At 50.5% G+C, this 115,343-nt stretch carries 106 protein-coding genes and 1 tRNA gene (1 of these 107 running past the window's edge); 63 read left to right on the forward strand and 44 right to left on the reverse strand.

The genetic code is table 11. From position 1 onward, the window contains the following. Window positions 1-108 precede the first annotated feature (108 nt). From AC4QZR_RS09200 to AC4QZR_RS09210, 3 genes are all read left to right on the forward strand, one after another. Complete coding sequence (locus AC4QZR_RS09200; protein WP_494480640.1) at window positions 109-744, forward strand: C40 family peptidase; 636 nt, start codon at window positions 109-111, stop codon at window positions 742-744. Window positions 745-844: 100 nt separating this feature from the next. Further along, complete coding sequence (locus AC4QZR_RS09205) at window positions 845-1,219, forward strand: hypothetical protein (RefSeq protein ID WP_494480641.1); 375 nt, start codon at window positions 845-847, stop codon at window positions 1,217-1,219. Between the two features lie 657 nt (window positions 1,220-1,876). Next, complete coding sequence (locus AC4QZR_RS09210) at window positions 1,877-2,308, forward strand: DUF2147 domain-containing protein (protein WP_494480642.1); 432 nt, start codon at window positions 1,877-1,879, stop codon at window positions 2,306-2,308. Window positions 2,309-2,433: 125 nt separating this feature from the next. On the opposite strand, the gene AC4QZR_RS09215 is transcribed toward AC4QZR_RS09210, so the two are convergent. Next, on the reverse strand, window positions 2,434-2,901 hold the full coding sequence (locus tag AC4QZR_RS09215; RefSeq protein WP_494480643.1) for a hypothetical protein: 468 nt from the start codon (window positions 2,899-2,901) through the stop codon (window positions 2,434-2,436). 301 nt (window positions 2,902-3,202) lie between these two features. On the opposite strand from AC4QZR_RS09215, the gene AC4QZR_RS09220 reads away from it, so the two are divergent. Continuing rightward, window positions 3,203-5,392: a T9SS type B sorting domain-containing protein gene (locus tag AC4QZR_RS09220; protein ID WP_494480644.1), complete on the forward strand. Its 2,190-nt coding sequence runs from the start codon at window positions 3,203-3,205 to the stop codon at window positions 5,390-5,392. Window positions 5,393-5,396: 4 nt separating this feature from the next. On the opposite strand, the gene AC4QZR_RS09225 is transcribed toward AC4QZR_RS09220, so the two are convergent. Next, entirely contained in the window at window positions 5,397-6,023 is a 627-nt protein-coding gene (locus AC4QZR_RS09225) for a cytochrome c oxidase subunit 3 (protein WP_253405978.1), read from the reverse strand. A gap of 293 nt (window positions 6,024-6,316) precedes the next feature. Between AC4QZR_RS09225 and AC4QZR_RS09230 the strand changes: the two genes are divergently transcribed. The 10 genes from AC4QZR_RS09230 (at window position 6,317) to AC4QZR_RS09275 (ending at window position 17,400) form a co-directional block, all read left to right on the forward strand. Beyond that, on the forward strand, window positions 6,317-6,880 hold the full coding sequence (locus tag AC4QZR_RS09230; protein WP_494480645.1) for a hypothetical protein: 564 nt from the start codon (window positions 6,317-6,319) through the stop codon (window positions 6,878-6,880). Window positions 6,881-6,893: 13 nt separating this feature from the next. Continuing rightward, on the forward strand, window positions 6,894-9,245 hold the full coding sequence (locus tag AC4QZR_RS09235; protein ID WP_494480646.1) for a patatin-like phospholipase family protein: 2,352 nt from the start codon (window positions 6,894-6,896) through the stop codon (window positions 9,243-9,245). Between the two features lie 122 nt (window positions 9,246-9,367). After that, entirely contained in the window at window positions 9,368-9,862 is a 495-nt protein-coding gene (locus AC4QZR_RS09240; protein ID WP_494480647.1) for a DUF4920 domain-containing protein, read from the forward strand. A 247-nt stretch (window positions 9,863-10,109) separates the two neighbouring features. After that, window positions 10,110-12,122, forward strand: coding sequence for an NAD-dependent DNA ligase LigA (ligA, locus tag AC4QZR_RS09245; protein ID WP_494480648.1), 2,013 nt, complete (start codon window positions 10,110-10,112; stop codon window positions 12,120-12,122). Between the two features lie 414 nt (window positions 12,123-12,536). Continuing rightward, window positions 12,537-13,550 carry a sensor histidine kinase gene (locus tag AC4QZR_RS09250; protein ID WP_494480649.1) on the forward strand — a complete coding sequence of 338 codons (1,014 nt, stop codon included), beginning with the start codon at window positions 12,537-12,539 and terminating at the stop codon, window positions 13,548-13,550. 4 nt (window positions 13,551-13,554) lie between these two features. Next, window positions 13,555-14,289 (forward strand): LytR/AlgR family response regulator transcription factor, encoded by a 735-nt coding sequence (locus tag AC4QZR_RS09255; protein WP_494480650.1) that lies wholly within the window; start codon window positions 13,555-13,557, stop codon window positions 14,287-14,289. 225 nt (window positions 14,290-14,514) lie between these two features. Further along, window positions 14,515-15,384: a 4-hydroxy-tetrahydrodipicolinate synthase gene (gene dapA, locus AC4QZR_RS09260; RefSeq protein ID WP_494480651.1), complete on the forward strand. Its 870-nt coding sequence runs from the start codon at window positions 14,515-14,517 to the stop codon at window positions 15,382-15,384. A 120-nt stretch (window positions 15,385-15,504) separates the two neighbouring features. Beyond that, window positions 15,505-16,398, forward strand: coding sequence for a hypothetical protein (locus AC4QZR_RS09265; protein ID WP_494480652.1), 894 nt, complete (start codon window positions 15,505-15,507; stop codon window positions 16,396-16,398). Window positions 16,399-16,440: 42 nt separating this feature from the next. Continuing rightward, window positions 16,441-16,944, forward strand: coding sequence for a hypothetical protein (locus AC4QZR_RS09270; RefSeq protein ID WP_494480653.1), 504 nt, complete (start codon window positions 16,441-16,443; stop codon window positions 16,942-16,944). Window positions 16,945-16,953: 9 nt separating this feature from the next. Beyond that, window positions 16,954-17,400 (forward strand): DUF421 domain-containing protein, encoded by a 447-nt coding sequence (locus tag AC4QZR_RS09275; RefSeq protein ID WP_494480654.1) that lies wholly within the window; start codon window positions 16,954-16,956, stop codon window positions 17,398-17,400. Between the two features lie 80 nt (window positions 17,401-17,480). Here the strand turns inward: AC4QZR_RS09275 and AC4QZR_RS09280 are convergent, their stop codons facing one another. The 3 genes from AC4QZR_RS09280 to AC4QZR_RS09290 form a co-directional block, all read right to left on the reverse strand. After that, entirely contained in the window at window positions 17,481-18,023 is a 543-nt protein-coding gene (locus AC4QZR_RS09280) for an SRPBCC family protein (protein WP_494480655.1), read from the reverse strand. 200 nt (window positions 18,024-18,223) lie between these two features. After that, the gene (locus AC4QZR_RS09285) at window positions 18,224-18,757 is read right to left on the reverse strand and encodes a hypothetical protein (protein ID WP_494480656.1); all 534 of its coding nucleotides are present in this window, start codon (window positions 18,755-18,757) and stop codon (window positions 18,224-18,226) included. Window positions 18,758-18,825: 68 nt separating this feature from the next. Further along, complete coding sequence (locus AC4QZR_RS09290; RefSeq protein ID WP_494480657.1) at window positions 18,826-19,500, reverse strand: hypothetical protein; 675 nt, start codon at window positions 19,498-19,500, stop codon at window positions 18,826-18,828. Window positions 19,501-19,631: 131 nt separating this feature from the next. Here AC4QZR_RS09290 and AC4QZR_RS09295 point away from each other — a divergent pair, with 131 nt between their 5' ends. From AC4QZR_RS09295 to AC4QZR_RS09310, 4 genes are all read left to right on the forward strand, one after another. Further along, complete coding sequence (locus tag AC4QZR_RS09295) at window positions 19,632-20,288, forward strand: hypothetical protein (protein ID WP_494480658.1); 657 nt, start codon at window positions 19,632-19,634, stop codon at window positions 20,286-20,288. Between the two features lie 63 nt (window positions 20,289-20,351). Continuing rightward, window positions 20,352-20,597, forward strand: coding sequence for a hypothetical protein (locus tag AC4QZR_RS09300; RefSeq protein WP_494480659.1), 246 nt, complete (start codon window positions 20,352-20,354; stop codon window positions 20,595-20,597). A 147-nt stretch (window positions 20,598-20,744) separates the two neighbouring features. Then, window positions 20,745-22,124 carry an NAD(P)/FAD-dependent oxidoreductase gene (locus AC4QZR_RS09305; RefSeq protein WP_494480660.1) on the forward strand — a complete coding sequence of 460 codons (1,380 nt, stop codon included), beginning with the start codon at window positions 20,745-20,747 and terminating at the stop codon, window positions 22,122-22,124. 15 nt (window positions 22,125-22,139) lie between these two features. After that, window positions 22,140-23,495 (forward strand): 4Fe-4S binding protein, encoded by a 1,356-nt coding sequence (locus AC4QZR_RS09310; protein ID WP_494480661.1) that lies wholly within the window; start codon window positions 22,140-22,142, stop codon window positions 23,493-23,495. A gap of 240 nt (window positions 23,496-23,735) precedes the next feature. Here the strand turns inward: AC4QZR_RS09310 and AC4QZR_RS09315 are convergent, their stop codons facing one another. Next, window positions 23,736-23,981, reverse strand: coding sequence for a hypothetical protein (locus tag AC4QZR_RS09315; RefSeq protein WP_007652719.1), 246 nt, complete (start codon window positions 23,979-23,981; stop codon window positions 23,736-23,738). 366 nt (window positions 23,982-24,347) lie between these two features. Beyond that, window positions 24,348-30,182 carry a carboxypeptidase-like regulatory domain-containing protein gene (locus AC4QZR_RS09320; protein ID WP_494480662.1) on the reverse strand — a complete coding sequence of 1,945 codons (5,835 nt, stop codon included), beginning with the start codon at window positions 30,180-30,182 and terminating at the stop codon, window positions 24,348-24,350. Window positions 30,183-30,603: 421 nt separating this feature from the next. Between AC4QZR_RS09320 and AC4QZR_RS09325 the strand changes: the two genes are divergently transcribed. Further along, window positions 30,604-30,963 carry an STAS domain-containing protein gene (locus AC4QZR_RS09325; protein WP_494480663.1) on the forward strand — a complete coding sequence of 120 codons (360 nt, stop codon included), beginning with the start codon at window positions 30,604-30,606 and terminating at the stop codon, window positions 30,961-30,963. Window positions 30,964-31,047: 84 nt separating this feature from the next. Here AC4QZR_RS09325 and AC4QZR_RS09330 read toward each other — a convergent pair whose 3' ends face one another. The 4 genes from AC4QZR_RS09330 to AC4QZR_RS09345 all read right to left on the reverse strand — a co-directional run bounded on the left by AC4QZR_RS09330 (window position 31,048) and on the right by AC4QZR_RS09345 (window position 34,710). Continuing rightward, entirely contained in the window at window positions 31,048-32,205 is a 1,158-nt protein-coding gene (locus tag AC4QZR_RS09330) for an iron-containing alcohol dehydrogenase (RefSeq protein WP_494480664.1), read from the reverse strand. 17 nt (window positions 32,206-32,222) lie between these two features. Beyond that, window positions 32,223-33,239, reverse strand: coding sequence for an NADP-dependent oxidoreductase (locus AC4QZR_RS09335; protein WP_494480665.1), 1,017 nt, complete (start codon window positions 33,237-33,239; stop codon window positions 32,223-32,225). A 144-nt stretch (window positions 33,240-33,383) separates the two neighbouring features. Further along, window positions 33,384-34,064, reverse strand: coding sequence for a TetR/AcrR family transcriptional regulator (locus AC4QZR_RS09340; protein ID WP_494480666.1), 681 nt, complete (start codon window positions 34,062-34,064; stop codon window positions 33,384-33,386). Next, window positions 34,039-34,710, reverse strand: coding sequence for a carbonic anhydrase family protein (locus AC4QZR_RS09345; RefSeq protein WP_253406001.1), 672 nt, complete (start codon window positions 34,708-34,710; stop codon window positions 34,039-34,041). The genes AC4QZR_RS09340 and AC4QZR_RS09345 overlap by 26 nt, the downstream gene beginning before the upstream one ends. Window positions 34,711-35,285: 575 nt before the next feature. Here AC4QZR_RS09345 and AC4QZR_RS09350 point away from each other — a divergent pair. After that, window positions 35,286-36,536 carry a pyridoxal phosphate-dependent decarboxylase family protein gene (locus AC4QZR_RS09350; protein WP_494480667.1) on the forward strand — a complete coding sequence of 417 codons (1,251 nt, stop codon included), beginning with the start codon at window positions 35,286-35,288 and terminating at the stop codon, window positions 36,534-36,536. 80 nt (window positions 36,537-36,616) lie between these two features. Here AC4QZR_RS09350 and AC4QZR_RS09355 read toward each other — a convergent pair whose 3' ends face one another. The 3 genes from AC4QZR_RS09355 to AC4QZR_RS09365 form a co-directional block, all read right to left on the reverse strand. Continuing rightward, entirely contained in the window at window positions 36,617-37,864 is a 1,248-nt protein-coding gene (locus AC4QZR_RS09355; protein WP_494480668.1) for a pyridoxal phosphate-dependent aminotransferase, read from the reverse strand. A gap of 188 nt (window positions 37,865-38,052) precedes the next feature. Next, complete coding sequence (locus AC4QZR_RS09360; RefSeq protein WP_494480669.1) at window positions 38,053-38,217, reverse strand: hypothetical protein; 165 nt, start codon at window positions 38,215-38,217, stop codon at window positions 38,053-38,055. 14 nt (window positions 38,218-38,231) lie between these two features. Continuing rightward, window positions 38,232-38,579 carry a hypothetical protein gene (locus AC4QZR_RS09365; protein WP_494480670.1) on the reverse strand — a complete coding sequence of 116 codons (348 nt, stop codon included), beginning with the start codon at window positions 38,577-38,579 and terminating at the stop codon, window positions 38,232-38,234. Between the two features lie 237 nt (window positions 38,580-38,816). Here AC4QZR_RS09365 and AC4QZR_RS09370 point away from each other — a divergent pair, with 237 nt between their 5' ends. From AC4QZR_RS09370 to AC4QZR_RS09400, 7 genes are all read left to right on the forward strand, one after another. After that, window positions 38,817-39,287 (forward strand): LexA family protein, encoded by a 471-nt coding sequence (locus AC4QZR_RS09370; protein ID WP_494480671.1) that lies wholly within the window; start codon window positions 38,817-38,819, stop codon window positions 39,285-39,287. Next, window positions 39,280-40,581 (forward strand): Y-family DNA polymerase, encoded by a 1,302-nt coding sequence (locus tag AC4QZR_RS09375; RefSeq protein WP_494480672.1) that lies wholly within the window; start codon window positions 39,280-39,282, stop codon window positions 40,579-40,581. The genes AC4QZR_RS09370 and AC4QZR_RS09375 overlap by 8 nt, the downstream gene beginning before the upstream one ends. A 436-nt stretch (window positions 40,582-41,017) precedes the next feature. Beyond that, on the forward strand, window positions 41,018-42,079 hold the full coding sequence (locus AC4QZR_RS09380) for a PA0069 family radical SAM protein (RefSeq protein ID WP_494480673.1): 1,062 nt from the start codon (window positions 41,018-41,020) through the stop codon (window positions 42,077-42,079). A 191-nt stretch (window positions 42,080-42,270) separates the two neighbouring features. Continuing rightward, entirely contained in the window at window positions 42,271-43,062 is a 792-nt protein-coding gene (locus tag AC4QZR_RS09385; RefSeq protein ID WP_253406008.1) for an FRG domain-containing protein, read from the forward strand. Between the two features lie 93 nt (window positions 43,063-43,155). Beyond that, entirely contained in the window at window positions 43,156-44,271 is a 1,116-nt protein-coding gene (locus tag AC4QZR_RS09390) for a hypothetical protein (protein WP_494480674.1), read from the forward strand. A 430-nt stretch (window positions 44,272-44,701) separates the two neighbouring features. Continuing rightward, the gene (locus AC4QZR_RS09395) at window positions 44,702-45,598 is read left to right on the forward strand and encodes a transglutaminase domain-containing protein (protein WP_253406019.1); all 897 of its coding nucleotides are present in this window, start codon (window positions 44,702-44,704) and stop codon (window positions 45,596-45,598) included. Between the two features lie 125 nt (window positions 45,599-45,723). Continuing rightward, complete coding sequence (locus AC4QZR_RS09400) at window positions 45,724-46,890, forward strand: sigma-54-dependent transcriptional regulator (protein WP_494480675.1); 1,167 nt, start codon at window positions 45,724-45,726, stop codon at window positions 46,888-46,890. A gap of 99 nt (window positions 46,891-46,989) precedes the next feature. Here the strand turns inward: AC4QZR_RS09400 and AC4QZR_RS09405 are convergent, their stop codons facing one another. After that, the gene (locus AC4QZR_RS09405) at window positions 46,990-47,916 is read right to left on the reverse strand and encodes a zinc-dependent peptidase (RefSeq protein WP_494480676.1); all 927 of its coding nucleotides are present in this window, start codon (window positions 47,914-47,916) and stop codon (window positions 46,990-46,992) included. Window positions 47,917-47,950: 34 nt separating this feature from the next. After that, window positions 47,951-48,946 carry an acyl transferase gene (locus tag AC4QZR_RS09410; RefSeq protein WP_494480677.1) on the reverse strand — a complete coding sequence of 332 codons (996 nt, stop codon included), beginning with the start codon at window positions 48,944-48,946 and terminating at the stop codon, window positions 47,951-47,953. Between the two features lie 74 nt (window positions 48,947-49,020). On the opposite strand from AC4QZR_RS09410, the gene AC4QZR_RS09415 reads away from it, so the two are divergent. After that, the gene (locus tag AC4QZR_RS09415; protein ID WP_494480678.1) at window positions 49,021-49,635 is read left to right on the forward strand and encodes a hypothetical protein; all 615 of its coding nucleotides are present in this window, start codon (window positions 49,021-49,023) and stop codon (window positions 49,633-49,635) included. Between the two features lie 227 nt (window positions 49,636-49,862). On the opposite strand, the gene AC4QZR_RS09420 is transcribed toward AC4QZR_RS09415, so the two are convergent. Together AC4QZR_RS09420 and AC4QZR_RS09425 are read right to left on the reverse strand one after the other, a co-directional pair. Beyond that, window positions 49,863-50,324 carry a hypothetical protein gene (locus tag AC4QZR_RS09420; RefSeq protein ID WP_494480679.1) on the reverse strand — a complete coding sequence of 154 codons (462 nt, stop codon included), beginning with the start codon at window positions 50,322-50,324 and terminating at the stop codon, window positions 49,863-49,865. A gap of 153 nt (window positions 50,325-50,477) precedes the next feature. Further along, on the reverse strand, window positions 50,478-52,886 hold the full coding sequence (locus AC4QZR_RS09425) for an alpha-ketoacid dehydrogenase subunit alpha/beta (protein WP_494480680.1): 2,409 nt from the start codon (window positions 52,884-52,886) through the stop codon (window positions 50,478-50,480). Window positions 52,887-53,077: 191 nt separating this feature from the next. Here AC4QZR_RS09425 and AC4QZR_RS09430 point away from each other — a divergent pair, with 191 nt between their 5' ends. The 3 genes from AC4QZR_RS09430 to AC4QZR_RS09440 all read left to right on the forward strand — a co-directional run bounded on the left by AC4QZR_RS09430 (window position 53,078) and on the right by AC4QZR_RS09440 (window position 57,343). Continuing rightward, a complete protein-coding gene (locus AC4QZR_RS09430) occupies window positions 53,078-53,860 on the forward strand; it encodes a DUF1573 domain-containing protein (protein ID WP_494480681.1) in 783 nt (260 codons plus the stop codon). A 321-nt stretch (window positions 53,861-54,181) separates the two neighbouring features. Beyond that, window positions 54,182-55,294, forward strand: coding sequence for an alanine dehydrogenase (gene ald / locus AC4QZR_RS09435; protein WP_494480682.1), 1,113 nt, complete (start codon window positions 54,182-54,184; stop codon window positions 55,292-55,294). Between the two features lie 171 nt (window positions 55,295-55,465). Next, the gene (locus AC4QZR_RS09440; protein WP_494480683.1) at window positions 55,466-57,343 is read left to right on the forward strand and encodes an LTA synthase family protein; all 1,878 of its coding nucleotides are present in this window, start codon (window positions 55,466-55,468) and stop codon (window positions 57,341-57,343) included. 33 nt (window positions 57,344-57,376) lie between these two features. Here AC4QZR_RS09440 and AC4QZR_RS09445 read toward each other — a convergent pair whose 3' ends face one another. After that, on the reverse strand, window positions 57,377-57,829 hold the full coding sequence (locus tag AC4QZR_RS09445) for a type I restriction enzyme HsdR N-terminal domain-containing protein (protein WP_494480684.1): 453 nt from the start codon (window positions 57,827-57,829) through the stop codon (window positions 57,377-57,379). An 88-nt stretch (window positions 57,830-57,917) separates the two neighbouring features. Between AC4QZR_RS09445 and AC4QZR_RS09450 the strand changes: the two genes are divergently transcribed. Continuing rightward, complete coding sequence (locus AC4QZR_RS09450; protein WP_188499793.1) at window positions 57,918-58,691, forward strand: AMP nucleosidase; 774 nt, start codon at window positions 57,918-57,920, stop codon at window positions 58,689-58,691. Window positions 58,692-58,699: 8 nt separating this feature from the next. Further along, a complete protein-coding gene (locus AC4QZR_RS09455; protein WP_494480685.1) occupies window positions 58,700-60,361 on the forward strand; it encodes an amidohydrolase in 1,662 nt (553 codons plus the stop codon). Window positions 60,362-60,605: 244 nt separating this feature from the next. Here the strand turns inward: AC4QZR_RS09455 and AC4QZR_RS09460 are convergent, their stop codons facing one another. After that, window positions 60,606-61,937, reverse strand: a complete 1,332-nt coding sequence (locus AC4QZR_RS09460) for an MFS transporter (RefSeq protein ID WP_494480686.1) — start codon at window positions 61,935-61,937, stop codon at window positions 60,606-60,608. A 25-nt stretch (window positions 61,938-61,962) separates the two neighbouring features. Continuing rightward, window positions 61,963-63,471: a hypothetical protein gene (locus AC4QZR_RS09465; protein WP_494480687.1), complete on the reverse strand. Its 1,509-nt coding sequence runs from the start codon at window positions 63,469-63,471 to the stop codon at window positions 61,963-61,965. Window positions 63,472-63,781: 310 nt separating this feature from the next. Here AC4QZR_RS09465 and AC4QZR_RS09470 point away from each other — a divergent pair, with 310 nt between their 5' ends. The 5 genes from AC4QZR_RS09470 to AC4QZR_RS09490 all read left to right on the forward strand — a co-directional run bounded on the left by AC4QZR_RS09470 (window position 63,782) and on the right by AC4QZR_RS09490 (window position 68,703). Next, entirely contained in the window at window positions 63,782-63,958 is a 177-nt protein-coding gene (locus AC4QZR_RS09470; protein ID WP_494480688.1) for a hypothetical protein, read from the forward strand. Between the two features lie 170 nt (window positions 63,959-64,128). Further along, a complete protein-coding gene (locus AC4QZR_RS09475) occupies window positions 64,129-65,763 on the forward strand; it encodes an ABC transporter substrate-binding protein (protein ID WP_494480689.1) in 1,635 nt (544 codons plus the stop codon). A 7-nt stretch (window positions 65,764-65,770) separates the two neighbouring features. Further along, complete coding sequence (locus AC4QZR_RS09480; RefSeq protein WP_494480690.1) at window positions 65,771-67,153, forward strand: ABC transporter permease; 1,383 nt, start codon at window positions 65,771-65,773, stop codon at window positions 67,151-67,153. Further along, window positions 67,150-68,235: an ABC transporter permease gene (locus AC4QZR_RS09485; protein WP_494480691.1), complete on the forward strand. Its 1,086-nt coding sequence runs from the start codon at window positions 67,150-67,152 to the stop codon at window positions 68,233-68,235. Before AC4QZR_RS09480 ends, AC4QZR_RS09485 begins: the two co-directional genes overlap by 4 nt. A gap of 213 nt (window positions 68,236-68,448) precedes the next feature. Further along, on the forward strand, window positions 68,449-68,703 hold the full coding sequence (locus AC4QZR_RS09490; RefSeq protein ID WP_494480692.1) for a hypothetical protein: 255 nt from the start codon (window positions 68,449-68,451) through the stop codon (window positions 68,701-68,703). 165 nt (window positions 68,704-68,868) lie between these two features. Here the strand turns inward: AC4QZR_RS09490 and AC4QZR_RS09495 are convergent, their stop codons facing one another. Beyond that, on the reverse strand, window positions 68,869-69,105 hold the full coding sequence (locus AC4QZR_RS09495; RefSeq protein WP_188499802.1) for a hypothetical protein: 237 nt from the start codon (window positions 69,103-69,105) through the stop codon (window positions 68,869-68,871). Window positions 69,106-69,384: 279 nt separating this feature from the next. Here AC4QZR_RS09495 and rlmH point away from each other — a divergent pair, with 279 nt between their 5' ends. Continuing rightward, window positions 69,385-69,858, forward strand: a complete 474-nt coding sequence (gene rlmH / locus AC4QZR_RS09500; RefSeq protein WP_494480693.1) for a 23S rRNA (pseudouridine(1915)-N(3))-methyltransferase RlmH — start codon at window positions 69,385-69,387, stop codon at window positions 69,856-69,858. Between the two features lie 122 nt (window positions 69,859-69,980). Here the strand turns inward: rlmH and AC4QZR_RS09505 are convergent. The 9 genes from AC4QZR_RS09505 to AC4QZR_RS09545 form a co-directional block, all read right to left on the reverse strand. After that, a tRNA-Ser gene (locus tag AC4QZR_RS09505) sits at window positions 69,981-70,068 on the reverse strand. An 81-nt stretch (window positions 70,069-70,149) separates the two neighbouring features. Continuing rightward, window positions 70,150-71,214 (reverse strand): asparaginase, encoded by a 1,065-nt coding sequence (locus AC4QZR_RS09510; RefSeq protein ID WP_494480694.1) that lies wholly within the window; start codon window positions 71,212-71,214, stop codon window positions 70,150-70,152. A 3-nt stretch (window positions 71,215-71,217) separates the two neighbouring features. After that, the gene (locus AC4QZR_RS09515) at window positions 71,218-71,985 is read right to left on the reverse strand and encodes a TatD family hydrolase (RefSeq protein WP_494480695.1); all 768 of its coding nucleotides are present in this window, start codon (window positions 71,983-71,985) and stop codon (window positions 71,218-71,220) included. 245 nt (window positions 71,986-72,230) lie between these two features. Next, on the reverse strand, window positions 72,231-73,322 hold the full coding sequence (locus AC4QZR_RS09520) for a glycosyltransferase (RefSeq protein WP_494480696.1): 1,092 nt from the start codon (window positions 73,320-73,322) through the stop codon (window positions 72,231-72,233). Then, a complete protein-coding gene (locus AC4QZR_RS09525; RefSeq protein ID WP_494480697.1) occupies window positions 73,319-73,927 on the reverse strand; it encodes a polysaccharide deacetylase family protein in 609 nt (202 codons plus the stop codon). The genes AC4QZR_RS09520 and AC4QZR_RS09525 overlap by 4 nt, the downstream gene beginning before the upstream one ends. 169 nt (window positions 73,928-74,096) lie before the next feature. Further along, on the reverse strand, window positions 74,097-75,320 hold the full coding sequence (locus tag AC4QZR_RS09530) for a PP2C family protein-serine/threonine phosphatase (RefSeq protein ID WP_494480698.1): 1,224 nt from the start codon (window positions 75,318-75,320) through the stop codon (window positions 74,097-74,099). A gap of 220 nt (window positions 75,321-75,540) precedes the next feature. After that, window positions 75,541-75,798 carry a hypothetical protein gene (locus AC4QZR_RS09535; protein ID WP_494480699.1) on the reverse strand — a complete coding sequence of 86 codons (258 nt, stop codon included), beginning with the start codon at window positions 75,796-75,798 and terminating at the stop codon, window positions 75,541-75,543. Beyond that, a complete protein-coding gene (locus tag AC4QZR_RS09540) occupies window positions 75,791-76,924 on the reverse strand; it encodes a glycosyltransferase (RefSeq protein ID WP_494480700.1) in 1,134 nt (377 codons plus the stop codon). The genes AC4QZR_RS09535 and AC4QZR_RS09540 overlap by 8 nt, the downstream gene beginning before the upstream one ends. A gap of 5 nt (window positions 76,925-76,929) precedes the next feature. Beyond that, complete coding sequence (locus AC4QZR_RS09545) at window positions 76,930-77,919, reverse strand: lysylphosphatidylglycerol synthase domain-containing protein (protein ID WP_494480701.1); 990 nt, start codon at window positions 77,917-77,919, stop codon at window positions 76,930-76,932. 25 nt (window positions 77,920-77,944) lie between these two features. On the opposite strand from AC4QZR_RS09545, the gene ruvC reads away from it, so the two are divergent. The 4 genes from ruvC (at window position 77,945) to AC4QZR_RS09565 (ending at window position 81,884) form a co-directional block, all read left to right on the forward strand. After that, a complete protein-coding gene (gene ruvC, locus AC4QZR_RS09550; protein WP_256488675.1) occupies window positions 77,945-78,511 on the forward strand; it encodes a crossover junction endodeoxyribonuclease RuvC in 567 nt (188 codons plus the stop codon). 707 nt (window positions 78,512-79,218) lie between these two features. Further along, the gene (locus AC4QZR_RS09555) at window positions 79,219-80,037 is read left to right on the forward strand and encodes an MlaE family ABC transporter permease (protein WP_253406047.1); all 819 of its coding nucleotides are present in this window, start codon (window positions 79,219-79,221) and stop codon (window positions 80,035-80,037) included. After that, window positions 80,037-80,816 carry an ABC transporter ATP-binding protein gene (locus AC4QZR_RS09560; RefSeq protein ID WP_494480702.1) on the forward strand — a complete coding sequence of 260 codons (780 nt, stop codon included), beginning with the start codon at window positions 80,037-80,039 and terminating at the stop codon, window positions 80,814-80,816. The genes AC4QZR_RS09555 and AC4QZR_RS09560 overlap by 1 nt, the downstream gene beginning before the upstream one ends. Next, the gene (locus AC4QZR_RS09565; protein ID WP_494480703.1) at window positions 80,817-81,884 is read left to right on the forward strand and encodes an MlaD family protein; all 1,068 of its coding nucleotides are present in this window, start codon (window positions 80,817-80,819) and stop codon (window positions 81,882-81,884) included. A 65-nt stretch (window positions 81,885-81,949) separates the two neighbouring features. Here AC4QZR_RS09565 and AC4QZR_RS09570 read toward each other — a convergent pair whose 3' ends face one another. The 5 genes from AC4QZR_RS09570 to rsmA all read right to left on the reverse strand — a co-directional run bounded on the left by AC4QZR_RS09570 (window position 81,950) and on the right by rsmA (window position 86,242). Beyond that, the gene (locus tag AC4QZR_RS09570) at window positions 81,950-82,351 is read right to left on the reverse strand and encodes an HIT family protein (protein WP_494480704.1); all 402 of its coding nucleotides are present in this window, start codon (window positions 82,349-82,351) and stop codon (window positions 81,950-81,952) included. A gap of 4 nt (window positions 82,352-82,355) precedes the next feature. Then, the gene (gene greA / locus AC4QZR_RS09575) at window positions 82,356-82,829 is read right to left on the reverse strand and encodes a transcription elongation factor GreA (RefSeq protein ID WP_188499819.1); all 474 of its coding nucleotides are present in this window, start codon (window positions 82,827-82,829) and stop codon (window positions 82,356-82,358) included. Window positions 82,830-83,147: 318 nt separating this feature from the next. Beyond that, window positions 83,148-84,101: an NAD(P)-dependent oxidoreductase gene (locus AC4QZR_RS09580; protein WP_494480705.1), complete on the reverse strand. Its 954-nt coding sequence runs from the start codon at window positions 84,099-84,101 to the stop codon at window positions 83,148-83,150. A 4-nt stretch (window positions 84,102-84,105) separates the two neighbouring features. After that, on the reverse strand, window positions 84,106-85,458 hold the full coding sequence (gene mgtE / locus AC4QZR_RS09585; protein ID WP_494480706.1) for a magnesium transporter: 1,353 nt from the start codon (window positions 85,456-85,458) through the stop codon (window positions 84,106-84,108). A 4-nt stretch (window positions 85,459-85,462) separates the two neighbouring features. Beyond that, window positions 85,463-86,242 (reverse strand): 16S rRNA (adenine(1518)-N(6)/adenine(1519)-N(6))-dimethyltransferase RsmA, encoded by a 780-nt coding sequence (gene rsmA, locus AC4QZR_RS09590; RefSeq protein WP_494480707.1) that lies wholly within the window; start codon window positions 86,240-86,242, stop codon window positions 85,463-85,465. 159 nt (window positions 86,243-86,401) lie between these two features. On the opposite strand from rsmA, the gene AC4QZR_RS09595 reads away from it, so the two are divergent. The 6 genes from AC4QZR_RS09595 to AC4QZR_RS09620 all read left to right on the forward strand — a co-directional run bounded on the left by AC4QZR_RS09595 (window position 86,402) and on the right by AC4QZR_RS09620 (window position 91,861). After that, window positions 86,402-87,835: a leucyl aminopeptidase family protein gene (locus tag AC4QZR_RS09595; protein WP_494480708.1), complete on the forward strand. Its 1,434-nt coding sequence runs from the start codon at window positions 86,402-86,404 to the stop codon at window positions 87,833-87,835. A gap of 7 nt (window positions 87,836-87,842) precedes the next feature. Continuing rightward, window positions 87,843-88,865, forward strand: a complete 1,023-nt coding sequence (pdxA, locus tag AC4QZR_RS09600; RefSeq protein ID WP_494480709.1) for a 4-hydroxythreonine-4-phosphate dehydrogenase PdxA — start codon at window positions 87,843-87,845, stop codon at window positions 88,863-88,865. 66 nt (window positions 88,866-88,931) lie between these two features. Then, on the forward strand, window positions 88,932-89,480 hold the full coding sequence (locus AC4QZR_RS09605; RefSeq protein ID WP_494480710.1) for a YceD family protein: 549 nt from the start codon (window positions 88,932-88,934) through the stop codon (window positions 89,478-89,480). A gap of 54 nt (window positions 89,481-89,534) precedes the next feature. Beyond that, entirely contained in the window at window positions 89,535-89,732 is a 198-nt protein-coding gene (gene rpmF / locus AC4QZR_RS09610; RefSeq protein ID WP_076666519.1) for a 50S ribosomal protein L32, read from the forward strand. Between the two features lie 51 nt (window positions 89,733-89,783). Beyond that, window positions 89,784-90,725 carry a phosphate acyltransferase PlsX gene (gene plsX / locus AC4QZR_RS09615; RefSeq protein ID WP_494480711.1) on the forward strand — a complete coding sequence of 314 codons (942 nt, stop codon included), beginning with the start codon at window positions 89,784-89,786 and terminating at the stop codon, window positions 90,723-90,725. 137 nt (window positions 90,726-90,862) lie between these two features. Then, window positions 90,863-91,861 (forward strand): beta-ketoacyl-ACP synthase III, encoded by a 999-nt coding sequence (locus AC4QZR_RS09620; RefSeq protein ID WP_253406058.1) that lies wholly within the window; start codon window positions 90,863-90,865, stop codon window positions 91,859-91,861. Window positions 91,862-91,935: 74 nt separating this feature from the next. On the opposite strand, the gene AC4QZR_RS09625 is transcribed toward AC4QZR_RS09620, so the two are convergent. Next, entirely contained in the window at window positions 91,936-92,301 is a 366-nt protein-coding gene (locus AC4QZR_RS09625; RefSeq protein ID WP_494480712.1) for a histidine kinase, read from the reverse strand. 27 nt (window positions 92,302-92,328) lie between these two features. After that, a complete protein-coding gene (locus AC4QZR_RS09630; RefSeq protein ID WP_494480713.1) occupies window positions 92,329-93,591 on the reverse strand; it encodes a PAS domain-containing protein in 1,263 nt (420 codons plus the stop codon). A 314-nt stretch (window positions 93,592-93,905) separates the two neighbouring features. Between AC4QZR_RS09630 and efp the strand changes: the two genes are divergently transcribed. The 4 genes from efp (at window position 93,906) to AC4QZR_RS09650 (ending at window position 97,539) form a co-directional block, all read left to right on the forward strand. Further along, a complete protein-coding gene (gene efp / locus AC4QZR_RS09635; protein WP_253406061.1) occupies window positions 93,906-94,469 on the forward strand; it encodes an elongation factor P in 564 nt (187 codons plus the stop codon). Between the two features lie 4 nt (window positions 94,470-94,473). Continuing rightward, the gene (gene accB / locus AC4QZR_RS09640; protein ID WP_494480714.1) at window positions 94,474-94,971 is read left to right on the forward strand and encodes an acetyl-CoA carboxylase biotin carboxyl carrier protein; all 498 of its coding nucleotides are present in this window, start codon (window positions 94,474-94,476) and stop codon (window positions 94,969-94,971) included. A 128-nt stretch (window positions 94,972-95,099) separates the two neighbouring features. Next, entirely contained in the window at window positions 95,100-96,443 is a 1,344-nt protein-coding gene (gene accC / locus AC4QZR_RS09645; protein WP_253406063.1) for an acetyl-CoA carboxylase biotin carboxylase subunit, read from the forward strand. 139 nt (window positions 96,444-96,582) lie between these two features. Further along, window positions 96,583-97,539, forward strand: a complete 957-nt coding sequence (locus AC4QZR_RS09650; protein WP_494480715.1) for a DUF6340 family protein — start codon at window positions 96,583-96,585, stop codon at window positions 97,537-97,539. Between the two features lie 74 nt (window positions 97,540-97,613). Here the strand turns inward: AC4QZR_RS09650 and AC4QZR_RS09655 are convergent, their stop codons facing one another. Continuing rightward, complete coding sequence (locus AC4QZR_RS09655; protein WP_494480716.1) at window positions 97,614-98,195, reverse strand: DUF3109 family protein; 582 nt, start codon at window positions 98,193-98,195, stop codon at window positions 97,614-97,616. Window positions 98,196-98,271: 76 nt separating this feature from the next. Beyond that, window positions 98,272-99,864, reverse strand: a complete 1,593-nt coding sequence (locus tag AC4QZR_RS09660; RefSeq protein ID WP_494480717.1) for an ankyrin repeat domain-containing protein — start codon at window positions 99,862-99,864, stop codon at window positions 98,272-98,274. A gap of 268 nt (window positions 99,865-100,132) precedes the next feature. Between AC4QZR_RS09660 and AC4QZR_RS09665 the strand changes: the two genes are divergently transcribed. The 5 genes from AC4QZR_RS09665 (at window position 100,133) to AC4QZR_RS09685 (ending at window position 106,429) form a co-directional block, all read left to right on the forward strand. After that, window positions 100,133-102,385 (forward strand): ATP-dependent helicase, encoded by a 2,253-nt coding sequence (locus AC4QZR_RS09665; RefSeq protein WP_494480718.1) that lies wholly within the window; start codon window positions 100,133-100,135, stop codon window positions 102,383-102,385. A gap of 190 nt (window positions 102,386-102,575) precedes the next feature. Next, window positions 102,576-103,247, forward strand: coding sequence for a DUF4290 domain-containing protein (locus AC4QZR_RS09670; RefSeq protein WP_494480719.1), 672 nt, complete (start codon window positions 102,576-102,578; stop codon window positions 103,245-103,247). Window positions 103,248-103,253: 6 nt separating this feature from the next. Beyond that, a complete protein-coding gene (murA, locus tag AC4QZR_RS09675; protein WP_494480720.1) occupies window positions 103,254-104,558 on the forward strand; it encodes a UDP-N-acetylglucosamine 1-carboxyvinyltransferase in 1,305 nt (434 codons plus the stop codon). 197 nt (window positions 104,559-104,755) lie between these two features. After that, on the forward strand, window positions 104,756-105,559 hold the full coding sequence (locus AC4QZR_RS09680; protein ID WP_494480721.1) for an SMI1/KNR4 family protein: 804 nt from the start codon (window positions 104,756-104,758) through the stop codon (window positions 105,557-105,559). A gap of 93 nt (window positions 105,560-105,652) precedes the next feature. Next, the gene (locus AC4QZR_RS09685; RefSeq protein WP_494480722.1) at window positions 105,653-106,429 is read left to right on the forward strand and encodes a Type 1 glutamine amidotransferase-like domain-containing protein; all 777 of its coding nucleotides are present in this window, start codon (window positions 105,653-105,655) and stop codon (window positions 106,427-106,429) included. A gap of 125 nt (window positions 106,430-106,554) precedes the next feature. Here AC4QZR_RS09685 and AC4QZR_RS09690 read toward each other — a convergent pair whose 3' ends face one another. Continuing rightward, window positions 106,555-107,730, reverse strand: coding sequence for a THUMP domain-containing class I SAM-dependent RNA methyltransferase (locus AC4QZR_RS09690; protein WP_494480723.1), 1,176 nt, complete (start codon window positions 107,728-107,730; stop codon window positions 106,555-106,557). Between the two features lie 291 nt (window positions 107,731-108,021). Between AC4QZR_RS09690 and murB the strand changes: the two genes are divergently transcribed. The 3 genes from murB (at window position 108,022) to AC4QZR_RS09705 (ending at window position 110,115) form a co-directional block, all read left to right on the forward strand. Continuing rightward, on the forward strand, window positions 108,022-109,038 hold the full coding sequence (murB, locus tag AC4QZR_RS09695; RefSeq protein WP_494480724.1) for a UDP-N-acetylmuramate dehydrogenase: 1,017 nt from the start codon (window positions 108,022-108,024) through the stop codon (window positions 109,036-109,038). A 102-nt stretch (window positions 109,039-109,140) separates the two neighbouring features. After that, window positions 109,141-109,578, forward strand: coding sequence for a lipocalin family protein (locus AC4QZR_RS09700; protein WP_494480725.1), 438 nt, complete (start codon window positions 109,141-109,143; stop codon window positions 109,576-109,578). Window positions 109,579-109,683: 105 nt separating this feature from the next. Then, window positions 109,684-110,115, forward strand: coding sequence for a hypothetical protein (locus AC4QZR_RS09705; RefSeq protein WP_494480726.1), 432 nt, complete (start codon window positions 109,684-109,686; stop codon window positions 110,113-110,115). A gap of 31 nt (window positions 110,116-110,146) precedes the next feature. Here the strand turns inward: AC4QZR_RS09705 and AC4QZR_RS09710 are convergent, their stop codons facing one another. Then, window positions 110,147-112,543, reverse strand: a complete 2,397-nt coding sequence (locus AC4QZR_RS09710; protein ID WP_494480727.1) for an endonuclease MutS2 — start codon at window positions 112,541-112,543, stop codon at window positions 110,147-110,149. A 352-nt stretch (window positions 112,544-112,895) separates the two neighbouring features. Here AC4QZR_RS09710 and AC4QZR_RS09715 point away from each other — a divergent pair, with 352 nt between their 5' ends. Both AC4QZR_RS09715 and AC4QZR_RS09720 read left to right on the forward strand, forming a co-directional pair. Next, window positions 112,896-113,366, forward strand: a complete 471-nt coding sequence (locus AC4QZR_RS09715) for a NanQ anomerase/TabA/YiaL family protein (protein WP_494480728.1) — start codon at window positions 112,896-112,898, stop codon at window positions 113,364-113,366. Continuing rightward, complete coding sequence (locus tag AC4QZR_RS09720) at window positions 113,363-114,076, forward strand: hypothetical protein (RefSeq protein WP_494480729.1); 714 nt, start codon at window positions 113,363-113,365, stop codon at window positions 114,074-114,076. The genes AC4QZR_RS09715 and AC4QZR_RS09720 overlap by 4 nt, the downstream gene beginning before the upstream one ends. On the opposite strand, the gene AC4QZR_RS09725 is transcribed toward AC4QZR_RS09720, so the two are convergent. Both AC4QZR_RS09725 and AC4QZR_RS09730 read right to left on the reverse strand, forming a co-directional pair. Continuing rightward, window positions 114,073-115,122, reverse strand: coding sequence for a serine hydrolase domain-containing protein (locus AC4QZR_RS09725; RefSeq protein WP_494480730.1), 1,050 nt, complete (start codon window positions 115,120-115,122; stop codon window positions 114,073-114,075). The two genes, AC4QZR_RS09720 and AC4QZR_RS09725, sit on opposite strands and share 4 nt — an antisense overlap. A 23-nt stretch (window positions 115,123-115,145) precedes the next feature. Next, window positions 115,146-115,343: the final stretch of a TIGR02757 family protein gene (locus AC4QZR_RS09730; protein ID WP_494480731.1), read on the reverse strand. It continues 579 nt past the right edge of the window; the window shows 198 of its 777 coding nt (coding positions 580-777); the start codon falls outside the window, past its right edge; the stop codon is at window positions 115,146-115,148.

The raw sequence follows: 115,343 nt of genomic DNA on the forward strand, positions 1-115,343 counted from the left end.
GACTATGATAAGCTTAGCTCATGTCTAAGAGGCTGTTACCATCAACTATCCGGGAATTCTGGCACGATATTTCCATAGGTTATGTTAAGAAACCTAAACCCTACTGCTATGAAAAAGATATTTGCCTTAATGCTTGCCCCAGTCGTACTATTGTTGATTCTCATGTCAGCGGATGGCGACCAGGCAGCATCTCCAACGGAAGACACAAACCGGATGCATTTTGCCAGTGTAAGAACTGACAAACCAGAACTCGGAATGAATAACGCTAGTTCAGTAGAGACTATTGCAGCTATCAAAGCTGAAAGAACTTCATCGAAGAAAGCTACTGAAACTGATTGGATAAACGCACGTGGGACCACCCCGACGGATGCATTAGTCAATTACGCCTTGACCTTAATGGGAACCCCTTATAAATATGGCGGCACAAGCGACAGTGGTTTTGACTGTTCCGGTTTCACATCGCATGTTTATCAGGAGTTTGATGTGCCGGTGACGCGTTCTTCAACTACACAGTCTGAGGATGGTAGATCGGTATCAATGGATGAGGCGCGACCGGGAGATCTGGTTATATTTACGGGTACAAATCCGCAGGTACGTGAGCCAGGTCATGTGGGTATTGTTATCTCTGAACCAGGGGACACCATCAGTTTTGTGCACTCCTCTTCTAACGGCGGTGTTAAAATCAGTCAGGTAGAAGGCACAGGGTATGAAGTCCGTTTCCTGGATGTTAGACGCGTAATGTAAGGTATAGGCTAAACATAAAATCGCGGTAATTACGTAAGACACACTATATAGCCCGACTGGCATTCGCTGGTCGGGCAATTTTCAGCTAAAAGAAATAGATATGGTGCATCCCTACATAGCCAACTCCATCAACGCCCTGGTATTGATCCTCGCCGGTATTGCAGTTTATTTTCTATCTCCCTCCCGACCACTAGTCGCTCTGCTGGCTCCGATGTTGGGAATTTTGTTACTTGCTACCACGTATCATCTAAAGCGCCATAATCGGTTTGTGTTTCACACCGTTACTGCCCTCACCCTATTGGCCGGCTTCCTGCTGATTCTGCAAATTGATCCGGATACCTTTGTGTGGGACGCCAGGCATTTCTTTACCTTACTAATGGGTATAAGCTGCTTCTTGGCGGTATTCTCCTATGTTGCTTCTTTTTTAAGGGAACGCAGGCTGCGCAATAATACCATTTACAAAGACGACCTGTAGGCTTCTGCCGAACAGATCATGGAGGTGGGTAAAAAGAAAAAGCGCTTGGTGTAGCCCGTCAAGTTACACCAAGCGCCTTAAGAATCCTTCAAATCTTAACAAGCGGCGCCCTGTTTTGCAGCAGCACCATCACTCAAGACCAAAGGTAATATTTACTGCGCAAGCAGTAGATACTCACTGCTTACTAAGCCTGCTCACCGTTGAGGTGAACACTATTACCAAGGCTTACTAAGACGACTGATGGATTAGACATAGCACCTCCTTTCTCTTTAGTCCGACATAAACCATGCGCCGCTGCACGGGGCAGTCATACGCAAAGCCGCAGCACTCGCCGCTTTCACTGATTTATAAAGTTAAAATAACGCCGATTAGTTCACAAGGTTCTGCACTTATTTTGTCATCTTTTCTTTTCGGAGCATACATTATGGACCCTAAATTGCATACTGTATTCTTAAGTCGCTCAAAATAAAGCAAGTGCGAATTCTGAACAGGTGGTGTTCTAGTATAAGTAAACCAAACGCCATCTGTTATTTTTGCTGAAAAATAAGCATAAATACGCTGTTCTGGCCTTAAAATCGACCCGTGCCGTATTTTAGTTGAAAAATGAATTATTTTAGCTATATTTCGTTACTAATCTTATCAAACAAAAACCTAATCATGAAAAAACACCTGCTAACCCTTGTAGCGCTAATGCTGTTTTCTACCTTAGCGTGGGCACAGAAACTTTCTCCTGTTGGCCTCTGGACCAATGAAGAAGGCAAAGCTCGTTTTGAGATTTACCAGTCAGGCGATAAACTGTATGGTAAGATCGTGCAATTGAAGGAGCCGCTCAGAAATGGAAAACCAAAACTGGACGAGAACAACCCGGAAAAGAAAATGCGCAACCGTCCGTTGCAGGGCATGGTGTTCATGAAGGACTTTAAGTACGATGGCAGTAACAAGTGGGATGATGGGACCATCTACGACCCGGAAAGCGGCAAAACCTACTCCTGCTACATGAAAATGACGGGCAAAGACAAAATGGAAGTAAAAGGCTACATTGGTATTTCCCTGATTGGCAGAACGCAGAACTGGACGCGAGTAGAGTAAGTGTTGCCACTTCGCCTATATAGCATAAAAGGTTGGCCCTAAAGCCAACCTTTTATGTTTTCAACCCTTTACTGTTTTATTAAACTGATTTTTTGGCAAAAGGTTTACTATACTGATGGTCAGTATTAAAATACTTGCAGTACTTTATAAGATTTGCCACGAAACTCAAAGCTCTCTCTACTGCTTTTGCCCTCCATTGCTTTGTATAGTGGCGACAAGCCTGAAATGGCATAGAATGAATCCCCGTCGATTTTGATCTCACCCAGGCTCACACCTATAAAGTAGTTCTGGAGCTCGGTCATCACCACTGCCCCAAACGACACTTCCTTATTCTCCTTCGTAGAATTCACCCTTTTCAGCACACCCATTGTGGTGATCAGTTCATCCAGCTGCCGCGCATACATATCACGCTGAATCTGGCAGGCCTCCCTGAAGGATTCAAATTTGTCTTCAATAGCGCCGTGGTGCTCGTTGGCACTTTCCTGTGCCTCGTCCATTGCATCTTTTGCTGCCTGAATTTGCATGTTTAACAGCTTGGTTGACTCCTGGAGCAATCTTTTCTTCAATTCAAGTTCCTGTGTTAGCGTCATCATGGTATATACATTATCCGGTAAACGATCAATTTTGAAGGGGACCAAAAAATTCTGTGTTTGCTTATAACTTCAATTGTCGTGGATTGTTTTGGCTACGTAAAAACAGTAATATTTTTACTCGCGATTGAAATATTAAGCCGATTCCCAGAAGCCATATAACGCAAAAATAATCCGAATGTTGGCTACTATAACTATAAAGTTTTGGGCTATATAGCGAAGTTTCAGGATTTCATGTAACTTATACCCCACTACCAGTACTGTATTACCGGAATTTGAAGGAAACCCCAAAACGCCGCCTTACATGAAACACGCTTTACTTCTTTTGATGTGCCTCCTGATGGTTTGCCTGCATGCTACAGCCTCGCATATTGTTGGCGGCGAACTAGAGATAGAGCATCGCTCAGGCTATACCTACCGCATCACGATGAATCTCTATTTTGATGATGTGAACGGCACACCAGGTGCCCGGGACCCCTCTGCCAATATCCGGATCTTCGATAAGGGAAACAACCGCTTTATGATGGACGTGCAGCTGCCCCTGCGTAGTGATACCTTTGTGAACTACACCGATATCGCCTGCACGATCGGGGAGCTGCGCACCCGCCGCATTGTGTACTCACAGGATGTTGTCTTGTCCCCTAACATGTTCAACAACCAGCAGGGCTACTACATGGCCTGGGAGCGCTGCTGCCGCAACCGCACGATCAACAACATTGTGATGCCAGATGCTGCCGGACAGGTTTTCTACATGGAGTTTCCACCTGTCACCAAAAACGGAACGCAGTTTGTCAATTCCTCTCCCCGCCTGTTTCCACCGCTGAGCGACTATGCCTGCGCCAATGAACTGTTTTACTACGATTTTAGCGGTACTGATGCTGACGGCGACTCCCTGGTGTACGACATGGTGACCCCACTGAATGGCTATGCCACAGCAGATCCGACCAATGCCGCCCCGATCGCAAGGCCTGCGCCATACCCCGAGGTCAGATGGCTACCCGGATATAACCGCGACAATCAGATACAGGGATCTCCACCGATCATTATTGAAAAGCAGACGGGTAGACTAACAGTAAGGCCGGACCGCGTAGGCCTCTTCGTGTTTGCTGTGCGCGTGCAGGAATACCGAGGCGGTGTGAAGCTCGGGGAGGTTCGACGAGACTTTCAGCTTCTTGTAAAAGACTGTCCGCGTAACGAAAGCCCGGTTGTACAAGCAAAAGTAAACGGCCAGAGCCCCAACTACAAACAAGGCGAGGTAATCCGGATCAGCCCGGCTGATGCCCGCTGCCTGAACGTGGAGTTCACAGACCCGGACCCTAACTCCAGGATTACGCTCTATGCACGCCCTGCTAATTTCAGCAGCGACCTCTATACCTTCACCGGCACTACCACCGGCGTAGTAAACACTCCAGGAGGACAGGAATCGCTAACAGCTAATGTCTGCTTTGATGAGTGTTTCGACACGGAGGGCCAGGTCTTTAAACTGAACCTGATCGTAAAAGACAATGGCTGCAGCCTGCCGAGGCAGGATACACTGCAGGTGAGTTTCGTCATTGACCCCATCCCCAACGAACCGCCCTCCATCCAGCTCTCTCGTCCTGACAAGGTGTATACTGTCATGGAAGGCGATGTGATTGACTTCAACGTGCTCGGCTTTGACGCCGACAACGATGAGGTGACTATTTCTGCTAAAGGGCTGAACTTCGATATCAATTCTGTGCCGATCAATTTCCGAAACAGCAGTGGCATCGGGCAGGTACAGTCCCCTTTCCGTTGGCTGATTGACTGCGAAACGCTCCGGCAGGATTCCTATCAAATTGAATTCACGGCCACGTCTTTGGTATGCGGAAAAGAGTTGACAAAGACAGAAGTTATCGAGGTCAGGACGGACTATCCGAATCAGCCGCCGGTGCTCACAACAGACAAGCAGGTACTGGTGTTTGAGTTGGATCTGAATGAGCCTTTTGAGGCTAATTTTACGGGCACCGACCTGGACAAACACCTGCTGAGCATGCAGGCACGGGGCGAGAATTTCGAACTGGCCAGTTTGGGCATGGTCTTTACGTCCACCGGTGGACCTGGTACAGCTACAGGCAAGTTTAACTGGACGGCCAACTGCGATGCCTTTCAGCAGGGTGTGTTACGGGTTGATTTTATCTTACAGGAAGATGCCTGTGCTCCTTCCCCTTTGCAGCAGATCACCATGGAGTTTAAGGTAAAGGTGCCCGATTACAAGAATTTCATACCGCCCAATATTTTTACGCCAAACGCCGATGGCCTGAATGATTTCTTTGAGATTCCGGGTATGCCGGCAGACGTCTGCACAAGTACTTTCCAGCACATCCGCATCTATAACCGCTGGGGCAAAGAGGTGTTCTCAAGCACAGCCCACAACTTTAAGTGGGATGGCAAGGACGTCAATGACGGCGTGTATTACTACGTGATCGATTACGGAGCAGATAAGTTCAGGGGCTCCGTGACGCTGGTGCGCTAGTGGCTTAGGCCATAAAGAGGATCACCAGGTATAGCATGAGCCAAAGGGCTCCCAGGAAGTGCCAGTAAGTGTTGAGCATGGCTAGCTGCAGGCGGCGGTATGGGTCGCGGATGAAGATCAGGCTGCGCACCCCATCGTTAGCCATGTGGGCCGTTTTGATGAGCAGGAAAGCCAAAAAAATCATACCGCCCAGCAAGTGCAGCAGGTGCAGCGCTGTGATCAGATATAGGTAGCTTCCCGAGGCCTTGCCGGTAAAGTAAGCACCGGATAGTGTCAGTTCGCGCCAGCCCAGAATCTGTGCCCCGATAAAGGCTACTCCCAGCATGAAAGTAAAAGCCAGGTAGCGCGTCATTTTGCGGAGCTTGTCTTTTTTGTAGATGCGGGGAACCTTGCTGATGGTATAGCTGCTGAAAAGCAGGATAAGGGTACTGACGCTGAAGAACTTTGGAAGCGAGAATTGTTCGCTGCCGAAACCGCCTGTCCGAACAAAAGCCACCACCAGCACAAAGAACAGCACGCCAATACCGACCATACTCAGGTATAGCAGCATCCGGATCGGGTGCAGATGCTCGATCTTGCCAAACGCTGAGCCCTGGCGTGCGCCTACCTTATTCTTTCTGTCCTGGTTCATGTCGAGTCATCCCCCGAGCATTCCCGGCTTATGGCTACGGGCCTCCTCTATTCAATTGAATTGCGGGTAATTTATCTTATTCTGTATACCAACTAGTGGGTGTTATAGTTTTGTAAATGCCTCACAAAAAATAAGATTTACCGGTCTTACTTATCACTTGGGACAGTTTTGACCTGTGAAGGACAGCATGCAGCTTATTTCAGGAAAGCTTCCTTGCATAAAAGCTTAGCCGCTACTTTACCTTTCACCCTTGATTTGCGTTAGCAGGAGTACACGCTACTACATGCCCCATTATGATTAAATTTCTACTGCCTGTACTTTGCTTTTTACTGATAGCCTTACCGGTGCAAGCCCAGCAGAACCGGACGCCTTACACGGCCAATAACAGCATGCAGATCAGCCTGGAGGGGGAGCAAAGCACCTACGATTATCAGTCAATCAAGATGCTGGTGCGCTACGATCAGAATACCCGCAAAATAGAGTGCCTCCTGCCCATTGAAAACCTGCTGCCAGCTAACGATTCAAGTCCGGTAGCCATGGTGCAGGACATCTTTTTTGCATCCCGTTACCCAGAGCTGTATATTGAGATCGAAGCGCCGATTGAACAGATCAATGCCAGGAACAGAAACAGACAGACGCTCAACAGCAGGGTTTTCGTTAACATACAAGGTATCATCAAGGAAATGGTTATTCCGGTCACTTTCACACCTGATCGAAACGCGATCACCTTCAGCACTAGTTTTGAACTGATGCTTCAGGATCTGCGCCTGCGGGTACCTGCCCGCTACACGTCCAGGCTGACGGGGCGCATGCTGTTCACGATACACAGCGCGCGCTGGGCTGACCTTAGAAACTGATAAAACACAAATTATGCGCCTATTGCAGGCTGCCCGCCATCTTTTACACATACAGGTATACCGAAACACCCGCACCTACCTGCTCCTGCTCATCCTGCTGCTCAGCGGGTCCAGGGTGAGCTATGCCCAAAAAGTGGCGCTCGTGCTCAGCGGTGGCGGTGCAAAAGGTATAGCGCATGTGGGTGTTCTCAAAGCCCTGGAAGAAAACAACATCCCGATCGACTACATCGTGGGCACCTCCATGGGTGGCATTGTGGGGGCGTTGTACGCGGCCGGCTACTCTCCGGCCGAAATCGAGTACCTGATCCATACCGAAGCTTTTCAGGCTTGGGCCACCGGCAAGCCGGAGCAGAACTATACCTATAACTTTGCGTCGCCTGACCCCAACCCTGCCCTGCTCAAGCTGCATGTGGCGCTTGACTCGGCTTTCCAGGCCAAGCTCACTTCCAACCTGGTGAACGATGCTTCGCTTAATTTTGCCCTTGCGCAGCTCCTCTCCCAGCCTGCTGCGCACGCCGGCTACGACTTCGACAAGCTGATGGTGCCTTACCGCTGCGTTGCGGCTGACATCTTCACGCAGCAGCAGGTCATTCTACGCAAAGGACAGTTGGCAGACGCCGTGCGGGCCACACTCACGGTACCGCTCTTCTACAAGCCTATCCGAATTGAGAAGCGACTCTTGTTTGACGGTGGTCTGTACAACAACTTTCCGGTGGATGTCGCCCGCAAAGACTTTAACCCGGACATCATCATCGGGGTGAACGTATCTTCTAAAACGTACAGTGAGTATCCCTACGACAACGATGACTTTGACCTGGCCTATACCCTGCTCTACGCCATGATGTCAAACTCAGACTCCACAGCCCTGACAGATAAGGACATATACCTGCAGCCTGACCTGGGCAACCTCAATTCGCTGGATTTCAAAAATGTAGAGGACTTTTTCGCGGCTGGGTATAAGGTGACGAGTGACAACATGGATCAGATTCAGGGAAAAATAAAGCGCAGGGTGAGTGCCGAGGTGCTTGGGTCCAAGCGGGAGAAATTCAGAGGAGGATTTGAGCCACATGCATTTCGCAAGGTGGAAATTCAGGGGCTGAAAAAAAACCAGCAGGACTTTGTGCAACGCTTTTTCAGGAGCGAGCAGGAAGAAGGCTATACCATGCAGGATGTAAAAACCGGCTACTACCGCCTGGCCGCGATCGACAATTTCCGCAACTTGTACCCGACCATGCGCTACGATGCTAAGGGGAAGACCTACGACCTGCTCCTGAATGTGAAAAAAGAAGACGGCCTGAAAATAGCGTTGGGAGGCGTTATCGCTTCGCGCCCAATCGACAACATTTACGCCGGCATGGAGTACAGCGTGCTTGGTCGGCAGCTCTATACCTTTGCCGGAAGCTTCCAGACGGGCCGGTTTTACCAGGGCGCTCAGCTTCGCACCCGCATCGACGTACCTGCCAGTCTGCCTTACTACATTGAGCCTGCCTTCACGTTCAATCACTGGAATTTTCTTTCCACCACCGGTTTGCTGCTGGAGCGCAACAATCTGCCGCTACTGGAGCAGACCGACCGTAATTTTGGCCTCAACCTGGGCTTTACCAACACTTATAAAGGCAGGCTGGTACTCAGCGCAGCCTATGCGCAACACATCGACAGGTATAGCAACCGCCTGGAGATCCAGCGTTCTGACACCCTTGACCGCACCGCCATGAGCGGGCTGACGGTGGGCGCTACTTTTAGACGCGGGAGGCTCAACCGAAAGCAATATCCTTCCGGCGGGCGCTCGTTTGCAGTAACAGGCCGTATGGTAAACGCAACGGAAAGGTATAGGCCCGGTTCAACGTCTATTGAATCCCAGAACCTTTCAGCGGATCATAGCTGGTTTTATGGTCGCCTTCTTTATGAGAACTTTCTGGGCAATGGCAGTCACCGGTTCGGCTACAGGCTCGAAGGCGTGATCTCGACGCAGCCCTTTTTCAGCAATTACCGCTCTACCCTCACCATGGCACCGGCCTTTCATCCGCTTTCAGATAGCCGTACGCTGTTCCTCGATCGCTTCCGTGCACATGAATTTGTGGCCGGAGGCTTGCAATACGTCTACCTGATCACTCCCCGGCTGGAGGCTCGTACAGAGGGTTACCTGTTCCAGCCCTACCGGCCGATCCTGCAAAATGACAGACAGCAGGCCTATTACGGAAAAAAACTCACTGGCACAGGTGTGGCTGCCACGGCAGCTGTCGTCTACCACGGCATACTGGGTCCGGCTGCGCTGAGCCTGAATTATTACAACGATAAGTCCAAGGAATGGGGCGTGCTTTTTCACCTGGGATTCCTGCTGTTTCAGAACCGAGCGCTGGAGTAAGTGGGCAGGGCTTTATAATCTGTTTGGCGGCGTATACCTGCTTTTTGACAGGAACGGTTCGTTATACTTTTGCACTTAGTGGATAATCTCTATATTTGAAATCACGAAAAGTCTATACCTCCATGAAAAAACTATTTGCACTGCTATTGACTGCCGCTGTGCTGCAGGCCTGCTCACAAAATAACGCCACAACCGAAGCTCAGGAAACCACTGAAACTGTTGCTGAAACTAACGCATTTGGCGCTTCTTTCGAAGAGCAAAACGTACTCTCAGCTAGTCAATTGCAGCAAGCTGTTAGTGGCAATGATTCCATACAGGCCACCGTTGCTGCTGAAATTGCGGAAAGCTGCCAGTCAAAGGGTTGCTGGATGGATGTGAAACTGGAAGATGGCAGCACGATGAAAGTGACTTTCCGTGACTACGGTTTTTTCCTGCCTATAGAAGATCTATCTGGCAAAACGGCCGTGTTTACAGGTATAGCCAAGCATGAAGTGATCTCGGTAGACGACCAGCGCCATTTTGCCGAGGATGCAGGGAAGTCTGCTGAGGAGATTGCCGCCATCACCGAGCCAAGAGAAGAGTTGCGCTTCGTGGCCGATGGCGTGAAACTGAAATAGGCGATTACGCTATACCTATACCTGAGCGGCTGTTTTTCCGGAAGAACAGCCGCTTTGTTTTCCACTGCTATACCTTCCCTATACCTGATCAAACCGCCTTGCCTCCCGCCAGACGCAATGTGCCAGGTTGTCTGATACATAAAACTCCGACTTGTAATTTATCAGGCATCTTCGCAGGTATAGGCGCTGATGTATCTTGGCAAGCTGCGGTCCGTTCTGTATTTTTACAGACCAAACAAAATACCCTATGGACTTAGCACACGATCCGGCCACTGAGATTCAGGAGCTCACCCAACGCATAAACTACCTCAACTACCAATACTACCAGAACAGCGTCTCCGAAGTCTCTGACTACGAGTTTGACATGATGCTCGAGCGCCTGCAGAAACTGGAGCAGCAGCACCCGGAGCTACGCCTTCCTAACTCCCCTACCCAGCGCGTGGGCGGCACTGTAACGAAGAGTTTCAAGACGGTATACCACAAATCCCCGATGCTTTCGCTCAGCAACACTTACTCGGAGGAAGACCTGCGCGAGTTTGACAAGCGTGTGCGCAAGATAGTGGGGGACGAAGTGGAGTATGTGTGCGAGCAGAAGTTCGACGGCGTGGCCATCAGTCTGACCTACGAGAACGGCGAGTTTGTGCAGGGGGCCACCCGCGGCGACGGTACCAGGGGCGATGATATCACCGCTAACGTGCGTACGATCCGGGATATTCCGCTGCAGGTACACGGCAAAGATTACCCGGATAGCTTTGAGGTACGTGGCGAGGTCTTTCTGCCCCTGCAGGTGTTTGAGCAACTCAATGCCGACCGCGAAGAAGCAGGGGAACAGCTCTTAGCCAATCCACGCAATGCCGCTTCCGGCACGCTCAAGCAGCAGGACTCGGCCATTGTTGCCAGCCGCAAGTTAGGTTGTTTTTCCTATGGTTTCATGAGCTCCTCCAGTCCGTTTGACACACACTCCGAAAGTCTGCAGGCCATTCAGAAATGGGGCTTCAAGGTATCGGATACCTGGCGTAAATGCAGCTCCATCGACACGGTACTCGACTACATCAACGAGTGGGAACAGAAACGCCACGAACTGCCCATCGCCACCGACGGCGTGGTGGTGAAAGTGAACAGCTATGCCCTGCAGGAAGAGCTCGGCTATACCTCTAAAAGCCCGCGCTGGGCAATTGCCTACAAGTACCCGGCCATGAGCGCGATGAGCCGCCTGCTCGACATACAGTACCAGATCGGCCGCACCGGAGCTGTTACACCTGTCGCCATCATGGAGCCCGTGCTGTTGGCCGGAACAGTCGTGAAACGCGCCTCGGTACACAATGCCAACGAGATCCAGCGCCTCGACTTACGCTTGGGTGATATTGTGCACGTAGAAAAAGGCGGCGAAATTATACCTAAGATCACGGGTATAGAAATCAGTCAGCGCCCTGCCGACTCCATGCCCATCGTTTACCCGACCCACTGCCCGGCCTGCGGCTCCGAGCTGGTGCGCGCCGAGGGCGAGGCAAACTTTTACTGTCCGAACGAGGAAGGTTGCGCGCCGCAGATCCAGGCCAAGCTGGAGCACTTTATCTCCCGCAAAGCCATGAACATCGACGAGCTCGGCCCGAAGACCATCGAGCAGTTGTACAAAGCCGGGCTGGTGCACAACGTGGCCGATCTCTACGACATTAAATTTGAGCATCTGGTAAACCTGGAGCGCATGGGCGAGAAGTCGGCCAACAACATTCTCAACAGCCTGGAAAAATCGAAGCAGACGCCTTACGACCGCGTGCTCTTTGCACTGGGAATACGCTATGTGGGCAGCACCGTGGCCAGGAAACTGGCCGAACAATTCCCGGATATAGAAGCGCTGCGTGGTGCCCTGTATGAAGAATTAATCGCAGTGAATGAGATCGGTGACCGTATTGCACAGTCGCTAATACAGTATTTCAGTAGACCTGAGCACCAGCAACTGATCGAACGCCTGAAGGTCGCTGGGCTGCAGTTTAAAAGTGAGAAGACAGTTCCTGAAATGGAAAGCGACAAGCTGGAGGGCAAGACTTTTGTGATATCGGGAGTATTTGAGAGCGTGAGCCGCGACGAGCTGCAGCGCATCATTGTCAGCCATGGTGGCAAGGTGGTGAGCTCTATTTCAGCCAAACTCTCATACCTGGTAGCCGGCGATAAAATGGGACCTTCCAAACTCGAGAAAGCTAACAAGCTCGGCATCACCATCCTCTCCGAAGACGAGTTCTTAGGTATGGTGAGTATCTAATCAGAACATACTACAAAAAAATAAGCGCCGGTCTACAAGAGGCCGGCGCTTATTGATTTACAAACAAACAATAAAACAATTAAACTTGGGGATAGACCGCAAGGCCCTTCTTCCCGACACAGCTTGAAGGCCAGGAAGCATGCTGCAAATGGAGTCAATTAAGTGGACAAATAAAAATGAAATAGACGAACAGCCGAAAAGGATATACGAACAACCATTTCCCTTCCTTTTCAGGGTTGATCTTTTAAAAAGCGGAATTGATGGGGCAGGCTTGCCCTTCCGTATAGTATATGGCTGTGTTTATATGAGCGCGTCGTAATATTGCTTAACTTCAGTAAAAGACAGATATTACTCTTGCATTCTCGACCCATTCCCAACACAGCCTTGAACTTGATAGCCCTACCACCATTTACCATGAAGAAGCGGTATAAATTAGCCATTCACGTGGCAGCCTGGGCATTTTTTGGGGCCTGGATCTTCTACATTCAGTTTCAGCGCGGCCTTACTTTCAACAAGGCGGTTGACTCGCTGGTAGGCCTGAGCTTCGCCATGATGATCTTTTATCTCAACTGGTATGTACTGATTCCCCGGTTTCTGGCCAAAAACCGGATTTTTGCCTACCTCGGGGTTGTTTTACTCACACTCACAGTGGTAGCGCTAGTACGCTCCCCGCTCGACTTTTATGTGTTCCGGGAGTTCAACCCGGGTATGAAGGTGCTCTACTCCTCGGACCGCATTCTCAACTATGTGCTGGCCGGTTTGATCGTGGTGTTTATCAGTTCGGCCCTGAAAGTAACCGGCAACTACATCCGCAACGAGCGGCGCAACAAAGAGCTGGAAAATCAGAAACTGGCAGCTGAACTAAATTTCCTGAAGTCGCAGGTGAATCCGCATTTTCTTTTCAACACGCTCAACAACATTTACTCGCTGGCCTACAAGCAGTCGCCTGAAACGCCGGACGCCATCATGAAACTCTCACTCTTGATGCGCTACATGCTCTATGAAAGCAATGATACGCTGGTGAGCCTAGAGAAGGAAGTAGAGCACATCCAGAATTTTATCGACCTGCAGAAGTTGCGCCTGCGCGAGCAAACGAGCATCCGATTAAATGTAGAAGGTAACCTAAGCGGTAAACAGATTGCCCCGATGCTGCTGATGACGCTGGTGGAGAATGCTTTCAAACACGGCCTGGTGAGTCGCAACGAGGTGGGCATCACGCTCAACCTGGTCGTGACGGACGAATGGCTGCAGTTTTCGACGGTGAACAACAGCAGCAGTCACAAAAAAAAGGACTTTGGCGGCATTGGTTTGCAAAATCTAAAGCAACGCCTTAACTTGCTCTACGCCCACCAACACGAACTTCACCTAGAAGATAAAGACGATACTTTTTTTGCCTCGCTGAAACTGTATTTCCAACCAAAAAAATAAACCTATGACCATCCGCTGCCTTGCCGTTGACGACGAACCGCTAGCCCTCGATATTATTGAGAGCTATGTTAGCAAATTGCCTTTTCTTCAACTTGTGAAAACCTGCTCCAGCGCCACGGAGGCGATGCAGGTATTGCAGCAAGAGCAGATCGACCTGATGTTTCTGGACATTGAAATGCCTGAACTGACAGGTATACAGTTTCTGAACATACTCAAACACCAGCCGCTGATCATCTTCACGACGGCCTACCCAAATTATGCGCTGGAGGGTTTTAACCACGACGCCGTGGACTACCTCCTCAAGCCGATTCCCTTCGACCGTTTTCTGAAGGCCGTGAACAAGGCGCAGGAACGTCTGCAGCGCAGCAACAAAGCACCGGAGGCTCAGGTAACCGCCCCTGCTCCACAAGCACCCGAGCAGGATTTCATGTTCGTGAAGGCCGATTACAAGACCGTGCGTGTCGGCTTTGCCGACATCCTCTGGATCGAGGGGTTAAAAGACTACATCATTATCCAGACCAAAGACCAGAAGATCATCACGCTCCTAAGCATGAACAAGGCCATGGAAAAACTACCCGAGTCAAAGTTCATGCGCGTACACCGCTCCTTTATCGTGGCCCTGCACAAGATCGACAGCATCGAAAAAGGACGTATCCGCATCGGCAACAAAGAAATCCCGATCGGTGAGGTATACAAAGACCACTTCCTACATTGGGTGGAGGAAAATAATATACAGTAAGCTTTTTGCATTGCACATTTGCGTATCACGACTTCTTTAGAGATGATTGTGCAAAGGACTGCTCTACAATGGATAAAGGTCTTTTCGAAAAATGCTTACGCTATACCTATTCCATCTTCTTTTTTCGTCAAACAAATTTACCCTAATCACTAGAAGTCGTGCTAGGCCACAACACTTGCAGAATCCATCGGATAATTCGAACTTCGTGCTTTAGAAAAACAGCGCATGATACAAGATACATTTAAAGGAACAGGTGTTGCCCTGGTAACGCCTTTTGCCAGCAACCAGGACGTGGATTATGATGGGCTGCGTCAGTTGCTCGATTTCACCATAGAAGGTGGCGTGGAGTACCTCGTAGTGAACGGAACCACGGGTGAGTCCGTGACTACTACAACTGAAGAGAAAACCGAGATTCTGGCTTTCGTAAAGAAGCATGTCAACGGCCGTGTACCGCTGGTATACGGTTTGGGTGGCAACAACACGCGGGAGGTGCTCGACGCGATCCAGAAAACAGACCTGGAAGGTATAGCCGCCGTGCTTTCGGTGAGTCCCTACTACAACAAGCCTTCGCAACAGGGTATTATCCAGCACTATACCCAGATAGCCGACGCCTGTCCGGTGCCGGTGATCCTGTACAATGTGCCGGGCCGCACAGGCAGCAACATGACCGCCGAAACCACTGTGCGATTAGCAGCTCATAAAAACATTATTGGCATTAAAGAAGCTTCCGGCAACCTGGAACAGTGCATGTACATTGCCAAGCACAAGCCAGCCGACTTTTTGCTGATCAGTGGCGACGATATGCTTACGCTGCCGATGATCGCTTTCGGTGCCGTGGGCGTGATTTCCGTGCTAGCGAACGCATTCCCTGAGAAATTCAGCAACATGGTCCGTCTTGGCTTATCCAATCAATTCAAAGAAGCATCTGACTTGCTTTTCGATTTCGTGGATATCAACCCGATGATGTATGAAGAAAGTAATCCGGTGGGCGTAAAAGCATTGCTGGAGCGCTTTGGCGTATGCGGCGGCGCGGTGCGTCTTCCGTTGGTGGAGGCTTCTGCCGGTCTCAAAGACAGACTTTACAAGCAACTGTAGTCAGCTGCGCAAGGTATAGCAAACAGAGCAGGAAGGTTGGCGATGGTCAGCCTTCCTTTTTTGTTCGAACAGAGATATTTTCGCTATATTCGTTTTCTTCTATCCTAATACCCTACCACAATGCGCATACCTGCGATCCTGTTTCTAGCCCTGAGCATGGTGGCATGCAATAGCTCCCCGGACAAGTCACAGGCCGATACAACGGATCATGCGCATCTGGTGGAAACCGACACCAGCCTGGCAGAGGCGCCTGACTCCGCTAAGCTACCCCACGACGACGAGCTGCAGCATTATACCCCCGACACGGCCGATTTAAGCCCTGAACCCAACACGGCCGCTAAGATCATGATCGAGGGGCGCTTCCATAAACATGAGGTATGGCAGGGTGCGGAGCAAAAGTCCTGGATGGCGCTGGTGCAGCAAGACAGCGTTTTCCGGCTGCAGCCCAGTCACCTGCAGGTCACTACTTTTTTCGATCCGGTTTATGACAAAGGACGGCAGGTACAATCCGGTCGTGAAGTGCGAGGTGAACACCAGAATACACTTTTCTTCGTGACAGGTATAGCCAAACTACAGGAGAGTGAAATAGACACAGTGGGCTACTCCAATCAGGTCATTTTGCCGAATACAGCCATCGACCTCCGATATAAAGGCGAGACCTATACCCTGTCGGCCAGCGGCGACAGCATACAGCAGGAAGGATCCGAATCCTACTCGGTGCAGAACTATAAGTGGACGGTGTCAGGTACTAAGAACGGACGCAGGATTTCGCAGGAACTGGCATCTGATGAGAATTTTGAGAGTGCCATTTATGTGCTCCTCTGGGTAGGCGATCTGGACCGCGATGGTATACCTGATCTGCTGGCCGATTTGTCCAATCACTTCAACACTTCCAAGGTCACGCTTTTCCTGTCCTCTCCTGCCGAAAAGGGCAAGCTCTACAAGAAAGTGGCCGATTTTAAAACAGAAGCCTACCCCGAAATCGCCAGTCCTGACAGCCTGGTAAAACCATAAAGTTGTGCAAGCGTTATATACCTGCAAAAGCAAGGTATAGCCGTGAAAAAACACAAGGGTGAACTCGAAATAGACGAGGATATTAAACTGGAAAGCGCCAACTGGAAAGTCCAGCGGGTAGCCTGGGTCCTGATGGTCTTAGTCGTAATTGCCGCTTTGCTGGGTTTTACCGGCAATGGTGGCATTGGCAACCTACAGAAATTAAAAGCCGGCAGCAGTGCCGATGGGCTTGAGATCGAATATGAACGGTTTTTGAGACGCGGTGCCCCGGCCGAAATCAAAGTAAAACTGGTCCCCTCCGGCGGAGACTCCCTCATGGACCTGCGACTCAACAAAGATTTTTACGAGAAACTCCATGTAGAAAGGATCCTTCCTGAACCTTCGGAGCAATTCACCCACGAGCAGGGCATTACGTATCGTTTTGCTTCCGCCAACCAGCCGTTTTTAGTCATCTTCTACGTGAAGCCTGATGGCATGGGCTCCCTGCCTTTGCAATTCTCTACTTCCGAAAAAGCTGTTCGTATCACACCATTCATATACCCTTAAGTCTACGCTATGGAAACCGTTATCAGAGGATTAATCTTGTATGTGTTCCTGATGATTATTTTCAGGATAAGCGGCAAAAGAACCCTGTACGAGGCTACGGTGTTCGACTTCGTGCTCTTGCTGATCATTGCTGAAACGGCAGAGCAGGCGCTCAGTAGCGAGGATAAGTCTATTACCAATAGCTTTTTGCTGATCGTTACGCTTCTGCTTACCGACATCAGTCTCTCGCTTCTCAAACAGAAATTCAAATACTTTGGAAAGGTGCTGGACGGCGTACCGGTCATTCTCCTGGACGATGGCAAACTGCTGCACGACCGGCTGAAGAAAGTGCGGGTAGACGAGGCAGATATCATGGAGTCGGCACGGGATCTGCAAGGGCTGCAACGGCTCGATCAGATCAAGTACGCCATTTTGGAAAAAGACGGCAGGATCACCATCATCCCGAAAGAACAGTAAAAGAAGGAAATAAAAAAAGGTATAGCTTTTTCAGGCTATACCTTGCTATACCTACTGGTTACAGCGAATAAGGTCCTTGCTTAGTTGTCGGTCAGCGCATACCTGGACTCCACTTCTTTTTTGATATTATTGAGGCCATCCTCAAACTCCTCTCCTACAGTACTATCAATCAACAGACTCGAAAACTTCCGGACTGGGTTGTCTCCTATGTATTGTTCAAAATGCCAGGTAAGTTTCGTGCCCTCTTCTGTCTCTTCCAATACAAAGGTGCTGTTTGCTTTATCATTTTCTTCGAATTCGAGGTTAGTGACAAGCCGGCTTGGTGGCTCGACTTCTACAATCGTAACCACGCCCTGCCCGATGCTCCTCCGCTGGCTCTTCCAGTTGTAGCGCGCGCCTATGGCCGGGCCAGCATTAAGCTTCTCAGCTGGGTCAAGGTGGTGTCCTGGCAGCCATTTGGGCCAGTTGCGCAAATCACTGAGCTGCTCAAAAGCCACTTCAGCAGGGGCATCAATGATGATATCGCGTTGCAAATGGATCTGACGGGGCAGGCTAATCGAAATAATGCCCAGAATAGCGATTAACGTGGCAGCTCCTAGCAGTAAAGATTTTAATACATGCATATAAGTTTATGGTAAACGTAAATTCTTATCAATTCAAATTAATTTAATACAATTTTCAAAATGTCGTAAGAAATGAAAAAAACCACAGCTGTTACGCTGTGGCCTTTCTCAGATGGAAATTCAATACTAATGTATAGTGACTTATACGCAAGAGTTAAAAAAAGTATACAAGCGCGTAATATCATTTCGCCGGGCCGCTCTTAATAGTACCTGCCACTTTGTTCAGACGAGCCATAGTGATCATCGCCGAAATCGCGGAACTCATCGGCCGCGCCGTAAGAAGCGTCGTGGCGATAGCCATGGTTTCCCCGGCTGTCGAAGTTTCGGTACAGGTCGCCTTCCTCGGGGTTGTCGTAATTTGGATTATACCCTGAACTGTAGCGGTAGCGGGTCCTCTCAAAGCTGTCGGGGTTGTAGAATTGCGGATTGCCCCGGCTTACCCTTCCCAGGTCGTTTTCGGAACCATGCGGCAAGCCGTACTCTTCATGGCGTGGCACACCACTGTAGTTATTGGTTTCATAGGTGGTGTTGTAGTAATCCTCCATATCACCGCGGTAGTTGCCTTCGGGCATGCGTGGGTTCTCATACCTTGCGCGGTACTGCCGACCGGCCCCCTCGTCTTCAGGTCTTCTCCCCCAGTCGTGGCGCTCCTCGCGGTAGTACTGCTGGCGCGGATACTCCTGTTCATACTGGCGGCTGTAATCATTATAATTTTGATCTCTGTAATCTCTCATAGTTATATTTTCTCTTTTAAATGGCAGCCGCAGAAGAACGCGCTCCTGCGGCTGCATGGTTTTACAAATTAGTGTCGGTTGTGTCGATCTTCAGAGCGGCGCTGCGTGCGGCTCTCCTGTCCCCAGCGGCCGAGGTTGCTGTAATGGCTGTCCTCACCAAAGTGGTCGCGGCCCTCGGTGTGGTTACGTCCGGCAAAGCCACCGCTGTAATCGTTGTCATACATCCGGTTGTCCAGCTCGTAACGACGATACGACTCATAGTCTCCTATGGAGGAGTGGCCCTGGAAATTACGATCGCCTTGGCCTACATCATGTCCAAAGCGCTCATCACCCAAACCCGTTCGCGTCCATGAGTTGCCCAGACGACGCAGGTCGTCATAGTCGCGGTTGCTGTAGTCGGCCTGCGGATCGTAGTGTCGGTCTGAATTGTAATCGTCGTTTGGCACATAACTCATGCCATAGGGGTTGTCGTTTCTTCTGCGTCTGCTCGAAGTATAATCTTCGCCACTGTATTGTGCCCCGCCCGGCTGAAAGCGTCCCTGCCTGGAGCCGTATTCGTGGTCAATGTTGGTGTTGAAAGATCTGGTATCGTAGAAGTCGTCTTCCTGCGCACCGTAGCCGCTGTTGAAGCGCGAATCCACGGTGTAGTTGCCGCGGTCTGAGTTCTCGCCATGGTGGTGGCTGTGCGCCCAGCGTGGCTCCACGTTACGATTTTCACGGTTTTCTTCTCGGTTGTTTCTCATAGCGTTGTGTTTTAGTTCCTACATAATTCAGCTACTGTTTACGGGCATGCCCCCGCTTTGGGTTAATGACAAGTACTAAACTCACAACCGGATTGTGCGTTAATAGATGGTGTACCAATCAAGATAAAACTATGGACAGACATAATAATTGGCAGGACCGACGCGATGATCGCACACACGACAACCGTCGATTAGACGAATCGCAGTACAGGGGCGCCTACCGTTTAGACGAAGACAGTCACTACACCACCTACAACCGCTCCCGCCATGGCGATCTGGGGGAGAGAGACCGCAACCACGATAACCACGGAGGTGACTACGTATACCGCCGCAGCCGCAACCTGCAAGACAACGATGGCTATACCGAGCGTCTGTACCAGCAGAGCTACCGCGGCGGAAGTTCACGACAAGGAATTGAAAATGACTTTGGTGGACGCTATGGTGGCAGCGCAGGTATGCGCGACAACCGATCAGACTATAGCAGCAGGGGTATGCGTGGTAGCGATCAGCAGAACGGTGATTATTACAGCCATCATTCCAGCAACTTCGACGCCGACTACCGTCCCGATAACCTGCCGTATCAACGAGGTGAGAACTATGGCAACATGGCCGGCTCCCTGAGCTATGGCTACGACGGCGGCTACAACTCCGATCCGGACTATAACCGTCGTTACAATCCCCTGACCGGTGAGTTGCGCCAACGCCAGGGCAGCTACGAACAGCGGGAGCCACGCCGCTATGGTCCACCGGATAACACCGCTTCCAATCCGGATTATGACCGCTACTAAGGTATAGCCATAACCCTGAAGCTAATACAGAGTAAAACCGAAGACAACTAAAACAGCTAAAAGATGAACGCAGATAAGAATAAAGACCAGAACAAAGATCAAAACAAAAGCAAAATAAACGAGGGAAACAAAGTACCGAACATCCACCCTACTGCCAGGAAGGATTCCACAGAGCAAATTTCACGTTCTGAGGAGAGTGACCAGGCCGGTCGTAGCATTGGCAACGAGCCCCGCAGCGGCGGACGTCAGGGCGGTAAAAGTGTGGAAGACGGCGGACAGGATGTCGGCAGCAGTGCTGGCAGCCGCTAACATTTAAATGGATTTGCATAGAGGAAGGCTGGGGATGACCCGGCCTTCTTTTTTTATGCCTGCCCTTATTTCGTATATTTGGCTATACCTTGTTTGCCACAGCAAAGTATAACAGGTATAGCCGTTTACTCGGTATAGGCTTTTTCAATGGAGAAGATCAACTCACAGGAGCACTTAGTCATTATCGGCAACGGCATAGCGGGCGCTACTTTGGCGCAGCGCGTTCGGCAAGGGAGTGACTGCCGCATTACGATGGTGTCGGCAGAGTCGCCGTTGCATTTTTCCCGCACGGCCCTCATGTACGTGTATATGGGCCATATGCGCTTTCAGGACATCGTGCCCTATGCCGACTGGTACTGGCAGGAACAGCAGACCGAGTTAGTGCATGACTTTGTGGAGCGTGTGGATACAAGCGACAAAAAGCTGGTGTTGCGTGATGGCGCTCCTCTGCCCTACGATAAACTGGTGCTGGCCACCGGCTCCAGCGCCGCCTATTACGACTGGCCCGGTCAAGCACTGAAAGGTGTGCAGGGCCTTGTCTCGCTGCAGGATCTGGAGATGATGAAAACCAACACCGCAGGTATAGCACAGGCAGTGATCGTAGGTGGAGGATTGATCGGTGTGGAGATGGCTGAGATGCTACGGAGTCGTGGCATAGCCGTGACCATGCTGATTCGGGATAAACTGTACTGGCACAACGTGCTGCCTCGGGAAGAGGCCCAACTCGTGACTGACCACATCCGACAACACGGCATCGAACTATTGCTACAGGAAGAACTGCAGGAGATCTTGGCTGATGACGCAGGTCGGGTGCGCGCTATCCGGACGCGCACCGGCAAAGAGCTGCCCTGCCAGTTTGTGGGCATCACCACCGGCGTAAAGCCGAACGTGGATTTCCTCAAAGGTTCAGGTATAGACATCGACCGGGGCATTCTGGTAAACGAGTTTTTCGAAACTAACCAACCCAATGTATACGCTCTCAGCGACTGCACCCAGTTCCGAAACCCGGCGCCGGGCCAGCCGATGATGGAACAACTCTGGTATACAGGTCGGCTGCACGCCGAGGCGCTGGCTTCTACCCTGCTCGGTAATCGTAAGGCTTACCAACGGGGTCCCTGGTTCAACTCAGCCAAGTTCTTCGATATTGAATACCAGACCTATGGCACCGTGCCCGCGCAATTAACGGAGCAACAGGAATCGCTTTACTGGCAGAATAAAGAGGCGACAAAGGCAATCCGCTTCCTCTACGAAAAGGGGACAGACAAGCTGTTAGGTATAAATTTACTCGGCATCCGCTACCGCCACGACTTGTGTCACCACTGGTTGCAGCAAGGCTATACCTTACACGCGGTCATGCAGGAGCTGCCGGCCGTCAACTTCGATCCTGAGTTTTTCCAGCGCTACGAAGAAGAGCTTCTTCACCAGTACTATACCCGTTTCCCGGACCGGCAACCGCCAGTTAAACACAGCAACTGGTGGGAGCTGCGCAAGCGCTTCGGGCTGTTTTCTAATTCTACTTCCTGTTAATTACTGATCATACTGATGCAAACTGCCGTCTTTTCTGAAACTACCTCCATAACTTCCAACACTTCACAAAATGTGCTGAAAATGGCGGGTCTGCTGCTTATCAGTATCGGGCTATTGGGTATACTCGTGGCTGCCGCAGGCGCTGAATATATCTCCCCTGTTCTCACCGGACTGGGTGGTACGCTTGTCTTAACGATTGGCGCTTTAGTTTACATCTGGCAAAGTAGGTGGTACAAATCACCTGCCGAGCAAAACCACGGACGCTGGCAACAGGAGGCCACTTCCCAAGGGCCTTCGGCCTGGGTCATTGGCTTTGTGCTCACCGGTTTTTACGTGCTGCTCTACTGGTTCCCGGACACATTGCAAGGATTGATTCAGGCCACGGAGCCCCTGAGTCAGTGGCTGCGCAGCCGCCCCAGCGACCAGTGGTTCCTATATGGTACTTTCTATACCCTGGCTATTCTCGTCATGGGGGTATACGCCCTGCTCAAGTACCGCAACAGCCGCTACCACATTATCCGTACCATTTCGGTGATGTTTTTCCAGTTGGGTTTTGCTTTTCTGCTGCCGGGCCTGCTGCTCATGCTCAACAAGCCGGAGTACTACTTCAGTTATTTCTGGCCGCTTAAGTACGATTATCTTTTCCCGGGCACCATAGACTATCTGGTGCGCGACGGAGCCGCTTTGGGCATATTTATGGTGTTCTGGGGAGCAGTTTTCTCGTTTCTGGCTACGCCGGTACTCACCTACTTCTACGGCAAGCGCTGGTACTGCTCCTGGGTATGCGGCTGCGGCGGACTGGCTGAAACTGCCGGCGACCCCTACCGGCACCTCTCCGACAAGAGCCGCAAAGCCTGGCGCTGGGAAGTGGCCATCATCTACCCGATCCTGGGTTTTGTCATCCTCACGACGCTTTTCCTTTGGATCAACTCGTGGAGCGAAGGCCGTTTGCTGGGTGATTTGTCGGGAGGCTTTGCCAGTACGTATGGCTTTTTTATCGGGGCGATGTTCTCTGGCGTGGTAGGCGTGGGCTTTTACCCGCTGATGGGCAACCGGGTGTGGTGCCGTTTTGGCTGTCCGATGGCGGCATACCTGGGTCTTCTGCAAAAGCATTTCTCCCGCTTTCGTATCAGCACCAATGGCGGACAGTGCATCTCCTGCGGCAACTGTTCTACTTACTGTGAAATGGGCATCGATGTGCGCTGGTATGCGCAACAGGGCGAGCCGATCATTCGGGCATCGTGCGTGGGCTGCGGCATTTGCGCACATGTTTGTCCGCGTGGGGTCTTGAAGCTAGAGAATGGGCCACGGGAAGACCGCTATGCAGGCTCTCCGCTCATCAAGCGCGACGAGTTGCGGATTCTGAGTTAAGCTCTAAGCGGGAGGCCCGTAGTCTATACCTTAATAGGTTTCCGCTTCTCTCAATTTCGCTTAACGAGACAGCAATCTACCTGTGTAGTGTTTCTCTTTTTTATCATAGCTCCCCTCATTTTGCCGGGAATCCAAGTCAGAAAAACCTATAAGCTACAAACGCATCGCGGGCACCTGTTTCTTACAAGTGCCCGCGATGCGTTTAAGAGAACAGGTTAGCTGTTGCTATACCTGTAGGTGTTACTGCAATTCTTCCTGCTCCATGTATTCCCACATGGCGTCTTCGCTGGCGCCGATCTTCGCTGCATAAAGCAGCATGGTTGTGTAAACGGCGATCAACAAAAAGCTAAGTGGAATAGAGAATACAAAAGACACAACGAGCGTCTTAACCGGATCAGGCTTTGTCTTCATTTTGGTAGATGCATACCAGAAAAAACAGATGTTAAAGATGCCGGCAAGCGCAATAAAATTGATGATATCTAACATTGGCTAAAAGTTAAATGTTGGTTTTTGATTCTTCCCAAGAAGTGTAGCATTCAGGGTATAAAGCCAAAAAGTACACATTTTAGTTCAAATCAGGTTGTGTGTTTTTTATGTCAGGATAGAATTATATATGTGTTTATATTTAAACAGCATAGTGCAATTTAGGCGACATTCTTTTAAATCACAATAATTGTTGTAAAAATATTTAACAATATATTAACAGTACAACAAAATGGCTTTTTCGGGGCCTGAATAAAGCATTTATAAATGATAAAATCTTCATAACTAGTTACTTGTATTCTGAAAGGACCAAATCAAAACCTGCCTTATCCCGAAAAAAAACAAGCCATTGCAGCGTATTTATTTAACTTATTTGATTCTCACATCCTTCAGCCCGGTGCGGCCATAAAACACCGGAAAATACATCAGTTCTGCCTTAGCAGGATTTACTGTGTACACGCCGCTGTAGCGTGGCAATAGCTTAATGGTATAGGTATGCCTGCCTTTAGGCAGACGGTCAGCGAAAATGGCGACTTTGTGCCGGAAATATTCCCGGTGAACCTCGTAAGCTCCCCTGCCTGTTTTCTCGTCGTAAGAGCAGCCGGCAGGTATAGGCACTTCAATCAGCACGTAATCGGCATCGGTTTTGGCCTCTACTTCTATTACCAGTTCAATTGGCTTGCCAGCTGTTAAAACGGCTTGGTTTGCTATACCTTTAAAGGAGGTTTTTACTACAAAGTCTTTCTGTACCGGCTCCGGGCTGGCGTTCCAGTAAGTCTGGTAGGCAGTCAGGTATAGCGGCAGCTTGCCGGTTTTGCGGATAACCAGCGGCTGGCCCGGCAGAAACGTGGTATCTACCGGAAATTTACTTGCTTCCAATCGCAAAGGCCCCGTCAGTTGCAGGGTGTTTTGGAGTGGCTGATCGCCTTCTTTTTTATTGAGCAGATCAGGCAGCAGCGTTTCCAGTATGCGGGCCGACTCATAGGTATTGCGCCAGTGGCCGTTGCGACGCTCGCTCAATAAATAGGCACGGATACTGGCCAGTTCCTGCTCGTGACCACCGGCTACTTTCAGAATGTCGTAGGCCAGCAGCGTGTTGGAAATGTAATTATTGAAGAGGCTATACCTTTTCTCGCCCCAATGCAGCCCCCCGAGTGTGGTTACTTTCTTATATTTCTGCAACGTATCGAGCGGGGCCTCCAGTTTGAGCAACTGCCGCATGCGCGTGAGGCGCAGCTGTTCTTCTAAAGATAAGCCCTCCCGCTTCGAAAGCTCTTGCACGTAGCGATTGTAGTCAACCTTGGCTTGTAGTTTGTGTAGCGTTTCGAGCATCAGCAGTTTGTCCGTGAAGCGGGCCTGCTCCAGCCGGTAGACCATAAAATCCTGCAGCTTCTGCTCGTCGTATTTCGGTGCATAGCCTTCCACTTTAGCCAGCGACAGCGCTTCTACTACGTGACTCGTGATCCAGGTATAGGCCGGACCAGACTGCCACCAGGTCCAGGCGCCTTCCGGCAACTGTGTCTTTTCGAGATGACGTACCAACCGACGAACCATACGTTCGTGTGTAAATTTTTCGCCTAGCTGCTCCCGTATGCGTTTCTCCAGCAGTAGCGCCTTGAGTTTGGAGGCTGCCTGCTCGCTGCACCAGTATTCATATTTATGCAGGTAGTCGATTTCCTCGAGCATCACCTCCAGCAGATTGCCTTTTGCGTGCAGCTTCACCGGGCCTTTGGCCGGTTCGAAGTCCAGCGTCAAAGTTGTGTCAGCGTGCAAAGCCAGAAAGTGGCCGGTAGTTTCTTCGGTGCCTTTCGGGTATACCCGGATGTGACGTCGCTCGCCGTCGGCCATACCTTCAGCTGACCGCAAGGCAAAGAGCACTTCTACCGAGTCAGGCGCCACAGACGGAGCTGTAAAGGTGAGGGTATCGGTATAGGCGCGCTTGAGCAAAATCTGACTTTCACGTACCTGCTTGCCTGCCACCTCGAAGCGTGTGCTGACGTTGGAGGAATCCGGCAGGTAATTGAGCGCCTTGCCGATGACCTGCGTTTTGTCGCCTTCCACCAGAAAGCGCGGCATCGCCAGCGTGGCCATCACTGCTTTAAAGGACTTGATGCTGGTGCTGTAGATGCCCGTGCGTTTTTTGCCATCCATACCCAGTACATAAGTGTTCCAGCTAGTAATATCGCCCGGGAAAGTGACCGGGAAGGTTGCCTGGCCTTTGCGGTCGGTGAGCAATCGTGGCTGCCAGAAGGCGAAGTCCGAGAAGTTCTCGCGGATGGCACCTGCCTCATCTACCGGCAACTCTGCGGTGAGCCCTTCAGGACCAGTTTTGCCACCGATGATGATCACACCGCCAGCCGCTACGGAGCCATAAATCGCCATCCCTGCCGCTGCGTCCAGCTTCGTCATCGAAGCGACCAAAGCCGGATCCAGGTCGGATAGTTCTCCGCTGTAGGGTATTCCGTTCACTATTATAAGCGGCGAACTGGCGCTTTGGATGGAGGCGTTGCCTCTGATGCGTATGACTCCATCATGCGCTATTTGGACTCCCGGAGCAATTCCAGCTAACTGATTAGCATAAGTCACCTCACTTTTCCGCTGCGCCCCATAACCTACCACCACTACTTCTGAGAGTTGTTTCATATCCTGACTCAAAGAGGTATCTACCACTCTCCTGCCCTCAGTAGGAACTTCGGAGGTTGCAAACCCGAGAAAGCGGAATACCAGCACAGCATTAGAAGGCACACCAAGCTGATAATAGCCGTTCGCATCAGTAGCCGTTCCGATGTGTGTTCCCTTCACCAGCACGGCCACACCCGGCAGCGGCTCACCCGACCCTGCATCCACGACTATGCCTGATACGGTGGTGCTGTATTCGTCCAGACCAGAGGTATAGTTGTCATTGCGCATCTGCCGGATCACCTGCTGCTGCGCCTCTATACTTACACTACGCTGAGCTTCTCTGATTCTTCTGTTGATCAACTGCTGCATCGTCTGGCTATACTTGTCGGCCTGTTTCTGAGCGGCTGGTTGAAGGTATAGCTGTACCTGTCCGTTTGCCTGCACACGCAGGTCGGTAGTAACGTAGCTGCTGTTCGGGAACAGCAGTGTCAGCTGGTATTTGCCAACCGGTATACCTGACACCAGCAGTGTGTTGCCGCTGTAGAGGCGCGCGGAGTCGGGTTGACCGGCCTTGTGCAGTAGGGCAATGGTAGGCCTTTGTGTAAAGGCGCTGTCAAGTCGCCAGCCTGCACGGCCTTTGGGGAGGTAGTCGTCGTAGCGCGGATTATTACCCAAGGCTTTCTGTAACCAGAATTCCCGGTTCAAATCCTCCCACTCCTGCTGCAGTTGTTGTTCAGTTGAGGCTTTATCATAAAGTGGCACCGCATTGCGCTCCTTCTTGTTCCAGTTGCCAAGATGAACATGCTCGGGCAGGAGCTGACGCTCACGCATTTTGAGCAGCTCCCGCTCAAAGGTATAGGTATAGCCCGGCTCCATGTCGAAGGTGGTGTTGAAGCGGTTATACCTTGTAAACTGCAAAAATCCGGGAGAGAACGGCCCCGCCAGCAGGGACTTTGCAGATGAGTAATAATGGTCGTTCCGGGCAGGGTTGCCCTGAATGCGCAACACCCGGCGGCCCTGCTTCAGGTAAGCCAGATCGCTGCCGAAGTTTTGCTCCACCTGCAGCAGGTAGCCGTGCAGGTTGTTGCGCTCCCGGATTGAGAGCGCATGTTCTTTTTCAGCTTTTGCCGCATAGGGTACATCAGACTTTGTGATGTCGGCACTCAGCACCAGTTTGTGATAAGGCCGCAGGTATACGCTGTCCAGTTTGATCAGCTTGTCGGCCGTGCGCATCATGATGGTATGATAGCCACTATCAGCCGCAAAGGAATAGGCGGGCATCACGTCCGTCCCGGAGAAATACACCGGCACCCGATCCAGGTATACCACATGCACCGGGACCACACGGCCGGAGTCCACTACAAAAGGCGAGAATTGTGTGAGGCTGTCGCGGGAAAGGCTGTATTCTGTAAAAATGCCCTGCTTCGGGTATAGGAAATTGTAGTAGGCTATGCTGTCCAGCCCCATGCGGCGGCTCCATACCTGCCAGTCCATCAGCTGCGAGGTAGCTTTGTCTTCGTTGTTAAGCTTCAGTTTCTGGTATGATTTGCGCCCTTTATACCTGTCCCATGACGGCAGTGTGGGCACACCCTGCGCCGTGAATTTGGAGGTGATGGCATAGGCAGTGAGGTCAGCGTTGGGTACTGGCTTGCCTTTGGCATCACGCACGGTCACGGTCAGGTCGCTCTGCTGGCCCGGGTAGACAACCTGTGGCGCTTCCACTTCCAGGTTCAGGGTATACCTGCGGTGCGGAGCCACTTTTTCATCTGACCGGATCTCACCGCCCCACATGTAGCGGAACGTCACAAAATAAGGGTCGCTGCCGCGCAAAGCCCGGGTATAGCGCAGCTCCCGCTCCTGCCCTCTTCCCTGCTCCACCAATTTATCGCCCCGGTACACGAAGTACCAGTAAGGCAGCTTGCGCGGATTGTCGAGCACAAAGTAAAGCGAGTCCTTGCTTCGGTCGGTATAGGCCTGTAGCTGTGCATTTTCGGTATTGAGGGCAAGTGATACCTCCTGCTCCGGGGTCTGCAGAATGTAACGTCGCACGTAAGGGTTCACAGGCAAACGGTAAGGCAGTTGCACCTGCTGCTCCAGCACTTTGTTGCCTTTTGCGTCTACGGCAATCAGCTGCGCCTCCTGCGGCGCGGGCTTGTCGCCTTCCAGATACTGAGCCAGCAGACTATCCTGCGAGAGGGAGAGTTTCAGCTGCCCCGGGGTATAGGTATAGCTGGCATCAGCGGACTGGAAACTGCGTTCGTTGCTGCTGTTCAGAAAATCAGCCCTCACCTGATAGCGCAAGGAGGCTTTCGGGAAAGAAGTGGCAGGTATGGAAATGCTTGTTTCGCCGGTAGCTTCCAGCGGCAGACTGTGCTTCCAAAGCGTGTCGGGTACGAACACCTGCTGCTCCCGCGACCCGAATACCTGCCGGGTAAGCACCACAACCTCTACCCGGGCATCGAGCAGATTGAGTCCGTTGGCGTCGGTGCCGCGCACGTGCACCTGGTTTTTTACACCAGCCTGGTGCTCCTCGTGCGCCAGTCGCAGGATATACTTGTTTTCCTTTAGTTCATAGTCTTCGTAGGTGAACGAGTGGCGTACCAGCACATCCTCCCGCTTATTGGTTCTTTCCAGCAATAAGTTATAGGTAGCATCCAGCCGCAGGTTCAGGCTGTCGTGCAGCACAAACCAGCCTTCGTATGCTCCTTTGCGGTAAGGCTCGAGCTCCCCCAGTTTTTTGCGCTTAATATCATAACCATACAGTATCAGCTGCGCCTCGTACGGCACGGGCTTGCCATTCCTGTTCACCACATACGCCTTATACCTGACCGTGTCGCCGGGTTGGTATAGTGGCTTGTTGGTGACCAGGTAGCCTTTGTATTTTTCAGGTTTCTCGCGACGATAGTCCTCGTCAAAAATAGCAACCACACTGCGGATCCAGCCTTCCGGATGCCCCCATTGAATGGTTCTGTACACATCCCGAAAAGGCTGCCAGGTATAGTAGATCGGCCAGGTGTTGATCAGTCGTTGCCACCACTTTGGTTTGTAATGATACTGATGCTGCTGCGGCGCGAGTTCTTCATAAAAGGTATGGCCCTGGTGGCTCACGCTGACTACTCCCTTCTTTGGTCCTTTTTTCAGCCGGTAAGTGTTCGTCTTGCCATCAAAGGGCACACGCTTTTTGCCAGCCATTACTTCCGCACCCGTTACCAACTGTCCCAGACTGTCGTGCACCAGCAGGGCAAGCTCCGGTTGCAGATGCAGCAGCTTCGCCTGCAGTTGGCTCTTTGTCTCGAGCCAGTAAATCAGATCGGGACCTTGGGCGTGCATATAGAGGTAGTGGCCGTGAGGCAGTGGCTTGGTGTAGGTCTTCCCGATCGCAAATGAATCGATGACGGTGTGGAAGAAGTTGTTTTTCACCACGTCCGGCCCCTTTTCATAAATCTTCAGGGCTTGCCCGTCGGTAATTTTATAGATATAGGTATAGGGGCTGCGCAACTGAGAGTTAGCCAGACGCCCCTGCGCGAAGGCAGGCACGGAACACAAGAAAATAAAGGCGAGCAGCAGTAGTTGTTTCAGCATAGCGGTGGGGTCAATTCCCTATCAATATACTAAAAATAGTATATTCTTATGCCTGATTGCCAAAAGCCCTTTCAGCATTAGTTACGCATGTTCAGGTACATTTCTTAGCAACCTGCAACAACACACCACACTATTTTTTCATTTTAACAATAATCCACCAGAACAAAGGCGCACAGGATGAATCCTATTACAGCTACATTCCTTTACAAGTAACTGTAAGCTTTAGTCCAATAAAAAAGAGCTCTCTGACTGTTTAACTAATTTAATTGAAAACAAAATAACTATATACCAATTACCTCGTACTTTAAAAATACAATAATCACCCAGTAGCTTGTTTTAAATTTTATGGAATTTAATAAAGGACATTCCCGCTATTAAAGCACCCTCCTTTATTTTTTAAATCTTTTTAAGGGACGTCGCCATGGAAATAACCAACCACACCTCGCACCATAATCGCCATATCTTTTTTGTAAAAGGCCTTGTGAAACAGCAAGCGCTCGATCAAATCCGCCAGGCAATCGCCGAGGCGCCAAGTGATTGCAACAAAGAACTCTGGATTGACTGCTCGCACGTCGACCGCCTGCACCTGACCAATAGCAGCATCTGCTCTTTTGTGAGTGAACTGCTCAAGATCCGAAAACAGGATGTAAAGGTGGTGCTCTGCGATATGAATGCTACCACAGAGCGCATGTTCCGCCTCCTCCGCCTCGACTCGCTTTTTGAAAAGGCTAAGTCTTTTGAGGAAGCGGAACAAGCAAAAAGCCCGCAAATCGCTGCCTAAGCCTTTTTGCTTTGCCATAAAACCAAAAGAGCGCCTCTGCAAAACAGGGGCGCTCTTTCTTTTCAGACTGTATACCTATACCTGCTACAGGCTCATGGTAAGGATCTGCTCCACATCTGGCACCTGAATATCGGCTCGCTCTCCCAGATTCTTCACGCCGCGCTCTTCAAAACGTTTCACAATTTGCTGGATTGTGCTTTTGTCTACCTCGTAGTCCCTGAGTTTGGTTCGGATACCCAGCGACTCAAAGAAATCGACGGTGGCCTGCACGGTGGCTTCGATGCGCTCGTCCTCACTACCCTGCCTGATGCCCCATACCCGCTCACCATACTGCAGCAACTTTTCTCTTTTCGTATCGCGCTTGTAGCGCAGCAACGACGGTAACACAATGGCCAGGGTGCGCGCATGGTCGATGCCGTGCAGGGCAGTCAGTTCGTGACCGATCATGTGCGTGGCCCAATCAGTCGGGACACCTACCCGGATCACCCCGTTTAGCGCCATAGTCGCGCACCACATGATGTTGGCAGCCGTGTCGTAATCAGTTGGGTTTTGCAGCGCTTTCGGCCCCTCCTCCTTCAGCGTGATCAAAATGGATTCCGCCAGACGGTCCTGCAGCGGCGCATTAACCGGATAGGTCAGGTACTGCTCCAGCACATGTGTGAAGGCATCTACCACACCATTACTGAGTTGGCGCAGAGGCAGCGAGAAAGTGGTCTCCGGATCAAGGATGGAAAACTTAGGAAACGTAAGCGGCGAGCCGAACGAAAGTTTCTGTCTGGTTTCTTCCCGCGTGATCACAGAACCGGAGTTCATCTCAGAACCTGTGGCCGGCAAGGTCAGCACGGCTCCAAAAGGAATGGCTTTGGTCACGGGCACTTTCTCGGAACATATTTTCCAGGGATCGCCACCTTCGAAAGGTATAGCCGCTGCGATGAATTTAACCCCGTCGATGACAGAGCCGCCGCCTACGGCCAAGATGTAATCCACTTGCTCCTGTTTTGCCAGGTCTACTGCCCTCATCAGAGTTTCGTAGCGCGGGTTGGCCTCTATGCCGCCAAACTCTACCACCTCATACCCTTTTAAGGCGGCCATAACCTGTTCGTATACGCCGTTTTTCTTAATACTCCCGCCGCCATAAGCCATCAGCACGCGTGCATTAGCCGGTACTTCAGTAGCCAGGGCTGCGATCTGCCCCTTTCCGAACAGGATCTTAACGGGGTTATAAAAAGTGAAATTGTTCATAAATTAAATTCTGCTAATTAATTGGTGTTATAATCTGCCGCTTTCACAAGCAGCTTGCCCGTGTTCTCGCCTCTGAATAAGCCGAAGAAGGCCTGTGGCAGTTGATCAAAACCTTCTACAATGTGCTCTTCGTACTGCAGTTTACCAGCTTTTACCCAGCTTACCATTTCAGTTGCTGCTTCCGGAAAGCGGGCGGCATAGTCGCTCACGATAAAGCCTTTCATCAGGGCGCTCTTTTTGAGCAGGACAGGCTCCACCCGCGGACCAGTCGGCACTGAGGTGGCATTGTACAGCGCGATCTGTCCGCAAACCGCAATGCGGGCGAATTTGTTTAACAGGCTATACACAGCGTCTGATATCTCCCCACCCACATTGTCGAAGTAAACGTCCACCCCACCAGGACAGGCAGTTGCTAAAGCCTCGCGCATGTTGGAAGTGGTTTTGTAGTTGATGGCCTCATCAAAGCCAAGCTCGTTTTTGAGATACGCTGTCTTATCATCGGAACCAGCTATACCTACCACGCGGCAGCCTTTCAGTTTGGCGATCTGCCCGACTACGGTACCCACTGCCCCCGCCGCGCCGGACACTACGACCGTCTCTCCTTCCTTTGGCTCTCCGATGAATAGCAGACCGCAGTAGGCCGTCATACCCGGCATGCCCAGTATACCCAGGTGGTAACTCAGCGGCGCCAGGTCCGGGTCCAGCGGATTGAGGCCCTTGCCGTCGGAGATGCTGTAAGTTTGCCAGGGGAGGTTGCCCAGCACAACGGCACCTGACTTATACCTCTCGTTGCGACTTTCCACTACTTCCGCCACCACACCCCCGGCTATGGGCTCGTTCAGGTTATAGGGCGCCACATAAGATTTGACATCACTCATGCGGCCGCGCATGTAAGGGTCCACCGATACGTAGAGCGACTTCAGCAGCAGCTGTCCCTCTTGCAAGCCGGGAAGTTCTTCTTCTCTAAACTCAAAGTTCTCCTCCGTAGGCATGCCCTGCGGACGGCTTTTCAATAAAATGCTTCTGGTTTTCATAGGCTCTGTTTGTTATACCTATTAGTGTATGCAAAATTGGCCCTGTGGGTTATAATTATACTTGAATCAGGCGGCCTTAAACGAAAAAAGGATGCTACCGGCCCTTTGCCGATAGCATCCTTCACTGCGATGTACTACTGTTGCTTATTTCTCGATCGTTTTAAATATCATGTGTGTCAGGAAATCTTCCAGCTCGCCATTGCCGTCTTCGTGTATGTTCGTCAGCGAGGGCAGGTGCAGCGCAAAGAACTTCTGGTAATGCGCACTCTCCGCTATTGTGGAGACCAGGGAGGCCGGGTACATATAATCCGGGTTGATTTCGTGCACGATGCCGGCTATACGCTTGCAGAGACGCTTGTAGCTCAAAAAGAAACCCTCCTTGTTGTTGGCATCCACCGTCTTGGTAAGGTAGGCTTTGGCCGACTCGGCCACCACAATGCGCTGCAGCGTTACCTCGTCGATGTGCTCAAAATCCATATCGTTTTCGATTCTACCTGACAAGATGCTAATCGCAATGCGCAGGCGCTCCTCCGGCGACTCAATGTTGTTAATGGCGAACACCAGCCTGTACTCCAGCCAGTTCCAGTACCACGAGATCAGGTACGAGAGCAGCATGTGCTTACTGTCGAAGTACCTGTAGATGGTTGCCTCCGTACTGTTGATGCGCTCCGCCAGTTTTTTAAAGGTGAAGGCCTCCAGCCCCAGTTCATCAATCAGGAGAATGCCGTGCTCGACGATGTCACGCCCTTTTTCGGATCCCTCCGGGTCTTTGAGGTATACCTTCTCCTCTACTTTGATCTTAATATTTGCCAGCAAGTTCTTCATGAAGTGTCTCCGTCAGGTTTTCAGCGTCATTGTAAAAGTTCACCACGCCGGTTTCCACGTTATACATTCCGCCTACGATGCCAATCTCGCCTTTTTCTATCATTTCGCGAAGGATCGGGCTATTTTTCTTTATCTCACCGATGGCCCACACCACGTTGGTTTCGGCCACTTTTTCTACAAATTCGTTGTTTTTGGAGCTCCGCTCACCGGCATACTCCACAGCGTTTACGGCTGGCGCTATCTTGTGCAGCAGTGTGCTCAGGTTGCCCATCTCTATGTGGTCGCAGGCTCCTTTTATGGCGCCGCACCTGCTGTGTCCCAACACCACGATCAGCTTGGAACCGGCCACTTTGCAGGCAAACTCCATGCTCCCCAGTATGTCTTCGTTCACCACATTGCCGGCAACGCGGGTACTAAAGATATCACCTAAGCCCTGGTCGAAGATCAACTCAGCCGAGGTGCGGGAGTCGATGCAGCTCAACACGATGGCAAACGGAAACTGATCTTCTGACGTTTCGTTGACCTGCTGCAGCAGGTTGCGATTCACTTTCAGGTTGCTCACAAAGCGCTTGTTGCCTTCCAACAGAATCTCTTTTGCGCGCTGTGGGGTTAGCTCTGCCTGTGTTTCTCTATTTTGCGTTCTCATGGATTTTACTATTTTTTGAATCATTGGGTAATCTTTCGAGCAACCTGCCCGGCAAAGTTCGGATGTTTTTAGAACTTCCTCTCTTCGTATTTCAATTTTTCACTCCCAGTCGTGTCCTTTATTTTCAGGTGGCTGTCTTTGCTGCGGACAGGTCTGTGAGCATGCACCCATTACTCCAGATGCCCATGCCGATTATGTCCTCTGCGAAAGTGGCAATAGTGCCGGGAGACAGAGGTAGACCGGACATTAAGCCACATAGTCTTTAACGGTAAGTATAGCGCATTCTGCTTAAGGTATAGGCTCATAACCTCAATTCGATAGTTTTACTATAATACTACAAAGTAAAGCCACACACATTTCAGTTCCCAGTTTTTTCGTGATTTTTATTACTGGCTGTATGATTTATATCATTGTTTTCAGGAGCAGACACTCGTAAATCGCAATCTGGAAGGGAGGAGCCGGTACTGCCCCGCAGGAAGCATGTCTGCTGAAAGTTGTATATTTGCCTGCTCTGCCATTGGACAGCAGCGTACCGGCAAAGCCCTTTTATTTATCATTAAACCCCGCTTACGAGTATGCAACAGTGGAACAAACTCAGCAAGGACACCATTCAGACGATTGTCTTCAACGCCCTGGCCGAGAACGTGAATTTCTATGACGAGAACATACTGGGTATACCTGGCTCGCACCTTGATAACAAAGTGTTTTACCAAGATGCCCCTTTTTTGAAAGACGCTCCCTTCCTGACGGCGCTGATCCATAACCCCAACCACATTGGCTGCCATACCCTGGGCGCTTCCGAATCTTTTTTCAGGGGCACGCACCAGATCGAGCGCGAGCTGATCGGTCTGTGCGCCGAGCAGATCCTGAAAGCTGAGCCCGGAAGCTGCGACGGCTATGTAGCAGCCGGCGGCACGGAGGCCAACCTGCAGGCCATCTGGATTTACCGCAATTACTTCCGCAACCGCGACGGCGTGCGCAACGAGAGCATCTGCATTCTGTGCTCCCGCGACAGCCACTACTCCATGAGCAAGGCCGCCAACGTCTTCGACCTCGACATCGCTACGGTGCAGGTGGACAGCGACACACGCACCATCGACGAAACCCACCTGCAGGAAGTGATCGCTGCCCAGAAAGCAAAAGGCAAAAGCCACTTTATTGTGATCACTAACATGATGACAACTATGTTTGGATCAGTTGATAACGCTGAGTTATATGCAGCATCACTTGAAGATAACAACTGCCAGTTCATGATCCATGTGGACGCGGCTTTCGGCGGCTTCATCTACCCTTTCACTAACCCCAATAACACGCTTAACTTCCAGAACAAGCACATCACCTCTGTGACGCTGGATGCGCACAAGATGGTACAGGCGCCATACGGCACGGGTATTTTTCTTATCCGGGAAGGCTTTATGCAGCATGCCAACACCAAGGAAGCCAGCTACGTGGAGGGAGAAGATTTTACGCTGATCGGTAGTCGCTCCGGCGCCAACGCCATTGCCGTCTGGATGATCCTGATGACCTACGGACGCTACGGCTGGGAGGAAAAAACCACTACCCTGCTCAACCGCGCCGCCTGGCTGGCCACTGAGCTCGACAAGGCAGGTATAGCCTACTACCGCAACCCATACTCCAACATCATCACGATCCGCAGCGAGTACCTGAACAGGGGCATCGCCAGCAAGTATGGCCTTGTGCCGGATAATCACCATGACGCCAATTGGTATAAGGTGGTGGTGATGGACCACGTGACCATTGATCGCCTGATCCCGCTACTCGCGGATTTGAAAGCCTACCAGCAGGAAGCCTGCCTAGCAGAATAAGCTATACCTGACAGGTAACCCATAAATCAGAAAAGGCTCCTTTAGCGGGAGCCTTTTCTGATTTCTATCAATTGCTATACCTACAGCGACTCCGTTAGCTGCCGCGGAGCGGCTATACCTGTTCCCTTGTAGTGCTGCAGAAACAGCGCCAGTTTGTCCATGGTCTGGCTCAGCTCCTGTAGCTCGGGCAGGTATACGATGCGGAAATGGTCGGGCTGCTGCCAGTTAAAGCCGCTCCCCTGCACCAGCAGCACGAGTTGCTCCTGCAGAAAATCCAGCACAAAAGTCTGGTCGTCAGCAATAGCGTACTTCTTCACATCAATTTTCGGAAACAGGTAGAAAGCGCCTCTAGGCTTTACGCAGGTAATGCCAGGTATAGCCGTCAGTTTCTCGTAGCAGATATCCCGCTGCTGCCTTAGTCTGCCCGTTGGTAACACCAGGTCCTGCATCTCCTGATACCCCTCCAGCGCCGCCTGTATGCCGTACTGCGCCGGCACGTTGCTGCACACCCGCAGGCTAGCCATCGTGTTCAGCCCATCGATGTAGCTCCTGGCTTTGGCTTTGTTGCCGCTCACCAGCATCCAGCCCGCCCGGAAACCGGCGGCCAGGTAGTTCTTGGAAAGTCCGCTGAAAGTGACGGTCAACACCTCGTCCGAAAAGGTGGCCGTAGAGCGGTATTCCACTTCATCGTATAGTATCTTGTCGTAGATTTCGTCTGAGAACATAACAAGGTTGTGTGCAGCGGCCAGTTCTACCAGTTCCTGCAGCAGTTCCGGGGCGTATACCGCGCCAGTCGGGTTGTTAGGGTTGATGATGACAATGGCTTTGGTGCGGCTCGTGATCTTACTTTTGATGTCGGCCAGGTTGGGGTTCCAGTCGGAGGCTTCATCGCAGAGGTAGTGCACGGCTTTGCCGCCCGAAAAGCGCACGGCTGCTGTCCAGAGCGGGTAGTCCGGCGAAGGCACCAGCACCTCGTCGCCGTTGTTGAGCAGCGCTTGCACCGCCTGCAGGATCAGCTCGCTCACCCCGTTACCGAGTGAAATATCATCTGTATGGATGCCGGCTATACCCTTGGCCGTGTAGTAGTTTCTGATCGCTTCGCGGGCGGGCAGGATGCCTTTGTGGTCGGAATAGCCTTGGGCATGGCGCAGGTTATCCATAATGCTTCGGGTGACCGCCTCGGGCGCGTCAAAGCCAAAGGGAGCCGGATTGCCGATGTTCAGCTTCGTGATACGGTGCCCCTCCAACTCCAGTTCTTTCGCCTTCTCGTATATGGGCCCACATAGTTCGTAATGAACCGCATCGAGCCGCGTGCTGCGTTGTATCATAATCGCTTAAATTTTTTCAAATTTAAGAGTTCGTCCGGTATTCCAAGCCAGGAGTCGCCCTAAAAAACACTGGTGTATCTGCCAGCCGGATAATGAGAGCAGGCAGGTTGTTACGGCCTGAAAACGAGTACGGCTCCTGTGCATAAGTCAGGATCCGTACTTGAAGACATACTTCACTAAAATCACTTTTACCCACTGGATTTCAGATCGTTGACATAGTTCTGGTCCAGTACCGGAGTATAGCCTCTCAGCAGATTCTGCACCACGCTACCGGTCTCCACAGTATAGTGCATCAGGCACTTGCTGTTATCGCCATGCCGCCCGTGCGGCGCGTCCTGGTGGTTCTGCTGCATGGGTGTGCCGGCATTTACCAGACCCAGGATTGCCCCAACTCATGCTGCAGCACAACACTCTCAAGCTTTGTTCTGTCTGGCTGGCCGATACCCACTGATATACCGCGGATCGTATGATCAAACAAGGCCATGGACGTATTGCGGTAAGCCACCCCCAGCACCTTGCTGTTGTCGGTGTCCTCCGCATACCTGCTGTCGGCAAAGAAGAAATAGACCGCGATCGTATTGGGCCGGGTGTACTCGGTGCGGCACTTTTCCTCAATGCCCACCAGGTCCTGTGCCGTGTAGGCGCTTTTGCCGGGCGCTGGAATGGCGGCCTGCTTTAGAATGATACCGCCGGGTTTGTCCAAGTATTTCTCCATCCAGCTGCTCTTAACAGAGCGCAACACTTCACCTGAATCATACAACACAGGATATCCTAATCGACTGATATCACGCTATCCCACTGCCTAATCATCACCTGACCTCCAGCCTGTTACTGATAACTACCTTGAGCATTTAACCTCCGAACACAACCAAATGCTAAAAATATTAGTACAAATGACAACTATATTAGCAAATACTATATATATTTGAGCGATATTTTACGAAACAGCACTATGGAAAAAGCCTATACCTTGAACACCCTGCCCGACCACCTGGAGATTGTGCCGCTGGACTTACCCGATCTGCTGGAACTCCCGATCAGCCAGAGCTACGTAGCGGCAGGTTTCCCCTCGCCGGCAGAGGATTATTTAGAAGACAAGATCAACCTGCAGCAGGTCCTGATCCGGAACCCGACCGCCACTTACCTGCTGCGGGTGCGGGGCGAGTCGATGCGTGATGCCCGCCTGCACGACGGCGACATAATCGTAGTAGACCGCTCCCTCAAGCCCAGCCACGGGCACATCATCATTGGTGTGGTAGATGGCGAGTTCACAGTAAAACGGCTGCTGCAAAAAGGCCCCCGGCTATACCTGCAGCCGGCCAACGAACTCTACCCGCCCGTGGAGATCACGGAAGAGATGGATTTTAAACCCTGGGGCGTCGTGGTGTGGTCGCTTCATAAAGTAAACAGCAGCCATGACTAGCCTTTTCGCCCTCGTGGACTGCAACAACTTTTACGCCTCATGCGAGCGGGTCTTTGATCCAAAGCTGGAAGGCAAACCCATTGTGGTACTCTCCAACAACGATGGCTGCATCATCGCGCGGTCCAACGAGGCCAAGGCGCTGGGTATACAAATGGGCGAACCAGCCTTTAAAGCAAAAGATATAGTAGAACAGCATAACGTGCACGTTTTCAGCAGCAACTATACCTTGTATGGCGATATGTCGGCACGGGTGATGCAGACGCTGGCGCAGTTCACACCCAACCTGGAGGTATACTCTATCGACGAGGCTTTTCTGGATTTAGGTAATTTCTATGGCCGCGACTTAAACCAGTATGCCGGAGAGCTTCGGAACACCGTCAGGACCTGGACAGGTATACCTGTGTCGGTGGGTGTGGCCCCGACCAAGACACTGGCTAAACTGGCGAACCGGCTTTCTAAAAAATCGAAGAAAGCGGATGGCGTGCTGGTACTGACTGACGAGCGGCACATACAGGAGGCACTGCGTCGAACCGAGGTAGGTGATGTGTGGGGCATTGGTCGGCGCTATGCCCGCAAGCTGGCCGGCTTTGGCATCCATACCGCGCTGGACCTGCGCAACGCTTCCGATGCCTTCGTGAAACAGCACCTGACCGTGGTGGGCCTGCGTACAGTGCGGGAGCTGCGCGGAGAGCCTTGCCAGGATCTGGAGATGATAGCGCCCAACAAGCAGCACATCTGCACTTCCCGCTCTTTTGGGTATGCCGTCACGTCACTGTCGCAGTTGCAGGAGGCCACCGCCAACTATGCTTCGCGCTGTGCAGCCAAGCTGCGGCGCCAGAAAAGCTGTGCGGGCGCCATTACCGTGTTCGTGGAGACAAACCGTTTCCGGGAGAGCGATGCCCAGTACTTCAACAGCAAGACCATCGCGCTTCCCACGGCCACCAACAGCACCCTGGAACTGCTGCACTACGCCAGCCTGGCCCTGCAGGCGCTCTACCGCGGAGGCTACCGCTACAAAAAGAGTGGCGTGATTGTGTCGGAGTTGCGGCCCCAGAACCAGGTACAGACCAGCCTCCTCGACACCGTAGACCGCGACAAGCACCAGCGCCTGATGCAGATTATGGACAAACTCAACAGCGCATGGGGCCGCGATACGGTCACCAGTGCCGCCCAGGGCACCACCCGCCCCTGGCAACTGAAATGCGAAAAGAAGTCTCGTTGCTATACCACGCAGTTGGAGGAATTGCTGTGTGTTGGCGAAGAGATGAAAGTAGCTATACCTGCAACAGCGTGATAAGGAGAACAGGGGGAGTTTTCGTGCATGATTGACACACCCCTGCCCCTCTCAAAAGGGGAATCTCCGCCATTGCCATTTCATAGGTATAAGTGTTATAGCACAGAATACTGACAGGTATAGCAAGACTAACTTGCACTTCAGCTACGAAGGTATAGCATCAGCCAGGTGCGCTTAAATGACACTCCACTGTTTGAGCGTTCAGCGAGTGGGGGTAGGGGCCCTCGATTTGGAGGGTCTTGATTTTTTTGCTTACTGGGGGTAGGGGCCCTCTTTCTTTTCATCAAGGAAAAAGTGAGTGCCCGCCGCACAGGCTAAGCAATGCAAACTGTTTGCTATACCTATACCTGACCTGGGCCAGAGGCCCCACTATAGCAGTCACGAGCGTGGACGCTCGCGCCATAAAGAATCAACATAACAAACACAGCAACTCACTATGAAAGCAGAAGAATTTTTGAAAGGCCGCGGCGCACAGTACAACCCCGCCAACCCCTACCTGAAGCAGGAGTACGTGGCTGCGCACATCGAGGGGCTGGATGAAGCGATGCTCTCCAACACCAAAACCGAGTTCTTTGCCGAGCACCCGAAAAAGATCGTGAACAAGGTCGAGAGTCCAGATCTGGGCCTGTCCTACTCCATGAACCCGTATCAGGGCTGTGAGCACGGCTGCGTGTACTGCTATGCCCGCAACACACACCAATATTGGGGCTATGGCGCCGGACTGGATTTTGAGCGCAAGATTATCATCAAGGAGAACGCCCCCGAGGTGCTGGCCCGGCAACTCGAAAATAAAAACTGGCAGGTGATGCCCATCATGCTGGCCGGCAATACCGACTGTTACCAGCCCATTGAGGCAAAGAAAAAGCTCACCCGCCGCATGCTGGAGGTGCTGCTGGAGTACCGCCACCCGGTCAGCATCATCACCAAGAACGCCCTTATTTTGCGTGACCTCGACCTCTTGCAGCAGCTCAACAAACTGGATCTGGTGCATGTCAACATCAGCATCACAACCTTAGATGAGAAGCTGCGACAGAAGCTGGAGCCCCGCACCGCCACGGGAGCCAGACGCCTACAAGTGGTCAAGCAGCTGGCGGGGGTTGGTATACCTGTCAATGTGATGGTGGCGCCCATTATACCTGGTCTCAACGACTCCGAGATTCCGGCCATTATCAAAAGTGCTGCTGAGGCGGGCGCCAGCAGCGCGGCCTATACCATTGTGCGACTCAACGGCAGCATCGGCCCCATCTTCGAAGACTGGATCAGAGAAGCTTTCCCCGACCGCGCCGACAAAGTGCTGAGTCAGATTGCTGACTGCCATGGAGGTCAGCTCAACGATAGTCGGTTTGGCACACGCATGCGCGGCGAGGGCAAATTTGCCGAGGCGATCAACAAACTTTTTAAGATGAGCTACAACCGCTACATGGCCGGCCGCAGCATGAAACCCTACAACTATAATCACTTCTGTACCAGGGCAGGTATACAGATGAACCTCTTTTAAAAGTTGAAGATAACATGATCTGTATCTTACCAAATGGACAGATAAGCAAATTAACACAAAAGTATAGACCGATGTGCTTGTAATTACAATGTGCCCTCGCTATTATTGAGGGGTATAACATTTAAACCGTCCGTCAGGTATACACTTACGACACCCCGCCGCCTGCTATTTCACGACAGCAAAACGATTGCATGGAACACGGAAACGATATTACAGTAAACAGTTGGGCTGAGGTACAGTCGGCTTTGTTTGACCATAGCTGGAACGAGAACATCAAGCGCTTTCGCTCCTCTCACGTTTACCGCGGCAGTTGGAGTAAGGAGTATGACCTGAGCACCAGCCTAACCCGACTCGGGAGCCGCTATTACGAACTGGAGCCCCATATCCTGCGGAACTTCCGGAAGTACGCACACAGCAATGCCGCGCCCGGCGACTCGGTATGGAACTGGCTGGCCGTGGCACAGCACCATGGCCTCCCGACCCGTCTGCTGGACTGGACCTACTCCCCTTATGTAGCACTGCACTTTGCCACTCAAAACCTGGCCAGCTACAACGAAGACGGGGCAATCTGGTGCGTGGATTACGTAAAAGCCAATGACTTCCTGCCGCTAAAACTTCAGACTGCTATCAAGGAAGAAGGTTCCAACGTGTTTACACCCGAGATTCTGCAGCCGGTCTGTTCATCCCTTAAAGAGCTCTCCTTGCTGCAGAACGAGGAATTTGTGGTGTTTCTGGAGCCGCCATCGCTGGATGAGCGCATTGTGCACCAGTATGCCCTTTTTTCGCTTATGTCGAATGCGCAGGCCAACATGAGCCAATGGCTGGAGCAGCACCCGGAACTGTTTTTCAAAGTCATTATACCGGCCGGACTCAAGTGGGAGATCCGGGATAAGCTGGACCAGGCCAACATCACCGAGCGGGTGCTCTTCCCAGGATTACAGGGACTAAGCCAGTGGCTGAAGCGCCACTATACCCACGAATAAGTTTTTTACTAAAAAAGGAGGCTCAGGCGCTGTATCCTCACGAAATATCCATACTTTCATAGACTGTATTACACCGAATACCCATACCTGGCCATGAACTCCTTTTTACCCCGCACACATGAAGCGATCAAAAGCTTCATGCTGAAGAACTTACCACCCTACCACCTTAAAAAAAGCCTGAAACCCGCTACTGCCGTACTGGCGGCTGTACTGCTGCTGGGCTCCGCTTCCTGCACCCAGGACAAAGAAGCGCATTCCGCTACACTGCCAGCTACGACAGAGAACTACGAATTGCCAGGGCAGTCAACTGATAGCACCAGCACCGCCTCTGCCGACACAGTAGCGGCACAGACACCAACTGCTGCTCCAACACCAACTCCTGCCACTGAAGCACCAACCGTATACCCGGGACCTGAGCCACTGCCCGGTGCCATCCTGCCGCACAAGCGTATATTGGCCTATTACGGCAACCCACTGTCCAAGCGCATGGGTATACTGGGCGAGTATCCGGTTGAGGAAATGTTAAACCGTCTGGATGAGGAAGTAGCCAACTGGGCCAAAGCCGACTCGCTGACACCTGTACAACCCGCCCTGCATGCCATTGTGGTAACAGCGCAGGGCCACCCGGGCCGTGGCGACAAATACCGCCTGCGCATGACCGACAAAATGATCGAGGATGTGCTGGAGATGGCCAGGCAGCGCGATGCCATTGTGTTTCTGGATGTGCAAGTAGGTCGCAGCACCCTGCCGGAAGAACTTCCTCGCCTGACACAGTTTCTGAAGCTTCCAAACGTGCACCTGGGTATAGACGCCGAATTTGCAATGAAAGAGGGCGAAGTACCGGGCAAGAAAATAGGAAGCTTTGACGCCGAAGACATCAACTACGCCACCGGCCTGCTGGCAGACATTACAAAGGAGCATAATCTGCCACCTAAATTGCTGATCGTGCACCGCTTCACGCAGCGCATGATTCAGAACTCCCAGGATATTGAATTAAGACCGGAGGTACAGGTAGTCATGCACATGGATGGCTGGGGGCCGCCGGCGCTTAAAAGAGACACTTACCGCCGCTTTATCGTTAAAGAGCCGGTGCAGTTTACGGGTTTCAAAGTATTTTACAAGAACGACACGCGCAACAACTCCCGACTGATGACACCCGAGGAGATTCTCAAGCTAGACCCGAAGCCACTTTATATTCAGTATCAATAGAACCAAAGAGAGCGTAGCTACCTGCTACGCTCTTCTTATTTTTGTCCCTCATCTAGACATAAGATTTGGTCAAGTCTAGGCTGCGCGCTAGCAAGATCTTTTCGGGATGACATAAAAATAGAACGGGAGGACCTTGGCTTATACCTTCTTCTAAAAAGCGATCGGCTATACCTGGCAACAATAATGCTGTAGGTAGGACCCGGATACTGATTAAAAAATTTCGCTACCACGCCAAAAAGGCTTTCAGATTATCGAAAATATTGCCGAAATTATCAACATACCTGCACGCAGCTAAGAAATTTGAAATTTTCGGGATCAGCAGTGAGTAAAAAGGCCCGGATTTTGCGTTACAGGTATAAGATAATTCAAGCCAATGCACTTATAAAGCCAGAAGGGCTATAGGCGCCAGAAACCACAAAAGCAGGGAATCATGACGCAGTTGTTCAAGCTCTCTAATCTGACTACGTTTTTAGTTCGGTTCATCCAGATCATCATCGTGTTCCCGATGGCGGTCCTGATCAGTTTCTACCTACCTCCCATCAGCTTCATCGACTACGAGCTGAACTTCCTGCTGTGCGTTATTCTGGCGGCCATTATCTCGGTGATTGTAACCAGCATTAACAAGAAACTGATCCTGCTGGCTTTTGTGGGCATCATGGGGGCCATGTTCTTCAACAGCACCTTCGACGACTATACCGTAGAGAACCTCTACGCCGACTACAACGCCATGCTGGTGAACATGACCAGCAACTCCAGCAAAGTATCTTATTTCAAGCCCGTAAAAGGCACTTATTTCCAAGAACGTCGTGTGAAGAGTGCTATGCAGCCCACCCATCCGGCTGTGCGGTCCTTTGCCGTTGAACACTCTACCCGCTTTTTTCATGACGAGTACTACCGCAAGTATGGCAAAATGGTACGTTACTTCTCGCTCTTTAAGCATGTGCGCAACAGCTGGCGCTACGTAAACGACCCGCTTGGCCTTGACTATTACTCGCCGCCTACCGAGAGCATCCAGCTGCTGGCCGGCGACTGCGACGACTATGCCATCCTGATGGCCTCTTCAATTATGGCCATAGGCGGTGAGGCCCGCATCGTAATATCTCCAAACCACATGTATACCGAAGTAAAAATGGGCACTGTGGAGGATCTGGACAAGGTAAGTTATGCCGTGCGCTCGCTTTTCCCGGATGAAGTAACCGGCGGCAAGATCCACTTCCACGAAACAAACGGCGAGCTTTGGATCAACTTCGATTATACGGCAGGTTATCCGGGCGGTCCCTTCCTGGAGCCGGAACTGTATAGCGTAATCAACTTTACCAACTCCTGAGGCTGGCTTATACCTGACAGGTAGACTAAATTTTTGGATTTATCGTACAAATGCTGCAGCCGCTTGATTAGCGGCTGTTTATTTTCTATACTTACCATTTACAGCATAAAACGACCGAAAGACATATGCCCAAAATCCTGATTATAGATGACGAACGGGCCATTCGCAGCACCCTGAAAGAAATTCTGGAATTTGAAAACTATACCGTAGACGAAGCTGAAGACGGCCAGAAAGGCCTGCAGCAAATAGGCAAGTCGAAGTATGATGTGGTGCTTTGCGACATCAAAATGCCAGGTATGGATGGTATAGAAGTGCTGGAAAAAGCCATGGAAATGGCACCTGATACTCCTTTTATCATGATATCGGCACATGGCACCATCGACACAGCCGTGGAAGCCACCAAAAAAGGAGCCTACGACTTTCTGCAGAAACCACCGGATCTGAACCGCCTGCTGGTGTCGGTGCGCAATGCGCTGGACAAGTCGAACCTGGTGACCGAAACCAAGATCCTGAAAAAGAAGATTTCCAAAACCTACGAAATGGTGGGTGCGTCGGAAGCACTGGGTCGTGTGAAGCAGGCAATTGAAAAGGTAGCGCCGACTGATGCCCGCGTGCTGATCACAGGTCCGAACGGATCGGGCAAGGAACTGGTGGCACGTGCCATTCACGAGCACAGCAACCGCGCTAACGGACCATTGATCGAAGTAAACTGCGCCGCTATACCTAGCGAACTGATCGAGAGTGAATTGTTCGGCCATGAAAAGGGCTCATTTACCTCGGCTGTAAAGCAGCGCATCGGTAAATTTGAGCAGGCCAATGGCGGTACGCTTTTCCTGGATGAGGTAGGCGACATGAGTTTGTCGGCACAGGCCAAGGTACTGCGTGCACTGCAGGAGCACAAGATTACGCGTGTAGGCGGCGACAAAGACATACAAGTGGATGTGCGTGTGCTGGCCGCTACGAACAAAAACCTGCTGGAAGAAATCGAAGCCAGGACGTTCCGCGAGGACTTGTACCACCGACTGGGTGTGATTCTGGTGCATGTGCCGCCGCTGAACGAGCGCCGTGAGGATATACCTGACCTGGTGCAGAAGTTCCTGCAGGACATCGCCAACGACTACGGCAACAAGCCCAAGATCATTACAGCAGATGCGCTGGAGTACCTGAAACAACTCGACTGGCGTGGCAACGTGCGCGAACTGCGCAACGTGGTAGAGCGACTGGTGATCATGAGCGGTCAGGAAATAACATTCGAAGATGCCAAAGCCTATGCCCGACCGGCTGTGGCATAATGATATTACACCCGTTCTTTATTATTAAACTGTTCTCACTAATGCAAAACGCCCCGGCCTGCTGGCTGGGGCGTTTTTGTTATCTGACTGTTTTATACCTTAGGCAGCTGCTTTGCCCTGCTTCAGCATACAACATTGCTTATATTTGTTACCACTTCCGCATGGGCAGGGCTCGTTACGGCCCAGGCGTTTGCCATAGGGGTTGAGCAGTTCCCGGAAATTGACGCGGAACCTTCTTTTGGGATTCTGCTTGAAAACCTTGGTCAGCAGTTCGTACAAATGCGGGTGCTTCTCGGCCAGCTGATCGGGTTTCTCGAAGAAATACTCGGTTACCACAGCAAAGAACTCCGCCTCGCTGGTCGCGCCGTAGTCATTTATGTCTGACTTTCCTTTTTCGATCTGGCTGATCTTGCGGTACATGAGTTCCTTCCAGGGGCGCACCAGGTCGTCGGGCAGGTAGGCTTTGGGTATACCATCTATCTCGCCATCAGCCTGGTCAAGCATGTGGGCAAATTCATGTATACCTACGTTCTTACGGTCGGCCATGTCATTGAATCCCTGCTCCAGCGCCGGCTTGGACAAGGTAACGTAATGGTCGTTCTGGAATGGATTTACGCGCCCCAGCACCTCCGAAACCGCTTCATTATCCTCGTTCTTATACCTGTGAATGCTGCCCGGAAACACCAGCACCTCGCCCAAGTTGTGGTACTCCCAGTCTTTAAAGCCAAAAATCGGGATGATAGCGCTTGAGCCTACCAGCACTTTGGTCGTATCGTCTACTTCGGTATCTATACCTGTGATGCGCTTTTCAGACACAAAAAGCAGGAGTTTCTGTTCAAAGCGTTCCTTCTCTTCGTCGGTCTTTAAAGTATGGTAAAAGCCCACCCTGTCCTGCAGGATCTTGCGCCACTCAACCGGAAAGCCCTTTTTCAGAATTTGCTTCCGATAGCGTTCCCGGCGGGTAGCCCACCTGTAAAATAGCAGCAACATACCTGCCACCAGTGCAATAAAAAATATGTAACCCATGGGCAGCTTAAACGGTGAATTGATGTTTTAGATGTTAAGCAATCAGCAGATTGCAGCCCCGGATGTCCGAATTATCGAATCGACCCAGTACTTCGAATGTGCCGTCCGGCTTCAGACGACCAATGTCTTTCGTCTCGATAAAAGCACAGGAATCGATGTTGGCCAGGTCAATGATGTTGATGCCGCCCGAGCGTATACCTGGCCGGATGTCAAAAGGATCGTTGAGGTCGCGTAGGAGCACCCGCAAGGTATAGCCCGGATGAAAAAGGCCGTCGCCCAATGAGTAGGCCTGCGACAACAGCTCTGTCATGCCATACTCTGAGTGGATCGCTTCTACCCCAAAGCCCTGCTTCAGGTAGGCGTGCAGTTCCTCCCGGATCATCTCCCGTCGACGCCCCTTCATACCGCCGGTTTCCATAATCGTCACACCACTGAAATCCTCCTGCCCTTTCAGTTCATCAGCCCAGTCGAGCAAGGCATAGGAAACGCCCATCAACAGCACTTTTTTTCCTCTGTGCCGGGCTCCTTTTACAGTTTGCAGCAGCTGGTCATGGTTTCGGAGGTAAAAGCCCTCCTCCTGCTGCCCGGATTGCTTCACAAAATAATTGACCATAGCCACCAGTGACGAGCCGCCCTGCTCCAGGTATGAGGGCAGTAGCGCCAGCACCACGTAGTCGGTTATTGGGCCGTAGAAAGATTCGAAAATACGCTGGGTCGTGCGCAGGTACCAGTCCAGGCTGGCTACCTGGTGGCGGCTGCGGGATGTTTGGGTAGTGCCGCTGCTGTAAAAAGTCACCTCAGGCTCAAAAAAATCGGTTTTTACCTCGTGGGTTTTGAAAAACTCGATGGGCAGAAAAGGGATATCCTCCAGTTGGCTGGTCTGCCTGGTGTCGTGGCCTAAATGCTGCAAATAGTCACGGTATACCTGGTTATGCTCGGCTTGGTAGCTGAATAACGCCAGGGCAGTTTCTTCAAAATCAAAGGGTTGGTCAGCCAGTAATAGCGGCAGGTGTCGGGCTTTGAAATCCATCCAAATTATTTATAACAATTCCTGTATCTGTTCGTTTGATTTAGTAAATTTAGCTTCAATTTCTGAGATCCTACATGAGATACATGCTAAAGTATGGTGTGGCATGCCTGCTGTTGCTGCTAACCCTTAGCTCCTGCCGCAAAGAACCTGTCTACGACGTAGTACCTGAGATTGAGTTCAGGCGAGTGGAGCAGTACCATTTTGTGGACACCCCTTTCCCTCAGAGACCCGATATCACCTCTTTACGCGATTCAATCGTATTGGTCATCGGCTTTAAAGACGGAGACGGCAACCTGGGCCTTTCCAGCAACCGGGAATCGCTGGACTTTCAGCCACCTTTTAATGAGGGCTCTGAGTTTGAGCAGAATTTTCACACCGTGATGTACATCAAGGTGGAGGACCAAAACAATCCGGGCAATTTCCGTTTTGAGCCCTACCCTTTCCCGGTACCGGGATTTCAGTTCTCAGGAAGGTTTCAGCGGCTTTCGGCAGATGAGCGCCCGGAAACTTTGGAAGGTGAGATCAAATACAGCATCAACGAGATCAACGCGTCAGAATTCCCACTGCTGCAACCCGGCACGGTTATCAAGTTTGACATCTTCATTTACGACCGCACCACCCCTGTGCCTAACCGCAGTAACACGGTGACGACAGACGAAATAACCTTGTTTCAGCCAGCGGGCGAGTAGGAATCAGGTATAGAAAAAGCGCAGGGCTCTGTATCATTTGGTACGGGGCCTTTCTTTTTTTTAGGTATTTTCAGGATGAAGGAAACTGAACTGAAGAATTAAGTTAGAGTACAGATTCGTCATGATAGGCGCTATACTTGAGCCATCTTTATACCGATTAGTATAGCCTCTATGAGAAGAGCGTAGCTGAGCATAAAAGTTGTGCCTTTATGGAAAGAAGTTATTACTTAAATGATTTCATTTTTTTCACATACCTGGATTATACGCCCTTCTTTATCAAACTCAAGAAAGTAGTAATCAAATGATCTGTGCCTTCTGTATGCCATAACTTCCACAAAGTAGCTATCACCAATCTGCTTCCTGGGGAGCACGAAAACCTTAATTCTATTTGATCTTTTCCTAATCCTTTTTATCTGGATATCTGACTTTGGGAACTGTAAAACTTTGGGCAGTTCACTAGGCCATAAAAACAGTGCTTTTCGTGTTTCCTCATCCCACTGGTTACATTTCATTAATATTCCAGAGTAACTCGTTGTGTCGGTTTTTGTAGAAAACTCTGCTACTTTTAGCTCTGGGTACTTTTCAGTTATAATATTCTTAAAATAATAATTAGCTGCCAGCTGCTCAAAGTTAAGTTCTGCACCAGAAGTGTAGAGTACAAGTAGTAGATGAACAACTAATAGCTTCATTACTTCTTAAATTATTTTTATACACATCTTTATAGGTAGATTTCGTGGTAACCTATAAAAGAGGAGTTGCCATACCTGTTCAGTAATCTTACAGGTATGGCAACTCCTCTTATTTTCTTTCCCTAAAACGTTTCTGCCTTAGTATAGGGCTGCTTAGTAAATCACCGGATAAGCCTTCGGGTCTGCCTCGTGCATGATCTCGTACACTGCCTCGAAAACATCCTCCGTATTTGGCTTAGAGAAGTAATCACCGTCAGATGAGTATGGCGGACGGTGGGCGTGCGCTGAAAGGCACTGCGGCTTGGAGTCCAGGTAGCGCCAGGCGCCCTGCTCGTCTACTACCTGCTGCATCATGTAGGCAGTAGCGCCTCCCGGTACGTCCTCATCAGCAAACAACACGCGGTTGGTCTTGCGGATCGAGTCGGTGATCGTGTGCTCCAGGTCAAACGGCAATAGCGACTGCACGTCGATCACCTCAGCGGAGATACCAAAATCCTCCAACTGGCGGGCGGCTTCTATTACGATGCGGCACATTGAGCCATAGGTTACAATGGTAATATCAGTGCCCTCTTTCAGCACCTCCGGCTTACCAAGCGGTACCGTGAGTTCACCGATGTTGCTAGGTATACGCTCCTTCAGGCGGTAGCCGTTGAGGCATTCGATCACCAGTGCCGGCTCGTCAGATTTCAGCAGCGTGTTGTAGAAACCTGCGGCCTGTGTCATATCGCGCGGCACCAGTACGTGCATCCCCCGAATGCTGTTCAGGATCATACCAATCGGGGAACCGGAGTGCCATATTCCTTCCAGGCGGTGTCCGCGGGTACGCACGATCAGGGGCGCCTTCTGGCCACCTTTGGTGCGGTACTGCAAGCAGGCCACGTCGTCCGATAGGATCTGGATAGCATATAATAAATAGTCGAGGTACTGGATCTCGGTGATCGGGCGCAGACCGCGCAGGGCGGCACCTATACCTTGTCCGATGATGGTGCATTCGCGTATACCTGTGTCAGTCACGCGCAGCTCGCCGTGCTTCTCCTGCAAACCGGCAAAAGCCTGGTTCACATCCCCGATGCGGCCCACGTCTTCACCGATGGCAAACACACGCGGATCACGGGACAGCATGGCATCGAAGCAGGCCTGCAGTACTTCACGGCCGTCCACGAGCGGAGCGTCTTCTGTAAACTCAGGCTTCACTTCCTCTACCAGCAAAGCAGCCTCTTCGGACTGGCTGTATAAATAAGAGTTGAAACGGTCGGTGTTCTCGCCCATCATCTGCTCAAGCCAGCCTACCAATTCGCGCTTCGCCTGGTTGTTTTCGTCGCGCACATAGCGCAACACCTTGCGCACGGCTCTCACCGCATCGCTGCGGATAGGCGTTCCGGTTTTGCGGAGCTCCTCGGTGATGGTGGCAATCTCGGTGATATGCTCGCTGGCAGCTGCCAGGTTATCCATCAGCTTCAAGGCCTCTTCATGGTCAACTTTGATGCCGTCTGCAAACGCATTCCAGGCAGCACCGCGGGCCTGACGAACGGCCTCTCTGGCTTCTGCCTCGATTTGGTCCAGCTGCTCGGCCGTGGCAACGCCGGCACCCAGCATCCACTCGCGCATCTTCACCAGGCAATCGTAGTCGGCTTCCCAGGCCAGGCGGTCCTTCGACTTATACCTTTCATGTGAGCCGGAAGTGGAGTGGCCCTGCGGCTGTGTCATCTCCTCGACGTGCACCAGCACCGGTACATGTTCCTCGCGACATACCTTTACGGCAGCCTCGTAAGTTTCGCAAAGCGCCAGGTAGTCCCAGCCCTTTACTTTAAATATCTCGTAGCCCTGCTCCTCACGGCTGTTACGCTGGAAACCGGCTAGAATCTCAGAAATACTGCCTTTGGTGGTCTGGTACTCGGCTGGCACCGAAATACCGTAGCCATCATCCCACACCGACACCAGCATGGGTACCTGCAACACCCCGGCGGCGTTGATGGCTTCGAAGAACATCCCTTCAGAAGTCGAGGCGTTGCCAATAGTCCCGAAAGCTACCTCGTTGCCGTTTACCGAAAACTGCTGCATATTCTGCAGATCATGGTTCTGGCGGTATAGTTTTGATGCGTAGGCCAACCCTACCAGGCGGGGCATTTGGGATGCGGTAGGCGAAATATCGGAGCTGGAGTTTTTCTGCTCCATCAGGTTCTTCCAATTCCCCTCTTCGTCGAGCAGGCGGGTACCGAAGTGGCCGTTCATGGCGCGACCGGCTGTGGAAGGCTCTGCCTCTACATCGGTATGCGCATATAATTGAGCGAAATATTGCTGGAGCGTCAGTTCGCCAATAGCGAACATGAAAGTCTGGTCGCGGTAATAGCCGGAGCGGAAATCGCCATTCTGAAAGAACTTGGCCATGGCCAGCTGGGCTACTTCCTTGCCATCGCCGAAAATACCAAACTTGGCTTTACCCATAAAAACCTCTTTGCGGCCGGCAAGGCTCGCGTGGCGGCTCTCCCAGGCAAGGCGATAGTCGTTTAATATTTCCTGAGTGCTTAGTCGTTGAGTTATAGATGCTTCAGCAGTTTGCATGTCTCGTCTGTAAAAGCTTATAGTGGATTTTCTCTTCAAAAGTACAGAATATTAGCCTAAAATCAAATTTGGGAAGCCGGGCAGGCCGTCACACACCTATACTTAGACTTGTCTTTTTGTTAAAAGATTTTATATCTTTGTTTGTTTGCAGAACCTCTTTTTTCATTCGCAAAATTTCTTTAATTCGCATTATGAACAGAAAATTTTACTTACTTACCGTGCTTAGCCTGCTGTTGGCTGGTTTTTCAGCCCAGGCGCAGGGCGAACTCAAGTTTGAGAAAGAGACCCATGACTTTGGCACATTTGCCGAAGGTGTGATCGCTTCATACGAGTTTGTAGTGAAGAACGTAGGCGATAAGCCTGTGGTTATAGCCCAGGTACAGCCTTCCTGCGGCTGCACAACGCCAGAGTGGACAAAAGACCCAATCATGCCGGGCAAAACGGGTGTGATCAAGGCCATGTACAACAGCAACGGCCGTCCGGGCCCGTTCCACAAGTCTATTTCTGTGATCTCCAATGCCGCTACCCCCCAAGCTGTTATCTTCATTAAAGGGGAAGTTGGACCAAAAGATTTAAAAACCAGCCACACGCCGGAACAAAAAGCAAATTCGCCGCGTTTGGCTGTTGGAACTACTTCACACAGCTTCGGAAAACTTGAAAAAGGACAAAAAGCCGTGGCTAAGTTCACAATCAAAAACACAGGTCGACAGGACCTGGTGGTGCAAGGCGTCAAGTCAAATTGCAACTGCGTAACCTATAAAGTTTCGCAACCAGCAATAAAACCAGGACAGCAGGCAACTTTGGAACTAACCTATATTCCTACAATGTTAAAGGAGCAAAATGAGGTAGTAACCATCGTTTCAAATGATATCGTAATGCCAGACCTAAAGCTCACGCTGAAGGCAAATGTAGTAGAGAGTCTGGCTCAAAAGAATATGTTAAGGGAGGGCAATCAGCCGGTACCTTTCAGATAGTTTTTTTCATAGTTTTATTTTGTACTAATGGCAGTGATTCTATCACTGCCTTTTTTCATTTTATACCTTTCCATAAAAGCACGTCAGCGTAGCACGATGCAATTTTCAGGCATCCGGATGCTGACTTCCTGTCGTCACCCCAAAACGCCGCTGTTCAAGGCCTACCCCTCTCCCCATCGCCTTTTCAAGGTACTTTAAATCAGCCGACTGCAGCCGTTCTAACATTGTTGAAACAGGATTTGTGTTTAGCCTTTTATTTCAAGATAGATATGGTATATTTGCGCAGCTTTTCCAATAACTAATACTATAAGAAATAACGACATGATTATTGGTGTTCCAAAGGAAATCAAGAATAACGAAAACCGCGTAGGCGTAACTCCTGCCGGCGTGGTGGAACTGGTGCGCAACGGCCACACCGTGTATGTACAGGCTACTGCCGGTGAAGGCAGCGGTTTTCCGGACGACATGTATGCCCAGGCTGGCGCTACGATTCTGCCAAGCATTGAGGAGGTATACGGCATCGCGGAAATGATCATCAAGGTGAAAGAGCCGATTGAGTCAGAGTACAACCTGATCAAAGAAGACCAGTTGCTTTTCACTTACTTCCACTTTGCTTCGCATGAACCGCTTACACACGCTATGATCAAGCAAAAAGCCGTCTGCCTTTCTTACGAAACGGTAGAGCGCGCAGACAGAAGCCTTCCACTACTCGTTCCAATGTCAGAGGTGGCCGGTCGTATGTCTATTCAGGAAGGTGCCAAATACCTGGAGAAACCACTCAAAGGCCGTGGCATTTTGCTGGGTGGCGTACCGGGTGTGCGTCCTGCCAAGGTAATGATCCTGGGTGGTGGCATCGTAGGTACCAACGCAGCCAAGATGGCAGCAGGTATGGGTGCCGACGTGACGATTCTGGACACGAACCTGGCCCGTTTGCGTTACCTGGACGATATCATGCCAGCCAACGTGAACACCTTCATGTCAAACGAATACAACATCCGCGAACTGCTTCCTACGCATGACCTGATCATCGGTGCCGTGCTGATCCCAGGCGCGAAAGCTCCTCGCCTGATCACACGCGACATGCTGAAAGAAATGCGTCCGGGTACTGTGGTGGTAGACGTTGCCGTTGACCAGGGCGGTTGTATCGAAACCTGCAAGCCGACTACGCACGAGAACCCGACTTTCATCATCGACGATGTAGTGCACTACTGTGTAGCCAACATGCCAGGAGCCGTTCCTTATACTTCCACACTGGCGCTTACCAACGCTACCCTGCCTTACGCGATTCAAATTGCTAACAAAGGCTGGAAGAAAGCTTGCTCCGACAGCGAAGAGCTGAAAAAAGGCCTGAATGTGGTACAGGGCAAGGTAGTGTACAAGGGTGTGGCGGAAGCCTTCAACATGGAGTATACAGAAGTTAACTCTATCCTGTAATTGAGTTATAGACTGATAGCATAAACGAGCGCCTTCCTGATCTGATCGGGAAGGCGCTCTTGTTTTGGACGTTTTACCAAAAGCGCACCAATTTCAATATCTTTGTGTTTTAATGCCGGCCCGCCTCAGCTTCAGCGGTGGCCCATTTGCCAAGAATCTCTAATCTGACTGATGTTTGACAGTTCATTTCAACTGCTGCTGCGCCGCTTAGGGCTCGTGTTTCTGCTCTATACCTTGCTGCGTGCCATTTTCTTTGTCTTTAACTTCGGCCACTTTGCCGAAGCCCCTGCCGGGCAGGTGGCGCTGGCTTTCGTGCATGGCCTCCGCTTCGACGTGGCGGCGCTCGTTATCATCAACTCACTTTTTATACTCCTGACACTGCTGCCGCACGGAAACGTACAACACCCAATCTACCAGAAATCACTCCGGTGGCTCTTTGTGCTCACCAACGCGCCTTTTATTGCCCTGGCGCTGGTCGATGTTGAGTTTTTTAAATTTATCGGCCGACGGTCAGGTAATGAAATATTCACTATTACAGGTGATGTGATGGGGCAGCTCGGGCAATTGGCCGGCTACTACTGGTACATGGGCCTTGTTTTTGCGGGCTTGGTCCTTATCATAATTAAGTTATACCCTACCGCTGCTGCTATACCTGAACGGCGGCCAGTGTTGTGGCAGCGCTACCTGCGACTGTTGCTCGTGGCGGGCTTTGTGGTGCTAGGTATACGGGGCGGTATCCAACTAAAACCCCTGCGTCCGGCGCATGCTTTTGTGCACGAGCATTCCTCGTTGGGTCACCTGTCGCTCAATACGCCTTTCACTTTTATCAAGAGCATCGGCAAGGCCACTATAGAAGAAAAGCACTTTTATGGCTCCGACGAAGAGCTCCTGGCTAATCTACCGGTAAAGCCAGGCAGGTATGCTATACCTGCCGGAGAGCCGCTTCAGGAAAATGTGGTGCTGATTATCATGGAAAGCTTTGCCTCGGAATATGTAGGAGCCCTCAATAACGGCGAAGGTTATACCCCGTTTCTGGATTCGCTGGCCGGTGAGGGACTGCTGTTCCGCAACAGCTTTGCCAATGGCCGTAAATCCATAGAAGCGCTGCCTTCCATCCTGTCAGGGCTGCCCTCGCTGCTGCCCGATCCTTACATCACCTCGCCCTACCAGTCCAACACCATTTATAGTGCCGGGCATTTGCTGCGAAACGCCGGCTATACCACGGCCTTCTTCCACGGTGCGACCAACGGTACGATGGGCTTTAACCAGTATACCCAGATGGCAGGTATACAGCACTACTACGGCCTGGATGAGTACCCGTCGGAACTCCGAGCAGCGCATTTTGACGGTAACTGGGGCATTTTTGACGAGCCTTACCTCCAGTACACGGTACAGGAGATGAGCAAATTCCCACAGCCCTTCTTCAGCACGGTTTTCACGCTCAGCTCTCATCAGCCCTATACCGTACCAACTCAGTACAAAGGTAAATTCCCAAAAGGCCAACTGGAGATACACGAGTCGGTAGGTTATGCGGATTACGCGCTCCGGGAGTTTTTTAAGTCAGCTTCAAAACAACCCTGGTACGGGAATACCCTGTTTATATTGGTAGCCGACCATACCCAGAAAAGTATCAGGCCGGAGTACCAGAACGAACTGGGCTATCACCGGGTACCGCTTTTGCTCTTCCACCCGGCCAAAAAGCTGGAGGCTGATGTGCAGAAGGTAACGCAACACGTCGATATTCTGCCTACCATGGTCGACTACCTGCACCTGCCTACCGATAAACTGATGCTTTTCGGTCAGTCAGTACTCGACAATGCCGCTCCCGGACATGCGCTGCTTTACAATGGCGTCTCGTATTATTTGGTGCAACAGAAGGGTGTGGCTGAACTGACGGCCACGGATGAAGTGCGCTTCCATACCTTCCCGGAACTAGCGCCTGCCGCAGAAGCAGGTGCGACGCAGGGGCAGCAGTTGAAAGCCTATGTACAGTACTTCAAAAACAAAATGCTCGCTAATGACCTGTATTTCTGGTCGCGTAAGGAGTAAACAGCAGCAGGTATAGCTTGCAAAAGCTCAACACTATACCTCCGCGCCAAAAGCCGGTATACCTTGCTGCGGTGTAAACTGGCGGGTCTCGAAATCCACTTCCCAGCAGTAGTGGTCCATGCCATTGGTGATGACTACATACCTGGCCTGCAGTACCTGGTTGTAGACTGACACCTGCTTCACCACGTCTTGTGTAATGGGCACGTGCGCCGCTTTGCATTCCACCAGCAGGTAGGGCTTGCCTGATTGGTCGTATACGCACATATCGGTGCGTTTCTGCAACTTGTTGTAGGTGGTGCCCCGTTCAATACTGATAAGGCTTTTAGGATAGCGATGCGTACCGATCAGGAAATGCACAAAGTGCTGTCGTACCCATTCTTCCGGCGTCAACAGTACATATTTCCGGCGTAGCGTATCAAAAATCATGATATTAGCGCCGGAATGCTTAATTTTGTAATCAAACCTCGGTAAGTTGAGCGTTTCCATAAGGCAATTTACCAATTTTACAGCCTCCGCCCCAGCAAACTCCCTTGCCAAGGCGGCTTTTTTATACCTAATTACTTATATTTAAAACATGAAGAGTAAAGAAGAGATCGTAAGCGACTGGTTGCCAAGATATACCGGTGTGCCTTTAAATGAATTTGGCGAGTATATCCTGCTCACCAATTTCATCAACTACGTGCGCATGTTCGCCGACCGGTTCGGCGTGGAGATAAAAGGCCTGGACAAACCGATGCAAACGGCTACGGCCAACAACATCACCATCATCAACTTCGGTATGGGCAGCGCCATGGCGGCCACTGTGATGGACTTGCTCTCTTCCATCAAGCCGAAAGCGGCCTTGTTCCTGGGCAAGTGCGGCGGCCTTAAAAGAAAAACGGCCATCGGTGACCTGATTCTACCAATTGCAGCCATCCGCGGCGAGGGTACATCTGATGACTATCTGCCACCAGAAATTCCGGCTCTGCCTTCGTTCCGTCTGCAGCGTGCCGTTTCGTCTATGATCAAAAAACACGAGATGGATTATTGGACTGGAACTGTGTACACTACAAACCGCCGTGTTTGGGAGCACGACGAGGATTTTAAAGAATACCTCCGCCAGATCCGTGCCATGGGCATCGACATGGAAACCGCTACGATCTTTACCGTAGGCTTCATCAACGAAATTCCGCACGGCGCTCTACTGCTTGTATCGGATAACCCGATGATTCCGGAAGGCGTGAAGACCTCGGAAAGCGACAAACTGGTGACGACCAATTATGTAGAAAAACACCTGAGCATCGGTATAGACTCACTGATCGAACTGATCAATTCCGGTGAATCCGTGAAACACATGCGTTTCGAATAAACAGATAAATGAAAAAAACACTACGCTCTTTTGCAGCCGGCGCCCTGCTGGGCCTCACCCTCCTGAGTAGCTGCAACTCCACTAACTCCGGCGGCGAATCAGTTGACCTGATCGTGTACAATGGCAACGTGTACACAGTGAATGATAACTTTGATCAGGCCGAAGCTTTTGCTGTGAAAGACGGAAAGATTGTGGCTGTGGGTACTACCGAAGATATCCGGGCCAGGTATAGCGCTACCGAGGAACTCGACGCCGAAGGTAAAACCATCTACCCCGGCCTGAATGACGGACACGCCCACTTCTACCGCTACGGTCTCGAACTGCAGTCGGCAGATCTGTATGGCACTGGCTCATTTAAAGAAGTGGTGCAGAAAGTAGTGGACCAGCACAAAGCTTACCCTGAAGCAGACTGGATCACGGGCCGCGGCTGGGACCAGAACGACTGGGCGGTGAAGGAATTCCCGACCAAAGATACCCTGGACCAGCTTTTCCCGGATACACCCATTATTCTTACCCGTGTAGATGGTCATGCCGCCTTGGTAAACCAGAAAGCCCTGGACCTGGCTGGCATAACGCCGCAGACCAAAATGGTGGGTGGCCTGGTTGAAGTGGAAGGTGGCAAAATGACTGGTATCCTGGTCGACAATGCCATTGACCTGGTGAGTTCCAAAATACCGGCACCCGACGAGCAGGAACAGCGACAGGCGCTGATCAATGCAGAGAAAAACTGCTTTGCGGTGGGTCTGACTTCTGTTGCCGACGCTGGTCTTGACAAATCTACTGTCGACCTGATGGATGCCATGCATAAAAGCGGAGAACTGCAGATGCGCGTGTACGCCATGATGAATCCGGGCAAGGTCAATCAAGACCATTATTTTGCTAACGGACCATATAAGACCGACCGTCTGAATGTGCGCTCTTTCAAGGTATACTCTGATGGGGCACTGGGCTCGCGTGGTGCCAGCCTACTTAAGCCTTATAGTGATAAGCACGGGCATTATGGTTTCCTGTTGGCCTCTGAGCAAGAGTTCCGTGACCTGGCCGCTCTGATGAACCAGCACGGTTTCCAGATGAACACGCACGCCATTGGCGACTCGGCTAACCGTCTGCTGCTCGATATCTACGGAGAAGTGCTGAAAGGTAAGAACGACAAACGCTGGCGTATAGAGCACTCTCAGATCATCAATCCTGCCGATATGGACAAGTTTGGCAGGTATAGCGTGCTGCCATCCGTGCAGCCGACACATGCAACTTCGGACATGTACTGGGCCGGCGATCGCCTGGGCAAAGAACGCATCGCGCACGCCTACCCTTTCAAGCAGTTGTTGGATCAGAACGGTTATATTCCGCTAGGAAGCGATTTCCCGGTAGAGGATATCAACCCAGTGTTTGGATTCCATGCAGCAGTAGCACGTCAGGATGGGAAAAACTGGCCGGAAGGTGGCTTCCAGATGGAGAACGCCCTGAGCCGTGAAGAGGCCCTTCGCGGCATGACAATCTGGCCTGCGAAAGCTGCTTTCGAAGAAAATGAAAAAGGTAGTATCGAGCCCGGCAAGTTTGCTGACTTCATTATCGTGGACCGCGACCTGATGAAAGTACCGAATGACCAGATGCGCGGCCTGCAGGTGCTACGCACCTACGTGAACGGCGTGCAGGTATACAAGAAGTAAATTGAGTTAGAAAGTTGAGGAGTTAAAAGGTATAGACGACACATTATAACGTCATACTAGAATGGCAAGCGGCTTCAGAGACAGGTATAAAAACTGACCTATCGTAGGAACAGGTCGCGACTTGTCCGAATCGTGCACCAAACAATCAGCACTTGACAATTAAACCATCAAAACCCAATCTAAAACCAAAAACGGCAGCCCTATCGGGTTGCCGTTTTTGGTTTACTGTATACCTTCGCTATACCTAGCTAGTTGCGACTGCCTCGGCTTCGCCTTGCGGCGCCAGTGATTTTTTACCTTTAATCAGGGACAGGAAGATCAGGCCAAGGGCGAAGAAAACGATTAGCGCGAGTATGCTGTAGCGCATAGAACCGGTTACTTGAGCAATAGCGCCATAGGCCAGCGTGCCGAGCATGATGGACACCTTCTCTGTGATATCATAGAAACTGAAATAGGATGCATGGTCTTTGGTAGTGGCCGGAATCAGTTTCGAGTAAGTAGAGCGGGAAAGGGACTGTATACCTCCCATGACCGAACCCACAACGGCAGCCAGGACATAAAACTCATAGGCAGTGGTTATAAAATAAGCAGCGATACATATGCCGATCCAGATGATCACAGCGATGATCAAAGCCCTGATGTTGCCATACCTCGCAGAAAGAGCAGCAAAGCCGTAAGCACCCGCAATAGCTACCAACTGAATGATCAGGATGGTGATGATGAGGTTGTCACTTGGCAGTTTCAGTTCCTCTATCCCGAAAATAGTGGCCACATACATCACGGTCTGCACCCCCATGTTAAAGAAGAAATAGGCCAATAGGTAGCGCTTCAACAGACGCAGTTCCTTCACTTGGTTCAGTACTTTTTTGAGCTCCTTCACGCCATTCAACACCCAGCTGCCCTGCGGATTTTTCTGATAGACATTGGCAGGCAAGTGGTAGAAGGTATACTGCGCAAAGCCAAACCACCAGATTCCGGTTGTTAGAAAAGCGATACGGGGAGCCAGGCTAGTGTTGTCTGCTGCAATGCCGAACCATCCTGGTTTCAGAATCATGGCCAGATTGAATAGAAGCAAAAGGACACTGCCTACATAACCCATGGCAAACCCACGGGCACTCAGGCGGTCGTACTGGTCTTCGGTAGCAATTTCCGGCAGGTATGAGTTGTAGAACACGATGCTGCCCGTAAAGCCAATGGACGCCAGCATGAACAGCACCACCGAGATCGAGAACGTTTCCCTGGTAAAAAAGAACAAGCTGGCGCAGGAGATAGAGCCCACGTAGCAGAACAGCTGCATAAAAAGCTTCTTGCGCCCGCTGTAGTCGGCTATGGCCGTCAGAAAGGGGTTCATGAGCACGATCAGCAAAAAAGAGCCCGATACCGCATAAGAGAATAGCACCGAGCTTTGAAGTTCTAACCCGAAGAAATTGACCAGGGTAGTGCCCGTTACGGGATGCTTGGATACCGCGCTGTAATAGATCGGAAAGATCGTGGAGATGATAACGAGCGAATACACCGAGTTGGCCCAATCATACACGCACCAGGCTCTGGTAATGGTAGGGTTGTTTTTTTGCATAGCTGAAATATAGCAAAATATTTACTCAGCGTGTACGTGCCTTCGTATTCGCTTCCTCTTTTGCCAGAATCTGCAGAATCAGGTCCCATAAATGCTCGTAAGGCACAATCTCGATCTCAGCATAAGCATCTCCGGGAGCGGGCGTGTCCAGTAGCTTTTTATAAAGCGATTCGCCTTTCGTCCGACAAACCTCCGCATCGTAGTCTTCGGTTACAGTTAGCACCAGCAGTTTCAAGAAGAGCTTACTGCGCAAACTGAAAGCATCTTTCAAGTGCGTGGAGACATACTTCTTAATGCTTTCGATGCGGTACAGCAGCGCCTCGGTTTCGCCTTTTTCAAGTAAATAGATGAACTGCAGTGTGAGAATGGCCACGTTGAAACCCAGCTTGTCCTTGCTGTACTCAGGCAGCGAAAGCAGGTAAGGATTGTTGGCTTCTCCTTCCGGAACAGTTGCCTGCGGGTATACCAGCCTGAAATACGAACGATACAGTATCCAGCGTTCTTTGGCAATTGTGGGGATGATGTGAAAGGATGAATTATCAAATATCTTCCGCTGTAGTATGTCTCCTAGCTCATAATGCTGAGCGTGTACCGCCAGCAAAAAGTAGTTCTCCATATATGAGAACCAGTTTACTGAAGTCGGGTTATAGAGTTGTAAATTCTTTTCTGCATAGGTCAAACCGTCCGTATAGTCCTTCGCTCTTAGGTGAGCGTATACCATAATGAAATTGTTATAGGTCATATCAAAACGATGCACATTGATTTTGTTATGATCAACCAGTCTAAGGGCATCTACCGTTATAGAAATGACTTCTTTAAAATTTCCTTCAAGTTCATGGTACCAGATATACGACCGGTAGTAAGCATAGTATGAGCTGAACGTGCCCGACCCTTTCCATAATTTTTCCAGCTTCTCAATAATTTCTGGCAAATGAGGCAAAAATTCCTTTCTGGTCTTTGTTGACTTACGCAGCTGAACAGTTGCATGCTGAAACATAGAAACTGCTTCCCGCTCCATTACAAAATGTCTCATAGCGGTTTTAAGTTCTTCCTGGGCTGCAGTAAACTTTTTTATAAAACCCTGCTCGGAGTAACTCAAGCTCAATAGCTCCAATGCAGAAACTTTCAAATCAGTAAAGTCAAACTCTTGCGCTATCATTAATGCTTTAGTAGCCAGATTGATCACCAAGTCAAACTCATAGCGTGCTCGCACAATATTTGCCTGGTAGATCAGACTATTACACTGAATTTCCTTTTGTCGAACGTGGTTGGCTGTTACTTTTTGCGGGTTCACATAATTCAGCTCATTGAAAAGTTTCTTCTTAACCCGGTGCTTTAGCATCTTGTACCTTACATCATTGGGGTTAGTGTTATAAAGGTCTTTTGCCGCGTGTTCATCAGTTGTATAGTGCCCCAACTCTATTCCCCGTATAAACTTCTTTTCCTTTATACTTTGCTTGGGCACATCAAGCAGTCCTGTTTCTGCTTGGCTACAAGAAAGAACTATCTCAATCAATTTTTTAATTTCCTTCATGCAAAAGATCAACTAAAATTCTATATATTAGAAATCTATTAGCCCTGAAAAACGTTTAAGAAGCACTAAATACTGCTATTTTCTAACAATTTCAGACCTAAAGTAACACACTTATGTTACCTTTTGAAAATATATTAGATAGTAATATATAAATATCAAGCTTACAAACAATTGATTTATATTATTTATTGATTAATTTACATTATATATTGCCATATTGATAGTTACCTTTATATAAATACTTTCTTTTCTTTCCACTTATTCTGTGTGAATCTTTGTTACACTATAAACCGATTTAACCCTAGAAATCATGGCAACTATCATCATCACTATCGTTCTGAACGTTTTGCTTGGCACTCCTACTGATACTACTAAAGAGCAGGATAAGAGCATTACTACAACAACTACGACTACGACTACCACTACCACTACTGAGACCATGAACTCCATGGGTGGTTCAGGCACATGGGTTAATATTGAGAAATAGACCTTTGGGTTATTCTTGAGATTTGCTCCATTTTCTCTATATTGCCATTGCCTGATTTTGGTCAAGGGGCACGAAACATAATGCGGAGAACTCAAGCATTTCTATTTTTCTTACTTCTACTACTACTAAATTTTTGCGGTCAGCCGGTCCGGCAGCCTGATGAGGTACGCTTGCGTCTAGCTATAGACCCAGGGAGCCTAAGCCCCATTGGCTATACCTCGCAGGAAGCACTGCAGATAATCAATCTGCTTTACCAAGGCCTGCTGACTGTAGATCTTGAAGATAACACACTGAAGCCAGGCCTTGCCTCCGCTTTTCCGGAAGTGGAGCGCAAGGACTCGCTTACTTTTTTTCACTACCAGCTTCGCCCTGAAGCCGAGTGGCCCAATGGGAGCCCCGTTACTGCACAAGACGTGGCTTTCACCCTGAAGGTGCTTAAATCTCCTTTCATTCGTAATGAGAATATCCGCTCACAGCTGGAGTTTATAAAGAACATACAACTCGATCCATCTGATCCCGGCAGATTTACATTGGTTTGCCAAGGCTACACGCCCGAAATGCAACTGCTAACCGGCGACTTCTTTATCCTGCCCTCCTATCTCCTGGATCCGCAACAGGCGTTTACTGCTATCCCATTATCTTCCTTATCTACGTCTGATAGCAGTCAATATAACACAGACCGTACAAGAGCTGTGGCTGAACGGTGTAACAAGCTGGGCTCACCGGAAAGCAAGGATATCTCGCAGGGAAGCGCCGGCTACCAACTAGCCGAGTGGGCTACGGGGCAGTACATTGTGCTGAAGCAAAAGGAAAACTGGTGGGGGAAAAACACGGCAAGCGCTGCCAGCTACCTCAATGCCAACCCTGAGCAGATCAATTTTCAGATTATACCTGACAATACCACCGCACTCCTGGCCCTTAAAAACGCACAGCTCGATGTCCTGGACAACATTCCAGTCAACGAATTCGATCAGCTCCGGCAGGATGAAAACTTCCTGAAAGACTACGACCTCCATACGCCGCAGGGCTATGATCTGATCTACGCTGCCATCAATTCGCGTAAACCAACGTTCCGCGACAAGCGCACACGCCAGGCCATCTCCCACCTGCTGGATGTACCGGGTATGATCCGGGTGAGCCAGCAGTCGTACGCGACACCGACGGTGGGCCCTATACCTCCTGACCGGAAAGACCTGTATCATCCGCAATTGCAGCCACGCAATTATGACCCCGCACAGGCCACCTCCTTGCTAAAAGCTGCCGGCTGGATACAGGAGCAAAAAGGCTGGTACCGGAATATCAACGGCCAACGGGAAGAACTGCGTATTGAATTGCTTTACAGGGCCGGCAACACGGCGTATGAGCAAATGGCCCTCATCTTTCAGCAACATGCCGGCAAAGCCGGTATACCTGTTACTTTGCTTCCGCTAGAGGGAAACGTTTATAGCCAAAGGATAGACCAACGAGACTACGACATGCACTTCAGAGGCATCTCGGGTAATCCGTTTGTTTTCAATTTTAAGCCGCTTTTTCACTCAAGTTTTGCCGGGCCGGGCGGGCTTAACACCACAGGCTTTGGTACGCCTGAAAGCGACCAACTCCTAAACCAGATCAACGAAGCCGAAAGCGAAGCGGAGAAGGCCCGGCTCCTGCACCGCTTACAGGAAATCATACAGGAGGAAGCAGCCTTTCTGCCGCTCTATTTCAGAAAAGAGCGGATTGCTATACACAGCAGATTCACTAATACCAAGGTGTCGGGCGTGCGCCCCTATTACGACCTGAGTTCGTTTATGCTTAAGCCTTAACCGTGCCATGGCCAATTTTGTATTCAGGCGGCTACTCCTGGCTATCCCTACACTTTGGTTCATTGCATCTGCCATCTTTTTGTTGAGCAAGCTGATGCCCGGCGCATTTGGGAGCGCCTACCTGGCACAGCAAGAAGCCGGCTATTACAGCCGCAGCGATGCCGCCTCGCGCGACCACAGCTACCGGCAGTTTTTAAAGACCACCGGGCAGGACCTGCCGCTCTTCTATTTCAGCGTTACATCTGCCGCCTTACCCGACACCCTGCACCGCGTTTTCCCGGAGCGTGACCGTGCCTTCCTCAAAAAACTTTCCTGGCAGTATGGCGATCCGGAAGCATCCGCTCTTTTTTTCCGAAGCCTGAAGACGTTTGAGGCAAGCCTATCTGAGTCGGAGCGCCAAAAGGTGCAGGAACACCTCTTTAGGATCTATAGTCACAAAGACGCTACCGAACTTCAGCAGGCTACGACAGGTATAGCAACACGACTGCCCACGACCAAGCTTTCTCAGAGCCAGATGCTAGAAAACAGTGAACATTTACTGTCGCATTCTCAGGGCTATACCTATCTTCTGCCATCGCTGCAGTGGCATGGCGCTCAAAACCAGTACCAGCGTTGGCTTTCGGGTTTGCTCCAGGGTAGTCTGGGCACTTCGCTACGGGATGGGCGGCCGGTGGCCACAGTACTGGGCGAAGCGATTGGAAACACCTGGTGGCTGCTGTTGGTGAGTATGTTATTTGCCACTCTGCTGGCTATGGAACTGTCCATCCTGATGGTGCGCCGCTCAGGCCGTATCTGGCGCAGCACATTCCTTCCTTCCCTTTTCCTGCTGGATAGCGTTCCGCTCTTTGTGCTGGCCATGCTTCTGCTGGTACTGTTGGCTAATCCGGCTTTTTTACAGCTCTTCCCGGTATACGGTATGGGTTATTACAGTTCCTTCGACCAGAGTTGGGTAGCGCAATTCAGTCAATGGCTGCAGTTTATGGCGCTTCCGATGATCTGCCTGGTGCTGGCTAATTTACCTTACCTCACCAATCAGTTTTACCAGGCGCTGGCGGTGGTGGCTGGCCAGGACTACATCCGCACAGCCCGTGCAAAGGGCCTTTCCGAGCATCGCGTCATTCGCCGTCACATGCTGCGCAACGCCCTGCTTCCTGTTATCACCCTGCTTTCAGATTTTCTGCCTGCCTTGGTCGCGGGGGCCGTTATCATAGAAACTATTTTTGCTATACCTGGCGTGGGCCGGTTGCTCATTGATGCGGTGCTGGCGCGCGACTACCCCGTCATAATGGGCATCGTGGTGATAGTGGCCATATTCAAGTTGTTGTCGCACCTGCTCTCTGACCTGCTATACGCTCTGGCCGATCCACGCATACGTTCGCACGCAGCATGAAAAACCTGTGGCACATAGCGCGTGCATTGTGGCAAACGGCACCGGCCTTCCGACTGGCCTTGCTATACCTTGTGTTGCTGGCAGCTGTCGCTTTGGCGCTGCCTTGGCTCCCGCTTACCTATGGTCCAAACGAACTGGACCTGGAGCAAATCTACCAGGCGCCTTTCGGTTGGAAAACTGAGACGGACAAATCCCGGCACTGGCTTGGGACAGATGGTTTGGGACGTGATGTGCTGTCCAATATACTATATGGCGCCCGCACAGCATTTGCTATCAGTTTGCCTGTCATGACACTAGCCAGCCTGATTGGCCTGACGCTCGGAGCCATGGCAGGGCTTTATGGCAACCGCCGCCTATACCTGAGCCGGGCCCTGCTGGCGGCTTTGCTCTTCGCATTGTTACCTTTCGCCTATTACGGCCTCTACCTCCCGACTTTACTCTTCAGTCAGGGCGCCGACTACGCTGATTTCTTCCTGACAGGTATAGCAGCTGTCTTACTCAGTCTGCTAGTGGTACTCACCTTAACGCCACTTTTCAAACGACTCACATTCCTCCATAAAAAGACTCCATTCCCAACTGACGAACTGCTGCTAAGGTTGATTGAAGTGCAGACAAGTATTCCGAGGCTTGTGCTAATACTTGTGTTGGCAGCCATCGTACCTCCTACTCTGCTGGCTTTGTCTATCTTGCTGGTGCTTACCTTCTGGACGGGAACGGCGCGCCTGGCGAGGGCGGAAATGCTGCGCATCAGGGAACTGCCCTTTTTTGAGGCTGCGACCAGCCTGGGGTATACGCAAAGACGCCTCCTGGTTCGCCAAGCGCTTCCGCACCTGCTGGGGCCGGTGCTGGTTGCATTTTCTTTTGGTTTAGCTGGTTTGCTGATGCTGGAGTCGACGCTTTCCTTCCTGAACATTGGCGTGAGCACCGACCTGGTTAGCTGGGGAAGAATGATTGCAGGTATACGCACCAATACGGCTGCCTGGTGGATCGTCGCTATACCTGGTGCCATACTCTCGCTGACCGTGCTGGCCTTGCAGACTGTCAGTTATTATGTGCTGCGTTCTTTACAATATAAAAAGTAATTAACTTTTGTTACCTTTTAGCATATTTCGTCAACACCCCCCTATCGCAGAAGCTGTATAGTCGATTAAAGTCTACCAATCGCTTATATAAAATAATTATTTTATATATAGGCACCATATAATACAAGTTACTTCTTGCAAATATCTTTCCTGTGTTAGGAGAAGGCTTAGCTGTATCATTGTATCAATCTAAACCAAATCACAGCCTGACATATGAAAACCTACGAAAACACAGCGGCCAATCCAACAAAGCACGTTGGTAGCCGCAACTACTTAAAATCAGTGAAGCCCGTTACCCAAAATGAAGAATCGCTTGAGTACTCAACGATTGATGGGGAAGTGATCAATTCGACTTTAGGGACGGATGCGGTAAAGAAAGGAACCGGTCTGTTTATAGGCGAGTATTTTGTAGGTATACTTGACTCACTCTCCTCCGGAGTGAGCAACGTGCCTTACCTACGCTACTAATATCAGCCAACAAGAAAGCTACACCTTGGGAATAGAATAGATAGAATAGTTTAGATTAGAATAAGATTGAATAGATAATATTAGTGTTGGTTGTTTGTGTTTAGATTAGGCATTTGCCCTGCAGTCTCCTGCAGGGCATTTGTTTTTAGAACCTAGCCGAAGGGCTTATACCCAGCCTTTGCGCTCACTGAAGTGATTACACCCAAACTGTGCGCCCGTGATCATCTCAAATCTTCTTGGTTTCTTATCCTCCGGTCCTTCGTGAACCAACGGCAGTACATAAGCCGGCTCCAGTGCATGTTGGCCGGTTAGCTCGTCACACAAACCAAATTCATTGCTTTGAAGTTGTACTTTGTTTTGGTCCTGCTCCCAGTGGTTGCAGTTATTGCATATCGCTTCCATATCTTTATAATTTTAGTCACACATCGTTTTACTCTCCCTTTTTACCTGTCTACACCCACTACAGGTTGCATACAACCACTGTTATTCAGTAATTTAGAATAAGGTTAAACAATGCCTCCCTGCTAAATTTTCAGATTTACTTTGTAGGGTGAGTTGATTGCAGGACAAGATGGAGACTGAAACAAATCTTATCCATCGAAAGCCCGGCTATACCTGAGCCAGGGCCGATCAAGTTGCATAGCAGCGTATTTAGACCGAAATTTGTGGGAAAAGCGCTACATGAAAATCAAACTCATTGCGATCGGCAAAACAGACGAGGCATTTCTGGAGGAAGGTATACAGAAGTATATGAAACGGTTGAAGCACTACCATCCCTTCGAGTTTACGATCATACCTGATGTGAAGCAGGGTGGCAAATTCACGGCTGATAATCTAAAAGAGGCAGAAGGCAAACTGCTGCTGCAAAAGATACAGGATGGCGACCACGTGGTGCTGCTCGACGAGCAGGGCAAGACTTTTACCTCCACTGAGTATGCCCATTTCCTGCAAAAAAAACTCAACTCCGTTACCACCAACCTGGTCTTCATCATCGGAGGTGCCTATGGTTTCTCCCCCGCCATCTATGAGCGGGCAAATGATAAAATCTCACTTTCTAAAATGACATTCTCACACCAAATGGTGCGCCTGTTTTTCGTGGAGCAGCTATACCGTGGATTTACCATTCTGAGGGGCGAGAAGTATCATCATGATTGAGGAACAGTGATGCCTCCTCCTCCAACTCTCCTATCGGTCGAAGAGCCTGTATACGCCAAATATACCCCCAAAACAAAAGAGCCTGCAAGTTATTCACTTACAGGCTCTTTTGGGTTATGCAGCAGAGAGCAAGGGATTCGAACCCTTGATACCCTTTTGGGGTATACACACTTTCCAGGCGTGCTCCTTCGACCACTCGGACAGCTCTCTATTATGGGTGCAAATATACGCCAATAACTTACACTATCGCAAATTTTTACAGCCCTATACCTTATAAATATATTGCGCCTGCTAAATGCTGATCTCTCCGCGCAGGTTACTGGCAAGCAGCTCACGGGTTTGCGTTACCGGCAGGCCGAGCCCCAGCACAAACATTAATTTTGTAATGGCTGCCTCGGTCGTGATATCATCGCCCCCGATCACGCCCATGTTGAGCAGGAACTTGCTGGTTTCGTAACGCCCCTGGTCCACCCTGCCCTCGTCGCACTGCGATACGTTCAGAATATAAATCCCTCTTGACAGGGCATCCTGCAGCATCTCAAGCAGCCAACCCGCTGTGGGGGCATTGCCTGCGCCAAATGTTTCGAGCACGATCCCGCACAGTCCCGGTGTTTCCAGCATGCTGCGTATCACCTGCGGCGTTATGCCAGGAAAGAGCTTCAGGATAGCCACATTGTCATCCAGTTGCTGGTTCACGTGCAGTGGTTTTTCCGAATGCGGCAAAATAGCATTTTCATAAAAATCGATGCTGATGCCCGCTTTGGCCAGGAGCGGATAGTTTTCCGATTTAAAAGCATTGAAATGGCGGCTCTCTACTTTCTTTGCCCGGTTGCCCCTGATCAGGAGGTTATGGAAATAAACACAAACTTCTGGCACGACACTCTTCCCATTGATCTTGGTAGCTGCTATTTGTAAGGCAGAGATCAGGTTGGCGCGGGCATCGGTGCGAGTACGGCCGATCGGCACCTGGGCACCGGTAAAGATGACGGGCTTATCCAGATTCTCGAGCAGGTAGCTGAGGGCAGAAGCGCTGTAGGCCATGGTGTCGGTGCCGTGCAGCACAACAAAGCCATCATAGTCGGCGTAATTGTCGCGTATCAGGTTAGCCAGCATCAGCCAGTCACTGGGCGCCACGTTAGAGGAATCGATGGCCGGTTCAATACTCAGCACAGTCAGCAAATACTTAAAGTTGCTCAGTTCGGGCACCTTCTCCAATATCTGACTGAAGTTGAAAGGCACCAAGCTGTGCTTTTCATCATATACCATACCTACCGTGCCCCCGGTATAAATGATCAGAATGGAGGCGTCTGAGTGCGCAGGTGCGGCGGTGTCGATGTTGGTTTTGACTACGTTCATCGCTTAGATTTTGAAGAGGTTGAGGGCATTACGGGTAGTGGCGGCGGCTACTTCTTCCACTGGTTTTTGCATCAGTGCGGCCACGCGGCGTGCCACCAAAGGCAGGTATGCGGGCTCGTTGCGTTTGCCCCGGTGCGGTACGGGCGCCAGGTAGGGGCAGTCCGTTTCAAGTACCAGATCATCCAGACTAACATGCGGCAGCACTATGTCCAGGCCGCCGTTCTTAAAAGTGGCCACACCGCCTATACCCATCAGAAAACCGAGTTCCTTTACTTTAGTCGCTTGCTCCACCGTGCCGGAAAAGCAATGGAATATACCTTTCAAACTGCCATCCTGTGCATCCGCGATGATATCGTACGTTTCGTCAAAGGAGTCGCGGGTGTGGAGCACGATGGGCAGTTGGTGCTTTTTAGCCAGTTCAACCTGCACTTTCAGGGCCTCTTGCTGTTGTGGCAGAAAAGTTTTGTCCCAGTACAGGTCAATGCCGCACTCGCCCACTGCCGCAAACTGTCGCTTGTTCAGCCATTCTTCCACCAGGTATAGCTCCTGCTCAAAATCCTTATTCACCGAGGTCGGGTGCAGGCCCATCATCGCGATGCATTGATCAGGGTGCTTCTCTTCTGTTTCCAGCATCACATCGATGGAGGTATGATCAATGTTGGGCATGTAGATTTTCTCTACGCCGGCTTCGAGTGCCCTTGCTACAGCCTCGTCACGGTCCTGTTGAAACTTCTCTGAATAGATATGTGCGTGCGAATCAATTAAAGTCATGTGCGTTGTTTTGGATCAAATATCTCCGTGCAAAGGTCCGAACTAATGGCTAAGGCTGCAAGTACTACAGTGTATCACCTCTTACTCTTATATGGCAGGATTTGCTGGTTGTATTGTTAATTGTGCATGATCGCTGCTCGGTGCACGATTCGGACAGGTCGCGACCTGTCCCTACGATTAAACGACAGTGCTACGTGACTTCTTTACATTAGGGGGAGGGCTGCTACTGCTGAATTCTCAAACTCCTAATACCTCCTCCCCTTCCACTTCACTTTTGTCGGCAGGAAGAAGTAAAGGATCAGGACGAAAGTAGTCACCAGCAGGTATAGCTCAAAGGCAATGTACTGCCACCAGGAGGCGCTGCGGTGGAGTCGTTTCAGGCAGATGTGCATGAAAACGCTTTGGAGCAGCAACTTGACGACCGCAATGCTGAGCGCTATACCTAGGGAGGCCTTAAAAAAGAAAGGAATCAGTACAGGATAATAGGCTGAGTGCAGCACAAACAGCGCGAACATAAACTTGGGCATGAAGACCGAACCCCGCATCCAGCGCTTGCGCTGCTCCAGCAGTGCGCCGTAACCGGGGGCAGGCGCTGACCACGCGAGCACCTTACTATTATACAGATTGCGGAAGCCATAGCCACGCTTGAGTATCTGGTTGAAAATGGCAATGTCTTCTGTAATCGAAAAAGGGATGCTTTCAAAACCACCCACGTCTTCGTATGCTTTGCGGGTGAGCAGCATGTTGTTGCCCATGGTTGTGACCGGCATGTTCAAGTCGCTGAACACCTGCATCAGGCCAATAGAGAACAGCCAGTCCATCCGCTGCATCTTATCGAACAGTCGGTTACCATTCACCGTGGTCAGTCCCGTCACAACGCCTACCTTTTCATCCAGTCCTGCCAGCATGGCCTTTATCCAGGTAGGCGGCACTTCTATATCGGCATCGGTGAAGAGGAAAATGTCGGAAGTTGCTTTATGGGCCAACTGCGCCAGCACATTGGCTTTGCCCTTGGCCTGACCTAGCGTGCCGATAATGGGCAGGCAGGTATAGCCGGGCTTGTCCTGGATGAAGGCTTCTAACAGGGCGCGGGTGCGGTCAGTGGAATCATCGTCACCAATCAGCACCTCAATTTTTTCAGCTGGGTAATCGAGTGCGGCAATGGCCTGCAGACAAGCCAGGATGTTAGCTTCTTCGTTACGGGCCGCGATAAGAATTGTGACATTAGGCAGGTTGGTAACCTTTGCCGTATTGCGCCTGCGGTTAAAGAGTAGCAGCAACAGAAGCGCTGTAAATACTATAAAATACAGGATGAAGTAGGCGACAGATACCATCATAGGGTCCGGAAGGTATAGCCCTGTGCGGTGAAGTGTTCTAAGAAACGGGGTAAGGCATATTGCATGTTTCGCTGGGCCTTCAGGCTGTCGTGGAATACGATGATGCTGCCGCTTTGGGTACAACGGATGGCTTCGCGCAGGCATTTTTTGGGGCTGAGCGAACGGTCGTAATCGTTGGTGAGCACATCCCACATTACCAATTCATAATCGGGACGAAGGGCCGCTGCCTGTTTTAAGGAAATGCGGCCGTAGGGAGGTCGGAACAATTTAGGATGTGCTGCATCAGAATTAATCCTCTCGAGCTCCCGCTGACACTGCTGCACGTTTTCAAGATAATACTCCAGTGAGGTTTCCCAGCCTCGCAGGTGGTTGTGCGTATGATTCGCCAGCCTGTGGCCCTGTTTTAAAATCTGCTTTGCTATACCTTGATGCTTCACCAGATTATCACCCACCGCAAAAAAAGTCGCTTTAGCCTTGTAGTGTTCCAATTGCTCCAGCACCCAGGGCGTCACCTCCGGTATGGGCCCATCGTCGAAAGTCAGGTATAGCACCTTGCCCTGTTCTTCCCTCAGCCAGGTATAGCCAGGCAATATTCTGCGAAGCAAGGCGGGAGTCTTGTAAAGGCGGAGCAATTTTAATTATTAAATTGTTGATGGTTAAATTGTTGAATGGCTACTTACAGGCTATTCATTTGAAATTCAACGCTCTGCTAATAAGTAGCTTTCCTGTATTCTTGAAAAACAATTTAGCAATTTAGCAATTTAACCATCAATCCTACTTAAACCTGCACGACAGGAGCGTGATGTCGTCGTTAAAGGTAGACTCTTCGTTGTAGAGGTTGATGGCGTTGAGCAGTTGCAGGTGCAGCATCTTCGAGCTCAGGAAACGGTTCTTCTGCAGGAATTTAATCGTCCCTTCTATACCGAACTCCGATTCGTCTTCATCAAATACCTCGGTCAGGCCGTCGGTATAGCAGAGTATGATGGCATCATGTGGCACATGGATCTTGCCTACGTTCATGAAAGGCAGTACATCGAACACGCCCAGCATGGTGCAGCCATCGTTGAGCAGGTCATGGGTATCGTTTTCGTATAGTAGAACTGGGGCGTTGTGGCCGGCGTTTACATAACTCAGCTCCCGCGTGCTGCGGTTGAAGATAGCGACAAAAGTGGTGATGAATTTTTCGGCGATCGCATTGCGGTAGATCAGGTGGTTGAGTTCCGACACCACAGTATTCAGGTCAGCCGTCTGCCGCAAAATGGTGCGCAAACCGGCCTGGAAGTTCGACATCAGCAGCGAGGCCGGCACCCCCTTGCCTGACACGTCGGCTACGCAAAAAAGAAACTGGTCTTTGTCGATCTCAATAAAATCGTAGTAGTCGCCGCCGATGGATGAGTGCGGAATATAGCTCGCGTGAATGGCCACGTCCTTGTCATTAGGCAGGCTTTTTGGGAACAGCATGGACTGCACCTCGCGGGCAATTTCGATCTCCTTGCGGATAGACTCCTGCGCCAAACGCTGGCGTGCCATGCGGTGGTTTTCGATGGCCACGAGCATGATATTACTTACCGTCTGCACAAAGTTGAGCGCCTCGATATTGGTGTAGTAAGGCAGGTTTTTGCCGATCATCACAAAAGCGAGCACTTTGCCATTGTGCAGAATCGGGATCACGATCTCGAAATTACGCCACTTCTTGTCAACGCTCAGCTTGGACATGCGGGTAATTTCCTTGAGCTCGAGAATTGCTTCGGGAAGGTGTTGCTTGGCGGGCTCCAGGTCGGTGCCGTAGCTCACTTTGCAGTCCCACTTCTCGTCGTGCACAAACAACGCCAGACGATTGATCTGCAGCTGGGCGATCAGCGTGAAGCGGTATATTTTGTAGAGCGCTTCTTCGGGCAGGTTGTCGTTAATCGCCTGCGTGATTTCCAACAGGGCCGATAATTCCAGCTTTTTGAGGTTTAACTCTTGCTGTATGTTCGGAGCAACTATATCAGGCATTCAGTTTCATAGGTTAGGTTGGCGAAAAATCCGCACGTGGGGACCCTCCTGCCAGTTATACCTGTCACGCAGGTATAGACCGGGTAAATTTACAAAAAATCAACCGCATTCTCTGCCAAACCCTCCAAATCCTTTCAAATAATCCGTATTCGTCCCGTACGTTTACATGCAACTACGTAGCCAAGGCATTTGTTTAGAATTGCTTCGGGAAATACTTGTGTCAGATGGAATTATGCACCACAAGGCCGGCTTTGGTGGCCAGGTAGTAGTAGTGCTGGCATTGTTTCCCAAAGGCAGTTTCATCGTACTCGTGCTCCGTATCCGGGTCCGGGTATAAGATCCGGATATAGCCTTTGGCAATCAGGTTGCGCAGGGCCGTGCAGAGTTCTTCGTCAGTCAGGGCGCTGGTGCTTTTGAGGTCAGCGTAGGACGTCACAAAATAGAGTTCGTCCATGATGGCAAATTCATTCTCAGTCATGATTATGGATGGTTCGGCCTTTCCAGGTATAGCGACCTGAAAGACCCATGATAGCGGTATATAGTACGTAAGGAATGTAAACTAGCTGCAGCGGAAGCATATAAAACAGATAATACTGCTTCTGCATGAAAGTCAGCACGCGGTTTAAGAACAGGAAATCGATCAGGAATTTGACTGCGTAAGCTGCCAGAAAAACCAAAGGCGAAATCCAGTTCAGCAGCACGGCAGGTATAGCCAGGAAAAGAAAAAGGTTGACGGCAAAAACACGCAGGGCCACCAGCTTAACCGATAGGCTTTGGTAGCTCCGCCACTTGCTAGCCCAGCGCACTCGCTGTGCAATAAAACTGCGCACGGTTTTGCGTGCTTCGGTATACACGATGGCTCCGGGGTGCTTCAGAAATGCGATGCGCTCTAGGTATAGCTGACTTACTTTGTGCAGCAGAAATTCATCGTCGCCGCTGGCTATACCTTCGTTTCCGGCAAAACCGCCCACCTCCTCAAACACAGCGCGGGTGTATGCCAGGTTGGCGCCATTGCACATGTTCGGTTGCCGCAGGCCGATAGATGCGCCCCCCACTCCGATCAGCGAAGCAAACTCGACCAACTGCATGCGCTCCAACATGGTATGAGTATGGTGAAAACAGACAGGACCCGAGATAAAGATAGCCTGCTGCGATTGGAAGGTATAGGCGAAGTGCAACAGCCAGTCAGGTTGCACCCGACAGTCGCCATCGGTAAAAGCCAGCAATTCGCCACCGGCCACTGCTATACCTTGTTTGATGGCGGCTTTCTTGCCGGTCGTTTCCACATGATCTTTGAGCCGGATCAGCCGCAGGCGGAGCCGGGTGTCAGGTATAAAACGCTGCACGAGTTGGTCGGTGCCGTCGTCTGAGTGGTCGTCTACTACCAGCACCTCAAAGAGCTCAGCCGGATAGTTTTGTTTTTCCAGATCCTGCAGCAGAGTAAGAATACGCCCTGCTTCGTTCCGGACGGGAATGATGACGGTGATGTTGGTGGCAGGTATAAACCCGGCAGCTATAGCAGGTATAGGGAGGCGATTCCAGGCGGACAAATAACGCAGAATGACCCAGCCATAGGCAAGCAGCGACAGCAGAAGCAGCACCATGAACATCAGGCGCTCCCTCCTCTCTTGCCCATCTTCAGGCGCAACACAAAGAACAAACCGACCGCGCTTGGCACCACGATGTTGAGCAACCAAAGACTCAGGCTAGCACTCAGCACCTGCAGACGCTCCTGCCCGAGTAACCCAAACACATACATGGCCGACAGCTCCCGCATACCCAGATCTGACAGCAGCGACACCGAAGGCACCACCGACTTCAGAAAGAATGTAGTAGACACGCCACTGATGTATTCCACAGGACTCAGCCGTACTTCAAACAAAACGAGCAGGAGAACAAACTGTAGCAGAAACACAAAATAGCGCAAGAGAGAGAGCAGCAGCACCCGGTTCATTTCCCCGAAGGTATAGCGCCCCATTATGGCCAGGTATTTTGCCAGTTTGCGCAGCGGTCCTACTGCTGCGACTAAGGCCACCATGGCACGGGCATTAAAGAGCAGTAATAGCATGGTTGCATTCAGCACGAGCAGCAGAAAGAAAATACTAAGGCAGACTCCCGGATACTCCCTCCAGTAAAGCAAAAGAGCAAAGTAGACCAGCCCCAGCGTACCGACCAGCACGGTGGCCACCAACTGACAAAACCTGCCGATGAAAACCGCTCCTATACCTTCCAGGCGCTCCTTACTTTTGAGCTCGAGCACACGGCCGGCGTAGTCGCCCAAACGATTGGGTGTGATGAAGCCGAGCGTGAGCCCTACCATGACCGCACGGAACGCCCGCAGGTATGAAATGTGTTCGAGCTTCTGCCCTAGGATTTGCCATTTCCAGGCCTCCAGTCCCCAGTTGACAGGTATGAGCAGCGCACTTAAGATCAGTAGAAAAGTATAATTGCTTTGACGGGCGGATTGCAGTATGGATTGCCAGGAGAGCAGCGTGTCGGGTGCCGTAAAGATGGCCAAGTACAAAAAATAGAAGGTGAGCAGCACCACGACAACTTTGCCGGAAACTAAAAGGAACCTTCTGTTGCTGGTAATGTTCAAGATATTGTCTTAAATTGCGGCTCTTATGGTTTACTCTCCTGCCCTCCCACCCAACAAATTGATTCTTGGCATCGACCCCGGCACGCAAGTCATGGGCTATGGCCTGATTGAAGTGACAGGATCAAAGGTAAAGGTAGTGCAGTATGGCGTTATTCACCTCAAAAGCTACAGCAACCACGCCATCAAGTTAAAGAAAATTTTTGACCGCATGATACAGCTCATCGACGAATACTTGCCCGACGAGCTGGCCATCGAGTCGCCCTTCTTTGGCGTGAACGTACAGAGTATGCTCAAACTTGGTCGCGCACAGGGAGTTGCCATCGCCGCCGCCCTTTCCCGCGATATCCCTTATGTTGAGTATGCCCCTAAGAAAGTTAAGCAGTCCGTGACCGGAAATGGCAATGCCTCCAAAGAGCAGGTGGCCGCCATGCTGGTGCAGATCCTCAAAATACAGCCCGACCCAAAGATGTTCGATGCCACTGACGCCCTGTCCGTGGCTCTCTGCCACCACTACCAGAAAGGTAATAACGCCAAAAAAGGCACCAACTCCTGGAAAGCCTTCCTGACCGACAATCCTGAGAGAAAGTTGTAGAAGATTGGGGTTTAGGAGTTTAAGGATTGGGGAAGTTAGAAAGCTGTGATGTAGCGACGTTACAGCGTAACCTCGATTCTGCGGATATACCAATCTGACCGTTCCCAATCTAGATACTCTTAATGCTCTTTCGGGCATCCATGTCTGGAAGTATTTCTGCAGGGACATCCTTGTCTCCGTATACCTGCAAAACCTACGCACGGGGATTAGGAAATCCCCGACAGTCAGCTTCGGGATTGAGAAATCCCGAAGAGCATTGTAGCAGAGCATTTTCAGGATATAACCACACGATGCGGACAGGTCACTACCTGTCCGCATCGTGTACACAACAATTCAACCATTAACAATTTAACCCTTCAACTCCTCAACCCTCACCAAAAGAAAGGCCAGATCAACCGTACACCGGACAATCAGCAATTCAACATCCCCATCAACTATCCTTCAATAAGTATAAGCTTTTGAAAATATTTCGCAGTTTTGTAAAAAATCGCATCTATCTTTCGTAAGGCTTATAAGTTTGCCTGATTTCCTTCCGAAACCCGACTAAAATCAGCCTGTAGCAAGGTATAGGTTTTGCCAAAAGACAAAGTTTAAACATGTTTTTGCTGGTGCGGTTAAATTTAGCGTCAGGCATATTATTAAATTTGAGTTATTTTTGCCGCTGCTTTGTCAAAGGCAAGTGTATAGGTGAATCCTAAACAGCATAAATGGATTTAGACAAAAATAAACCGGGAGCTGCTCCAGCCCGGCGCAGGTATGTAACGACACGCAGGCTCGACAGGATTTTTGTTGAGTTAGCGAAAGTGTACCGTTTCAATGCGCGGTTTTTTAAGGAGGTGTGGTTTCCGCCTTACGAGTTTAGAGAGATTATCAAGCAGTGCTATGAAATCGGTGTGCGCTCTCTGCCGCTGATCTCGCTCACTGGTTTTATCATCGGTATTGTATTTACGAACCAGTCACGCCCCTCGCTGGCCGATTTTGGTGCCACCTCGCTCCTGCCCGCCCTTATTTCCGTAGCCATCATCCGGGCCATCGGTCCACTGGTGACAGCGCTTATTGCAGCAGGCCGGGTCGGCTCCGCCATCGGTGCCGAGCTGGGCTCCATGCGTGTGACCGAGCAGATCGATGCTATGGAAGTGTCGGCCACCAACCCTTTTAAATTTCTGGTGGTCACCCGGGTGCTGGCATCAACGCTGATGATCCCGGCCTTAACGATGTTTACCACGCTTGTGTCGCTGTTGGGCGGTTACCTGAACGTGCACCAGAATGAACTTACCTCCCTGAGCGTCTTCTTTTACCAGGTTTTTGACGCCATCACCTTTCTGGACATCATCGCCTCGTCGGTAAAGTCTGTCATCTTTGGTTTCACCATCGGCATGGTGGGGTGCTACAAAGGGTATAATTCTTCTAAGGGTACAGAAGGTGTAGGCAAGGCGGCCAACTCATCGGTGGTAACGGCCATGTTCCTTATCTTTATTGAAGAGCTGCTCATCATGCAGGTTATTAACACAATCAGAGCTTTTTAATGGAGGCAAAACAAATAAACCCCAACATCGATAGGAGCGAGAAAGTGATTTCTATCCGGGGCCTCAAAAAAGCATTCGACGATTTTGAGGTACTCAGAGGTGTGGACCTTGATCTCTATAAAGGAGAAAACCTGGTGGTGCTCGGCCGCTCCGGTACAGGCAAGTCCGTTTTGATCAAAATCATATCAGGTTTGCTGCAGGCAGACGAAGGAACGGTCAACGTTTTGGGCAAAGAAGTTAGCGGTCTCAAACCACGGGAGATGGATGCACTTCGGCTCAAGATCGGTTTTTCGTTTCAGAACAGCGCCCTGTACGACAGTATGACCGTGCGCGAGAACCTTGAGTTTCCGCTGGAGCGGCACGCGAAGCACATGACTGAAGCCGAACGGGAAAACACGATCCAGTATGTGCTGGAGGCCGTGGGGCTTTCGCAGGCCATTAACCAGATGCCTTCTGAACTGTCCGGTGGCCAGCGCAAACGAATCGGTATTGCCCGCACCCTGATCCTCAAACCGGATATTATGCTCTATGACGAGCCCACTGCTGGCCTCGACCCCATTACGTGTATCGAGATCAACAGCCTGATAAATGAAGTGCAGGAGAAATTCAATACTTCCTCCATCATCATTACCCACGACCTAACCTGTGCCCGCGCCGTAGGAGACAGAATAGTGATGCTGCTCGACGGACAATTCCAACGGGAAGGCACATTCGAAGAGGTGTTCGACAGCAATGACGAACGCGTACAATCTTTTTATAACTACAACTTTATAGACTAGATGAGTTCTGCAGATAATAAACGCACTGTTATTGTTGGTATCTTCACTTTCCTGGCGATCGTGATTCTGGTGGCTGGTATTTTTATGCTGGCCGGTCAGCAAAAGCGCCTGATCAATACGGTAACGCTTACCGCTATTTTTGATGATGTAGCCGGATTGCGAACCGGCAACAATGTTTGGTTTTCGGGTGTGAAGATCGGCACGATCAAGTCCATCAACCTCTATGGCGACTCGCAGGTAGAGGTGGTCATGAACGTTGAGGAGAAGGTGCAGCAGTTCATCCGCAAAAATGCCTCGGCCCGCATCAGCTCCGAGAGCTTTATTGGCAACAAGAACATCGTGATTGACGGAGGCACCCAGGCTGCCGCTCCTATCGAAGATGGCGACAGAATAACAGCCATAAGCCCGCTCAATACAGATGACCTGATGGAAAAGCTGCAACAGAACAACGAGAACTTGGTAGCGATCACCGGTGATTTTAAGCAGCTTACCTCCCGCCTGGTGAAAGGCGAAGGAACCGTAGGTGCCCTGCTGACCGACACGACCATGGCCCAGAACTTCCGTGGTGTGGTAGCTAACCTGCAGCGCACTTCCGAAAGCACCGTCAATGCCTCACGCTCACTCACTGCCTTCACCAATAAACTCAACTCCCCTGACGGCCTGGCAAACCAACTGGTAACTGACAAAGAGGTGTTCCAGCAGCTGAAAAACTCGATGACGCAACTGGAAGAGGCCACCGCTTCAACCTCTGAAATAACGGAGAATCTGCGTACGGCTACCACTCAGCTCAACAACAGCAATAGTGCGGTAGGTGTGCTCCTCAATGACCAGAAATTTGCCCGCCAGTTGCAGAGCACCATGCAAAACCTGGAGACGGGCACTGAAAAGCTCGATCAGAATATGGAGGCCCTGCAAAACAACTTCCTACTGAGAGGTTTCTTTAAACGACAGGCAAAGGAAGAAGCCAAGCAGAAGGAGCAACAACAAAACCAGCCGGCACCAAAGCAGGTACAACCAAAAGACACAACGCAACTGGAGTTTAAGCCTTCTATCCTGATAGAGAATTAAGCATAAAAAAGGGCGAATCCGAAAGATTCGCCCTTTTTTGTAGGACTTGAAGATATAGCTATACCTTAAGAAGCCGCATACTCCTTCCGGATCTTTTCGGCAACTTCCTCAAATTCTTCTTTACTGAACTGCTGCTTGTTGGCAAAGTTCATGTCTGCCATCTTGTTGAGTGGGATCAGGTGCACATGCGCATGAGGCACTTCCAGGCCTACCACTGCTATACCTATGCGCTTGCAAGGAACGGCCTTCTCTATGGCAGCCGCCACTTTTTTAGTAAAGGCCATCAGGCCCAGGTATAGTGCATCGTCCAGGTCGAACAGGTAGTCAATCTGCTGCTTGGGTATAACTAAGGTATGGCCCTTTGTTGTCGGAAACACGTCCAGAAAGGCCAGGTAGCGATCATCCTCCGCTATTTTGTAAGCGGGGATCTCGCCTTTTACAATTTTAGTGAAGATAGATGGCTCCATAAGCTTAGCGACTGATTTCCAGTATTTCGAACTCGATCTTGCCGGCCGGTACGGTTATCTCGGCTTTTTCACCAACCGACTTGCCCAACAGGCCTTTCCCGATCGGAGACTTCACGGAAATCTTGCCGGAGGCCAGGTCAGCCTCTTCCTCCGCCACCAGGGTATAGTCCATCACCATGTTGTTTTTCAGATTCTTGATCTTCACCTTCGAGAGGATCAGCGCCTTACTCATGTCCAGGTTCGACTCGTCTATCAGACGGGCGTTGCCAACTACTTCTTCCAGCTTTGCAATTTTCAGTTCCAAGTGACCCTGTGCGTCCTTGGCTGCGTCATACTCAGCGTTCTCACTCAGGTCGCCCTTATCGCGTGCTTCTGCTAACTGACGCGCTACTTCCGAGCGACCTTTTGTTTTCAGCTCGTGTAACTCTTCCTTTAGCTTCTGTAAACCTTCAGCGGTGTAATACGAAATGTTGCTCATAATACTGTCTTCATGTTTTAAAACACAAAAACAAAAAGAACGGCTATGTCAAACATAACCGTTCTTTTTGCCTAATATGTAATTGATTTATTTTCTCTTTTCAGCCAGCCTGCATCAAAACAAGCCGGTGGTTATGGGTAAGCCACATGCGCACGGGCTTCCCCCGGTGGCACTGATTTGAGCAAATATACAAATTTATTTTAATACAAAATTTTTCGGCGATACTTATTTGTCGGCACCAAAAACACTTGTTTCAGGCGCCTGTATCACTTATATACGTAAACGCACCGACGTAGGCCGGGCCCTAATCGGGTATTCTTACGATATCTTGCCTGACTCCTGCAGGGCCTGTATTTTCTGCACCAGCACCTCATTTATCTTGACATACGACTCATGGGTCCACCCCGCAATATGGGGGGTGAGCAACACATTTTCAGCTGATTTCAGGTAGTCGAAATTCCGGTTTTGCTCCTCCGTCAGGCTGTGCAGTTTCTCGTTTTCGAGTACATCCAGAGCAGCCCCTTTCAGCTTGCCGGTCTGCAGGTGCTGAACGAGGGCCGACTGGTCCACCACCTCTCCTCTTGAGGTGTTCATGAACCAGGTCTGCTTTTGAAAACTCTGAAAGAAGGCATCATCTGCAAAGGCCCGATTTTCCGATATATAAGGTATATGCAGGCTCACAATATCAGCCTCTGCCTGCAATTCCTCCAGCGACACAGCTTCAGCCGGTGCTGAGATTTTCTCAGGAGCGAACCGGTCGTATGCCAGGATGCGGCAGCCGAAACCACTAAGCACACGGGCAAAGCTTTGCCCCATATTCCCGTAGCCGATAATGCCCACCGTTTTGCCGCCGATCTCCTCACCTCTGTTTTCTTCGCGTAGCCATACCTTGTCGCGCACCTGCCGGTCGCCCCGTGAGATATTGCGCATCAGACTGAGCAGCATCCCTAACGCATGCTCGCCCACTGCCTGCCGGTTTCCCTCGTTGGCTCCGAAAAGTGCTATACCTCTCTCCTGCAATGCTTCCGCATCAATATTGTCCAGTCCCGCCCCAGCTCTACCCACGAACCTGAGTTTGTCAGCCAGTTTGATGGTCTCGGCCGTAATGCGCATTTTACTCCGCACAATCAACCCATCAAAACCAACAAGTGCCTCGCATACCTCGATCGGCTTGATATCCGGACGGTAGTCATAGTCTATACCTATACCTTCTAGCATCGGAAATAGGCTAGCGTGTACTTCTTCGATGATCAGGATACGTGGTTTCGCCATATTATTACAGTTCATACAACATATGCGCTACCCCAAAATAAATTGCTAAGCCCAATAAGTCATTTGCCGTCGTGATAAATGGACCAGCGGCAACTGCAGGGTTTACACCCAATTTGTCGAGCAACATCGGCGTCAGCGTACCCATGAGCGAGGCCAGCATGACCACTGAGAACAGTGCTACTGATACAACGGTTGAGAGCTTGAGATCCTGCCGGAACAGATAGGTGAAACCAAAAACAAGCGCCGAAATGATAAGGGCATTCAGGAACGCCACCATAATAAGCTTGAAAAGACGCTTGGAGAAATTCTCAAAGATCACCGCGTTGGATGAGAGTGTTTGGATGATGATGGACGAGGACTGTATACCTACGTTACCGCCCGTCGCCGTAATAAGCGGCACAAACAACGCAAGTGCCGGCAGCATGGCAATGTCGGCCTCAAAAAAACCCATAAAATGAGCCGCTAGCAAGCCCCCCACCATGCCGATTACGAGCCAGGGTATACGGGAGCGCGAAATACGGAATACGCTGTCGTCTTCCTCCACATTCTCCGATATACCCGTCATGAGCTGGCGGCTGAGTTCGGCCTGTTCCTGCATTACGTCAATCACGTCGTCAATGGTGATGCGCCCGAGCAGCTTGCCCTGAATGTTCACGACAGGTATAGCCTCGAGGTCGTACTTTTGCATCACGCTCACCACCTCGTTTTCGTCCCGGAACGACTCGATCGAGATCACGTCTTCGTTGTAAATGTCTTTTACCAGCTTGTCGTCTTTGGAAAGCAGGAGCGTTTTGATACCAAGTCGGCCGAGCAGAATGTCGCGGTTATCCACCACGTACACGGTATAGATGCGCTCCACGTCCTCGGCTTGTCGGCGAATCTCCTCGATGCACTGCCGCACACGCCAGTTGATGTTCACTTTGATGAGCTCTTTCGCCATCAGACCGCCGGCGCAGTCCTCTTCGTAGTGCAGCAGGTCCAGAATGTCGTCCGCCTTCTCCTCGTTCTCTATCAGGGCGATCACCTCCTCGCGACGCTGCACGTTCATCTCGTTCAGGATGTCCACGGCGTCATCCGAGTCCATCAGGTTGACGTAGCGCGCAATCTCCTGGCTGGTGAAATAGGCTAGAAAATCGGTGCGGATGTCGTAGTCAAGATCACTGAGAATCTGAGAACCGGTCTCGGGAGGCAGCAGGTCCAGCACGTACTTCGACTCGTTGGTGTCGAGTTCGTAGAGCACCGTCGTAATATCGGCCGGATACATGTCGGTCATGGTCTCGAGCAGGAAACCCTTGTCGTCGCGTGCTATTGCCTCTTCAACCTGTTCTATGTATTCACGTGTGATCTCTACCTGCATGGTATTATATGTTCTGCTCTACGAGCTGGGTCAATGCTATAAAATCCTCTACTGACAACTGCTCTGCCCGCTGGTCGAAGACAGGCTGCGTTGTAACTTCCGGCGGGAGGTTGAAAGTCTTGAGGCAGTTACGCAGTGTTTTGCGCCTTGTTCCAAAACTGTTCTTCACGACAGAGAAAAAAAGCTTCTCGCTGCAAGGCAGGCTCTCCCGGTTGTTGCGCACCACACTGATGACGCCCGACTTCACTTTGGGAGGTGGGTGAAATACGTTTTCATGCACTGTGAACTTATACTCAATGGTATAGAAGGCTTGCAGGAGCACGCTCAAAATGCCATAAGCTTTGGAGCCCGGAGGCGAAGCCAGCCGTTCAGCCACCTCTTTTTGGATCATGCAGACCACCTCCGGCACCACGTCGCGGTGTTCCAGCACTTTAAAAAAGATCTGACTCGAGATGTTGTAAGGAAAATTGCCTATGATAGAAAACTTGCCTGGAAAAAGCTTGCTCAAATCGGTTTTTAGAAAGTCAGCCGAGATGATACGGTCTCCCAATTGCGGGAAATGCTGCTGCAGGTAGGCAATGGATTCGCGGTCTATGTCAAGCACGGTGGTGCGGTACTCCTTGTGCTCGAGCATATACTGCGTGAGCACACCCATACCTGGGCCGATTTCCAGCACATCCTCCACCCCGTCGGGCAACGTCAGTTGCTCCACTATTTTGCGGGCGATGTTCTGGTCGACCAGAAAGTGCTGGCCCAGGTGCTTTTTCGGACTTACTTTGCTCACGTGCTATGTGTTATGGCACCGGCTGATTAAGACAATTTCGCCGGAAACCCGTTATACCTTATTTAGATGCGCTACCGTTGCCGACAATACCTGCGTCCGTGGTTTTCGCATTACACCATATACTTACTATATTGCGTGCTCCAAAGATACGAATGACAAATGCCAACACAACTCAAATACAACACATCAGTAGGTAAAAATACAGACGTAGCCCTGATTGTGCGGGCTGACCAGACGGATTCGCTCCCAGAGCTAAGCTCAGACGAAACCGCCTACCTGAAACGCCAGCTGGAAGCAGAGGCGAAGATCGTCTCCCTGAACCGCTATACCCAGCGGGTATACGTAGTGGTGTACCCGGAAGGCAAAACTCAGAACGCCACCCGAGAGGCGCTGCGCCAGGCCGGCTATACCTTGCTCAAACAGCTCAAAGCCGACAAAATAGAGGAACTGACTATTCAGGACCTCACCAAATCGGACGCAAGTCCCTACCTGGCAGAGGGCCTATACCTGAGCAACTACCAGTTCCAGAAATACAAGACTAAAAACAGCAAGCCAAGCCCGCTGCAGACCATTGTGCTGACAGACGAGAACCTGTCGGAGTTTGATGTGATGGAGCTGCAAAACGTGCTCGACGCCGTGACCATCACCCGCGACCTGGTGAACGAGCCGAACAGCCATCAATCAGCCACCCAGTTCAGTGAGCAACTGGTAGAGTTAGGTGAAAAAGCCGGTTTTACCACGCAGGTGTTTGACGAACTGCAGATTCAGTCCCTGAAAATGGGAGGTTTGCTGGCCGTGAACCAGGGCAGCGAAGAACCGCCTACTTTTAATATATTAGAGTGGAAGCCGGAAGGGGCTACCAATACAAAGCCTTACGTGCTGGTAGGTAAAGGCGTGGTATACGACACCGGCGGCCTTAGTCTGAAGCCAACGCCACAGTCCATGGACTACATGAAGTCCGACATGGCCGGTGCCGCTGCCGTAACCGGTGTGTTATACGCCTTAGCCAAAAACAATGTGCAGCTGCACGTCATCGCACTTATACCTGCTACCGACAACCGCCCGGGCGGCAAGGCCTATGCACCGGGAGACGTGCTCACCATGCACAACGGCATGACCGTGGAGGTACTCAACACCGATGCCGAAGGTCGTTTGATCCTGGCCGACGCCCTGAGCTTTGCACAGAAGTACAAGCCGGAGCTGGTTATTGATATGGCAACGCTGACAGGAGCCGCGGCCCGCGCCATCGGCAAAGAAGGCCTGGTAGCGATGAGCAATGCCGGCGATGACGTGATGACAGCCTTGAAAAAAGCCGGTGAGGCAGAGCATGAGCGTATTGTGGAGTTTCCGCTATGGGACGAGTATAAAAAGCACATTGAGTCTGATATAGCCGACATCAAAAACCTGGGCGGTGCCGAAGCGGGCGCTATTTCGGCGGGTGTGTTCCTGGAGTATTTCACCGACTATCCGTGGGTGCACTTTGACATCGCCGGCACGGCCTACCTGCTGGGCGAAGACTCTTACCGTGGCAAACTGGCCACCGGATCGGGCGTGCGCCTGGTTTACAACTACCTTAGCTCTCTGGCTAACTAAGCAACAAATGGACAATAGATACAAAGCAAAAATAGGCATCAGCATTGGCGATACGAACGGCATCGGCCCGGAGATCATCGTCAAAACACTTTCAGACCAGCGCATCCTTAATTTCTGCACGCCCGTGATCTACGGTTCTGCCGCAGTTATGAACCAGGTGCGCAAAGCCCTGAGTGCGGAACATTTTCACTACCAGCAAGTGGTTTCCGCACAGGAGCTTATACCTAAAAAGATCAACCTGATCAGCTGCTGGGAAGAAGACATCGCCGTAGAGCCAGGCACACCAAAACCGGAATCCGGCAAGGCCTCACTTGACTCGCTGCTTGCCGCCTCCCGCGATCTGAAAGCTGGTTTACTGGACGGCCTAGTAACCGCCCCGATCGACAAAGACAACATCCAGTCCGAGGAGTTCCGCTTCCCAGGCCACACTGAGTTTTTGACCTCCTACTTCGATGCGGCCGACAGCCTGATGCTGCTCGTGGCCGACGACCTACGAGTAGCCACCGTAACGGGCCATATACCTGTGAAGGAGGTAGCCAGCAAACTCAACTTCGACCTGATTATCCGAAAGATCACCATCCTGCAGGAATCGCTGCGCCATGATTTCGGCATTCTGAAGCCGCGCATTGCTGTGTTGGGTCTGAACCCGCATGCAGGTGAGAAAGGATTGTTGGGAACCGAGGAACTTGAGATCATCCGTCCGGCCGTGATGCACCTGAAAGACAAAGGGCATCTGGTATTTGGCCCCTACCCTGCCGACGGCTTCTTTGGCATGCGCATGTACAAGCAGTTCGATGCAGTGTTGAGCATGTACCACGACCAAGGGCTTATACCTTTCAAGACGCTCGCCATGGAGACCGGCGTGAACTACACGGCCGGCCTGCCGATCGTGCGCACCTCACCGGACCACGGTACCGCCTACGACATAGCCGGCAAACACACAGCCGATGAAACCTCTTTTAGAGAAGCGCTGTTCCTTGCCTGCGACATCATAAAAAAGCGCCAGACAGAGCAAAAGCCTGTTTTATAAATCGGGCTGCTATTTTATTTGTCAAAATAATGTTCTAATTTTGCGTCTTGCAATAAAAACACGGTAGTGAAAAAGCTTAAAGACTACGAAATCGGCATAGCCAAACTCAGTAACAGAAAGCATGATTACGAGTTTGAGATAGACGATTCATTCTTTGCTTTGTTTGAGCAGGAGATCATACTGGGGGGAAAGCTACTGGCGAAAGTAGAGCTCGATAAGACCGAGTCGCTGCTGACGCTGCATTTTAACATTAAAGGGCACGTGCGCCTCACCTGTGACCGCAGTCTGGAGGAATTTGACCAGCCGCTGGATATCGAAGAGACGCTGCTGATCAAGTATGGAGAGGAAAACACCGAGTTGGATGAGGACTTGTGGCAGATTACGCCTGAGACGCAGACGCTCAATGTAGCACAGCACCTGTATGATTACATTGGCTTATCGCTGCCAATGAAGAAGCTCCACCCACGTTTTTTGGAGGAGCAGGACGAAGAAGATGAAAGGGATATCCTGATCTACTCTTCGCGCCAGGCGGGCGACAGTGAAGGAAATGACAACGGTGGAGATGACGACGATGACGTTGACCCACGTTGGGATGCCTTGAAAAACCTGAACTAACAAGCAGTAGAATAATAAAGTATTACATAACAGCAAGTAAATTTATAACTAAAAATGGCACATCCTAAACGCAAGATTTCGAAGACCAGAAGAGATAAGAGAAGAACTCACCAGAAACTCTCTGAGAAAGCGATTGCAATCTGCCCTACTACAGACACTCCTCACCTGTTTCACCATGCTTACGTGGTAGAAGGCGACCTGTACCACAAAGGCAAACTGGCGATCAAAAATTATACAGCAAACGCTCAGTAACCCAAGTCTGTACTCCGTTTAAGTTCTGTATAATTTAACGTCATCCAGTACATGAGAATCGCCCTGGACGCTATGGGCGGCGACTATGCACCTGAAGCAAACGTGAAGGGTGCTATGTTAGCTGCAGAACAGCTCGAAGAAGATTATGAAATCCTGCTTATTGGCAAGGAAGATATTCTGAATCAGCTGCTGAAAGAATATGGTTACACTGGTTCTGTAATAAAGGTGGTGAACGCCACCCAGGTAATTGACATGGGAGAACATCCCACCAAAGCACTTACCCAGAAGCCAGACTCCAGTATTGCTGTAGGTTTTGGTATGCTGAAGGCTGGAAAAGCACATGCTTTTTGCAGCACTGGCAATACCGGAGCAATGCTGGTAGGAGCCATGTTCAGCGTAAAAGCCGTAGAAGGTATTTTAAGACCATCTATCGGCGGTTTGGTACCAAAGCTCAATGGTGGCTTCGGTATTATACTGGATGTGGGTGCTAACGCTGACTGCAAACCTGAAGTACTGGAGCAGTTCGGCGAAATTGGTTCTATCTACGCCAAATACGTACTGGAAATCGAAAATCCGAAAGTCGGGTTGATGAACCTGGGCGAAGAGGAAGGCAAAGGCACTGTCAACACACAGGCAGCGCACCAGCGCCTCAAAGTTAACCCAAACATCAACTTCATCGGCAACATCGAAGGACGCGACATGTTCAACGACAAAGCTGATGTGATCGTGTGCGACGGGTATACCGGCAACATCATCCTGAAGATGGCAGAGTCTGTTTACGACATCCTCAACGAGAAGAACATGCACGATCCGTTTTTCGACAAATTCAACTACGAGGCCGTAGGCGGCAGCCCGATCCTGGGTATCAATGGCAACGCCGTTATAGGACATGGTGTCTCTTCCCCGCTGGCAGTCTGCAACATGATGCTGCAGGCCCAGAAAATGGTAGCCACTAACCTGTCTGAGCGATTTATAAAGCATACGGGCGTCTAATAAAAGACGCTGGCCCTGGCCAAAAACATTTCCTGGCACAAACTGTCTCACTACTCTTTTTGCGTAATGACGGTTTGTGCCAAGTTTTTTTTATTATATTGCCGTCTTAAATATCCAACACTTATACCTTTCATAATATGAGTAAAATTACTGCCGCGATCACTGGAGTGGCTGGTTATGTTCCGGACTACGTGCTTACGAACAAGGAACTGGAAACAATGGTAGAAACCAACGATGAATGGATCCTTTCACGAACCGGTATTAAGGAAAGGCGCATTCTGAAAGGCGAAGGCAAAGGCACCTCACACATTGCAGTACCGGCAGTACTCGACTTACTCAAAAAAACCAATACCAAAGCAGAAGAAATAGAACTCCTCATCTGCGCCACTACCACCCCCGACATGGTTTTCCCGGCCACGGCCAACCTGATCACGGCTGAAGTAGGCGCCGTAAATGCCTTCGGTTACGACCTGCAGGCAGCCTGCTCCGGTTTCCTTTTCGCGCTGGCCACTGCCTCTAAGTTCATCGAGTCAGGACAGTACAAAAAAGTGATCGTAGTAGGAGCCGATAAGATGTCTGCTATCGTTGATTATACTGACCGCGCTACCTGTATCATTTTTGGTGATGGCGGCGGCGCTGTGATGCTGGAGCCAAATACAGAAGGCTACGGAATACAGGACTCCGTATTGAAGTCCGATGGCACTGGCGCGCAGTACCTGCATATGAAAGCGGGCGGTAGCCGCAAACCTGCTACTATCGAAACGGTGCAGGCGCGTGAGCATTACGCTTATCAGGAAGGACAGCAGGTATTTAAGTTCGCTGTGAAAGGTATGGCAGATGTATCGGCTGAAGTGATGGAGCGCAACAACCTGACAGCAGAAGATGTTGCCTGGCTGGTTCCTCATCAGGCAAACAAGCGCATCATCGACGCGACAGCTAACCGTATGGGCGTGGGCAGCGACAAAGTGATGCTCAACATCGAGCGTTATGGCAACACAACAAGTGGCACCATTCCACTTTGCCTGTGGGAGTATGAGAAACAGCTGAAAAAAGGTGACAACCTGATTCTGGCGGCTTTCGGTGGCGGTTTTACATGGGGCGCCATCTATTTGAAGTGGGCTTACGACTCGAAATAATTCACTCTGATTATAAACAGGAAAAGCGGCTAATATGCCGCTTTTCCTGTTTATAGACCTTATTTCCGGATCATTTATACCATATCGGCCCGCAAGGCAAGTCGCTTCTCCAGTTGCATGAGCAGTTCCTGAAAACGGTCAGATAGCTTTTCTATATCCTTCATCCCCGCATGCGCCTGGTCAATGCTGCCGCTTCGGTAGAGGCTGAACAGCTGGTTTGCGTTTGTCAGCAACTCGCTGTGTGTTTTCTGCAAACTGTAAAGCTCTGGCTCACTGCCATACTTTTCCTTTCCAACCTGCAGGAACCAATGACTGATCGGGCCTGCATCTGAGAAAAATACGCTATCGAGCACCCCTCCGTATAGCACAGAACGCACCTTGGACTTAAACAGAATATGTTTAATCCGGATCTGCTGTAAATCTACCTGCGCTGAATTCACGTGTTTCTTTCCTAAATGCTGCGGCTACTACAACTCATCTACTGCTATACCTAACTCCTGCAGTTTTTTCTTCATTTGATATTTATCGGTCACATTAAAGCCCGCGACCAGTATACCAATTATTTGCGTATGCTCATCAAAGAGCGGCTGGAAGATAAAGGTAAGGTAATTATCCTCCAGTTTGCCCTCCGGAGTAGAGAGCTTCACAACAATCTCCCTGGCTTCGAACGTTTCACCCGTCTGATATACATTATTCAGTACATCAATGTAACCCTGATCAGCAATTTCCGGCAAAGCTTCTGCCACCGTTTTACCGATAAGGGCTACATGCGGGAACAGTTCCTGGTACTTTGTGTTCACGAGTTCATAACGGTGTTCCTTGCCCTTCAGAATGGCAAAGAAAGTCGGGGCCTGCATGATCAAACGCTCTAATGTCATTCGCTCGTTCTCGACTTTGCGGAAAGCGAGCTGCACTTGATCCGCCAGTTCAGACATTTGCTCGTTGCTTGCGAGGAGCTCCTGCACCAGATTCTTCATGTCGTGGATATCGCTGCAACTGCCAAGCCACATCCTGATCTCACCATCTTCATTTCGCATGGGCAGGTAGCGGCTCAGGTACCAACGATAATCGCCTTCCTTATCGCGTATGCGAATTTCCACCTGGCTGGCCTCCCCTTTCTCAAGCGACTGCTGCCATACTTTAGAGGCGCTTTGCAAATCATCCGGATGAATGGCTGCTTTCCAGCCACCCGCCATCAACTGCTCCGTCGCTATACCTGTATAGGCTTCCCACTGCTTATTAAAATAGGTCGAATCCCCAGCTGCATCATCGGCATCGATGAGTTGCGGCATGGAGTCTGCCATGAACCGGAATTTCTGCTCGATGTCCTGCAAAGCCTTCTTTGTTTCTTCCCGCTCTGTCACATCTTTGGTTTCCTGCAGTACATACAGCAATTCGCCCTGCTCATTCAGAATGGGTGTATGGGAGGCTTCCCAGCAACGCTCGTCGTAGCCGCTTCCGTCAGGTCGGGCAATCGCATAGCGTATCACGTCGAGGTATACCTTCCGGCCTTTACGAATGGCCTCTTCAATAGAAAGCCGCACCGGATTATCTTCAAAGGGCACATTAGGCTCTGGATAGGCTTCCAGCAAAAAATGTTTGTCCAGAATATTGTCCAGCTGCCGCATCGTTACTTCCAGATACCGCTTATTGGCCCCTACGATTTTCATATCGGGGTCAAGCAGCACCATAGCTTCCGGGGTGTTCTCAAAGATGAGCTTATAATCCATGCAAAGGAGAGATTTACATTAAAAAAACGCACTGGTCAGGTGCTGTGGGCATACAGCCATACGCAGACAAGGATAAAAGCGCCTATGCTGGCACGGCCTTTTTTTAAAATAATCGCTAATTTATATAAAATAAATGACTCGTCGCGCTATACTCCGGACTTTATGGTAAGGATACATCCGGCTTGCTTTCCATGCGGATTGCCCTAAGCTTTTTAATCAATATTTGAGTATAATAGCTAACTTTGTTTGCAAGACAGCGATTTGCGCTATACTTTTATCGTTTCATTCAATTTCAAGCGTAACAACAGCATACTATGGCAACCACAGCTGATATCAGAAATGGTCTGTGTATGGAATTTAACAACGACCTTTATGTAGTTGTTGAGTTTCAGCACGTTAAACCAGGCAAAGGCCCAGCTTTCGTGAGAACGAAAATGCGCAACATCAAAACCGGAAAAATGTTAGATAACACTTTCTCGGCTGGTCATAAGATCACTACTGCCCGTGTGGAGCAGCGCCCGCACCAGTTCATCTACAAAGATGACATGGGCTACAACTTTATGGACATGAATACCTTCGAACAGGTTGCCCTGGACGAGAAAATGGTGCCATTTGCTGACCTGATGAAAGAAGGCCAGGAAGTGACAATCTTGTTCCATGCCGAGACGGAGGCCCCGCTTACCTGCGAGATCCCTCCTTTTGTGGAGTTGACCATTACATACACCGAGCCGGGCCTGAAAGGCGACACGGCCACTAATGCATCAAAACCAGCTATTGTAGAAACAGGGGCCACTATTCAGGTACCGTTGTTTATTGGGCAGGACGAAAAAATCAAAGTAGACACACGAACTTATTCTTACGCAGAACGAGTAAAATAACAACATGAAAGCTAAAGAAATCCAGGACCTTATTGACTTTATCGCCAAGTCTGGCTTGAATAAAGTAAACATTGAGACAGAAGAATTCAAGATCTCGGTGAAGCGCGATCCAGACCAGAAGGTGAGCTATGTGAAAGAGTCAGCAAGCGCTGCGCATCACGCGGCAGCCCCTGTGGCCGCTCCGGTTGCCGCACCTCAGGCTCCTGCCGCCTCAGCCACTCCGGCAGCCCCTGCTGCCACACCGGCCAGCGACGACAGCAAATACATCGCCATCAAAGCACCCATGATCGGCACCTTCTATCGCTCTTCCAGCCCGGACAAGCCAGCATTTGTAAACGTAGGCGACGAAGTGAAAAAGGGACAGGTAATCTGTATCATCGAAGCGATGAAGCTTTTCAATGAAATCGAGTCAGAGGTGTCTGGCAAGATCGTAAAAGTGTTGGTGGACAATGCCAACCCAGTGGAATACGACCAGCCGCTATACCTGGTAGATCCTAGCTAATTCATCGATTTGAAAATTTGAAAATGTGAGGATTTGAAAATGGAGATGGCCAATACCCTCTCCATTTTTATATCAATTTCACGCTGATCTCTACATTTCCAAATCTCAGAATCTCCAAAACTGACATTATGTTTAAAAAAATACTAATCGCCAACAGAGGCGAGATTGCCCTGCGCATCATTCGTACCTGTAAGGAGATGGGCATCAAAACGGTGGCCGTATACTCTACGGCTGACAAGGAGAGCCTGCACGTACGTTTTGCTGATGAAGCCGTATGCATTGGCCCTCCTCCAAGTGCGCAGTCATACCTGAACATGCCCAATCTGATCTCGGCTGCCGAGATCACCAATGCCGACGCCATTCACCCGGGTTACGGCTTCCTTTCTGAAAATGCTGAGTTCTCCCGCATCTGCGCCGAGCACAACATCAAATTCATCGGTGCCTCTCCGGAAATGATCAACTCCATGGGCGACAAGTCCTCCGCCAAAGACACTATGAAAAAAGCGGGCGTACCGACCATACCTGGTTCTGACGGCCTGTTGAAGTCGCTGGAAGAGGGCAAGAAGCTGGCAAAGAAGATTAAGTACCCAGTGATCATCAAGGCGACAGCCGGTGGTGGTGGCCGTGGTATGCGCATTATCAAGCACGAGGACGAGTTCGAGAAAGCCTGGAACGATGCCCGCACCGAGTCGAAGGCTGCTTTCGGCAACGATGGTCTATACCTGGAGAAATACATTGAGGAGCCGCGTCACATCGAGATCCAGTTGATCGGTGACCAGCACGGACAGGTAGCGCACCTTTCGGAGCGTGACTGCTCTATCCAGCGTCGTCATCAGAAACTGGTAGAGGAAACGCCTTCTCCGTTCATTACTGACGACCTGCGCGACCGCATGGGTAAAGCGGCCATTAAGGGTGCCAAAGCCATTAACTACGAAGGTGTAGGCACGATTGAGTTCCTGGTAGATAAGCACCGCGAATTCTACTTCATGGAGATGAACACCCGTATCCAGGTAGAGCACCCGATTACAGAAGAGGTTATTGACTACGACCTGATCAAAGAGCAGATCAAGGTAGCCGCCGGTGAGCGTATCACAGGCAAGAACTACTACCCGAAGATGCACGCCATCGAGTGTCGCATCAACGCGGAGGATCCAAAGAACGGTTTCCGTCCTTCTCCAGGCAAGATTACCAATCTGCACGTACCAGGCGGACATGGTGTTCGTGTAGACTCTCACGTTTACTCTGGTTATACCATCCCGTCGAACTACGACTCCATGATCGCAAAGCTGATCGTGACGGCGCAGACACGCGAAGAGGCGCTTGTGAAAATGAAGCGAGCTCTGAGCGAGTTCGTGATTGAAGGCGTGAAAACGACGGTACCATTCCACCTGAAACTGATGGATGACCCGGGCTTCAAGGAAGGTAACTTCACCACAGCTTACCTGGACAACTTCGACTTCAGCTCATTGTAAGCTCCGAATTTATTAAACTAAAGAAAACCGACTCCGAAACAGGGTCGGTTTTTTTGTTTGGCCCGATATATGTGGTTTTAAAATATAGAGACATTATCATATTTACTTAACTTAGTCTCGCACCTCACACGAAACAGAAATGAAACCAAGCAGGCTCTTTGTTACTCTTCTATGGACAGTATTGGCGCTGCAGCTGAGTGGCTGTGCAACTATGATTACGATGGAGACGGTTCGCCCCCCTGTGGTACGGGTGAGCCCCGACCAGTGGAAAGTGCTGGTCGTGAACCGCTACGATGCGGCTGCACAGGCTACAAATAAAAATGAAAACGTGACAGCCGTACTACGCGACGGAGCCTACCAGGCTGCCGGGGGCGTTATGGGTGCTATTTACAACGATTCGACTTTTGTGCTGGTCAACCCGGATCAGGCCATCAGTCTGCCTGCCAGTACGGAGCGGCTTAACGAAGAAGAAATTGACGGACTTTTTAAGAAGTACAGCCCACACCTGATCCTAACGCTCGACAAGTTCAAAACGGGCTTTGGGAAAGTGGTAGACAGCTATGATGATGAAGACGGCGACAGGACCAAAATTGCCAATTATGACCTGGTCGTAGCAAGCACCTGGTCGCTGTACGACAGCACAGGTATGCTGCTGGACCAGGCAACGGTGGAGCAGCAGGAATTTTACGATTCACGAACCGTGGTGAGCGGACTGCTAGCTATTGGTCCGGCTATGGGCAAAGCAGGGCCTGTGGTGAACCGGCTGGCGGTAGAGACAGGCTACAGCTATTGGGATAGGTTCTATCCACAACCGACACTGTTGGTACGCCAGGTACACATGGCAAGTCCGCTGCGAGATGCCCACATCATGTTGCTCCTGGGGCAGTTTCAGCAGGCTATTGCCACACTACAGCCTTTGGCACAGGATCTCTCGTCTAAAACAGGTATAAAGGCAGCCCATAACCTGGCTATTGCCTACGAGGCCGCCGGCGACTACGAACAAGCCACTTATTGGGCACGACAGGCAGAAAGCAAAGGAGATAAACTAGCTAGCAAACTGCTCGAACTCTGGACCAATGCCGGCCTGATTAAGTAGTGTTCACCTCATGAAAACAGCAAAGCCCGACCAAAATGGCCGGGCTTTGCTGTTTTATGTGCTATACCTATACCTTAGGTGGTAGCAGCTTTTTCTTCTTTATCGATCAACTCGGTAAGTTCGCTATACCAACTCTCCCCATATTTACGGATCAGTGGTTCCTTCAGGAACTGATATACCTTCACACCAAGGTCAGCCCCAAAATTGCAGGCCGCAGCGCAAATGCTCCAACGGTCGTAGTTCAGCGCTTCGAAATCATCATACTTTGTAATGCGGATGGGATACAGGTGGCAGGAAATGGGTTTTTTCCAGCTGATCTTGCCATCGTAATAGGCCTGCTCAATGGCACACTTCAGTATACCCTGGTTATCGTATAAGGCGTAGGCACACTCCCGGTTTTCGATGGTTGGTGTGGAGTAATCGCCTTCAAAATCCTGAATGTACAGCCCCTGCTCTTCCACAGCCAGTTTTCCGGCTCCCGTCATGTAGGGTTTGATGTGCTCGTAGTTATCCGCCAGTATAGCCAGTTCTTCCTCCTCCAGCGGAGCGCCCAGATCGCCCTCCACACAGCAGGCCCCTTTGCATTTCTCAAGATTGCAGACGAAGAAATTATCACGGATGTCGTCACTGATGACGGTATTCTGAAGAACGATCATGTAAGTATTGGAATAAGCTTCTCTAACCGGCCTCACCGGCAGATAAGAGACAAAATTAAAGTTAAATAAGTTTAGACTAGCGTTTAGGCGCCCTTGCTCCTGCCGCCGTCAGTATATTCTGCACACTTTCGCGCTTGGTATAGTCCATGGCTGTTTTGCCAGAAAAGTCGCGCAGGCTTGGGTCAGCACCGGCATTGATCAGCATCACGATCACCTCGTTGCCACCGTCCAGCTGACAGGCCAGCATAAGCGGCGTCAGTCCTTCCAGGTTCTGGATATTCGGGTTGGCACCTCCTTTCAGCAAACGGTTCATCTCCATCATGTGCGTACCGTTAGCAAAGCGAACTGCATAGTAGAGCGGGGTATTGCCTTTGTTGTCCACGATGTTCGGATCAGCCTTGTATTTGAACAGGGTATCCAGCAACTGTGCCTGCTCAATTTCAAATTCCTCGGTATTGATGCGGGCACCATACATGGCATAGTGCAGGGCGGTTTTCCCATCCTGATCGGTTGCATTGACGTCGCCGCCGCCACCTAGCAGCAGGCTGGCCACTTCCAGTCGAACTTTCGGCTGGTAAATCACGCCATAGTCTTCGAGCAGCAACGGAATGTAAATGCCGTGCATGAGCGGGGTGCGCAGCCTGAAGTCAAAATCATAACCGTTTGGCACAGACACAGTGTTGACGTAGGCACCACTTTCCAGCGACCGCTTCACTACTTCGGGGTTACGCTCAATGGCTGCCAGCACCAGTTTCTGGTCAGAAGACTGATTGAGGTACTTGAGCTGCTCAAAGGCATTGGAACTGCCCTGCGAGATAGCCTGGTGGTACAGTTTGCGTGCTTTATCAGGCTCAGGCTTTCCAAGGTTACCTTCTTCATAAAGCAAACCCAGGGTATAGAGGGCTTCTTTTTCTCCGACAGCGGCACCTTTCTCGAGCCAGTACTTCGCCTGTGCCACATTCTCTTTCACGCCCTCCCCTCTCAGGTATAGGTTTGCTAAAGAGGTATAGGCTACCACGTCGTTGAGCTCAGCGGCCCGCTTGATATAGGTATAGGCATACCCTTTGTCCTCCATTTCGCCGTAGCCGGTATAATACATACTACCCAGAATGCGGTTACTGAAAGCGTCGCCTGCTATGGCCATGTCGCGGATGTCGAGGGCGGCACTACGCATGAGTCGTGTAAAGCGCTGCTTATCTTCGTCGTTACGGATGGTCATTAACTCTGCCAAACCCAGATTACCGAACAGACTGCTGCCTTCCAGCGCCTTTTCGAACAGGATGCGGGCGGTGTCAGGATCGGCTTTGTAGAACTTCTCAGGGTTGCGCACATAGGCCACTGAGTCAGATGTTATGATATCGTCAATCGGCGCTCCGTCTTCCACCAACTCGCCATACTGATGCATGCGGCCCATAAAGTAATAGGCCGCTGCCTCATCGCGCGCAGCTGCCTGGCGGAACTTGGCGTAAGCCTCGTTGTATTTTAATCCGATATAGAGGTCCATACCTTCCTGCATTTCCGGGGTGCGCCATACCTGTTTGGCAGAGCGGGGAACCTTCACCTGTTTCAGGGAATCAGGTATAACCTTGACAACCTGGCTGGTATCGGATTGCGCCACGGCCAGATGCCCGGCCGGGAGCAGTGCAAGGAACAGGAGTAGTTTCTTCATGCGTGGTAAAGGGATCATATATTGCTCAGGTATAAAGCAGCCAAATGCCCACTTCAACCTTCTTAACTTTACAAAGATACAGATAATGCGGCGTTTCTCTAAAAAGCGCTGCCTGAAGACACACAAATCAGAGGCCAAAATTGCATTCCTCTATAAGAAACCAATTGGTAGGGCAGTCTGGTTCTCTAAATGTGCAGGTGCCGTTCCTAAAACGGATAGGAATGTGTAAATTGCATGGATTATTAATGACGCACGCGGAAGAGACGAAATGGATTATATTAGTTTACTAAACGAGTCGCAACGCAAGGCCGTGCTCCATACCGAGGGGCCAGCCATGATCATAGCGGGTGCCGGCTCAGGCAAAACAAGAGTACTCACCTACCGGATTGCACACCTCATCAGTTTGGGGGTCGATCCGTTCAACATACTGGCCCTGACCTTTACCAACAAGGCGGCCAAGGAAATGCGCAATCGTATCGAGAAAGTGATTGGAAACGAGGCCAAAAACATCTGGATGGGCACGTTCCACTCCGTGTTCTCGCGCATATTGCGTGCCGAGGCGGATAAGATCGGCTATCCGAAAAGCTTTACGATCTACGACACCGATGACTCCAAGACGCTCATCCGCAACATTGTGAAGGAGATGAACCTGGACGACAAGCTCTATAAGCCGAACGTGGTGCTGGGCCGTATTTCCTCCGCCAAGAACAAGCTGATCTCTGTGAAGCAGTACCTGAACGATGCCGTGATTCAGGCCGACGACGAGGCTGCCATGCGCCCGAAGATCGGTAAGATATACGAACAGTACGCCAATCGCTGCTTCAAGGCCGGTGCTATGGACTTCGACGACCTGCTGTTCCAGACCAACGTGCTTTTTCGTGACCATCCGGATGCGCTTAACAAGTATCAGCACATTTTCAAGTTCGTGATGGTGGATGAGTACCAGGATACGAACTACTCGCAGTACCTCATTACGCGCAAACTGGCCGCCCAAAACCGCAACATTGTGGTGGTGGGTGACGATGCGCAGTCTATCTACGCTTTCCGTGGGGCTGATATTCAGAACATTCTCAACTTTGAGCGTGATTACCCGGAGCTGGAGGTGTTCAAACTGGAGCAAAATTACCGCTCTACCAAGAACATCGTGAATGCGGCCAACTCGGTGATTAAAAACAATTCGGCGCAGCTCAAGAAGGACGTCTATACCGACAATGAGCAGGGACCGCTGATCGAGGTGATCAAAGCCAATTCCGACAACGAAGAAGGCAAACTGGTGGCTACCTCCATTTTTGAGGAGAAGATGAACAACCACCTCTCCTACGACGACTTTGCCATCCTCTACCGCACCAATGCCCAGTCGCGAGCGATGGAAGAAGCCCTGCGCCGCATGAACATCCGATATAAGATTGTGGGCGGTTTGTCGTTTTATCAGCGTAAGGAGATCAAAGATTTGATCGCATACCTGCGTTTGGTGGTGAACCCGAACGATGAACAGGCTTTGCGCCGCGTGATCAACTACCCAAAAAGAGGGATTGGCGAGACAACCGAACAGAAACTGTTTGTAACGGCCGACGAGACCAATCACAGCGTATGGGAAGTAATTCAGAATGCAGGTCAGTTCCTGGGTAATCGGGTAGGTACCGCCATCGAGAACTTCTCGATCATGATCAAGGACTTTGCACGCATTGCCGATAACACCGACGCCTTTGAAGTAGCCAAGCACGTAGCCAAGCATTCAGGTATAGTAGATGACCTGTACCAGGACAAAACCGTTGAGGGCCTGGCCCGTTACGAGAACATTCAAGAACTGCTCAACGGTATTAAAGAGTATGTGGATGATCCGGAGAAGGAAGACAAGAGTCTGTCGGCCTTTCTGCAGGACATCGCCCTGATTACGGATGCCGATACCAAAGCCGATATGGACGGTGAGTTTGTGACGCTAATGACGATCCACTCGGCCAAAGGCCTGGAGTTCAAGAACGTGTTCATCGTAGGTATGGAGGAGAACCTTTTCCCGAGCCAGATGATGCTGAACTCCCGCGCTGATTTGGAAGAGGAAAGACGCCTGTTCTATGTGGCCATCACCCGTGCCGAGAAAAAGCTATACCTGACTTACGCGACGAGCAGGTACCAGTGGGGCAACCTGCGCGCCTGCGAGAAGAGCCGCTTCCTCGATGAGATCGATCCGAAGTACCTTAACTTTAAATACGGCGAGCAAAACACAGCCAGCGGCGGAAATGTGTTCGACCGCGTGCTGCAGCGCAAGAGCAGCATCAGCAGTCTGGTACAGCAGCCGGCGCGCAAGCAGGCCGCCACAGCCTATACCGCTCCTGCCGACTTTCAGCCAAGCGATACGTCGAATCTGGCAGCCGGTATGAAAGTAGAGCACCCTAAATTCGGGTTTGGCGTAGTAAGCAAAATGGACACACAGGGCAATAGCACCAAGGCTATCATCAACTTCGACGAAGTGGGCGAAAAAACCCTCTTGTTGAGCTTTGCCAAGCTGCGGATACATAATTGATTTAGTGAATGAGTGAGTTAGTGATGGAGTGATTTTTTTTATTTTTGAATGCTGATTGAGTGGATAAGTGATAGTTTCTTGATGAATTATTTTTTCACTCACTAAAATTTCTATAAATCACTCATCCACTCAACCACTAAATCACTCAATAAAAATATATCCCTACATTTGAGATTCATAAATTGAAATAATGGAAGCAAGTACCACCTTTAAGCAGGACCTGTTGCTGCGCGAATACGGCAGAAACGTACAGGATCTTGTCAATCACATACTGAGTATTGAGGACAAAACAGAGCGGACCCGCCTGTCCTACTTATTGATTAATCTGATGGCTAAGCTCAACCCACAGTTGCGCGACACCCAGGATTTTCAGCAAAAGCTCTGGAACCACCTGTATGTGATGTCCGGCTCAAAGCTCGATGTGGATGCCCCTTACCCGCTCAGCGCCATGGAGTACCTCAACGACAAGCCGCAGCGCATGGAGTACCCGCTCAGCACGCCCAGGTATAAGCACTACGGTCAGAACGTGGAGTTGCTCATACAGCGCGCCACAGAGTTAGAGGACGATAAAGAGCGCGAAGCGGCGACCATTTCCATCGGGAAACTGATGAAGACGCTGTACCGCTCTTACAACAAAGACAGCATTACGGACGATGTGATCCTAAGTGACATCCAGCAAATCTCCAAAGGAAAGCTGAATCTGGATCCGTCTATGATTGAGAGCAATAGCCTGTTCGAATCTGTGAGCAGCAAGTCACAGGACGGTGGCAGCAACCGCCCGCAGCAACAGCAGCAAAACCGTGGCGGTGACAAGCGTAGCCACAAAAACACAAGACCAACTTCCAACCAACGAAACAAATAGTATTAAATGGCTTCATTTGAAGTAAAAGGCGGTGCAAAGCTGCGCGGAGAAATCATTCCGCAGGGTGCCAAAAACGAGGCGCTTCAAATCTTGTGCGCCGTGCTTCTTACCCCCGAGAAAGTAACAATTTCTAATATCCCTGATATCCGGGACGTTAACCTACTGATTGACCTGCTCCGGTCGCTGGGTGTAAAAACAGAGCGCCTGTCGCCGGACACCTATACCTTTCAGGCAGACGACATCGACATCGATTTCCTGGATTCCGAGCGTTTTGTAGAGCTTGGTCGCGCCATACGAGGCTCCGTGATGATCGTAGGTCCGATGCTGGCCCGATTCGGCAAAGCAAAAATGCCAAAGCCGGGTGGCGACAAGATTGGCCGCCGGAGACTGGACACGCATTTTACAGGATTCGAAAAACTGGGTGCTTCTTTTGAATACAGCGCCGAAGATAATTTTTATACCGTCACCTCTTCTGGTCTGAAGGGCGCCTACATGCTGCTCGACGAAGCTTCTGTGACAGGTACAGCCAATATCCTGATGGCTGCTGTGCTGGCTAAAGGTACGACCACGATCTATAATGCAGCCTGTGAGCCTTATGTGCAGCAGCTTTGCCGTATGCTCAACCGCATGGGCGCGAAGATTAGTGGCATTGGCTCTAACCTGCTTGTAATAGAAGGTGTGGAACAGTTGGGAGGAACCGAGCACCGCATGTTACCTGACATGATCGAGATCGGTTCTTTCATCGGCCTTGCCGCCATGACCGGATCAGAGATTACCATCAAAGATTGCCAGATTCCGGAGTTGGGCCTTATACCGGACACTTTCCAACGACTGGGCATCAAAATGGAGTTCCGTGGCGATGACATCTTTATACCTGAGCAGGACCGCTACGAAGTGGACACCTACATCGATGGCAGCATCCTGAACATTGCAGACCATACCTGGCCAGGCCTCACCCCGGATCTACTGAGCGTGGCTCTTGTAGTGGCAACGCAAGCAAAAGGCACTGTGCTGGTACACCAGAAAATGTTCGAGAGCCGCCTGTTCTTCGTGGACAAGCTCATCGACATGGGTGCCCAGATCATTCTATGTGACCCGCACCGCGCTACCGTAATCGGCCAGAACAAGCAAATTCCGCTGCGTGGCATCCGTATGACATCGCCTGACATTCGCGCTGGTGTTGCCCTGCTTATCGCAGCACTTTCTGCCGAAGGCACCAGCATCATCGACAACGTGGAGCAGATCGACCGTGGCTACCAGAATATTGATGGTCGCCTGAATGCCTTAGGTGCGCAGATCAGAAGAATGTAAATACCTATTAACTACAGGTATAAGTGAAGGAGCGCTCAGAAATGGGCGCTCTTTTTATTTTGGCAAGGTTCGGCAAGGACGAACATATTAGGTATTTTTTATATACCTTTCGTTGGTATAGAGCGCACTATATCTATAGTGCAGCTAGTAGGAGTAGGTGCTCCTGCTAGCGGGTAGTTATGTTCAATTGGCAAATAATGAAAGAATTAGAATCAATTTGGGAAAAGCCTGTATACTTACCTTACCTTCAACCACCATTGACAGCTGAGATACTCGAAGACGCAGAGAGGAAAATCGGGTACAAATTGCCAAATGAATACATTGAACTATTAAAAATTCAGAATGGCGGTTATATCAGGAAAACGCTACCAGAGTTTGAGCATACTATTATTTACGGTATCGGACCACATTATCCTTCCTTAACTGACGTAGACTGGTCTGAATATTATGACTGGGTTAATTTCAAATTAGAAGGACTTATTCCATTTGATGACGATGGACATTTTTTTATGTGCCTTGATTACAGACAAAACGTACTAGATCCGCAAGTAACCTTAATTGTACCCGAGAGTGGAACACAAACCGTGGTAGCAAATTCTTTTGCTGAATACTTATCTAAGTTAGTTATTAAAACTAATGGAGAGTTCGTGATAGAAGCCAATGAATCAATTGATAAAATGGCTAAAGATATTGAGCAAAGTTTAGGTGTCGAATTTGAAGCCCCTAACTCTTACGATCATGGCTATCCGTTGTATCGAAGTACTATAAATGGACAATGGGTATGGCTCAGTCCAAACTTAGTACCTAAAGGCTTTGTGAGAAGAGATGATGATAGGTATAACGAACTAAAACAACTGGCAAATGGTGAAGCTACAAGGTATCCTGAAATTGCAAAAGATAGTTTGTTGATTAACTTTTCAGATGAAGAAACTGAAGAAAGGGGTTTAGCTAAATTAAGAGAAAGTAATATACCTATCAGACCCTTAGGAGAGTTTGTTTAAAAACAAAAGAACATAACCCAGCCTATATGTTATGCTTCAGCTCCGCCTCACACACCTTATCAGACAAAACCATTCCTCGGAAAGTATAAACTCATGAAAAGAAGAGATTTTTTAAAATATACAGCAGTCGCTACTGCTGGAGTATCCGTCGCTGCAAATACAGAGTTGTTTGCACAAAAACTGGAAACAAGGAAGATATTTTTGACGGGTGGAGGGTATGACCTAAAGACCATCAAGTACCTTATTTCTCTTACTGGTAAAGAAAATCCTAAAATATGTTTCTTGCCTACTCCAATGGGAGATAGTGAAGCTTACATCAACAAGTGGTTTGAAATAGCTAAACAACTGCCAATACAACCTTTTGTGCAGAAAGTATTTATCTCAAGTACTGAACAAAAGACATCTTTTGCAGACACGCTATTAAGTATGGATGCGATTCTGGTTACAGGTGGCAATACGCTGAATGCTATAGCATTATGGAAAGCACATGGTATAGACGTTGTTTTGAAGAAAGCCTGGGAGAAAGGAATCGTTTTGTCCGGACCGAGTGCGGGAGCAATTTGTTGGTTTGAAGAGGGGCTTTCTGATTCCAGACCAGCGGATTATTCAGTTGTGAAAGGGTTAGGGTTTTTAAAAGGAAGTAACTGTCCTCACTACCACACAGAAGCCAACAGGCGTCCTTTATACCTGAAGATGATTGAAGAAGGTAAGTTGCTTCCAGGATATGCCTGTGATGAAACAGCTGGTCTTTATTTTGAAGGCACCCAATTGAAAAGAGTGATCACTCAAAACGAAGCTGACAAGGCGTACAAGGTGACTATAAATAAAGGAAAAGCAGTGGAGACAACCTTAGCGTCCGAACTGATATAGACGTATACCTATAGTAAACAACTGCCAATAGCTACGGCTGTAATTTAATACAAGCGGCTCCATGTAGCTATTATAGGGGTTAGTAGAATACTCCTGATAATAGCTACAAAGAGCCAAAACTGATCCTACTCCTTCTCCCCTCTCCTGCTTCCCTGGTACAGCTCATACTTGAGCAGGCGGCAATCGATGGCGCCATTATAAAGCGGCGTGCGGCGGGAAGCGCGTAGGCCGATGCTTTTCGCAGCGTCCAGGTTACCGGTGAACACAAAGGCGTCGAAGCCCTGGTAGTTGTTCTTGAGCGTGTCCCCGATCTGCTTGTACAACTGGTGAATGTCGTCTGACTGGATACGTTCGTTATAGGGCGGGTTCATAATCAGTACACCCTCTTCTGCTGCAGCTTTTGTCTCGAAAAAGTCAGCCATTTCGATTTTGATCACATGCTCCAGACCGGCGTTCTCGATGTTCTTGCGGGCAGCCAGCACGTAATCCGGGTCGATGTCGTAGCCGATGATCCGGGCTTGTGGTTCACGCTTTTCTTTGGCTTCGGCCGTTTTCCATACCATCTCAAAAAGCTCGGCGTTATAGTCTTTCCAACTCTCAAAACCATAGGGGTCGCGGCGGAAGATGCCCGGCGCAATATTCTGCGCCATCAGCGCGGCTTCAATCAGGAAAGTACCGGAACCGGCCATTGGATCGATGAAGGTCGATTTCTTGTCCCAGCCGGACAGGGCAATGATGCCGGCGGCCAGCACCTCGTTGAGCGGCGCCACGTTGGTCTGCAAGCGGTAACCACGGCGGTGCAGCGAGTCGCCGGAAGAGTCGAGCGAAAGCGTGACCATGTTCTCGTGCATGTGCAGGTTCAGGCGCACATCCGGCCGGATGCGGTCCACAGAAGGACGCTCGCCGGTTGCCTTGCGGAACTGGTCGACGATAGCGTCTTTGGTTAGCTGAGCTACAAACAGCGAGTGTTCGAAAGTAGAATGGCTCACCACGGCGTCGATGGCAAAGGTCTGGTTCAGGTCAAACACCTCGGCCCAGTTGGTTTTCTGCACCTGTTCGTACAGGTCGCGCTCGTTGCGGGCTTTGAAGTTACGGATAGGCCTGAGAATGCGAATAGCGGTGCGGCACCAGAGGTTAGCTTCGTAAAGTTGGCGCAGGTTACCTGAAAAAGAAACTGCGCGGTTGCCTACTTTGATATACTCTACTTCAAGCGCCCGCAGTTCTTCTGCCAGCACCTCCTCCAGTCCACTGAGCGTTGTGGCAACTATATTGAAATTATCGCTCTGCTTTTGCTTCGCCATTTGCTATACCTGTTAAACCGCAAAAATAATGGTAATTTAGTTAAGAGTTAGGAGTTGTAGTCAATTTAAGAGTTTGAGGCTTATTGTGGTGGTTTCTTTAGTAAGGAAAGAGTAAACAAAAAGTCGCTATACCTGCTGGCATCATGGGCAGCAGCTCAGATTTAGCTTTTACCTTGAGCTGGCCATCATAAAACCCTATACCTATACCCACATCGCCTCCACTCAACTCTTAGCGCATAACTTTTAACTCTTATCTAAATAAAAACTATTTTTGCCCTCAAATACCCGCTTATGAAATTCGAGAAAGACTTTTCCCTTAAACCTTACAATACGTTTGGCATCGATGCCAGGGCCAGGCATTTTGCGCGCTTCGACAATGTGCAGGAATTGCAGGAACTGCTGCAGCGGCCGGAGGTGAAGGAAGAGCCGAAGCTCATTTTAGGTGGGGGCAGCAATCTGCTGTTCACCAAAGATTTTGAAGGCATTGTGCTGCTCAATGGTATAACAGGTATGGAAGTGCTGCGCGAAGACGGCGACTATACCTACGTGCGGGCCGGTGGGGGCGAGAAGTGGCACGACCTGGTGCTCTTCTGTCTTGAAAATGATCTGGGTGGCATTGAGAACATGTCGCTTATACCTGGCACGGTGGGAGCCGCTCCCCTGCAGAACATTGGGGCCTATGGCGTAGAGCTAAAGGATGTGTTTGTGGAACTGGAAGCTGTGCAGCTCGAAACCGGCCAAGTCCATACCTTCGACAAGGATGCCTGCCAGTTCGGTTACCGCGAGAGCGTCTTCAAACACAGCCTGAAGGGACAGTATGTGGTAACGAGCGTGACACTGCGCCTTCGCAAAAATCCGGAACTGAACACGACTTACGGTGCCATCCAAACCACCCTGCAGGAGATGCAGGTGCTACAGCCAACCATACACGACGTAAGCGCTGCCGTATGCCATATCCGCCGCAGCAAACTTCCCGACCCGGCACAGATCGGCAATGCCGGCAGCTTCTTCAAAAACCCCGAAATTCCGCTGCTCCTCTTTGATGTGCTCAAGGAAAAACACCCTGATATGCCTGCCTACCCTGTGTCTGAGACCAGTGTGAAAGTGCCTGCTGGCTGGCTGATTGAGCAATGCGGCTGGAAAGGAAAGATGATCGATAACTACGGTGTACACAAAAACCAGGCGCTGGTACTAGTGAACTATGGCGGTGCGAAAGGCGAAAACCTGTTGCAGCTGGCACAGGATATCATCCAGTCGGTGCAGGAGAAATTCGGCATTACGCTACAGCCAGAGGTAAACATTATCTAAGCAACAGGGCTTCCGGAGGACGCTAAAATTTTTAAGTAAACTTACCTAACTTATTTAAACAGGCTGCGATATATAGGGTAGACTATAATAGCTTACAACCCTATGAAACTTTATATATTTCGTTACCTCCTGTTATTTTTAGCTTTCCCTCTTACGCTAGCTTCCTGTGACAAAGACGATCCTGAACCTACTAAAACTGACCTCGTTGTAGCACACGAATGGCAGGGAGAACGCGTGCTGGTCAATGGTTTTGACGTATCAGACCGCCCCGAGATCAAAGACATGCTGCTCGACATTAAGAGCACACGCCTGACCCTGCGCCGCGACGGCACTTACACCGCAGTATACGACCAGGCAGGCACCCCACAAACTACCACCGGAACCTGGGAATTCAAGGAAAATGAAACAATCATCTACTTCGACCTCCTCGGCGACCTACAGATAGAAAGCCTGACTCCCACCAACATGGACCTGATCACCACCGTGAACCGCAACAACACAAGCTTCGATGCGAAGGTCCAGTTTGTGAAGAAAGACTAAATTCAGTAAGTTAGGGCTGGCTAATGCCCTTCGTGCGTCTTCACGACAGATTTTCCAGCGCAGGACAGGATCCATGTAATTTATCTTTTACTATAAAATCATTCTATGAGAATTCAAAAATTACTCACTTTCCTGTTTGCCCTGCTCCTGGTAACCAGCATGACCTCGTGCGACAAAGACAAGGACAAAGAGCCTACAAACAAAGACATATTAGCATCCAGCACCTGGAAAGGCGAATCTATCTGGGCCTATGGCAGCGATATTTCCGATCTGTTTATGGATGAACTCGGTTATGACATCAAAAAGAACACAATTAAGTTTGACAAAGCGGGCACCTATGTGGACTCCTACGAAAGAACTTCGTTGAACGGCACCTGGGAGTTTGCGGATAATGAAAAATCCATCATCTTTGATAAGGGAACCGAAGATGAGTACAAAGCAAGCGTACTGATGCTTACCGATAAAGAGCTTCGGATGGAGCAGACGCTAGAGGACGATGGTGAGTCCCTAACACTGGAGGTCCGATTCATACGATAAACAAAAAAGGCTCCTTTACAGGAGCCTTTTTTTATTTCAGTACAGCCAAAGTAGCACCGTCGCCTCCTCTTTCCTCTGCCTCGCTGGTCAGACTGACCACTTCCGGCACCGAGTACAGGTAGTCGCGCACGACTTGCCGCAGCACTCCGTTACCGCGTCCGTGCACAATCTTAATTTCAGGTATACCTAGCATAATCGCTTCGTCAGTAAAGTTCATCACTTTGTTTAAAGCATCTTCGGCATACTCACCCCGAATATCAATCGAAGACCCAAAGTCAGCCATACGTTGCGTGATGTTCATGCCGCGGGTATAGCCCTCTGCTGTTTCGGCTTTCTTTTGCTTTTTGGTTTGGGCCTCTGCTCGCTCCAGGTTGTCCACCTTCACGATCGTTTTCAAACCACCGAACAATACCTCCGCAGTCTTGCCTTTTATACCTACGATCTCTCCCACCGAGTCCTGCCCGATCAGTGCTACCGTGTCGCCGGCTTTGAGCGGACCGCCGTTGCTGGCAATTCGCTTGTGGGCAGGGCGCGGCTCTTCTTTGCGTACCTGTTCGGTGGCAAATTCTTCGAGTTCACGTCGGGCCAGCTTGGTCTGCTCCTTCTCTGCCTGACTTTGCTTGATTTGCTGGATGGTAGCCTCGATCTTCTGGTTGGCATCTTTTAGCAGGAGTTTGGCCTTGCCCTTGGCTTCGCGCATCACGTCCTGCTTGCTCTCCTCCAGGAAGTTCTTCAAGTCAGTATACTCCTTTACATTGCGTTTCAGCTTTAGTTCCAGCGCTGTGGCTTCTTTCAGCTTCTTCTCCAGTTCCTGCTTTTCTGTCTCGAGTTCCTCCAACAAGCGGTCGTAGCGAATCTTGTCCTTGCCCACCAGACTGCTGGCCTTGTCCACAATGTGTCTTGGCAAACCAATCTTGCGGGCAATCTCAATTGCAAACGAAGAACCCGGCTTCCCGATCTCCAGTTGGTAGAGCGGCTGCAGGTTTTTGTGATCGTAGCGCATGGCACCATTTACGATGCCCGGTGTGCGCTCGGCGAAGTTCTTCAGGTTGGTATAGTGCGTCGTGATCACGCCAAACACTTTGCTGTCGTTCAGGTTCTGCAGCACGGCTTCGGCGATAGCACCGCCCAGCACGGGTTCTGTACCTGTACCAAATTCGTCTATCAGCACCAAACTCTTGTTATCGGCCACGGTCACAAACTTTTTCATGTTAGTGAGGTGCGAACTATAGGTACTCAGGTCGTTTTCGATGGACTGCTCATCGCCGATGTCGATGAAGATGTCGTGGAAAATACCAGCTTCCGAGTTATCAGTTACAGGTATCAGCATACCCGTTTGCAACATGTACTGCACCAGGCCCACCGTCTTCAAACTCACCGATTTACCACCTGCGTTCGGGCCGGAAATCAGCAGGATGCGCTGCTCGCGTGTCAGTTCCAGGTCCATCGGCACCGTTGGTTTACCCAGTTGCTTATGCGACAGGTATAGTAGCGGGTGAATGGCTTCTTTCCAGGCGATGTGCGGGTACTTGTGCAGCTTCGGCATCGTTGCCTCTATGCGTCTGGCAAAGGCCGCCTTGGCTCGTATAAAGTCCAGCAGGCCCAGGTATTGATAAGCTTTGCGCAACTCGGGTATAAAGTTGCGGAGCGTATTGGTCAGCCCTACCAGTATGCGGATCAACTCGCGGTGGTAGGCATTCTCCAGGTCTTTGATGTCGTTGTTGAGTTCGAAAATAGACTCCGGCTCAATGTATACCGTCTGCCCTGTGTTCGATTCGTCGTGGATCAGACCTTTGATGCGGCGCTTGTGCTCGGCAATGACCGGTATAACCAAACGGCCACCACGGATGGTTGGCTCGGCATCGCCGGGTGTCCAGCCTTCATTTTTGGCGTGGCGCATGATCGAGCTGATCGTTTTACGCAATTGCCCCTGCTGCGCGATCAGGTCGCGCTTGTAACGCTGCAATTCGGGCGAGGCATCGTCGCGCACGGCACCGGCATCGTCCACCACTTTATCAAGGGCAGCGATTAGGGAGCGCTCAACCATGATATTAGCACCCAGGGCTTTCAGGGCTTCAAACTTACCCTCTTCAGTGCTGGAAATAAAGCGCTGTGAGTCGCGGATAGTGCGCAGCGACATTTTAATTTCGAAGAAGGCCTGCACTTCCAGGAAAGTACCAGGTATAGCGGCCCGGTCGAGGTAGGCGGTTACATCGAAGTAATGCTGCAGCGGAATCTCGGCGTCGGACTCGAGCAGTTGTTTGAACTCGTTCGTTTGCTCCAGCAGGCGCTGCACCAGGTCATGGCGGTTCAGGAAGGTCATGCGGCTGACGAACTGTCGGCCAAGTGGGCTCAGGCAAAGTTCCGAAAGCATTTCGCGTACCTGCGCAAAGCCAATTTTTATTTCAAAGTTATCTGGATAGATCAATTGTTATCTCTTAGATTTAGGGCAAATTTAGCATATTATAACAAGTAAAGGTGCTGCTTTCGTTCGCTGTGGTTTTATAAATTGTTGGGAATTAAAATTGTTTAAGGCTAATTCTCTGATGCATGGTTTGGTATGAAAGCCTGCAAGCAATTGACCTAATCCTGCCCCTCCCAAGAGGGGAATATCAATGAACGATTTTTCGTGCACAATTAGAGCAGGTTTGGTGCACGATTCGGACAGGTCGCGACCTGTCCCTACAATGAAACGATGCTGTGTAGCACCACGACTTTATGGTATAACTTCGCTACAATCAAACTCTTTAACTCTTAAACTTTTTAACTCCCAAACTCATATGGTTCTCGACAAACTCACCAACGCCAACCGCTATACCTGCATGCACCCGCTTTTTGCGCAGGCTTTTCAGTTTTTGCAGGAAACTGACCTGATGACGCTCCCGCTTGGGCAGAAAGCGATTGTGGGCAAAGACCTCTTTGCCATTATCTCCGATGGCAGCGGTATACCTGAGTCGGACGCCAAAATAGAGGTGCACCGCCGCTACATCGACATACAGTTTGTGATCGAAGGCACTGACCACATGGGCTGGAGAGACCTGGCGCTGTGCAGCGAGCCCAACGACCCCTATACCGACGAGCGGGATGCTGCTTTCTTTCCGGACAAGCCTGCTTTCTGGTTTGATGTGCCGGCAGGTTCTTTCACCATTTTTTACCCCGACGATGCCCACGCTGCTATGATCACGGAAAAGAATGTGCGCAAGGTGGTGCTGAAGATTGCTGTGAAGCCGGAAGGCCCTGTGGAGGTATGAAAAAGCTAGCTTCTGTGCTGGCCTTTCTCTGTCTGGCTACCGCAGCTAGCGCACAATCACAGCCTGACTCGCTCAAAAATCGCGCGTTTGGGAGTTATATTTTCATTCCAGTCGAATTCCCGATCATCGACAACGAAGGCTTTGAGAATGCGGTGGCTGCAGCCGGATTACCGGATGCTAAGCAGCCGACTGCGACCTTAGGTATTGGGCTCCAGTTCTACGCGAACCGCGGCATCAGCACGATTTCTTTTGCTACGGGTACCCGCAAAAAAGAGAAAGATACCTATCTGACGGAAATGGAATACCGATCTTTCTCCTTCAACTTCGGCTATGACCTGACCAAAAGCCATCGCTATGCGCTATACCCATACCTGGGCTTCAAAGGCAATGGACTCAACTACCTGTACCGCGAGAAATTAGATGAGACGACCGACCTGGAAGAATACCTGGAAAATGACCTGCAGTATAGGGAAATTCATAACTCAAGAGCACATCTGGATCTGGGGTTCGGCTTTGCCAGGCAGTCTTTTTATCTGATCAATGCCCGGGTAGGCTACCTCGTTCCACTCGAAAAATCACGCTGGACCATCAACGACGATCTGCACCTCAATACCGCGCCAGGTACCAGGTATAGGTTTTACTTTTCGCTCAACATCGGCTTTGGCGCAATCTTCACCGAAGACGATGTCAGAAGAAGGTATAACCGTTAGTGGGTCAGTTTCAGCAAGTCTCTAATCAGACCTGACTCTGCTGTGAGTATAGAGAATTGGTCTAGCACATCCAGAAAGCCAGTCAACAGGTGCGGATTGTCGGCTATGTTTGAGAAGCAGGTGATCAGCACATCATTTTCAGGTATACGGATGACAAGATTGCTGAAGCCGCTGGTGTTGCCGGTGTGGTACATTTCCATTCCTCCTGATTTGCGTTGGCTGAAGAACCAGCCCATACCATAGAAGCCGTTCGTATAGTCAGGTATAGGCGCGTATACCTGTTCCAGCGCAGGTGCCATACCTGATTGCTGACTGAGCGCCCGGTGCCACCGCTCGTAGTCGCGCACGGAGGTATAGATGCAGCCGTCGCCTTTGGTAGCGGTGCAGGTGCCCTGGTCAGCCAGAACGATATTGCCCACCTCATTTCGGGAATAGCCCATAGCACGCGCAGGTATAGTAATGCCCTTTCCGTAAAGCATGGTGTGGTCCATACCGAGTGGCTCGAATATTCGCTGTTGCAAGAAATCGGCATAGGCTATACCTGACACCTGCTCCACCACCAGCGCCAGCAGCACGTAGCCGGTGTTGCTATACCTGTATTGGGTACCGGGTGTATAGTAGGTCGTTGATTGAGCAGCTGCAATCGCCAGCACTTCTTCATCGCTGATCTGCCAGTCGGGTTGCTCTTCTACAAACTCCTCATAATCCAGCAGGCCGGAGGTATGGCAGAGCAAATGCCGCAACGTCACCTGCGCTCCTATACCTGCCGGGAACGCTGGGAAGAACTGCTGCAAGGTATCGTCATAAGTCAGGCGCCCCTCCTGCTCCAGCAGCTGAATGCACATTGCCGTAAACTGCTTGCTCACCGAAGCTAACCGGAAAGTAGTGTCGGGTGTAATTCGTTCGCCGGTGGAAAGATCGGCTATACCTATACCGCCTGCATACAACTCTTCCCCGGCCACTAAAACCAGCAAGGCAGCGCCTGGCCCATCGGAGGTATAACAACTGCTCAGGTGCTCATCAAATTTTTTTAAGTGCTGTAGCATCGGAATTTGATTTAGGCTATGCCTTAAAACTTCTCTTCCACCCCGAGTCCGAACAGGGCGTAATCGTACTTTACCGGATCCTGTGGGTCGAAAGTGCGCAGGTGGTCGGTCAGTTCCTCGGCCGTTTGCCAGTCCATGCCTTTGCGGGTGATCAGGCCAAGGCGGCGGGCTACCCGCTCCACATGCACATCGCAGGGACAAACCAGATCGGCTGGTCGCAT

Source organism: Pontibacter sp. YIM B11418 (genome assembly GCF_059278805.1).

Bases quoted from the DNA above. Each gene is read 5' to 3' on its own strand.
- AC4QZR_RS09200 (WP_494480640.1), top strand. From the start codon at position 109: ATGAAAAAGATATTTGCCTTAATGCTTGCCCCAGTCGTACTATTGTTG.
- AC4QZR_RS09205 (WP_494480641.1), top strand. From the start codon at position 845: ATGGTGCATCCCTACATAGCCAACTCCATCAACGCCCTGGTATTGATC.
- AC4QZR_RS09210 (WP_494480642.1), top strand. From the start codon at position 1,877: ATGAAAAAACACCTGCTAACCCTTGTAGCGCTAATGCTGTTTTCTACC.
- AC4QZR_RS09215 (WP_494480643.1), bottom strand. From the start codon at position 2,901: ATGATGACGCTAACACAGGAACTTGAATTGAAGAAAAGATTGCTCCAG.
- AC4QZR_RS09220 (WP_494480644.1), top strand. From the start codon at position 3,203: ATGAAACACGCTTTACTTCTTTTGATGTGCCTCCTGATGGTTTGCCTG.
- AC4QZR_RS09225 (WP_253405978.1), bottom strand. From the start codon at position 6,023: ATGAACCAGGACAGAAAGAATAAGGTAGGCGCACGCCAGGGCTCAGCG.
- AC4QZR_RS09230 (WP_494480645.1), top strand. From the start codon at position 6,317: ATGATTAAATTTCTACTGCCTGTACTTTGCTTTTTACTGATAGCCTTA.
- AC4QZR_RS09235 (WP_494480646.1), top strand. From the start codon at position 6,894: ATGCGCCTATTGCAGGCTGCCCGCCATCTTTTACACATACAGGTATAC.
- AC4QZR_RS09240 (WP_494480647.1), top strand. From the start codon at position 9,368: ATGAAAAAACTATTTGCACTGCTATTGACTGCCGCTGTGCTGCAGGCC.
- ligA (WP_494480648.1), top strand. From the start codon at position 10,110: ATGGACTTAGCACACGATCCGGCCACTGAGATTCAGGAGCTCACCCAA.
- AC4QZR_RS09250 (WP_494480649.1), top strand. From the start codon at position 12,537: ATGAAGAAGCGGTATAAATTAGCCATTCACGTGGCAGCCTGGGCATTT.
- AC4QZR_RS09255 (WP_494480650.1), top strand. From the start codon at position 13,555: ATGACCATCCGCTGCCTTGCCGTTGACGACGAACCGCTAGCCCTCGAT.
- dapA (WP_494480651.1), top strand. From the start codon at position 14,515: ATGATACAAGATACATTTAAAGGAACAGGTGTTGCCCTGGTAACGCCT.
- AC4QZR_RS09265 (WP_494480652.1), top strand. From the start codon at position 15,505: ATGCGCATACCTGCGATCCTGTTTCTAGCCCTGAGCATGGTGGCATGC.
- AC4QZR_RS09275 (WP_494480654.1), top strand. From the start codon at position 16,954: ATGGAAACCGTTATCAGAGGATTAATCTTGTATGTGTTCCTGATGATT.
- AC4QZR_RS09280 (WP_494480655.1), bottom strand. From the start codon at position 18,023: ATGCATGTATTAAAATCTTTACTGCTAGGAGCTGCCACGTTAATCGCT.
- AC4QZR_RS09285 (WP_494480656.1), bottom strand. From the start codon at position 18,757: ATGAGAGATTACAGAGATCAAAATTATAATGATTACAGCCGCCAGTAT.
- AC4QZR_RS09290 (WP_494480657.1), bottom strand. From the start codon at position 19,500: ATGAGAAACAACCGAGAAGAAAACCGTGAAAATCGTAACGTGGAGCCA.
- AC4QZR_RS09295 (WP_494480658.1), top strand. From the start codon at position 19,632: ATGGACAGACATAATAATTGGCAGGACCGACGCGATGATCGCACACAC.
- AC4QZR_RS09300 (WP_494480659.1), top strand. From the start codon at position 20,352: ATGAACGCAGATAAGAATAAAGACCAGAACAAAGATCAAAACAAAAGC.
- AC4QZR_RS09305 (WP_494480660.1), top strand. From the start codon at position 20,745: ATGGAGAAGATCAACTCACAGGAGCACTTAGTCATTATCGGCAACGGC.
- AC4QZR_RS09310 (WP_494480661.1), top strand. From the start codon at position 22,140: ATGCAAACTGCCGTCTTTTCTGAAACTACCTCCATAACTTCCAACACT.
- AC4QZR_RS09315 (WP_007652719.1), bottom strand. From the start codon at position 23,981: ATGTTAGATATCATCAATTTTATTGCGCTTGCCGGCATCTTTAACATC.
- AC4QZR_RS09320 (WP_494480662.1), bottom strand. From the start codon at position 30,182: ATGCTGAAACAACTACTGCTGCTCGCCTTTATTTTCTTGTGTTCCGTG.
- AC4QZR_RS09325 (WP_494480663.1), top strand. From the start codon at position 30,604: ATGGAAATAACCAACCACACCTCGCACCATAATCGCCATATCTTTTTT.
- AC4QZR_RS09330 (WP_494480664.1), bottom strand. From the start codon at position 32,205: ATGAACAATTTCACTTTTTATAACCCCGTTAAGATCCTGTTCGGAAAG.
- AC4QZR_RS09335 (WP_494480665.1), bottom strand. From the start codon at position 33,239: ATGAAAACCAGAAGCATTTTATTGAAAAGCCGTCCGCAGGGCATGCCT.
- AC4QZR_RS09340 (WP_494480666.1), bottom strand. From the start codon at position 34,064: ATGAAGAACTTGCTGGCAAATATTAAGATCAAAGTAGAGGAGAAGGTA.
- AC4QZR_RS09345 (WP_253406001.1), bottom strand. From the start codon at position 34,710: ATGAGAACGCAAAATAGAGAAACACAGGCAGAGCTAACCCCACAGCGC.
- AC4QZR_RS09350 (WP_494480667.1), top strand. From the start codon at position 35,286: ATGCAACAGTGGAACAAACTCAGCAAGGACACCATTCAGACGATTGTC.
- AC4QZR_RS09355 (WP_494480668.1), bottom strand. From the start codon at position 37,864: ATGATACAACGCAGCACGCGGCTCGATGCGGTTCATTACGAACTATGT.
- AC4QZR_RS09360 (WP_494480669.1), bottom strand. From the start codon at position 38,217: ATGCAGCAGAACCACCAGGACGCGCCGCACGGGCGGCATGGCGATAAC.
- AC4QZR_RS09365 (WP_494480670.1), bottom strand. From the start codon at position 38,579: ATGGAGAAATACTTGGACAAACCCGGCGGTATCATTCTAAAGCAGGCC.
- AC4QZR_RS09370 (WP_494480671.1), top strand. From the start codon at position 38,817: ATGGAAAAAGCCTATACCTTGAACACCCTGCCCGACCACCTGGAGATT.
- AC4QZR_RS09375 (WP_494480672.1), top strand. From the start codon at position 39,280: ATGACTAGCCTTTTCGCCCTCGTGGACTGCAACAACTTTTACGCCTCA.
- AC4QZR_RS09380 (WP_494480673.1), top strand. From the start codon at position 41,018: ATGAAAGCAGAAGAATTTTTGAAAGGCCGCGGCGCACAGTACAACCCC.
- AC4QZR_RS09385 (WP_253406008.1), top strand. From the start codon at position 42,271: ATGGAACACGGAAACGATATTACAGTAAACAGTTGGGCTGAGGTACAG.
- AC4QZR_RS09390 (WP_494480674.1), top strand. From the start codon at position 43,156: ATGAACTCCTTTTTACCCCGCACACATGAAGCGATCAAAAGCTTCATG.
- AC4QZR_RS09395 (WP_253406019.1), top strand. From the start codon at position 44,702: ATGACGCAGTTGTTCAAGCTCTCTAATCTGACTACGTTTTTAGTTCGG.
- AC4QZR_RS09400 (WP_494480675.1), top strand. From the start codon at position 45,724: ATGCCCAAAATCCTGATTATAGATGACGAACGGGCCATTCGCAGCACC.
- AC4QZR_RS09405 (WP_494480676.1), bottom strand. From the start codon at position 47,916: ATGGGTTACATATTTTTTATTGCACTGGTGGCAGGTATGTTGCTGCTA.
- AC4QZR_RS09410 (WP_494480677.1), bottom strand. From the start codon at position 48,946: ATGGATTTCAAAGCCCGACACCTGCCGCTATTACTGGCTGACCAACCC.
- AC4QZR_RS09415 (WP_494480678.1), top strand. From the start codon at position 49,021: ATGAGATACATGCTAAAGTATGGTGTGGCATGCCTGCTGTTGCTGCTA.
- AC4QZR_RS09420 (WP_494480679.1), bottom strand. From the start codon at position 50,324: ATGAAGCTATTAGTTGTTCATCTACTACTTGTACTCTACACTTCTGGT.
- AC4QZR_RS09425 (WP_494480680.1), bottom strand. From the start codon at position 52,886: ATGCAAACTGCTGAAGCATCTATAACTCAACGACTAAGCACTCAGGAA.
- AC4QZR_RS09430 (WP_494480681.1), top strand. From the start codon at position 53,078: ATGAACAGAAAATTTTACTTACTTACCGTGCTTAGCCTGCTGTTGGCT.
- ald (WP_494480682.1), top strand. From the start codon at position 54,182: ATGATTATTGGTGTTCCAAAGGAAATCAAGAATAACGAAAACCGCGTA.
- AC4QZR_RS09440 (WP_494480683.1), top strand. From the start codon at position 55,466: ATGTTTGACAGTTCATTTCAACTGCTGCTGCGCCGCTTAGGGCTCGTG.
- AC4QZR_RS09445 (WP_494480684.1), bottom strand. From the start codon at position 57,829: ATGGAAACGCTCAACTTACCGAGGTTTGATTACAAAATTAAGCATTCC.
- AC4QZR_RS09450 (WP_188499793.1), top strand. From the start codon at position 57,918: ATGAAGAGTAAAGAAGAGATCGTAAGCGACTGGTTGCCAAGATATACC.
- AC4QZR_RS09455 (WP_494480685.1), top strand. From the start codon at position 58,700: ATGAAAAAAACACTACGCTCTTTTGCAGCCGGCGCCCTGCTGGGCCTC.
- AC4QZR_RS09460 (WP_494480686.1), bottom strand. From the start codon at position 61,937: ATGCAAAAAAACAACCCTACCATTACCAGAGCCTGGTGCGTGTATGAT.
- AC4QZR_RS09465 (WP_494480687.1), bottom strand. From the start codon at position 63,471: ATGAAGGAAATTAAAAAATTGATTGAGATAGTTCTTTCTTGTAGCCAA.
- AC4QZR_RS09470 (WP_494480688.1), top strand. From the start codon at position 63,782: ATGGCAACTATCATCATCACTATCGTTCTGAACGTTTTGCTTGGCACT.
- AC4QZR_RS09480 (WP_494480690.1), top strand. From the start codon at position 65,771: ATGGCCAATTTTGTATTCAGGCGGCTACTCCTGGCTATCCCTACACTT.
- AC4QZR_RS09485 (WP_494480691.1), top strand. From the start codon at position 67,150: ATGAAAAACCTGTGGCACATAGCGCGTGCATTGTGGCAAACGGCACCG.
- AC4QZR_RS09490 (WP_494480692.1), top strand. From the start codon at position 68,449: ATGAAAACCTACGAAAACACAGCGGCCAATCCAACAAAGCACGTTGGT.
- AC4QZR_RS09495 (WP_188499802.1), bottom strand. From the start codon at position 69,105: ATGGAAGCGATATGCAATAACTGCAACCACTGGGAGCAGGACCAAAAC.
- rlmH (WP_494480693.1), top strand. From the start codon at position 69,385: ATGAAAATCAAACTCATTGCGATCGGCAAAACAGACGAGGCATTTCTG.
- AC4QZR_RS09510 (WP_494480694.1), bottom strand. From the start codon at position 71,214: ATGAACGTAGTCAAAACCAACATCGACACCGCCGCACCTGCGCACTCA.
- AC4QZR_RS09515 (WP_494480695.1), bottom strand. From the start codon at position 71,985: ATGACTTTAATTGATTCGCACGCACATATCTATTCAGAGAAGTTTCAA.
- AC4QZR_RS09520 (WP_494480696.1), bottom strand. From the start codon at position 73,322: ATGATGGTATCTGTCGCCTACTTCATCCTGTATTTTATAGTATTTACA.
- AC4QZR_RS09530 (WP_494480698.1), bottom strand. From the start codon at position 75,320: ATGCCTGATATAGTTGCTCCGAACATACAGCAAGAGTTAAACCTCAAA.
- AC4QZR_RS09535 (WP_494480699.1), bottom strand. From the start codon at position 75,798: ATGACTGAGAATGAATTTGCCATCATGGACGAACTCTATTTTGTGACG.
- AC4QZR_RS09540 (WP_494480700.1), bottom strand. From the start codon at position 76,924: ATGGTGCTGCTTCTGCTGTCGCTGCTTGCCTATGGCTGGGTCATTCTG.
- ruvC (WP_256488675.1), top strand. From the start codon at position 77,945: ATGGTTTACTCTCCTGCCCTCCCACCCAACAAATTGATTCTTGGCATC.
- AC4QZR_RS09555 (WP_253406047.1), top strand. From the start codon at position 79,219: ATGGATTTAGACAAAAATAAACCGGGAGCTGCTCCAGCCCGGCGCAGG.
- AC4QZR_RS09560 (WP_494480702.1), top strand. From the start codon at position 80,037: ATGGAGGCAAAACAAATAAACCCCAACATCGATAGGAGCGAGAAAGTG.
- AC4QZR_RS09565 (WP_494480703.1), top strand. From the start codon at position 80,817: ATGAGTTCTGCAGATAATAAACGCACTGTTATTGTTGGTATCTTCACT.
- AC4QZR_RS09570 (WP_494480704.1), bottom strand. From the start codon at position 82,351: ATGGAGCCATCTATCTTCACTAAAATTGTAAAAGGCGAGATCCCCGCT.
- greA (WP_188499819.1), bottom strand. From the start codon at position 82,829: ATGAGCAACATTTCGTATTACACCGCTGAAGGTTTACAGAAGCTAAAG.
- AC4QZR_RS09580 (WP_494480705.1), bottom strand. From the start codon at position 84,101: ATGGCGAAACCACGTATCCTGATCATCGAAGAAGTACACGCTAGCCTA.
- mgtE (WP_494480706.1), bottom strand. From the start codon at position 85,458: ATGCAGGTAGAGATCACACGTGAATACATAGAACAGGTTGAAGAGGCA.
- AC4QZR_RS09595 (WP_494480708.1), top strand. From the start codon at position 86,402: ATGCCAACACAACTCAAATACAACACATCAGTAGGTAAAAATACAGAC.
- pdxA (WP_494480709.1), top strand. From the start codon at position 87,843: ATGGACAATAGATACAAAGCAAAAATAGGCATCAGCATTGGCGATACG.
- rpmF (WP_076666519.1), top strand. From the start codon at position 89,535: ATGGCACATCCTAAACGCAAGATTTCGAAGACCAGAAGAGATAAGAGA.
- plsX (WP_494480711.1), top strand. From the start codon at position 89,784: ATGAGAATCGCCCTGGACGCTATGGGCGGCGACTATGCACCTGAAGCA.
- AC4QZR_RS09620 (WP_253406058.1), top strand. From the start codon at position 90,863: ATGAGTAAAATTACTGCCGCGATCACTGGAGTGGCTGGTTATGTTCCG.
- AC4QZR_RS09630 (WP_494480713.1), bottom strand. From the start codon at position 93,591: ATGGATTATAAGCTCATCTTTGAGAACACCCCGGAAGCTATGGTGCTG.
- efp (WP_253406061.1), top strand. From the start codon at position 93,906: ATGGCAACCACAGCTGATATCAGAAATGGTCTGTGTATGGAATTTAAC.
- accB (WP_494480714.1), top strand. From the start codon at position 94,474: ATGAAAGCTAAAGAAATCCAGGACCTTATTGACTTTATCGCCAAGTCT.
- accC (WP_253406063.1), top strand. From the start codon at position 95,100: ATGTTTAAAAAAATACTAATCGCCAACAGAGGCGAGATTGCCCTGCGC.
- AC4QZR_RS09650 (WP_494480715.1), top strand. From the start codon at position 96,583: ATGAAACCAAGCAGGCTCTTTGTTACTCTTCTATGGACAGTATTGGCG.
- AC4QZR_RS09655 (WP_494480716.1), bottom strand. From the start codon at position 98,195: ATGATCGTTCTTCAGAATACCGTCATCAGTGACGACATCCGTGATAAT.
- AC4QZR_RS09660 (WP_494480717.1), bottom strand. From the start codon at position 99,864: ATGAAGAAACTACTCCTGTTCCTTGCACTGCTCCCGGCCGGGCATCTG.
- AC4QZR_RS09665 (WP_494480718.1), top strand. From the start codon at position 100,133: ATGGATTATATTAGTTTACTAAACGAGTCGCAACGCAAGGCCGTGCTC.
- AC4QZR_RS09670 (WP_494480719.1), top strand. From the start codon at position 102,576: ATGGAAGCAAGTACCACCTTTAAGCAGGACCTGTTGCTGCGCGAATAC.
- murA (WP_494480720.1), top strand. From the start codon at position 103,254: ATGGCTTCATTTGAAGTAAAAGGCGGTGCAAAGCTGCGCGGAGAAATC.
- AC4QZR_RS09680 (WP_494480721.1), top strand. From the start codon at position 104,756: ATGAAAGAATTAGAATCAATTTGGGAAAAGCCTGTATACTTACCTTAC.
- AC4QZR_RS09685 (WP_494480722.1), top strand. From the start codon at position 105,653: ATGAAAAGAAGAGATTTTTTAAAATATACAGCAGTCGCTACTGCTGGA.
- AC4QZR_RS09690 (WP_494480723.1), bottom strand. From the start codon at position 107,730: ATGGCGAAGCAAAAGCAGAGCGATAATTTCAATATAGTTGCCACAACG.
- murB (WP_494480724.1), top strand. From the start codon at position 108,022: ATGAAATTCGAGAAAGACTTTTCCCTTAAACCTTACAATACGTTTGGC.
- AC4QZR_RS09700 (WP_494480725.1), top strand. From the start codon at position 109,141: ATGAAACTTTATATATTTCGTTACCTCCTGTTATTTTTAGCTTTCCCT.
- AC4QZR_RS09705 (WP_494480726.1), top strand. From the start codon at position 109,684: ATGAGAATTCAAAAATTACTCACTTTCCTGTTTGCCCTGCTCCTGGTA.
- AC4QZR_RS09715 (WP_494480728.1), top strand. From the start codon at position 112,896: ATGGTTCTCGACAAACTCACCAACGCCAACCGCTATACCTGCATGCAC.
- AC4QZR_RS09720 (WP_494480729.1), top strand. From the start codon at position 113,363: ATGAAAAAGCTAGCTTCTGTGCTGGCCTTTCTCTGTCTGGCTACCGCA.
- AC4QZR_RS09725 (WP_494480730.1), bottom strand. From the start codon at position 115,122: ATGCTACAGCACTTAAAAAAATTTGATGAGCACCTGAGCAGTTGTTAT.